Origin of the sequence: Sphingosinicella sp. (genome assembly GCF_013911755.1) — a bacterium.
In the GTDB taxonomy this organism is placed as follows: Bacteria; Pseudomonadota; Alphaproteobacteria; order Sphingomonadales; family Sphingomonadaceae; genus Sphingosinicella.
In genome coordinates this window covers 1-97,640 of record NZ_JACESP010000014.1, presented here as the reverse complement: position 1 = coordinate 97,640, position 97,640 = coordinate 1, and the positions used below count along the sequence as shown (strand labels likewise).

At 64.8% G+C, this 97,640-nt stretch carries 103 protein-coding genes, 7 tRNA genes, 1 other RNA gene and 1 pseudogene; 36 read left to right on the top strand and 76 right to left on the bottom strand.

Features of this window, described 5'->3' with window-relative positions:
- Window positions 1-199: 199 nt before the first annotated feature.
- Window positions 200-276, bottom strand: a tRNA-Met gene (locus H2052_RS11325).
- A gap of 218 nt (window positions 277-494) precedes the next feature.
- On the opposite strand from H2052_RS11325, the gene H2052_RS11320 reads away from it, so the two are divergent.
- The 4 genes from H2052_RS11320 to H2052_RS11305 are packed head-to-tail and all read left to right on the top strand — an operon-like array spanning window position 495 to window position 4,110.
- Complete coding sequence (locus tag H2052_RS11320; RefSeq protein WP_293781671.1) at window positions 495-1,424, top strand: isoaspartyl peptidase/L-asparaginase; 930 nt, start codon at window positions 495-497, stop codon at window positions 1,422-1,424.
- Window positions 1,421-2,653, top strand: coding sequence for an FAD-dependent oxidoreductase (locus tag H2052_RS11315; RefSeq protein ID WP_293781661.1), 1,233 nt, complete (start codon window positions 1,421-1,423; stop codon window positions 2,651-2,653). The genes H2052_RS11320 and H2052_RS11315 overlap by 4 nt, the downstream gene beginning before the upstream one ends.
- A gap of 14 nt (window positions 2,654-2,667) precedes the next feature.
- Window positions 2,668-3,609, top strand: a complete 942-nt coding sequence (locus H2052_RS11310) for a nitronate monooxygenase family protein (RefSeq protein WP_293781659.1) — start codon at window positions 2,668-2,670, stop codon at window positions 3,607-3,609.
- 57 nt (window positions 3,610-3,666) lie between these two features.
- Window positions 3,667-4,110, top strand: a complete 444-nt coding sequence (locus tag H2052_RS11305; RefSeq protein WP_293781657.1) for a DUF3775 domain-containing protein — start codon at window positions 3,667-3,669, stop codon at window positions 4,108-4,110.
- Between the two features lie 272 nt (window positions 4,111-4,382).
- On the opposite strand, the gene H2052_RS11300 is transcribed toward H2052_RS11305, so the two are convergent.
- Together H2052_RS11300 and folK are read right to left on the bottom strand one after the other, a co-directional pair.
- Window positions 4,383-4,458, bottom strand: a tRNA-Lys gene (locus H2052_RS11300).
- A 51-nt stretch (window positions 4,459-4,509) separates the two neighbouring features.
- Window positions 4,510-5,034 carry a 2-amino-4-hydroxy-6-hydroxymethyldihydropteridine diphosphokinase gene (gene folK, locus H2052_RS11295; protein ID WP_293781655.1) on the bottom strand — a complete coding sequence of 175 codons (525 nt, stop codon included), beginning with the start codon at window positions 5,032-5,034 and terminating at the stop codon, window positions 4,510-4,512.
- 23 nt (window positions 5,035-5,057) lie between these two features.
- Between folK and H2052_RS11290 the strand changes: the two genes are divergently transcribed.
- Both H2052_RS11290 and H2052_RS11285 read left to right on the top strand, forming a co-directional pair.
- A complete protein-coding gene (locus H2052_RS11290; RefSeq protein ID WP_293781653.1) occupies window positions 5,058-5,711 on the top strand; it encodes a uracil-DNA glycosylase in 654 nt (217 codons plus the stop codon).
- 4 nt (window positions 5,712-5,715) lie between these two features.
- Entirely contained in the window at window positions 5,716-6,294 is a 579-nt protein-coding gene (locus H2052_RS11285) for a lambda-exonuclease family protein (protein WP_293781651.1), read from the top strand.
- A 7-nt stretch (window positions 6,295-6,301) separates the two neighbouring features.
- Here the strand turns inward: H2052_RS11285 and aguB are convergent, their stop codons facing one another.
- From aguB to H2052_RS11265, 4 genes are read right to left on the bottom strand one after another with little or no spacing between them, the layout of a single operon-like run.
- Entirely contained in the window at window positions 6,302-7,150 is an 849-nt protein-coding gene (gene aguB, locus H2052_RS11280) for an N-carbamoylputrescine amidase (protein ID WP_293781649.1), read from the bottom strand.
- Window positions 7,147-8,121: an agmatine deiminase family protein gene (locus H2052_RS11275; protein WP_293781647.1), complete on the bottom strand. Its 975-nt coding sequence runs from the start codon at window positions 8,119-8,121 to the stop codon at window positions 7,147-7,149. The genes aguB and H2052_RS11275 overlap by 4 nt, the downstream gene beginning before the upstream one ends.
- Window positions 8,118-8,861 (bottom strand): RlmE family RNA methyltransferase, encoded by a 744-nt coding sequence (locus H2052_RS11270; RefSeq protein WP_293781645.1) that lies wholly within the window; start codon window positions 8,859-8,861, stop codon window positions 8,118-8,120. Before H2052_RS11270 ends, H2052_RS11275 begins: the two co-directional genes overlap by 4 nt.
- Window position 8,862: 1 nt before the next feature.
- Entirely contained in the window at window positions 8,863-9,918 is a 1,056-nt protein-coding gene (locus tag H2052_RS11265; protein ID WP_293781643.1) for a Ppx/GppA phosphatase family protein, read from the bottom strand.
- Between the two features lie 204 nt (window positions 9,919-10,122).
- Here H2052_RS11265 and H2052_RS11260 point away from each other — a divergent pair.
- Window positions 10,123-10,196: transfer RNA gene (locus H2052_RS11260), tRNA-Gln, on the top strand.
- A gap of 265 nt (window positions 10,197-10,461) precedes the next feature.
- On the opposite strand, the gene H2052_RS11255 is transcribed toward H2052_RS11260, so the two are convergent.
- The 12 genes from H2052_RS11255 to H2052_RS11200 all read right to left on the bottom strand — a co-directional run bounded on the left by H2052_RS11255 (window position 10,462) and on the right by H2052_RS11200 (window position 19,179).
- Complete coding sequence (locus H2052_RS11255) at window positions 10,462-13,164, bottom strand: phage tail length tape measure family protein (protein WP_293781641.1); 2,703 nt, start codon at window positions 13,162-13,164, stop codon at window positions 10,462-10,464.
- A 234-nt stretch (window positions 13,165-13,398) separates the two neighbouring features.
- Window positions 13,399-14,034 carry a hypothetical protein gene (locus H2052_RS11250; RefSeq protein WP_293781639.1) on the bottom strand — a complete coding sequence of 212 codons (636 nt, stop codon included), beginning with the start codon at window positions 14,032-14,034 and terminating at the stop codon, window positions 13,399-13,401.
- 83 nt (window positions 14,035-14,117) lie between these two features.
- A complete protein-coding gene (locus H2052_RS11245) occupies window positions 14,118-14,402 on the bottom strand; it encodes a hypothetical protein (RefSeq protein WP_293781637.1) in 285 nt (94 codons plus the stop codon).
- A 47-nt stretch (window positions 14,403-14,449) separates the two neighbouring features.
- Window positions 14,450-14,656, bottom strand: coding sequence for a hypothetical protein (locus H2052_RS11240; RefSeq protein WP_293781635.1), 207 nt, complete (start codon window positions 14,654-14,656; stop codon window positions 14,450-14,452).
- Window positions 14,653-15,780 carry an AAA family ATPase gene (locus H2052_RS11235; protein WP_293781633.1) on the bottom strand — a complete coding sequence of 376 codons (1,128 nt, stop codon included), beginning with the start codon at window positions 15,778-15,780 and terminating at the stop codon, window positions 14,653-14,655. Before H2052_RS11235 ends, H2052_RS11240 begins: the two co-directional genes overlap by 4 nt.
- The gene (locus tag H2052_RS11230; RefSeq protein ID WP_293781631.1) at window positions 15,773-16,720 is read right to left on the bottom strand and encodes a toprim domain-containing protein; all 948 of its coding nucleotides are present in this window, start codon (window positions 16,718-16,720) and stop codon (window positions 15,773-15,775) included. The genes H2052_RS11235 and H2052_RS11230 overlap by 8 nt, the downstream gene beginning before the upstream one ends.
- Window positions 16,721-16,836: 116 nt before the next feature.
- A complete protein-coding gene (locus tag H2052_RS11225) occupies window positions 16,837-17,163 on the bottom strand; it encodes a hypothetical protein (RefSeq protein WP_293781629.1) in 327 nt (108 codons plus the stop codon).
- Window positions 17,163-17,333, bottom strand: a complete 171-nt coding sequence (locus tag H2052_RS11220) for a helix-turn-helix domain-containing protein (RefSeq protein ID WP_293781627.1) — start codon at window positions 17,331-17,333, stop codon at window positions 17,163-17,165. Before H2052_RS11220 ends, H2052_RS11225 begins: the two co-directional genes overlap by 1 nt.
- Before the next feature lie 108 nt (window positions 17,334-17,441).
- Complete coding sequence (locus tag H2052_RS11215) at window positions 17,442-18,179, bottom strand: hypothetical protein (protein ID WP_293781625.1); 738 nt, start codon at window positions 18,177-18,179, stop codon at window positions 17,442-17,444.
- A gap of 76 nt (window positions 18,180-18,255) precedes the next feature.
- Entirely contained in the window at window positions 18,256-18,498 is a 243-nt protein-coding gene (locus H2052_RS11210; RefSeq protein ID WP_293781623.1) for a hypothetical protein, read from the bottom strand.
- The gene (locus H2052_RS11205) at window positions 18,491-18,988 is read right to left on the bottom strand and encodes a hypothetical protein (RefSeq protein ID WP_293781621.1); all 498 of its coding nucleotides are present in this window, start codon (window positions 18,986-18,988) and stop codon (window positions 18,491-18,493) included. The genes H2052_RS11210 and H2052_RS11205 overlap by 8 nt, the downstream gene beginning before the upstream one ends.
- A gap of 53 nt (window positions 18,989-19,041) precedes the next feature.
- Window positions 19,042-19,179, bottom strand: a complete 138-nt coding sequence (locus tag H2052_RS11200) for a hypothetical protein (protein ID WP_293781619.1) — start codon at window positions 19,177-19,179, stop codon at window positions 19,042-19,044.
- 387 nt (window positions 19,180-19,566) lie between these two features.
- Here H2052_RS11200 and H2052_RS11195 point away from each other — a divergent pair, with 387 nt between their 5' ends.
- The gene (locus H2052_RS11195; protein WP_293781617.1) at window positions 19,567-19,743 is read left to right on the top strand and encodes a hypothetical protein; all 177 of its coding nucleotides are present in this window, start codon (window positions 19,567-19,569) and stop codon (window positions 19,741-19,743) included.
- Window positions 19,744-20,065: 322 nt separating this feature from the next.
- Window positions 20,066-20,608 carry a hypothetical protein gene (locus tag H2052_RS11190; protein ID WP_293781615.1) on the top strand — a complete coding sequence of 181 codons (543 nt, stop codon included), beginning with the start codon at window positions 20,066-20,068 and terminating at the stop codon, window positions 20,606-20,608.
- Here H2052_RS11190 and H2052_RS11185 read toward each other — a convergent pair.
- The gene (locus H2052_RS11185; RefSeq protein ID WP_293781613.1) at window positions 20,605-21,780 is read right to left on the bottom strand and encodes an integrase arm-type DNA-binding domain-containing protein; all 1,176 of its coding nucleotides are present in this window, start codon (window positions 21,778-21,780) and stop codon (window positions 20,605-20,607) included. The two genes, H2052_RS11190 and H2052_RS11185, sit on opposite strands and share 4 nt — an antisense overlap.
- 349 nt (window positions 21,781-22,129) lie before the next feature.
- On the opposite strand from H2052_RS11185, the gene H2052_RS11180 reads away from it, so the two are divergent.
- On the top strand, window positions 22,130-22,792 hold the full coding sequence (locus H2052_RS11180) for a hypothetical protein (RefSeq protein WP_293781611.1): 663 nt from the start codon (window positions 22,130-22,132) through the stop codon (window positions 22,790-22,792).
- A gap of 5 nt (window positions 22,793-22,797) precedes the next feature.
- Here H2052_RS11180 and H2052_RS11175 read toward each other — a convergent pair whose 3' ends face one another.
- The 4 genes from H2052_RS11175 to H2052_RS11160 form a co-directional block, all read right to left on the bottom strand.
- A complete protein-coding gene (locus H2052_RS11175) occupies window positions 22,798-23,619 on the bottom strand; it encodes a transglutaminase family protein (RefSeq protein WP_293781609.1) in 822 nt (273 codons plus the stop codon).
- 146 nt (window positions 23,620-23,765) lie between these two features.
- Window positions 23,766-25,151 carry a HAMP domain-containing sensor histidine kinase gene (locus tag H2052_RS11170; RefSeq protein ID WP_293781607.1) on the bottom strand — a complete coding sequence of 462 codons (1,386 nt, stop codon included), beginning with the start codon at window positions 25,149-25,151 and terminating at the stop codon, window positions 23,766-23,768.
- Window position 25,152: 1 nt separating this feature from the next.
- Window positions 25,153-25,821, bottom strand: coding sequence for a response regulator transcription factor (locus H2052_RS11165; RefSeq protein ID WP_293781605.1), 669 nt, complete (start codon window positions 25,819-25,821; stop codon window positions 25,153-25,155).
- A gap of 11 nt (window positions 25,822-25,832) precedes the next feature.
- The gene (locus tag H2052_RS11160; RefSeq protein ID WP_293781603.1) at window positions 25,833-26,141 is read right to left on the bottom strand and encodes a hypothetical protein; all 309 of its coding nucleotides are present in this window, start codon (window positions 26,139-26,141) and stop codon (window positions 25,833-25,835) included.
- Window positions 26,142-26,268: 127 nt separating this feature from the next.
- Between H2052_RS11160 and H2052_RS11155 the strand changes: the two genes are divergently transcribed.
- From H2052_RS11155 to H2052_RS11140, 4 genes are all read left to right on the top strand, one after another.
- The gene (locus tag H2052_RS11155; RefSeq protein WP_293781601.1) at window positions 26,269-28,041 is read left to right on the top strand and encodes an ATP-binding cassette domain-containing protein; all 1,773 of its coding nucleotides are present in this window, start codon (window positions 26,269-26,271) and stop codon (window positions 28,039-28,041) included.
- Between the two features lie 86 nt (window positions 28,042-28,127).
- Window positions 28,128-30,488 (top strand): TonB-dependent receptor, encoded by a 2,361-nt coding sequence (locus tag H2052_RS11150; protein ID WP_293781599.1) that lies wholly within the window; start codon window positions 28,128-28,130, stop codon window positions 30,486-30,488.
- Window positions 30,489-30,591: 103 nt separating this feature from the next.
- Window positions 30,592-31,275, top strand: a complete 684-nt coding sequence (locus tag H2052_RS11145; protein WP_293781597.1) for a Fe2+-dependent dioxygenase — start codon at window positions 30,592-30,594, stop codon at window positions 31,273-31,275.
- Between the two features lie 92 nt (window positions 31,276-31,367).
- Window positions 31,368-32,117 carry an energy transducer TonB gene (locus H2052_RS11140; protein ID WP_293781595.1) on the top strand — a complete coding sequence of 250 codons (750 nt, stop codon included), beginning with the start codon at window positions 31,368-31,370 and terminating at the stop codon, window positions 32,115-32,117.
- Here H2052_RS11140 and H2052_RS11135 read toward each other — a convergent pair whose 3' ends face one another.
- From H2052_RS11135 to H2052_RS11105, 7 genes are all read right to left on the bottom strand, one after another.
- A complete protein-coding gene (locus H2052_RS11135) occupies window positions 32,118-33,014 on the bottom strand; it encodes an FAD:protein FMN transferase (protein ID WP_293781593.1) in 897 nt (298 codons plus the stop codon).
- Window positions 33,015-33,112: 98 nt separating this feature from the next.
- Window positions 33,113-33,931: a DUF4198 domain-containing protein gene (locus H2052_RS11130; protein WP_293781591.1), complete on the bottom strand. Its 819-nt coding sequence runs from the start codon at window positions 33,929-33,931 to the stop codon at window positions 33,113-33,115.
- A 13-nt stretch (window positions 33,932-33,944) separates the two neighbouring features.
- On the bottom strand, window positions 33,945-34,463 hold the full coding sequence (locus H2052_RS11125; protein ID WP_293781589.1) for a DUF2271 domain-containing protein: 519 nt from the start codon (window positions 34,461-34,463) through the stop codon (window positions 33,945-33,947).
- 11 nt (window positions 34,464-34,474) lie between these two features.
- Window positions 34,475-35,116, bottom strand: coding sequence for a PepSY-associated TM helix domain-containing protein (locus tag H2052_RS11120; RefSeq protein WP_293781587.1), 642 nt, complete (start codon window positions 35,114-35,116; stop codon window positions 34,475-34,477).
- 89 nt (window positions 35,117-35,205) lie between these two features.
- On the bottom strand, window positions 35,206-36,987 hold the full coding sequence (locus H2052_RS11115) for an ABC transporter transmembrane domain-containing protein (protein ID WP_293781585.1): 1,782 nt from the start codon (window positions 36,985-36,987) through the stop codon (window positions 35,206-35,208).
- Window positions 36,988-37,028: 41 nt separating this feature from the next.
- Window positions 37,029-37,361 carry a hypothetical protein gene (locus H2052_RS11110; protein ID WP_293781583.1) on the bottom strand — a complete coding sequence of 111 codons (333 nt, stop codon included), beginning with the start codon at window positions 37,359-37,361 and terminating at the stop codon, window positions 37,029-37,031.
- Window positions 37,362-37,485: 124 nt separating this feature from the next.
- Window positions 37,486-38,484, bottom strand: a complete 999-nt coding sequence (locus tag H2052_RS11105; RefSeq protein WP_293781581.1) for a TerC family protein — start codon at window positions 38,482-38,484, stop codon at window positions 37,486-37,488.
- Window positions 38,485-38,897: 413 nt separating this feature from the next.
- Between H2052_RS11105 and H2052_RS11100 the strand changes: the two genes are divergently transcribed.
- Together H2052_RS11100 and H2052_RS11095 are read left to right on the top strand one after the other, a co-directional pair.
- Window positions 38,898-39,404, top strand: a complete 507-nt coding sequence (locus tag H2052_RS11100; protein ID WP_293781579.1) for a hypothetical protein — start codon at window positions 38,898-38,900, stop codon at window positions 39,402-39,404.
- Window positions 39,405-39,417: 13 nt separating this feature from the next.
- A complete protein-coding gene (locus tag H2052_RS11095) occupies window positions 39,418-40,068 on the top strand; it encodes a histidine phosphatase family protein (RefSeq protein WP_293781577.1) in 651 nt (216 codons plus the stop codon).
- Between the two features lie 6 nt (window positions 40,069-40,074).
- Here the strand turns inward: H2052_RS11095 and H2052_RS11090 are convergent, their stop codons facing one another.
- Window positions 40,075-40,830 carry an SDR family oxidoreductase gene (locus H2052_RS11090; protein ID WP_293781575.1) on the bottom strand — a complete coding sequence of 252 codons (756 nt, stop codon included), beginning with the start codon at window positions 40,828-40,830 and terminating at the stop codon, window positions 40,075-40,077.
- Window positions 40,827-41,621 (bottom strand): 3-hydroxybutyrate dehydrogenase, encoded by a 795-nt coding sequence (locus tag H2052_RS11085; protein ID WP_293781573.1) that lies wholly within the window; start codon window positions 41,619-41,621, stop codon window positions 40,827-40,829. The genes H2052_RS11090 and H2052_RS11085 overlap by 4 nt, the downstream gene beginning before the upstream one ends.
- Before the next feature lie 166 nt (window positions 41,622-41,787).
- Between H2052_RS11085 and phaZ the strand changes: the two genes are divergently transcribed.
- The gene (phaZ, locus tag H2052_RS11080; protein WP_293781571.1) at window positions 41,788-43,008 is read left to right on the top strand and encodes a polyhydroxyalkanoate depolymerase; all 1,221 of its coding nucleotides are present in this window, start codon (window positions 41,788-41,790) and stop codon (window positions 43,006-43,008) included.
- A gap of 83 nt (window positions 43,009-43,091) precedes the next feature.
- On the opposite strand, the gene H2052_RS11075 is transcribed toward phaZ, so the two are convergent.
- The 4 genes from H2052_RS11075 to H2052_RS11060 form a co-directional block, all read right to left on the bottom strand.
- Window positions 43,092-43,517 (bottom strand): biopolymer transporter ExbD, encoded by a 426-nt coding sequence (locus tag H2052_RS11075; protein WP_293781569.1) that lies wholly within the window; start codon window positions 43,515-43,517, stop codon window positions 43,092-43,094.
- A gap of 13 nt (window positions 43,518-43,530) precedes the next feature.
- The gene (locus H2052_RS11070) at window positions 43,531-43,998 is read right to left on the bottom strand and encodes a biopolymer transporter ExbD (RefSeq protein WP_293781567.1); all 468 of its coding nucleotides are present in this window, start codon (window positions 43,996-43,998) and stop codon (window positions 43,531-43,533) included.
- A gap of 77 nt (window positions 43,999-44,075) precedes the next feature.
- Complete coding sequence (locus tag H2052_RS11065; RefSeq protein WP_293781669.1) at window positions 44,076-44,813, bottom strand: MotA/TolQ/ExbB proton channel family protein; 738 nt, start codon at window positions 44,811-44,813, stop codon at window positions 44,076-44,078.
- 145 nt (window positions 44,814-44,958) lie between these two features.
- On the bottom strand, window positions 44,959-45,606 hold the full coding sequence (locus tag H2052_RS11060; RefSeq protein ID WP_293781565.1) for an energy transducer TonB: 648 nt from the start codon (window positions 45,604-45,606) through the stop codon (window positions 44,959-44,961).
- A 314-nt stretch (window positions 45,607-45,920) separates the two neighbouring features.
- Between H2052_RS11060 and H2052_RS11055 the strand changes: the two genes are divergently transcribed.
- Entirely contained in the window at window positions 45,921-46,739 is an 819-nt protein-coding gene (locus H2052_RS11055) for a hypothetical protein (protein ID WP_293781563.1), read from the top strand.
- On the opposite strand, the gene H2052_RS11050 is transcribed toward H2052_RS11055, so the two are convergent.
- Together H2052_RS11050 and H2052_RS11045 are read right to left on the bottom strand one after the other, a co-directional pair.
- Window positions 46,727-47,140 carry a dihydroneopterin aldolase gene (locus H2052_RS11050; RefSeq protein WP_293781561.1) on the bottom strand — a complete coding sequence of 138 codons (414 nt, stop codon included), beginning with the start codon at window positions 47,138-47,140 and terminating at the stop codon, window positions 46,727-46,729. The genes H2052_RS11055 and H2052_RS11050 overlap by 13 nt on opposite strands.
- Entirely contained in the window at window positions 47,137-47,916 is a 780-nt protein-coding gene (locus H2052_RS11045; protein WP_293781559.1) for an SDR family NAD(P)-dependent oxidoreductase, read from the bottom strand. The genes H2052_RS11050 and H2052_RS11045 overlap by 4 nt, the downstream gene beginning before the upstream one ends.
- Window positions 47,917-48,099: 183 nt before the next feature.
- Here H2052_RS11045 and uvrC point away from each other — a divergent pair, with 183 nt between their 5' ends.
- The 3 genes from uvrC to H2052_RS11030 are packed head-to-tail and all read left to right on the top strand — an operon-like array spanning window position 48,100 to window position 51,184.
- Window positions 48,100-50,019, top strand: coding sequence for an excinuclease ABC subunit UvrC (uvrC, locus tag H2052_RS11040; RefSeq protein WP_293781557.1), 1,920 nt, complete (start codon window positions 48,100-48,102; stop codon window positions 50,017-50,019).
- A gap of 49 nt (window positions 50,020-50,068) precedes the next feature.
- A complete protein-coding gene (locus tag H2052_RS11035; RefSeq protein WP_293781555.1) occupies window positions 50,069-50,761 on the top strand; it encodes a thiol:disulfide oxidoreductase in 693 nt (230 codons plus the stop codon).
- A gap of 27 nt (window positions 50,762-50,788) precedes the next feature.
- The gene (locus H2052_RS11030) at window positions 50,789-51,184 is read left to right on the top strand and encodes an MAPEG family protein (protein WP_293781553.1); all 396 of its coding nucleotides are present in this window, start codon (window positions 50,789-50,791) and stop codon (window positions 51,182-51,184) included.
- Here the strand turns inward: H2052_RS11030 and H2052_RS11025 are convergent.
- A complete protein-coding gene (locus H2052_RS11025) occupies window positions 51,181-51,870 on the bottom strand; it encodes a winged helix-turn-helix transcriptional regulator (protein ID WP_293781551.1) in 690 nt (229 codons plus the stop codon). The two genes, H2052_RS11030 and H2052_RS11025, sit on opposite strands and share 4 nt — an antisense overlap.
- 62 nt (window positions 51,871-51,932) lie before the next feature.
- On the opposite strand from H2052_RS11025, the gene H2052_RS11020 reads away from it, so the two are divergent.
- The 3 genes and pseudogenes from H2052_RS11020 to H2052_RS11010 all read left to right on the top strand — a co-directional run bounded on the left by H2052_RS11020 (window position 51,933) and on the right by H2052_RS11010 (window position 53,323).
- On the top strand, window positions 51,933-52,589 hold the full coding sequence (locus tag H2052_RS11020) for a glutathione S-transferase family protein (RefSeq protein WP_293781549.1): 657 nt from the start codon (window positions 51,933-51,935) through the stop codon (window positions 52,587-52,589).
- Between the two features lie 17 nt (window positions 52,590-52,606).
- Window positions 52,607-52,900, top strand: a pseudogene (locus H2052_RS11015) (DUF1428 domain-containing protein); the annotation flags it as partial.
- Window positions 52,901-52,918: 18 nt separating this feature from the next.
- Window positions 52,919-53,323, top strand: a complete 405-nt coding sequence (locus H2052_RS11010; RefSeq protein WP_293781667.1) for a DUF1428 domain-containing protein — start codon at window positions 52,919-52,921, stop codon at window positions 53,321-53,323.
- 18 nt (window positions 53,324-53,341) lie between these two features.
- On the opposite strand, the gene H2052_RS11005 is transcribed toward H2052_RS11010, so the two are convergent.
- From H2052_RS11005 to H2052_RS10995, 3 genes are read right to left on the bottom strand one after another with little or no spacing between them, the layout of a single operon-like run.
- Window positions 53,342-54,238, bottom strand: coding sequence for an amidohydrolase family protein (locus tag H2052_RS11005; protein ID WP_293781547.1), 897 nt, complete (start codon window positions 54,236-54,238; stop codon window positions 53,342-53,344).
- A gap of 23 nt (window positions 54,239-54,261) precedes the next feature.
- On the bottom strand, window positions 54,262-54,741 hold the full coding sequence (locus H2052_RS11000; protein WP_293781545.1) for a hypothetical protein: 480 nt from the start codon (window positions 54,739-54,741) through the stop codon (window positions 54,262-54,264).
- Window positions 54,738-55,442, bottom strand: a complete 705-nt coding sequence (locus tag H2052_RS10995) for a nitroreductase (RefSeq protein ID WP_366484465.1) — start codon at window positions 55,440-55,442, stop codon at window positions 54,738-54,740. Before H2052_RS10995 ends, H2052_RS11000 begins: the two co-directional genes overlap by 4 nt.
- 24 nt (window positions 55,443-55,466) lie before the next feature.
- Here H2052_RS10995 and pgsA point away from each other — a divergent pair, with 24 nt between their 5' ends.
- Genes pgsA through H2052_RS10980 form a run of 3 tightly spaced genes read left to right on the top strand, consistent with a single transcriptional unit; the run spans window position 55,467 to window position 56,717 of the window.
- Window positions 55,467-56,024 carry a CDP-diacylglycerol--glycerol-3-phosphate 3-phosphatidyltransferase gene (pgsA, locus tag H2052_RS10990; protein ID WP_293781663.1) on the top strand — a complete coding sequence of 186 codons (558 nt, stop codon included), beginning with the start codon at window positions 55,467-55,469 and terminating at the stop codon, window positions 56,022-56,024.
- A 4-nt stretch (window positions 56,025-56,028) separates the two neighbouring features.
- Window positions 56,029-56,280, top strand: a complete 252-nt coding sequence (gene moaD / locus H2052_RS10985) for a molybdopterin converting factor subunit 1 (RefSeq protein ID WP_293781543.1) — start codon at window positions 56,029-56,031, stop codon at window positions 56,278-56,280.
- Window positions 56,277-56,717, top strand: a complete 441-nt coding sequence (locus H2052_RS10980; protein WP_293781541.1) for a molybdenum cofactor biosynthesis protein MoaE — start codon at window positions 56,277-56,279, stop codon at window positions 56,715-56,717. The genes moaD and H2052_RS10980 overlap by 4 nt, the downstream gene beginning before the upstream one ends.
- 9 nt (window positions 56,718-56,726) lie before the next feature.
- Here H2052_RS10980 and H2052_RS10975 read toward each other — a convergent pair whose 3' ends face one another.
- The 6 genes from H2052_RS10975 to H2052_RS10950 all read right to left on the bottom strand — a co-directional run bounded on the left by H2052_RS10975 (window position 56,727) and on the right by H2052_RS10950 (window position 64,011).
- Window positions 56,727-58,850 (bottom strand): PBP1A family penicillin-binding protein, encoded by a 2,124-nt coding sequence (locus tag H2052_RS10975; RefSeq protein ID WP_293781539.1) that lies wholly within the window; start codon window positions 58,848-58,850, stop codon window positions 56,727-56,729.
- Between the two features lie 84 nt (window positions 58,851-58,934).
- A tRNA-Ile gene (locus tag H2052_RS10970) sits at window positions 58,935-59,010 on the bottom strand.
- 39 nt (window positions 59,011-59,049) lie between these two features.
- On the bottom strand, window positions 59,050-60,081 hold the full coding sequence (locus tag H2052_RS10965; protein WP_293781537.1) for a polysaccharide deacetylase family protein: 1,032 nt from the start codon (window positions 60,079-60,081) through the stop codon (window positions 59,050-59,052).
- Window positions 60,082-60,323: 242 nt separating this feature from the next.
- A complete protein-coding gene (locus H2052_RS10960) occupies window positions 60,324-61,244 on the bottom strand; it encodes a LysR family transcriptional regulator (protein ID WP_293781535.1) in 921 nt (306 codons plus the stop codon).
- Between the two features lie 2 nt (window positions 61,245-61,246).
- Window positions 61,247-62,212, bottom strand: coding sequence for a thioredoxin-disulfide reductase (trxB, locus tag H2052_RS10955; protein ID WP_293781533.1), 966 nt, complete (start codon window positions 62,210-62,212; stop codon window positions 61,247-61,249).
- 59 nt (window positions 62,213-62,271) lie between these two features.
- On the bottom strand, window positions 62,272-64,011 hold the full coding sequence (locus tag H2052_RS10950) for a HAMP domain-containing sensor histidine kinase (protein WP_293781531.1): 1,740 nt from the start codon (window positions 64,009-64,011) through the stop codon (window positions 62,272-62,274).
- A gap of 157 nt (window positions 64,012-64,168) precedes the next feature.
- Here H2052_RS10950 and H2052_RS10945 point away from each other — a divergent pair, with 157 nt between their 5' ends.
- Window positions 64,169-64,651, top strand: a complete 483-nt coding sequence (locus H2052_RS10945) for an Lrp/AsnC family transcriptional regulator (RefSeq protein WP_293781529.1) — start codon at window positions 64,169-64,171, stop codon at window positions 64,649-64,651.
- A 3-nt stretch (window positions 64,652-64,654) separates the two neighbouring features.
- Here the strand turns inward: H2052_RS10945 and H2052_RS10940 are convergent, their stop codons facing one another.
- Together H2052_RS10940 and H2052_RS10935 are read right to left on the bottom strand one after the other, a co-directional pair.
- Window positions 64,655-65,431, bottom strand: coding sequence for an SDR family NAD(P)-dependent oxidoreductase (locus H2052_RS10940; RefSeq protein WP_293781527.1), 777 nt, complete (start codon window positions 65,429-65,431; stop codon window positions 64,655-64,657).
- Window positions 65,432-65,499: 68 nt separating this feature from the next.
- On the bottom strand, window positions 65,500-66,717 hold the full coding sequence (locus H2052_RS10935) for a multidrug effflux MFS transporter (RefSeq protein ID WP_293781525.1): 1,218 nt from the start codon (window positions 66,715-66,717) through the stop codon (window positions 65,500-65,502).
- 89 nt (window positions 66,718-66,806) lie between these two features.
- Here H2052_RS10935 and H2052_RS10930 point away from each other — a divergent pair, with 89 nt between their 5' ends.
- Both H2052_RS10930 and H2052_RS10925 read left to right on the top strand, forming a co-directional pair.
- Window positions 66,807-68,873 (top strand): 3-hydroxyacyl-CoA dehydrogenase NAD-binding domain-containing protein, encoded by a 2,067-nt coding sequence (locus H2052_RS10930; protein WP_293781523.1) that lies wholly within the window; start codon window positions 66,807-66,809, stop codon window positions 68,871-68,873.
- 79 nt (window positions 68,874-68,952) lie between these two features.
- Window positions 68,953-69,213 carry a GlsB/YeaQ/YmgE family stress response membrane protein gene (locus tag H2052_RS10925; protein WP_293781521.1) on the top strand — a complete coding sequence of 87 codons (261 nt, stop codon included), beginning with the start codon at window positions 68,953-68,955 and terminating at the stop codon, window positions 69,211-69,213.
- Between the two features lie 54 nt (window positions 69,214-69,267).
- Here the strand turns inward: H2052_RS10925 and H2052_RS10920 are convergent, their stop codons facing one another.
- The gene (locus H2052_RS10920; protein ID WP_293781519.1) at window positions 69,268-69,720 is read right to left on the bottom strand and encodes a peptidylprolyl isomerase; all 453 of its coding nucleotides are present in this window, start codon (window positions 69,718-69,720) and stop codon (window positions 69,268-69,270) included.
- Between the two features lie 72 nt (window positions 69,721-69,792).
- Between H2052_RS10920 and H2052_RS10915 the strand changes: the two genes are divergently transcribed.
- Window positions 69,793-69,868 (top strand) — tRNA-Val (locus tag H2052_RS10915).
- Window positions 69,869-69,933: 65 nt separating this feature from the next.
- Window positions 69,934-70,392: a hemerythrin domain-containing protein gene (locus H2052_RS10910; RefSeq protein WP_293781517.1), complete on the top strand. Its 459-nt coding sequence runs from the start codon at window positions 69,934-69,936 to the stop codon at window positions 70,390-70,392.
- A 6-nt stretch (window positions 70,393-70,398) separates the two neighbouring features.
- On the opposite strand, the gene H2052_RS10905 is transcribed toward H2052_RS10910, so the two are convergent.
- From H2052_RS10905 to H2052_RS10850, 12 genes are all read right to left on the bottom strand, one after another.
- Window positions 70,399-70,473, bottom strand: a tRNA-Val gene (locus tag H2052_RS10905).
- Window positions 70,474-70,611: 138 nt separating this feature from the next.
- Window positions 70,612-70,884, bottom strand: coding sequence for an HU family DNA-binding protein (locus tag H2052_RS10900; RefSeq protein WP_121049309.1), 273 nt, complete (start codon window positions 70,882-70,884; stop codon window positions 70,612-70,614).
- Between the two features lie 138 nt (window positions 70,885-71,022).
- The gene (lon, locus tag H2052_RS10895) at window positions 71,023-73,416 is read right to left on the bottom strand and encodes an endopeptidase La (protein WP_293781514.1); all 2,394 of its coding nucleotides are present in this window, start codon (window positions 73,414-73,416) and stop codon (window positions 71,023-71,025) included.
- Between the two features lie 197 nt (window positions 73,417-73,613).
- Window positions 73,614-76,082, bottom strand: a complete 2,469-nt coding sequence (locus H2052_RS10890; protein WP_293781512.1) for a TonB-dependent receptor — start codon at window positions 76,080-76,082, stop codon at window positions 73,614-73,616.
- Window positions 76,083-76,384: 302 nt separating this feature from the next.
- On the bottom strand, window positions 76,385-77,662 hold the full coding sequence (gene clpX, locus H2052_RS10885) for an ATP-dependent Clp protease ATP-binding subunit ClpX (RefSeq protein WP_293781510.1): 1,278 nt from the start codon (window positions 77,660-77,662) through the stop codon (window positions 76,385-76,387).
- Between the two features lie 148 nt (window positions 77,663-77,810).
- The gene (clpP, locus tag H2052_RS10880; protein ID WP_293781508.1) at window positions 77,811-78,452 is read right to left on the bottom strand and encodes an ATP-dependent Clp endopeptidase proteolytic subunit ClpP; all 642 of its coding nucleotides are present in this window, start codon (window positions 78,450-78,452) and stop codon (window positions 77,811-77,813) included.
- A 138-nt stretch (window positions 78,453-78,590) separates the two neighbouring features.
- The gene (gene tig, locus H2052_RS10875) at window positions 78,591-80,177 is read right to left on the bottom strand and encodes a trigger factor (RefSeq protein ID WP_293781506.1); all 1,587 of its coding nucleotides are present in this window, start codon (window positions 80,175-80,177) and stop codon (window positions 78,591-78,593) included.
- A 47-nt stretch (window positions 80,178-80,224) separates the two neighbouring features.
- Window positions 80,225-80,309, bottom strand: a tRNA-Leu gene (locus H2052_RS10870).
- Window positions 80,310-80,526: 217 nt separating this feature from the next.
- A complete protein-coding gene (locus H2052_RS10865) occupies window positions 80,527-81,267 on the bottom strand; it encodes a TlyA family RNA methyltransferase (RefSeq protein ID WP_293781504.1) in 741 nt (246 codons plus the stop codon).
- Between the two features lie 9 nt (window positions 81,268-81,276).
- Window positions 81,277-83,202: a 1-deoxy-D-xylulose-5-phosphate synthase gene (gene dxs, locus H2052_RS10860; RefSeq protein ID WP_293781502.1), complete on the bottom strand. Its 1,926-nt coding sequence runs from the start codon at window positions 83,200-83,202 to the stop codon at window positions 81,277-81,279.
- A 70-nt stretch (window positions 83,203-83,272) separates the two neighbouring features.
- Complete coding sequence (locus tag H2052_RS10855; protein WP_293781500.1) at window positions 83,273-83,734, bottom strand: transcriptional repressor; 462 nt, start codon at window positions 83,732-83,734, stop codon at window positions 83,273-83,275.
- Between the two features lie 7 nt (window positions 83,735-83,741).
- Window positions 83,742-84,137, bottom strand: coding sequence for a MerC domain-containing protein (locus H2052_RS10850; protein ID WP_293781498.1), 396 nt, complete (start codon window positions 84,135-84,137; stop codon window positions 83,742-83,744).
- Window positions 84,138-84,268: 131 nt separating this feature from the next.
- On the opposite strand from H2052_RS10850, the gene cutA reads away from it, so the two are divergent.
- A complete protein-coding gene (gene cutA / locus H2052_RS10845; protein ID WP_293781496.1) occupies window positions 84,269-84,589 on the top strand; it encodes a divalent-cation tolerance protein CutA in 321 nt (106 codons plus the stop codon).
- On the opposite strand, the gene H2052_RS10840 is transcribed toward cutA, so the two are convergent.
- The gene (locus tag H2052_RS10840; RefSeq protein ID WP_293781494.1) at window positions 84,586-85,443 is read right to left on the bottom strand and encodes a metal-dependent hydrolase; all 858 of its coding nucleotides are present in this window, start codon (window positions 85,441-85,443) and stop codon (window positions 84,586-84,588) included. The two genes, cutA and H2052_RS10840, sit on opposite strands and share 4 nt — an antisense overlap.
- Before the next feature lie 42 nt (window positions 85,444-85,485).
- Here H2052_RS10840 and H2052_RS10835 point away from each other — a divergent pair, with 42 nt between their 5' ends.
- Window positions 85,486-86,070 (top strand): TetR family transcriptional regulator, encoded by a 585-nt coding sequence (locus H2052_RS10835; protein ID WP_293781492.1) that lies wholly within the window; start codon window positions 85,486-85,488, stop codon window positions 86,068-86,070.
- Here the strand turns inward: H2052_RS10835 and H2052_RS10830 are convergent.
- The 4 genes from H2052_RS10830 to H2052_RS10815 all read right to left on the bottom strand — a co-directional run bounded on the left by H2052_RS10830 (window position 86,067) and on the right by H2052_RS10815 (window position 89,233).
- Window positions 86,067-86,390 (bottom strand): YbaB/EbfC family nucleoid-associated protein, encoded by a 324-nt coding sequence (locus H2052_RS10830; RefSeq protein WP_121049349.1) that lies wholly within the window; start codon window positions 86,388-86,390, stop codon window positions 86,067-86,069. The two genes, H2052_RS10835 and H2052_RS10830, sit on opposite strands and share 4 nt — an antisense overlap.
- Window positions 86,387-88,015 (bottom strand): DNA polymerase III subunit gamma/tau, encoded by a 1,629-nt coding sequence (locus H2052_RS10825; RefSeq protein WP_293781488.1) that lies wholly within the window; start codon window positions 88,013-88,015, stop codon window positions 86,387-86,389. Before H2052_RS10825 ends, H2052_RS10830 begins: the two co-directional genes overlap by 4 nt.
- Before the next feature lie 63 nt (window positions 88,016-88,078).
- Window positions 88,079-88,176: signal recognition particle sRNA small type (gene ffs, locus H2052_RS10820), an RNA gene on the bottom strand.
- Between the two features lie 49 nt (window positions 88,177-88,225).
- Entirely contained in the window at window positions 88,226-89,233 is a 1,008-nt protein-coding gene (locus H2052_RS10815) for a hypothetical protein (protein WP_293781486.1), read from the bottom strand.
- Between the two features lie 108 nt (window positions 89,234-89,341).
- Here H2052_RS10815 and nudC point away from each other — a divergent pair, with 108 nt between their 5' ends.
- Window positions 89,342-90,241 carry an NAD(+) diphosphatase gene (nudC, locus tag H2052_RS10810; RefSeq protein ID WP_293781484.1) on the top strand — a complete coding sequence of 300 codons (900 nt, stop codon included), beginning with the start codon at window positions 89,342-89,344 and terminating at the stop codon, window positions 90,239-90,241.
- Window positions 90,242-90,247: 6 nt separating this feature from the next.
- On the opposite strand, the gene H2052_RS10805 is transcribed toward nudC, so the two are convergent.
- The 7 genes from H2052_RS10805 to H2052_RS10775 all read right to left on the bottom strand — a co-directional run bounded on the left by H2052_RS10805 (window position 90,248) and on the right by H2052_RS10775 (window position 96,117).
- Window positions 90,248-90,676 (bottom strand): MerR family transcriptional regulator, encoded by a 429-nt coding sequence (locus tag H2052_RS10805; protein WP_293781482.1) that lies wholly within the window; start codon window positions 90,674-90,676, stop codon window positions 90,248-90,250.
- Window positions 90,676-90,975: an integration host factor subunit alpha gene (locus H2052_RS10800; protein ID WP_293781480.1), complete on the bottom strand. Its 300-nt coding sequence runs from the start codon at window positions 90,973-90,975 to the stop codon at window positions 90,676-90,678. Before H2052_RS10800 ends, H2052_RS10805 begins: the two co-directional genes overlap by 1 nt.
- A gap of 62 nt (window positions 90,976-91,037) precedes the next feature.
- On the bottom strand, window positions 91,038-92,021 hold the full coding sequence (locus H2052_RS10795) for a beta-ketoacyl-ACP synthase III (protein WP_293781478.1): 984 nt from the start codon (window positions 92,019-92,021) through the stop codon (window positions 91,038-91,040).
- The gene (plsX, locus tag H2052_RS10790; protein ID WP_293781476.1) at window positions 92,018-93,070 is read right to left on the bottom strand and encodes a phosphate acyltransferase PlsX; all 1,053 of its coding nucleotides are present in this window, start codon (window positions 93,068-93,070) and stop codon (window positions 92,018-92,020) included. Before plsX ends, H2052_RS10795 begins: the two co-directional genes overlap by 4 nt.
- Window positions 93,071-93,100: 30 nt before the next feature.
- Window positions 93,101-93,280 (bottom strand): 50S ribosomal protein L32, encoded by a 180-nt coding sequence (gene rpmF, locus H2052_RS10785; RefSeq protein WP_184068517.1) that lies wholly within the window; start codon window positions 93,278-93,280, stop codon window positions 93,101-93,103.
- A gap of 158 nt (window positions 93,281-93,438) precedes the next feature.
- Entirely contained in the window at window positions 93,439-94,110 is a 672-nt protein-coding gene (locus H2052_RS10780) for an MBL fold metallo-hydrolase (protein WP_293781470.1), read from the bottom strand.
- 33 nt (window positions 94,111-94,143) lie between these two features.
- Window positions 94,144-96,117 carry a prolyl oligopeptidase family serine peptidase gene (locus H2052_RS10775; protein WP_293781468.1) on the bottom strand — a complete coding sequence of 658 codons (1,974 nt, stop codon included), beginning with the start codon at window positions 96,115-96,117 and terminating at the stop codon, window positions 94,144-94,146.
- Between the two features lie 48 nt (window positions 96,118-96,165).
- Here H2052_RS10775 and pabB point away from each other — a divergent pair.
- On the top strand, window positions 96,166-97,640 hold a 1,475-nt coding region (gene pabB / locus H2052_RS10770), incomplete at its 3' end, for an aminodeoxychorismate synthase component I (RefSeq protein WP_293781466.1).

The following is a 97,640-nucleotide window of genomic DNA, read 5'->3' as shown; positions in this document are numbered from 1 at the left end:
CAAAGCCATCTGGGGGTATCGCCTGTTTTGGGGACAGCCGAAAAATACCCCCAAAATACCCCCAATCCAAATCGCCGTGGGTGGCCGCAGCCGGTCGCACCGGGACGCCGGCGTACGCAACGGGACGCGAAAAATATTTGATTTTCCTCGAAAAATGTCTGCCAGTGGCCTCAGTGGGTCACTGGTGGACAATCCGGGTTGGTAGCGGAGGAGGGACTTGAACCCCCGACACGCGGATTATGATTCCGCTGCTCTAACCAACTGAGCTACTCCGCCCCGAAAGACCTGTTCGGCCCGAAAGCGGGGGTCATATAGGCGTGGGGGGCTGCCCCGGTCAATCGTCCGTGCAGCATGGTTGCGCTTGGGCCCGGCGCTGGCTAAGCCGTGCGCCATCGTAGCGGGGGACCGTGGGGAGAGATCAGCCGATGACATTGCGTTCGTTCGCGCTCGCCGCAGCGCTCTCAGGTGTTTTTCTTTCAAGCGAGGCACATGCAATGCAGGACTGGACGCTCCTCATCCACGGCGGCGCCGGTGGGATGGAACGCGGCAAGATCACGCCAGAGCAGGATGCCGGGCGGCGCGCCGGGCTCTCCGCGGCGCTCGAAGCGGGCAAGGCCGTGCTCGCCGGCGGCGGCAGCGCGCTTGATGCCGTGGAAGCTGCCGTGAAGGTGCTGGAGGACGACCCCGGTTTCAATGCTGGTCGCGGGGCGGTCTTCACCTACGAAGGCGTGAATGAACTCGATGCCGCCATCATGGACGGCCGCAATCGCGCCGCCGGTGCCGTCGCCGGCCTCACACGCACGCGCAATCCGATCAGTGCCGCGCGGGCCGTGATGGAAAAGAGCCCGCACGTCATGCTGCAAGGCCCCGGCGCGGACCGCTTCACGCGCGAGCGTGGCCTCGACCAGGTCGATCCGTCGTACTTCCGTACCGAGGAGCGCTGGCAGCAGCTTCAGAAGATGAAGGAAAATGCGAAAACTGGCGCCGCGTTCGATGCAGAGGTGAAGTACGGCACCGTGGGCGCCGTCGCGAAGGACGCGCACGGCAATCTCGCCGCCGCCACCTCTACCGGCGGCCTCACCGGCAAGCGCTGGGGCCGCGTCGGAGATTCGCCCGTGCTCGGTGCAGGCACCTACGCCGACAACCGTGGCTGCGCCGTCTCGGCGACGGGCTCGGGCGAGTTTTACATCCGCGTGGGCGTCGCACACGAAATCTGCGCGCGGATGCGCTTCGGCAACGACGACGTGCAAACAGCCGCGAACGCCGTGCAGGACGAGGTGAAGACGCTCGGCGGCACGGGGGGCGTCATCGCGGTGGCGCCCGACGGCACTTCGGCCTTTTCCTTCAACACGCCCGGCATGTATCGCGGGCGCGCCACCTCCGGCGGAGAATTCGCCGTTCATATCTATGGGGATGAAGAGTGAGCACGAGCGACGTTCTGATCGTGGGCGCGGGACAGGCCGCCGCCCAGGCCGCTATCAGCCTGCGCATGGCGAACTTCACGGGCACCATCACGATGGTCGGCGCCGAAGCGGTTCCGCCCTACGAGCGCCCCCCGCTCTCCAAGGACTATCTCGCCGGTGAAAAGGAAGCCGCCCGATTGCTGCTTCGCCCCGAGGCGTTCTGGGCCGACAAGAACGTCACCCTGCACCTCGGCACGCGCGTGGTCACGGTGAACCCGGAAGCACGCACCGTTACCACCGATGCGGGTGAGCATCTCGGCTATGGCGACCTCATATGGGCGGCGGGCGGCAGTCCGCGCCCCCTACCCCTTCCCGGTGCCGACAGCCACAACGTCCACATGATCCGCACGATCGCCGATGTCGACGCGCTGCGCGCCGACCTTGAAGGCGGCGGTCCGGTCGTCATCATCGGCGGTGGCTACATCGGGCTTGAAGCGGCCGCGGTCCTCGTCAAACAGGGTCACAAGGTCACGCTGCTCGAAGCGCTGCCGCGCGTGCTGGCGCGCGTGGCGGGTGAGCCAGTGTCGCGCTTCTACGAGGAAGAGCACCGCATCCATGGTGTCGATCTTCGCCTCTCCGTCGCGATTGAGGCGCTGGAAACCGAAGGCGGCCGCGTCACGGCGGTGCGCCTTGCGGGGGGAGAGCGGCTTTCTGCCGCTGCCGTCATTGTGGGTATCGGCCTCATCCCCTCGGTCGAGCCGCTTCTCGACGCGGGCGCGAGCGGTGGCAACGGCGTCGATGTCGATGCCTTCTGCCGCACGACCCTGCCCCACATCTATGCGATCGGCGACTGCGCGAGCCACGAGAACCGCTTCGCGGACGGCGCGCGCATCCGCCTCGAATCGGTGCAGAACGCTGTCGATCAAGCGAAGACGGCGGTCGCCGCAATCCTCGGCACCCCCCAGCCTTATACGGCCACGCCGTGGTTCTGGTCCAACCAGTACGACCTGCGTCTCCAGACCGTGGGCCTCTCGACAGGCCACGACGCGACCGTCTTGCGCGGCGAGCCAAGCGCGCGCAGCTTCAGCCTTATCTATTTGAAGGGTGGCCGGGTCATCGCGCTCGATTGCATCAGTGCGGCGAAGGATTTCATTCAGGGGCGTGCACTCGTCGAAAAAGGAGCGGTCATCGATCCGGCCCGTCTCGCCGATGCCGGCACACCGCTGAAGGAGCTCCCGGCCGCATCATAGGGGGGACTCAGGCCATGACCATGCCAGCGCTGTTTCACGGGCGGCTTTCGATCCCGGTGATCGGGTCGCCGCTGTTCATCATCTCGAACCCCGATCTCGTCATTGCGCAGTGCCGCGCGGGCATCGTGGGCAGCTTCCCGTCGCTGAACGCCCGCCCGCTGGCGCAGTTCGAGGAATGGCTGCAGCGCCTTTCGAGCGAGCTGACCGAGAAGGACGCGCCCTACGCGGTCAACCTCATCGTCCACAAGTCGAACGACCGGCTGATGGACGACCTCGCGCTCTGCGTGAAATACAAGGTGCCGCTCATCATCACCTCGCTCGGTGCGCGCGAGGATGTGAATGCGGCGATCCATAGCTACGGCGGCCTCGTCTTCCACGACGTCATCACTGGCGCGTATGCAAAGAAGGCCATCGAAAAGGGCGCGGACGGCCTCATTCCTGTCGCCGCGGGCGCGGGCGGCCATGCGGGAACGCTTTCCCCCTTCGCGCTCGTTCAGGAAATCCGCGAGTGGTTCGACGGCCCCGTTGCGCTTTCAGGCGCCATCGCGAGCGGCAGCGCCATCCTCGCCGCACAGGCGATGGGCGCGGATTTCGGCTATATCGGTTCGGCCTTCATCGCCACGACGGAGGCGCGCGCCGACGAGCGCTATAAGCAGATGATCGTCGATAGCCGCGCGTCAGACATCGTCTACTCGAACCTCTTCACCGGCGTGCACGGCAACTACCTCGCCCCATCCATCGTGAATGCGGGCCTCGATCCCGCGAACCTGCCGACGAGCGACCCTTCGAAGATGGACTTCGGCAGCGGCGGCAACACCGGCGCAAAGGCCTGGAAGGACATCTGGGGCTGCGGCCAGGGCATCGGCGCGGTGAAGGCCGTGCTGCCCGCCGCAGAGCTCGTCGCGCGCCTGAAACGCGAATACGACACGGCCAAAGCGAAACTCTGCGCCGCCTGAACCGTTCTCTTTGATGCGGCTCAAGAAACCGCCGGGCCGCTGTGGCATGGTTGGTTCGTGAACAAGCCGCGACTCGAAGGCAAGGATCGGAAGCGCACGATGGAACTGACGATTTCTCTCGAAGACGTATGCCGCATCGTGCTGAGGGCACGCGAATACGACGCACAGGTCCCCGCCGTCGATCCCGACGACAGCTCCAACATGGCCGACGACAAGGCCGTGGACGTTCTCGAAGACTCCTCGAATACCTCTGTCGAGGAAGAACTGCGCAGCATGATCGAGGATCTGAACGACGACGAGCACACCGAGCTCTACACGCTGATGCTGGTCGGCGCTGGCGACTACGACGCCGCCGAATGGGATGAAGCCCTCGCCATCGTCACCGACGAGATTTCAGACATCCCCGACGCCCTCATGCGCACCCCGATGCTGGCCTCGCTCCTCGAAACGGGGCTGGCCGCGTTCGGGCTGGACTGCGATGGGATGGGGACGGCGGGTTAAGCTATGCGGGCTTAACCCAAGTGATCGTCAGGTCCAGTTACAGACCGCCCCAAAAACGGCACCCAGGCGCGGTTCCCGGCCGGACGTTGCGACGCCGTTCCAATAGCATGTTGATAGTGCTGCGCATCTGTGCAAGCAGCACGACCGCGCGAGTTTCTTATTCTCGCGTTGTTTACATCCCAGTTTGACTGGCCCGGCCGTCCCAGCGGTCGGGCCATTTTCAAATTGACGGTATGCGGATGCCGGGCAACGCAAATTGGAAGAAACCGCGATGGTGAGCCCTGCTGGATTCGAACCAGCGACCTACTGATTAAAAGTCAGTTGCTCTACCGACTGAGCTAAGGGCCCTTGCGCCGCGTGGCGTGTGCGGGGCTGATCTATGGAGCGCGGGGGCTTCGGTCAACCGTTTCTGAGGCGCGCGTGCATCTGGCGCACAGTGAGGCCGATAACAGGGTGCCTCCATTCGGGCGCGACCGTCAGCATCGGTGCCAGCACGAAGGCCCGAAGGTGCATGGATCGGTGCGGCGCCGCAACACCCCGCGACTGCCGCCAGAGCAGCCGGCCCGGCCACACGCCGCCGCCCCACGCGATGAGGTCCAGGTCGAGCACACGCGCGCCCCAGCGCTGCCCCCGGCGGCGTCCGAAGCTGCGTTCCACCGCTTTCAGCGCGGCGACGATCTGCGGCGGCGTAAGCGCCGAGGATGACGTCATGACGGCATTGGCATAGTCGCGGCCGCCCGGCCCCACCGCGCGCGTGTTCAGGATCGGCGACACGGCACCGGCTTGAAACCCGGCCGCGCCGAGCGCCTTCACCGCGGCGCGCACCACCTCCGCGGGACGTCCGTGGCGCCCATGCGGACGGTTCGAGCCGAGGGCGATCACGATCGCTGTTTCGGCTGACGTTGCGGCGGTTGCTAAGCCCATGCGCGCCGCTTAATCGGAAATCCATGCCGATGGAAAGCCCGCTTCCCGCCACCGAACCTTCGCGCGATTGCCCGCGCTGCCCCCGCCTCGTCGCGTTCCGCCATGAATGCCGCGCCGAATATCCCGATTGGTGGAACGCGCCCGTCCCCGCTTTCGGCGATCCCGATGCGTGGCTCGCGGTCATCGGCCTTGCCCCCGGCAAGCACGGCGCGAACCGCACCGGGCGGCCGTTCACAGGCGATTATGCGGGCGACCTCCTTTATGCGACGCTCGCCAAGTTCGGGCTTTCGAACGGCACCTATGCCGCCGATCCGGGCGACGGCCTCCGCCTCAAGGGCGCAATCATCCTCAACGCGGTCAAGTGCCTGCCGCCGGAAAACAAACCGACACCCGAGGAAATGCACACCTGTCGGCCCTTCCTTGAAACACAGATCGCCGCGCTGCCCCGCGTGCGCGCGTTTATCGCGCTCGGGCTCATCGCGCACCAATCGACGCTGCGCAGCTTCGGGCTCAAACCCACGCATCACAAGTTCGGGCACGGCGCGCGCCATGTGCTGCCCAGCGGGCAGGTGCTGCTGAACAGCTATCACTGCTCGCGTTACAATACGAATACCGGGCGGCTGACCGCGCCGATGTTCGAGGATGTGTTCCGCATGGCGCTCGAAACGGCGGCTTAGCCCGATGCCGTTCTCGGTCATCGAACTCGATCAGGGCAATGCGCGCTGGCTGCGCTGGCGAAGCGGCGGCCTCGGCGCGTCCGATGCGCCCGCCGTGATGGGCGAGAACCCCTGGAAGAGCCGCAAGCGACTGCTCAAGGAAAAGATCGACGCGCTGGCGGGGGTGGTCTCGCAGTGGCGCGGCAATGCCGCAACGTCTCGCGGCAACGCGCTGGAGCCCGAAGCGCGGCGGCTTTATGCCGGCCATACGGGCCGCAACGTCGCACCCGCCTGCCTGCAAAGCAATCGCTACGAATGGCTCCGCGCCAGCGTGGACGGCATCTGCTTCACTTCAGGCGCAGTGGTCGAGATCAAGTGCGGCGACAAGACCTACGCGCACAGCGCCGAAAAGCGGGCAGTGCCGCGCTATTACTACGGCCAGCTTCAGCACATCCTTGCCGTCACCGGCTATGCCCGCATCGATTTCTGGTGCTGGGTTCCGGGCCGTGCGCCTCAGCATATCGAGATTGCGCGCGATGCAGCCTACATCGAGCGGATGCTCGATACCGAAGCCGCGTTCTGGGACGAAGTGCTGGCGGGGTGAGCCCGCTTCAGATGTCCTGCGTCAGCCGCCCGTAAAGCTCAGGCCGCCGATCCCGGAAGAAGCCGAACGCCGCGCGGTGCTTCCTTACGCGGTCGAGGTCGATCTCCGCCGTCAGCACGCCCGTTTCGGCAGCGCCGAACTCGGCAACGAAATCGCCGCGTTCGTCGGTGATGAAGCTGTGCCCGTAGAAGCTCATCGCGTCCTCGCTGCCGATACGGTTCGCGGCGACCACCGGCACGACGTTCGAAACCGCGTGGCCGATCATCGCGCGCCGCCACAGCCGCGAGGTGTCGAGTTCCTCCGCCGCCGGTTCGTCGCCGATCGCGGTGGGGAAGAACAGCACGTCCGCGCCCATCAGCATCATCGCGCGCGCGGTTTCCGGATACCACTGGTCCCAGCAGACGCCGACACCGACCGTGCCGTACTTCGTCGGCCACACCTTGAAGCCGGTGTTGCCGGGGCGGAAATAGAACTTCTCCGTATAGCCGGGGCCGTCCGGGATGTGGCTCTTGCGGTAGGTGCCCATCACCTTGCCGCTGTCGTCGATCATCGCGAGCGTGTTGTAATAGTGCGGCCCGTCCGCCTCGAAGAAGCTCGTCGGGATATAGACCTTCAGCTCAGCCGCGAGCGCCTGCATCGCCAGCACCGATTTGTGTTCGGCTACAGGCTTCGCCGTCGCGAAGAAGCGCTCGTGCTGCACCTGGCAGAAATACGGCCCTTCGAAAAGCTCAGGCGGCAGGATGATCTTCGCGCCCTTCGCCGCCGCCTCGCGCACGAGTTCGCTGACGCGGGCGATATTGGTGTCGATATCGCCCCCGAGCGGAAGCTGGAGCGCGGCGACGTTCATGGTGCTCATAACGCGGGAACCTGCTGCGTGATGCAATGGAAGGAGCCGCCACCCGTCAGGATGTGGTTGGCAGGAAGGCCCACGGCCTTGCGGCCGGGAAACAGTGCCTGCACGGCGGCGACCGCGGCCTCGTCGTTCGGCTGGCCGTAGATCGGCACGATCACCTTCTTGTTGGTGATCAGGAAGTTCATGTAGCTCGCCGGGATCGCCTCGCCGTCCACGTCCAGCAGGCCGGGCGACGGAATTGTCTTCACCTCGAGCCCCGCCGCTTCCAGCGTCCGCCGCGCCTCGGCATAAACCTCGGCGTTCGGATCGTCCGCACCGGCAGCCTCTGGCACCACCACCACACCCTCCGCGATGAACCGCGCGAGGTTGTCGACATGCCCGTCCGTGTGATCGTTCAGAAGCCCGTCGCCGAGCCATATCACCCTGTCGAGCCCGAGATCGGCTGCAAGCCGCGCCTCGATGTCCGCCTGCGACAGGTCCGGATTGCGATTCGGATTGAGCAGGCACTGCCGCGTCGTCACCACGCGGCCCGTGCCGTCCGGCTCGATCGCGCCGCCTTCCAGCACCCAGTCGTGTCGGGTGAGCGCGGCCCCCTGCGTCTCCGCGACGAAGTCGGCGACCGTGTCGTCGCCTTCCAGTTCGTACTTGCCGCCCCAGCCGTTGAAACGGAAGCCCGCCGCGCTGCCGTCTGAGAGGAACAGTGGCCCGGTGTCGCGCAGCCAGATGTCGCCGAACTTGCGCTGATGGATGCGCACGGAAGGGTGGTCGGCAAGCGCGAACCGCGCGCTCGCTTCCGCTTCCCGCCCATCTACGAGAAGCTCGACCGGTTCTCCGCCGTCCGCGATGATCGCGGCCACCATCGCGGCGACCTCGGCCTGCGCAGGCTCAAGGTCTTCCTGCCACAGCGAGGCGTCGGAAGGCCACGCCGTCCAGATCGCGGCGTGCGGTGCCCATTCGGCGGGCTGGCGTTTCATGAATTCTCCTCTTGCACGAAGCCGGTTTCGTCCGCGGCTCTGCCACTCGAACCCTCCCCGGGCAACGCTGTTCCCTTGAAACCCTGCGCCACCACATACCATTCGGACGAATCCTTGCGGCTCGCGGGCGGCTTGGTGTGCTTCACCGTGCGAAAATTGCGTTTCAATTCTGCGACAAGCGCATGGTCGGCGCCGCCTGCCAGCACCTTGGCGACGAACGTGCCGCCGGGCGCAAGGATCTCGCACGCGAAATGAAGCCCCGCCTCCACCAGCGCCATCGTGCGCAGATGGTCGGTCTGCTTGTGGCCGATGGTGTTTGCCGCCATGTCCGACAGCACAAGATCCGCAGCGCCGCCGAGCGCGGCTTTCAGCGCGTCCGGCGCTTCATCGGCAAGGAAATCCATCTGCAGGAAGGTCACGCCCGCCAGCGGTTCCATTTCCAGCAGGTCGATGCCAACGACCGCCGCCTTGGGGTGCTTCTCGCGCAGCACCTGGCACCAGCCGCCGGGCGCCGCGCCAAGATCGACCACCCGGCGCACCCCGCGCAGAAAATGGTATTTCTCGTCGAGCTCAAGCAGCTTGAACGCAGCGCGCGAGCGATAGCCCTGCGACTTCGCCGCCTTCACATAGGGATCGTTGAGCTGCCGCTCGATCCAGCGCGTCGAGGCCGCGGAACGTCGCCGCGCCGTCTTCACCCGCACCTTGCCGCCCACGGAGCGGCCGCCGACACCGTTTGCCATGCTAAAGCCTGTGCCCGTCGCGCCGCATCATCGTGCGGAGAATGCCTTCGCGGATGCCGCGGTCGGCAACGCACACCTCGCGCGCCGGGAACATAGCGAGGATGGCGTCAAGAATGGCGCATCCCGCGATGATAAGGTCGGCGCGCTCATTGCCGATGCAGGCGAGCGCGGCGCGCTCGGCGTGCGCCATGCGCGACAGCGAAACACCCACCTCGCGAAGCGCCGCGGCGGGCACGTTGCAGCCGTCCACGCGGCGTCGGTCGTAGTGCGCGAGGCCGAGGTGCAGGCTCGCGAGCGTGGTAATGGTGCCCGATGTGCCCAGAAGCTGCAGCGCCTCTGGGCTGCATGGCGGGTGCAGATGTTCCCGCGCGCCGGCGAGATGCTCGGTCACGCGCGCGATCATCCGCGCATAGGCGGCCTCGCGTTCCTCTGTGGTCTCGAAGTGCGTCGGCTCCGTTTCAGTGAGCGAAACGACGCCCCACGGCACGCTCGCCCAGCTCACGATGCGCTCGCGCCCGCCCGCGCCAATCTCGACAAGGATGATCTCGGTGCTGCCGCCGCCGATGTCGAAAACGAGCGCGTGTCCGCCGCTGCGGTCGAGCAGCGTCTGGCAGCCGAGCACGGCGAGCCGCGCCTCCTCTTCGGGCGAGATCACGTCGAGCGCGATGCCGGTCTCGGCGAACACGCGGTCCACGAAGGCGTCGCGGTTGCTTGCGCGGCGGCAGGCTTCGGTCGCGACGTTACGGCTCACCCACACGCCCCGGCGGCGGATCTTCTCGGCGCAGGCCTTGAGCGCGGCGACAGCACGGTCCTGCGCGGCGTCCGAAAGCCGCCCGGTCTCCATCAGCCCCTCGCCCAGCCGCACGATCCGCGAGAAGGCGTCCACCACATAAAACCCGCCGCGCGCGGGGCGGGCGATCAGGAGGCGGCAATTGTTGGTGCCAAGGTCAAGCGCGGCATAGGCACGCCGCTGCGTCTGTCCGATGTCGCCCCTGGCGGGCGGCGACGGTGAGTCAGGTACGCCCGTGTCGGGCGCGGTATTCACGTCGAAAGGCATGATGGTCGCCCTGCAATCAAGACGGTGGAGAGCCGAAAGAGCATCCACCGTTCACTTGAAAGCGAGGCTAGCACCCTTTTGGGAAAATCCGCAACCTCCGCGCACGCGACGCACGCACAACGCGCACGCATCAGACCGTTTGACATTGCGCGGCGGCCCCCATATTACGCCCACCGCTATCGGGCGGCTCCCGCCGCCCATTGGTGCCCTGTCGTCTAATGGTAAGACTACGGACTCTGACTCCGTCAATCGAGGTTCGAATCCTCGCGGGGCATCCACTTATTTTCGCTAAGTTGCGGGATTTTCAGGGAAATATCGGGATATAGTGGGATCGTTCCCACGTTTGCTCCCTCAAGTGTTTTGAACGTCCGTCTTCGTGCGGAGCGGCGCGCCGGGGAATTGCTGAAGGAGTTGGCGCGGGCTGATCTTGCCGAGACCGGGAAGGCGGCACGAGAGAGGCAGTTGGGGTTGTCCAACGATGCGACAACCCCATCTCCATACGCCGCCGCCCTCGCAGACACCGGCATGTCCCGCCAGACGGCGCTACGCCGCCTTCCAAACCCCGTTCACGTACCGCCCCGAGATGGTGCCGCCAGATGCCAGCGCCTGCGCGATCTGGGGCAAGTAGGCGAGATACTGATTCCCGATGACCTGCTGCTGATACTGCTGCGCGGTAATCGTGTTCTGCGCTTCCTGCGCGGCAAGCAGGCGTTCAGGCGCCCCGCCATTGAATGCAGCGGCGGCCGTCTCCAGCGCCCCGGCTGTGTCGGCCAAAAGCTGCTGCCTGATCGACTGAAACTCACCTGTGGCGGTCCCGAACACGTCGCGAGCAAGCGCGAACAGTTCCTGCCCTGCGGCCGTGAAGGCGCCCTGATCGACCGTCCCGGCGGCGAATCCCGCCTTGGCCTGCTCATACTCCAGCTTCGACGTGTTGAAGCGGTTGAGTGCGGTAACTCCGGAGCCCTCGCCAGAGAGCGACTTCTGATAGTCCTTGAGCGGCTGCAGGACCGCCGTCAGCGCCTTCTCGCGTTCCTTCGCATAGTATGTTTCGATATTCGCAAGCTCGGCCGCCGTCGCGCCGGCCTTTTTCATTTCGTTCGCGAGCATGGTGAAGTCTTTCGCGAAGGATTCCGCCGCGGCCCTGATCGGATTGTCGCTCGCTGCAAGCGCTTCCAGCAGGGTTTCGTACTTCGCGGCAATGTCGAGGGCCTTGTCGAGGTCCATGTTGCCGCGAAGTACGCGCTGCGAAAACTCAGAGATGCCTAGCAAGGCGCCATCGCGGATCGCATCACGAATGGCGTACTTGATCGCGCCCTCGGCATCGTCGTCGAACTCGACGGCGCCCTTCTTTTTCTTGAGCGATCCGCCCGCGTTCGTATTGACGCGCCAGTCACCGTGACGCTGCCCGAGGGTAACGCCGAAGCTGCCGAGGTCAGCACCGAGCGCGTCAGCGATCGACTGCAGCCCGCCCTGGAACGACGTGGCTGCAGCGCTCGCCGCGTCCTTCGCCTTACCGCTGTTGCCGCGCATCCCGAACTCGTCGACGCTCGTAATGTCGGCCGCACCCCATTTCGTCTTTTTCAGCATCCCGCCAATGACGCCGCCAACGATCGAACCGGCGATATCCATACCGGGAATACCGGTCGCGCCACCGATCGCGCCGCCGATCTGTGCCCCGGTCTTGCTCGTCTTGATGCCCAGCGCTTTCATCACGCCGGACGTGGCCTCACCGATCGCCCCACCTTTGATCGCGCCGCCAAGCGCCTTCGTGAAGGTGCCGTCGCCCTCCATGCCACCAAATATCTTGTCGAGCTTTTTGGTGATCGGCTTGGCGAACTTGTCCGCGTCGTCGAGGAACTGGCGACCGGGACCGCTCTTGCTGCTCGCCAGCGTTGCCAGCGCGCCGAGCGGGCTGTTCATGGCCGTGAAGTCGCCGGACTTCGCACCCTCAAGGATGCCCACCACATTCTGGATCGCCCTACCGGCCTTGCCGCCGATGATCTGACCTATCGCTTCGGCCGCGAGCAACCCTTCGTCACGGAACGCGCGGCCTGCCCTCTTGCCGATTTCGTCGCCGGCTTCACCCATGGGGCGCCTCGATTCGTTGAGGATTGCGCCTAGCCCTTTGCCGTAAATCCCGCCCTCAATGCCGTACCGCTTGGCGTACGCGTCCTCGCGGGCTTTGGCCATCGCTGCGGCGTCTGCAATGCCAAAATCAGCCATGGCGTTGCTGGCACGCTGCGCGGCCCCGACCAAGGCGTCCATTGCCTTTTGCTGTTCGCGCAGCGCCGTCGTCGCAGTGTCGCTGGCATCCTTCGTTTCCCGGAAGTTGCGGTTGACCCCGCCCAGCACGTCCTCAAGCTCCAATCCGCTGGACGATACCTTTCCGAACGCCTTGTCGACGTCCGAGCTGGCGTCAAACAGACCTTTCCGCATCTCGGCGACACGTTTTTCCGCCTTCTCGATGCCCGCCACCGTTCGGCCCAAGCCCAGCGCAGCCAGCTCATTGCCCTGCCCCGGACCAGAGGCGCGCACCTTCTGGGCCTCATGGAACGCCTTTGCGTATTCGAGGTGCGCCTGCGCTGCCGCGAGCGTGTCGACCGCCTCCTGTCGCTTCTGGAGCGCCAGATTGTACGTCTGCTTGGCCATCTCGCGGGCGGTAAGGATCGATTCGCCGCGCAGTTCCTTCAGCAGCTTCTCGGCGCCCGTGAGCTTACCGGTCTTCTCGGCGGCTTCGTCCGCTGCCTCGGCGTTATCCCAAAGCTTTGTGGCCAGCGTGCCCGCGATCATTACAGCGCCCATCACAGCGGCGCCCCATGGGCCTGACAGCGCACTTGCAACGGCACCGATACGGCCACCCATGCCCGCAAGTGCTGCAGCGGTCTGCCCGCCCTGCTGCGCAAAGATGATCAGGGGATTGGTGCCAAGCGCGATCTGCTGTGTCACGTCGCTGATCTGGTAGCCAAGGTTCATCGACGCAGCGCGCATGGAGCCTGCTGAGCGCGTGGCCGTCATCTGAGCCCGCGACAATTCCAGCGTCGCCTGCTCAAGTTGGCGAGTGCTCCGCTCGGCTTCCTTCATCATCGCGCCGGTGCCGTTCAGACCGGATCCGAGCATTTTCATTGTGCGGTCGGCGCGGGCAGCTTCGGTGCCAAGTCCGCCCAAGGCGCGCCTGGCCCTACCTGCCCCTTCCTCGGCGGGGCGGCTGTCGACAACAATGCGGATGGTGCGAACCGTATCAGACATGCGGGTTTCCCTGCCTAAAAATTAGGCAAAACGCCTAATTGCACGGTGGACTGAGGGAATATTCGGGGGAACCCGTCCATTGCGCGGTTGCATTCTATCGCAAAAGCAATGCGATGGCTAGAAATTATGGCTGCTTGCTCAGGATTATAACCACGGCTCACAGGCGTGTAGGCGCCGAGACGGAACGACCGCCCCGGCGCCATTTGAGCCGTCCCTGCGTCAGCCGTTGGCCCATTACGCCGCCTCGTACCAGCGGGCGAACTCGTCCGGCCGCTCGAAGGCAACCGCGCGCTGCAGGTCTGCCTTGGCGATGGCGATGGCCGACGCGGCGAACTCCGATGCCTCAAGGCCGCCGGACAGATTGCCAGCCTCGCCCGGGTGAACGAGTTCGATGTACCGCGCACGCACCGTGTCGACGGTTTCGGGCGTGAGGCCAGCGAGCGCCGGGGGCCCGGACAGCGCAGCATCGAGGATGGCAGGATCTGCATCCTCCCCCGTCAACGTTACGATACGCTCGCCGGCAGGCATGGCGCGAAGCCACTGGCGGATTTCCGCGCGTAGAACGGCGCGGGCGAGGTCCGCCTTGTCTGCGGGCATTTGGGTGAGCTTCGCATGATCGGCGCGAAGGTCCACAAGCTCGGCAGCGGCGCGGGCCTCGGCGTCGCGGAGCCGGGCGGCCGCCTCCTTGGCAGCTTTCCGCACGGCATCGGTGCGACCGACGGGGGTGAGTTTCTCGTCTTTCGCGATTTCCGTGGCGGTCGCCGTAACGGTCTCGGCGACGTTGATCGCGATTTTCGCTGAGGTGGAAAGACGCGTGAACTTGTCCCAGCCGGGATTTATGCGCGCGCGCATCGTGTCATAGATATTCATTTTTCGTCCTCCGCTTCGAACGCGGGGCTGCAACATCATCGCCAGCCCCGCGCTCCAAAATGTCAAGTTCTGTAAAGTTTTCGTCAGATCGTGTGCCCGAGCCCGAGAAGGTGCTTTACGCCCAGCGGGATCGCCGTGCGTGGGCCGCGAAAGCCGGTTTCAGCCTCTACGGGAATTCCCGTGGAGTCGGTTTCAGCCTCAACAGCGAGACGGTGCTGCAACTCGTCGACGAGCTGGCCGGTCGTGGCATCGTCGAGGCTCACGGTCTCACCTTCCACCCGCCATCCTCCGTCCGCGTAGTTTGCGACTTCATCGGGGTGGACGCTTGCGGTCTTTCCGGTCGACTTTTGGGTCATGTTAACTGCCATTTTTCATTCCTTTTCTTCGGGTTCACTTCTCAGTTTTCGGGGGAATCTCAGTAGGCGAGGCAGCCTGTGCAGCCCCGATCGCCACAGAGCGGATTCGTGCAGAGTTGCCCGCTCCAGATGTGTTGACGGATCACCTCGACCATACGCAGCGCCTCGGCGCGATTGCCGCCGGTGCCGACGACGAACTGCCGGGCGATGTCGCGGAGAAGTTGCTCATTCTGGCGGGTGAGTTGCTCAAGGGTGGGCACGTTCATTCGGAGTCCTCCTCATCTGGGAAGGAAGGCTCGCTCATCTCGCGCGCGTATGTACCCCCATCACTATCGTCACTATGTTCACTATGGGCGGGGGGTTGAGTGACGTTAGTGACGTTAGTGAATAGGGGAACGGAGTAGCCGGACCTCCCGTGGTATTCGACTTTGCCATGCAGCCGCAGGCGGCGGAGCATGTGCTGGACGGCGGTACGGTCCTTTTTCAGCACCTCGCCGATCTGGGTTGCCGTCATCGGCGTCCCCGCTTTCGCAAGAACATGCACGACGGCCTGCTGCTCGGGAGTGTCTGGAACGGTCGCGGAGTCGCCGAGAATGGTCCACGTCCCCATGTGCGGATCGCGCTTGATGACCTTCTCGAATTCCTCGATGTCGCGGCCCTTGCCCGACAGAAGGCAGCGGTCATCGGAGCGGCCAGCGATCAGGATGGTATCGGCAACGCCCGTGAGGCCCAGCGAGCCGCTTACGGTATCAAACACGTCGTCGGCTTCAGCCTTGCGCGTGTGGTGCACGAGGATGACCGCCACGCCCCGTTCACTGGCAAGCCGCTGGAGCGGGCGCACGCCGTCCGCATCCTCATCGTACACGCCCCTCTGGCCATTGCTGCGCGGCTTGATGACGCTCCACGTGTCGAGAACAATCATTCGGGCGTCGGGATGGTCGTCCAGCCAGCGTTCCAGCGCCTCGATGCAGCCGTCTCCGATCTTCGGCCAGGATGTCGTGAGATGCAGGCGCTTCGGTTTGGGGCCACGCCCAAGGATCTGCCGCAAACGACGCTGCAAACGGCGTTCGTTGTCCTCACCCGCGACGTAAAGCACGTCCCCGGCGTCACACTCCAGATCGTTGAGCGCAAGGGTGCCGCTGGCAACGCCTATGAGGAGCTGGAGCACGAGGAACGACTTACCGAACTTCGGCTTGCCAGCGAGGATGGTCAGACCCTCGACGATCAGGCCATGCACGATGAACTTGATCTCAGGGAAGTCGAATTCGTCGAGGTCGGCCGCCGAGATGATGCGGGCGCCATCGCTCGGCATGACAGGTGCGTCGCCACCCCGCGGCGGAAAGCGCTCGACCTTGGCGCCCAGAACGCCCGCTGCTGCCCCATTACGCATACATAGACCCCTGCAGGCGGTCGTTGAAATCACCCTCGGGCGGGGTCTGAATGAAAGCCTCGCGTCCCGCGTCGGCGTATCGCTCGGCGATGGCGCGAGCGGCATTCTGGCCCGGCTCGTCGGCGTCGGCGAAAACGGTCAGCGCCTCGATTCCGGGAAGCACCGGAAAGCTGGCAATGCCGCCCGCCGAACCGATCGCCCACACAGGCGCCCAACCTGCGGCGAGCACCGACAGCGCCGTCTCGATGCCCTCGGCGATGCCGAGCCCGTGGGTCACGTCATCGGAGCGGCTGAGCATGATTGCGCCGGCTCGGCCCAGCATCTTGCGATCGATCTTGCGGGCTTCGGGCGTGAGCGCGGTGCGATGAATCCCCACAGGCTCGCCGGTCAATGGATCGCGCATCAGCGCCACCATGCAGGGAAGCCGTTGACCGTTGCCGAACGGACACGCGGCCATGTAGCGGACGACGCGCGACGGCTCGGCAGGCAGTGCCACGCCGCGGCTGGCGAGATATCGCTCGGCGATCGTCGCCTCGGCGCTTACAGCCTCATTCCAGAGCGCCAGCGCACGGCGGGTGCGGTCGGCATCGTCGGGGCGCGAGGTAGGCCAATTGGCCGACCTGGCTGGAGTTGCCGTCTGTCGGCGCGAGGCTGGAGCACCATCAGCCGATGACACGAAGCCCATTTCGCGAAGCCAGTTGACCGCATCGCCACGCGTGCAGCGCCGCTCGCGAGCAATCAGGTCGAGGAGCCCCCCGCCCTCGCCGGTTTCGTGATAACGAAAGGTCGCCTTGTTCAAATCGACCGACAGGCTGCCATGCGTACCATAGCGCATTTCGCCCGCGCGACTTGCCTTCGGGTTCGGCTCGCCGAGCAGGAAGCGCGCGACTTCCGGGGTCGCAGCGATAAGTTCGGCAGTATCGAGAGGCGGAAGCGTCATGCGTGCCTCCCGACTGTCCAGACCGCGGCCATGCGCCGCAACACCTCTGCGGGCATGGATGGCGGCACGAAGAGAGAGGTGTGGGGTTTCGTGGAGAGAGATTGCATAGCCACTGCCTATGCCCTCCCCGACGTCGACGTTACGGCGCTCTCGACGATCAGCGGCACGCCACGTTCACGCTCTTCGAGGACCGCCCTGTCGACGGCCTCGCGGCGCGTGGGATAGCTGGCAATCCGGCAGACGCGACCGATTGCGGCACCATGCAGCGCCACTTCAAATCCGTCCGAAATCTCGTTGATTCGAATGCTCAAACCCTTGGCATTCGCTGCGTTCGGTGCTATGATTTTTGGACCATTGGTTTTCGAAATCTCTAGGAAGCGGTCGCCACGTCCCGGCGGCCGTTTTCGTTTGTCGGGCGGGCCCGTCCCTTCCGCAGCGCGCATCAGGCGGCCTCGGTGACAAGGTTGTGCGCAGACTGTGCAGTGATCAGCCGCCGACGCCCCACACGGAACGTTTCAAGCCGGCCTTCCTTGATGAGTTTGTAGACGGTCGTCGTGCCAAGGCCGAAACGCTGTTCGACCTCTTTCACGCTGTACGCGATGCGATCAGACATTGCTGGTTTCCTCCACAACAGCCGGGAAATGCCCGGCGGCTGTGTGGAATATTCAGCGAAAAATGCCGCTCATCCGAACGATCTGGATAATATCAGGCCAATAATTATTTATTGGTCTGTATTATCAAACGTTATCAATGCCTTGCGAACATGGTTCGCAATAGAGTTTGCACTTGGTGTACGATGCCAAGTTGTCTCGCACCAGAACTCCATGTCGCGCTCTAAATCCGCCTTTATCCACGTCTCATTCAGACCGCCGCGCTCTTTCAGTAGTCGCGTCGCCTCGTTGAAAAACGCTGGCCAATCATATCGCGTGGGCCGCCCGCGCCTCGCTCCGTCCTTTTGCGGCGCACAGAGGGCTGTAACCTCGGCGCGCCTAAAGTCGACATCCTCCAGCGTTGTAAATTGCGAGTTTCCGAGAGCATCGCGACTCCGAAAACGGAAGCTCCAGCGCTCAAAGTCGCAAAGTGTAACAAGGCGAAGGACGGACGGCGTGCAGGCGTCTTCCCCGTCAGCTGCAATTTCCTCCTCCAGCTCGACGATAAGATGGCGGATAGCGGCCCAATCTTCCGGATGCACGACAGCCGGGCATTGCTCATGACGCGGGCGAAGCAATTTTACGCGGATGGTCGGTGACCGAGAAGTTGAAGTGAACTCATCGGCCCGACGGTGGCAGCGCGCGGGCAGCCTGCCGCTTTCAGCCTCGGCCATCAACAGGCGCGCAGCCTCGGAGGGCTCAACGTTTAGCGCCTGAACCACTAACGCCTGAGCCCGAAATCCTGGCATGTATGCGTCGTAATCCGTCGGGCTCGTGCAACGCACGACAGGTCGCTTCGTCAACTTCACTGGTTATGCTCCGTCCCAAAAGCAGCGCCGCCCCACGCGGGAGCGGCGCAGTATAGCCCAAACCGCGCGGGCGGCATCAGGTGTCCCGGCAACTGTCCGACAGCGATCCGAGCGCGATCAGCATCTCAATGCCAGAAAGCGCGGCACGCAGCGGCTGCTCGGCAATCCCAGCCTCGATGGCATCGCTTACCGCCGCCACGAGACTGCGCGCGCCCTCCATCGTTTCCGCCGTGAAATCCGGCGTGCCGAAGTGGCCGAAAGGGGTGACGTCGGCCATCCGGAAGCCCTGCATGGCCTTTTTCAGATCAGCTTCACGCATCGACCGTCTCCCCATTTGCGAATTTCTCTGCGCGTTTTGCCATCGCAATCGCGCAGGCGAGCGTTCCCGCGCCCCTGTCGAAGTCTTCGCGATTGGTATTGTGGAAAAGCGCCTCGGCGGCTTCCAGCGCATACCCGATGCTCATCAGCATGGCGCCGACATGGGCAAGGCTGGCCACCGTGTCTTCGTCGGGGCTCATCGGCGTTGTGGACTTCTCCGCCGTCTCCCTCATTTCATCCGTGACAAGGTGGATGCGGTTCCCCACCTGCGCTGCGTTGGACTTGATCGCCTGAGCCACACGAATAAAGGCGTCCCGCTGATTGCCGCTGATGTCCATCGCCATCATCTCGATTGCGGTCGCGAGGTCGTTCACAACGCCAATGTCGTCGTGGGCATCGCACAGGGTAAGCAGCGCCTGCTTGTTGTCGGCCTTCGCAGGCACCGCCTTCCGCCACTCGAGCAGATGGTCGAGCAACTCGGGCCGCGTCATCCGTCCAGCCTCGTATGCGTCGATAAGCGTTGCGGGCGTGTGTATCGCGGGGCTCACTTGCTCGCCTCCCGCATGACGCGACGCACGACGCGCTCAATTTCACTGTCGCGCCACGCCGCGAGCTGGCGGGCCTGTTCCTGATACTGGCGCTCGATTTCGGCGGCGTCGGGGTGTAGGGCTATGGTAAGCATAACGGTCTCCAGTCGATCGTTGTGTTAGGGCGGCTCGGGAGGGGCTAATCTCTCTTGCCGCCCGCTCTTTATGACGCTATAAAACTACCATGTCAACAGATAATAGCGCCAATAAGTCGAAAAGAATGGGACGGCCTCCAGTAGACTCGGAGGCGGTCAATGTTCGGCTTGAGCGGCCCGCGCTAAACGCAATCGACAACTGGCGCCGCGAGCAGCCGGACCTGCCGACACGGCCGGAGGCTATTCGGCGGCTGGTGGAGCGGGGGTTAGGGTGTGACTGACGGCCCACCGCCCGGATGGAAGCCAGTTCGAAAAGGCCAAGCGTGGGGAGAAACGCCGCCACATTGGCCCAAGCACGTGAAGCACGTTTCGGTCGAAGAGGACTTGATGGGCGTCGGCGATGACGGCGATCTCTACTGGGATGGGAAGCCCGTACAGGTTGGAAAGCGTATCGACCTGACAGTCTGGCAGATCATTTATGGTGTGGCGGCCCTAGTAATCGCTGCCATCGCAGCAGGCTCGGCCGCCATTTCGGCGCTGGTTGACCTGCGTGGGCTTTCCTAGCCCACCAACCACGCTGCCACGATGGCCTCATCCTCACTCTGGTAGCGGTGCGCCGTCTGGCGGGACATGCCGGTGTCTGCGAGGGCGGTGGCGTATGGGGACTTTGTCGCATCGCCGGACAAAGTTTCATCGCGCAGATCGGTGCGCTCACCTTGAGCCCGCGCCAACTCCTTCAACAACTCACCCGCCCGGCGCTCGGCACGCAGGCGGACGTTCGCCGCTTCACGCTCAGCTTCGAGATTGCGGGCTTGCCGGTAATACGCTTCCTTACGCCGGGCGCGAACTTCTTGAGGCGCGGCCCTCCCCGCCCTATAATCACCGGATGGGGAAACCAAAGCGCAAGCCGGCGCAGCGTCGGCAGCCCGAACGCATCGAAATCACAACGCTCGGGCCGACGGAAGAGCAGGCCGCACGCTTTCAATACGAAGACGCCGCACTCGTCGAGGACGGCACTGTGCAGCGCGAGCGCGTCTATCGCCGCGTGCCGCACGTCGTCACCATGGCCCGCGCAGGCACGATCAGCGACAGCCAGGCTACAGCGCTCGGCTGGTATCGTGATCGATGGGACCGCGCGCAATACTCCGCGACGGTGGATTCCCTCGGGCGCCTCGGTCCCCGCTCAGGCGGCGGCGACTATGAAAGGTGGCGCACTCGGATCCTCGACGCCGAAGCCGACGTGCGCCGCGCCGAAACGGCGGTAGGGAGCTTGGTTGCAACCCTGCGCGCCATCGCGCTTGAGGACTATTCCGCCGCGCAGGTCGCACGCCAGCGGTGGACAGGCGGCGTGAACTCTCGACGCATTAAAAGCGTGGTCGACGAGCTTCGCCGGGCGGCGGACTTGCTGCAGGACGTCGCGAAAGCTTAAGCCCTGATCGCCACCACGTTCCCACCCTGCTCCCCGTCCACAAAGGCGCCCCACGCGTTCAGCAGCCCGCGGCGCATATCGAGGAATTTCGTCCGCTTGTAGGCCCGCACGACGGCATCAGGGACGACATGGGCAAGCGCGGCCTCGGCGACCGCTTCCGGCGTGCCGGGCATCTGCTCGGCGCACCAGTCGCGGAAACTCGACCGGAACCCGTGAACGGTGCATGTCTGCCCGGCATCCCGCAGCGCCTTGGTCAGGGTCATATCAGACAGCGGCTTGCCGCTCTTCCCCGGGAAGATCAGTGCGTCGCCCTTCGTGGTGCGGAGCATCGCGGCGCGCTCAAGGATCGCAAACGCCGCGGGATTCAGTGTCACGTCGTGCGCCTCGCGGGACTTCATCAGCGCCGCCGGACGCCTCCATAGCGCCGCCTCGAAATCGATATGACTCCAGCGCGCCGAGCGCACCTCGCCCGAGCGCGCGGCCGTCAGGATCGTGAACAATAGCGCCATGCGTCCGACCGTCTCAGACGCCTCCCGCACGGCCTGCACGAACGCGGGAACCTCTGCGTAGGGCATGGCGGCGAAGTTGCCGCCCTTCGGCTGCCGGGACAGGCCGACCGTTACCGATCGCGTCGGGGCCTCGCTCGCGCGCCAGCCCTTCGACTTCGCGAAGTTCAGCACCGCCCCGATACGCTGACGGACTTTGCGCGCCATGACCGGCTTATCGATCCAGATCGGCGCGAGTGCGTCGCGGACGTTGGAAGCCTCGATCATATCGACACGGGTGTTGCCGAGCGCAGAATAGGCGTGTTCCTCAAGCGACGACAGCCACGACGCTGCGTGCTTCGGCTCCCATCCCCGCTTCATTTCCTCATGGCACGCCTTGGCGGCAATCCGGAACGTCGGTACGGGCCGGCGCTCGCGGTCCCGCTCGGCGATCGGGTCGCCGCCGTTGCGTGCCACCTTGCGAAGCTGGGCGGCCTTCTCACGCGCTTCCTGTAGTGTGAGGTCCGACACGGCGCCGAGCCCGATATCCCGCCGCTGCCCCGCGACCTGATAACGCAGCAGCCACGACCGCGCCCCGCTCGGCTTCACAAGCAGGTAGAGCCCGCCGCCGTCAGCGTGGCGGCCCGGCTTGGCGTTGCGAACTCCGACGACGGTAAGCTTGGGCATCTTCGTTCCCCCATCCGTTCCCTCGTTTCGGCGCGATAGTACGCGAATGTGAGCGAAGGCAGGCGAAACAATATCGCTATAATCGACGCAGTTTCAAGGCTTTCTGTGAAGGTCCGCGAATGTCGGCGAAGGCATCTTATAATCCTCGCGGGGCATCCACTTATTTCCGGCAACGACCTTATCGCCGCCCCATGAATCCCATGCCTTCAATCGACTGAAGCGCCCACGGCAAGTGGATAGCCGTTCTTAGAAAGAAATGAGCGGCGCTTTACTTACTGCCTTGTCAGTCAAACGAAGTTAGTTCATCGTCATGCCTAGGTGTATTTGGCGCCGAAATTGGGGGGACTTCATGAAAAAGATTATATTTGCCGCCATCGGCGCGGCCGTATGCGCGTATCCTGCGATCGCGCAGAATGTCGATACCAATGCCGAACCGATCGCTCTCGGCGCGCCGCAAACCTCGGTTCTTCGGGCCGGCACGTCCGTTCCGCTGAAGACCCTCGTCGGTCTCACGACCGAGGGCAAGAAACTCAAGGTCGGGCACCGTTTCGAACTTGAGGTGGCGGAAGCCGTTTCGGTTGACGGTCAGGTGGTGATTCCCGTGGGCAGCCCGGCAGTGGGCGAAGTCACGAGCGTTCGCAACAAGGGCATGTGGGGCAAATCGGGCCACATCGAAACCCGTATGCTCTACGTAAGGGCCAACGGGCGTCAGATACGCCTTTCGGGCTCCATCGACGACAAGGGCGTCACCGGCACGGCGGGCGTGGTCGCTGCGGTCGTGCTCGTACCGGTGGTCGGTTTCTTTGTCACCGGAACCAGCGCGCAGATTCCGGCCGGGTCGAACATCACGGGTTTCGTGCAGGAAGACGTGCCCATCGCATTTTCCGCACCGACGCCCGTGGCGATCACCGTTCCCGCCCCTGCCGCGCCGATGGTTGCACCGGTTGCCACAGTGACGACGGTGGCCGCCGCTCCGGTGGCTGAGCCCGTCGTCGCCCAGCCGCAGCAATAAAACGATCAGCGGGTGGCGAATGCCTCACGGGCCGTCGCCACCCCCTGCCAACCGACTTTCCGCACATCCACGCGCTGCGCGATTAGCTGCGCCTCGCCGAATATCGTCAGGAAGCTGATGTCCGTCGCGTCGCGCCCCACGCCGATGCGCACGATGCCTTCGCAGGGCGCAAGGTTCGTCGCGTCGACCAGATGCCAGCGGCCTTCGAGCCACACCTCCACCACGGCGTGGAAGTCCTGCGGCTCCAGCCGCCACGCATAGGCCGCAACCATCCGCGCGGGTATGCCCGCGGCGCGCGTCATGGCGATCATGAGGTGGGCGAAGTCCCGGCACACGCCCCGCCGGGCGATGAACGTATCGGCTGCGGTGGTCGTGGCGTTGCTGGCGCCGGGCACGTAATCGAGATGTTGCCCGATCCACGCCGCGATCGCGCGTACCTGATCCCCGCCGGAAAGATCGCCGAACTCGCGCTCCACCAGCGAGACGAAACGGTCGGCCTCGCAGTATCGGCTCGGGAAAAGATAAGGCACCACGAGCGCTGGCAAATGCCGATTCTCGTCGATCTTCAGCCCGCCGAGCGACGGCGCGGGGCGATCGACATCCACTTCTGCCCGGTAATGCACCGTCACCCGGCCTTCGGCGTGCGTCCATGTGCGACGCCCCAGCGCTTCCTCCGCCGCCACCGGCGTCAGCGCCTCGACGCCCTGCACGGTCAGCTGGTCGCTGACGAGAATCTGGTCGGGCATCTGCGCGACCTCGACCGCCAGTAGCAGATCGGCAGGCGCGGTCAGCTGGTAATCCAGCATCGTTTCGATGGAGAGGCGCATGGAATTCCGTTCAGGGGGCAAGCGTGCAGTAAGCACTCAACCCATAGCCCATCCTCCTCGTTCCGGCAGGCACCGAAGAGGCAAAGCTGCGCGCCAATCCGCTCGACGCCGGAAAGAAGCTCCTGGACAGTCTCAGGAGGTAAGCATCACCCCGCCGCCGGCAGGCGGAGCGTCGCGGCGAGGCCGCCCAGATCCTCGCTGCTGCCAAGGGTGATACTGCCGCCGTAGATCTCGGCGACGTCCTTCACGATGGAGAGGCCAAGGCCGGTGCCGGGTTTTTCGGTGTCGAGCCGCGCGCCGCGGCCGAAGATACGGCCGCGCTCGGTTTGTGCGATGCCGGGGCCGTCATCCTCCACGAGGATTTCGACGAACCGCTCCGGCCCGCCCGACAGGGATACCGAAACGAACACACGCCCGGCCCCGTATTTCGCGGCGTTCTCGATCAGGTTCCCGGCCATTTCCTCCAGATCCTGACGCTCGCCATGAAATATCGCGGTGCGGTCGCCGTCGAGGTCGATCGTCACGTCGGGATAGATGCGGCTGATCGCGCGCCGCAGGCCTTCAAGCGCGGGCCAGACGTCGGCGCGCGCATTCACCGCCGAACGCCGGCCGAGCGCGCGGGCGCGCGCGAGGTGGTGATCGATGTGACGCCGCATGATGGCCAGTTGTCCACGCACGGTATCGGCGAGCGGAGTTTTCTGCCCCTCCGCCTCGTTCATCACGATCGCGAGCGGGGTTTTCAGCGCGTGCGCGAGGTTTCCGGCGTGCATACGTGCGGCCTCCGCCTGCGCCTCGGTATGGTCCAGAAGCTCGTTCAGCTCGGCGACCATCGGCGAGACCTCCGCCGGGAAATCGGAAGAGACGCGCTTTACGCTGCCGCTGCGCACCGCCGCGATCTGGGCGCTGATGCGGCGCAGCGGCCAGAGGCCGTAGCCCGTCTGCAGCGCAGCCATGCCGATAAGCCCGATTCCGAGCACGCCGAGCGACCACAGCACGGTCGAGCGCACGCGCGCGAGCTGGCGATCAAGCTCCGCCCGGCTCTGCGCGGCCTGCACGTGGAGCATGATCGGGCTATCGGGCAGCACGATGTCGCGCTCCACGATGCGCAGCCCCTCCCCCGCGAAGGCATTGCTGTCATAGGCGACCGCTTCCTTGCTCGCGTCGAACGTGCTTGGCGTCAACGCGCGGTCCCAGAGCGAGCGCGAGCGCAGCGGCTCCTGCCCCGCCATGCTGATCTGCCAGTAGAGCCCCGAATAGGGCTCCTGAAACCGCTGGTCGCCGAGCGATCTGTTCAGCCGGATTTCTCCCTCGGGGCCCAGCTCCACCGTGGCGATCAGTGCGGTGAGCACACTCTGCAGGCGCTCGTCGAAGCCGTCGACGATGATGCGGCCGACCGTGCGTTCGAGCGCGTATCCGCCCATCAGCAACAGCGTGATGATCCACAGCGCCGATACCGCCAGCATACGGCGGCTGAGCGAGCCGCGCCGGAACAGCTGGCCGAAACGGGATTCGCGTGGCGCGCGCGCGGCCACCTCAGGCAGCTTGCGGATCGTCCAGGCTGTAGCCGAGACCGCGAATGGTCTGGATAAGGTCCGCGCCCAGCTTCTTGCGGATGCGCGTGATGAAGACCTCGATGGTGTTCGAATCGCGGTCGAAGTCCTGATCGTAGATGTGTTCGATCAGTTCGGTGCGGGAAACGACCTTGCCCTTGTGGTGCATCAGGTACGCGAGCAATTTGTATTCCTGCGCGGTCAGCCGCACCGGCGTGCCGTTCAGCGTCACGCGGCCTGAGCGCATGTCGAGCCGCACGTCGCCCGCTTCCAGTTCCGAGGAGGCGTTGCCCGTCGAGCGGCGGATGAGCGCGCGCAGCCGGGCGATCAGCTCCTCCATCTGGAAGGGCTTGGCGAGATAGTCGTCGGCGCCCGCATCGAGCCCCGCCACCTTGTCGGACCAGCTGTCGCGCGCCGTCAGCACGAGCACGGGAATGGCGATGTCGGCCTTGCGCCACTTGTCGAGCACGGTGAGCCCGTCCATCTCGGGAAGCCCGAGATCGAGCACGATCGCGTCATAGCTCTCGGAGGAGCCGAGGAAGTGTCCCTCCTCGCCGTCGTTCGCGACATCGACCGCATAGCCGGCGCCTTCCAGCGTCTCGCGAAGCTGGCGTGCAAGCGTGGGTTCGTCCTCGACGATCAGCAGGCGCATGGGAGAACCCTTCAGTTTCCGTCTATATCGATGATATGGCCGGTCTTGGCGTCAACGTCCACCTCGACCACCGAGCCTTCGCGCAGGTAGCGCAGCCGGTAGCGCTTCCGATCCATGTCGAGCTTGCTGCCGACGAGTTCGCCGCCCACGCGGTTCCCGACGCGGCTCTTGATCTCGCCGAGTGAGCGAATCTCGCCGCTCTTCGTCGCCGCCCGGGCCGCATCGTGATCCTTCATTTTCGGATCGAGCGCCTGCGCGGGCGCCGCAGTGGCTGCGGAGACGCACAGGGCGAGCCAGACAAAGGCGATACGAAACTTCACACGCGGACTCATTCCTTGGAAACGCCCGTCCCGATTACCGCCCGGGCGGTGAATAGCCCATGAATATTGCGCAGACGCCGCAATCACCCTAACTCCCCCTCGTTCCTCTCGCCTGGAAGTCTAACGCGTGTCCGCCCCCATTGTCTCGCTTGAATCCATTGGCCTCGTACAAGGCACGAGCTGGCTGCTGCGCGGTCTTGACCTTTTCATCGGCGAGCGCGACCGGCTGGCGCTCATCGGGCGCAACGGCGCGGGCAAGACGACGCTGTTCCGCCTCATCGCCGGACTCGTCGATTTCGACGAAGGCCAGCGCAAGGCCCGCCCCGGCACGCACATCGTGCTGCTGGAGCAAGACCCCAAGGTCAACGGCTACGCCACCTTGCGCGATTTCGCCATGCGCGGCCCCGGCGCGCCGGAGGCGCATGAGGTGGACGCCATCGCCGATCAGATCGGCCTCGATCTCGACCGCGCCGCCGAAACCGCGAGCGGCGGCGAGCGGCGCCGCGCCGCGCTTGCCCGCGCGCTCGCCGAAAACCCGGACCTGATCCTGCTCGACGAGCCCACCAACCACCTCGATCTCGCCGCCATCGAATGGCTTGAAGGCTGGCTTGGCCGCTACACGGGCGCATTCGTTGCGATCAGCCACGATCGCACCTTCCTCACCCGCCTCACCCGCTCCTCGCTCTGGCTCGATCGCGGTCAGATCCGCCGCGCCGAGATCGGCTTCGGCGGTTTCGAGGCGTGGACCGAGCAGGTCTATGCCGAGGAGGCGCGCGCTGCCGAGAAGCTTGATTCGAAACTGCGCGACGAACTCCACTGGCTCCAGCGCGGCGTCACCGCGCGCCGCCGCCGCAATCAGGGCCGCCTCGCCAAGCTGCAGGAGATGCGCGCCCAGCGCGCGAGCATGATCGGGCCGGCCGGCAAGGCGAAGCTCGGCCTGCAATCGGACGACGCCAAGGCCAAGATCGTCATCGATGCCGAGAGCGTCAGCAAGAGCTACGACGGCCGCACGATCATCAAGGATCTGACGCTCCGCATCCAGCGCGGCGACCGCATCGGCATCGTCGGCCCGAACGGCGCAGGGAAAACAACGCTGCTGAGGCTCCTCACGGGCGAGATCGCGCCCGATACGGGCACGGTCAGGCGGGCGAAAACGCTCGCGGGCATCACCATCGATCAGCAGCGCAAGCTCCTCGGACCCGGCAAGCGCGTGCGCGATATCCTGGCCGACGGCGGCGACTGGATCGATGTGCGCGGCGAGAAGAAGCACGTCATCGGCTATCTCAAGGAGTTCCTGTTCGATCCTGCCTACGCCGATGCGCCCGTCGATGCGCTCTCCGGCGGCGAGCGCTCGCGGCTCCTCCTCTCGCGCGAGTTCGCCCGCGCCTCCAACCTCCTTGTCCTCGACGAGCCGACGAACGACCTCGACCTCGAAACGCTCGACCTCCTGCAGGAGGTGATCGCCGACTACGAGGGCACCGTCCTCATCGTCAGCCACGACCGCGACTTCCTCGATCGCACCGTCACGATGGTCGTCGGCCTCGATGGCAGCGGCCGCGCAGACGTCGTCGCGGGCGGCTTCGCCGACTGGGAAAAGAAGCGCACGCAGCGCACCGCTGCGAAGCCGAGCAGCGCCCCCGTAGCCGAAGCCCCGCGCACCGCGCGCACCAAGCTCAGCTACAAGGATCAGCGCGAGCTCGACATGCTCCCCGCCGAGATCGAGGCGCTGCACGCGGAGATCGCCCGCCACGAGGAAAGCCTTGCCAACCCTGCGCTCTACACGCGCGACCCGGACGGCTTCATGAAAATTTCCGCCGCGCTCGACGCCGCCCGCAGCCGTCTCGCCATCTGCGAAGACCGCTGGCTTGAACTTGCGGAGCAATCCGAGGCGCTCGGTTAATTATTGCGAGTGACTCGTAATAGCGTTGACTCTGCAAATCACTCTCAATAACACGCCCAAACCTTGTAACTGTTGGGGGTGTTCCTATGACTGCAGAACCAGCCGCCCGCGCGTCCGTCGCCGGTCCCGCCTTCCTCGCGCTTTCCTGCGTGGGCTTCGTCGCCAGCGCGCTTCCCGCGCACGCACAGGATCAGCAGCAGAAGCTCGGCGGCGTCACCGTCACCGGCACCGCGATCGAAGAAGAGATCAAGGTCGAGAAGGCCGAGTCTCCCAAATACGTCCGCCCCCTCCTCGATACGCCGCAGACGATCACCGTCATCGGCAACACCACGATCCGCCAGCAGAACCTGCTGACGCTGCGCGAAGCGCTGACCACGATTCCGGGCATCACCTTCGGCGCTGGTGAAGGCGGCGGCGGCTACGGCGACAGCATCAACCTGCGCGGCCAGAGCGCCAACACCGACATCCAGATCGACGGCGTGCGCGACAGCGCGCAATATAGCCGCTCCGACACGTTCAACATCGAACAGATCGAGGTCGTGAACGGCGCCAATTCGGTCTACAGCGGCTCAGGCTCGATCTCGGGCACGATCAACCTCGTCACCAAGCGCCCGAAAGGCGAAGACCTCAGCGTCGTTCAGGCGGGTATCGGCACGGACAATTATTACCGCGCCACGATCGACAGCAACCTTCGCCTGTCAGACCTCGTCGCCGTGCGCCTCAACGCCATGTACCACGAGAACGACGTTCCGGCCCGCGACTTCGACAGCTACGAACGCTGGGGCGTCGCGCCGTCGGTCACCATCGGCATCGACGGACCGACCAGCCTGACGCTGCTTTATGTCCATCAGAAGGACGACAACACGCCGATCTACGGCGTGCCTTATTATTCTTCGGTCGGGGGCTTGCTGCCGGGCGCCGATTATGGCGGCTACTACGGCTACAAGGATGTCGACTACCAGAAGCAGACCGTCGATCAGGCAACCGCGATCTTCGACCACGCCTTCAGCGACCGTGTCTCGCTCCGCAATCTCGCGCGCTGGCAGCGCGTCGAACAGAACCTCGTCGTCAACCCGCCGCAGGGCACCTACTGCCTGGACAGCGGCACGCTCTACACAGGCGCACCGTGCGCGACCGGTCAGGTCCCCGGCACCTATTACCCCTCCGGCCCGCGCGGCGTTTCGCGCTTCACCGAAAACCAGATGTTCTACAACCAGCTCGACCTGAAAGCCGTGTTCGATACGGGCGGCATCGAGCACACGGTCACGATCGGCGCCTCCTACGCGCAGGAAGACTATGACCTGTCGAACGGCAACTCGATGCGCAATCCGGGCGGCGCGACGCCGAACCCGACGCTGCCGCCGATCGACATTTCGAACCCCGATCCGATCTACGGCGGCCCGATCAACTATATCCAGACCGGCTTCTCGCAGGGCGACACGCGCAACATCGCCTTCTATTTGTTCGATGCCATCAAGCTTTCTGATCAGTTCGAGATCAACGGCGGCATCCGCTGGGAGAACAACAAGGCGGACTTCCGCGTCGACTCGATCGTGGGAACGCCGGGGCCGACGTTCGGCACCGTGACGCGCGGCGCCGTTCAGCACTCGGACGACAACCTCTTCAGCTACCGTGTCGGCCTCGTCTACAAGCCGGTGCCGAACGCCAGCCTGTACGCGGCCTACGGCAACAGCCGCACGCCCGCCGCGTCCTCCGTCCGCAGCGGGTGCGGCCTCGCGACCGCGCAGAACCTGAACCTCGATCCCTGCACCGTAGCGCCGCAGGAAGCGGTGAACTACGAGATCGGCGGCAAGATCGACCTTGTCGGCGGCAGGCTCCAGCTCACCGCCGCGCTGTTCCGCAACGAGCGGACCAACTATCCGGTGGCGAGCAACGACCCGACGCTCGGCACGCTTCAGGTGCTCGACGGACAGAGCCGCGTCGATGGCCTCGCGCTTGGCGCCTCGGGCAACATTACCGATGCCTGGGCGATCTTCGCGAACTACACCTACCTCGACAGCAAGGTGAAGCAGAGCGTTTCGAACTACTGCCTCGCCAATCCGGGTGCGACGTTCACGCCCCCGGGCGGCACGGCGATCACCTGCCCGCTCACCGATGCGCAGGCTGGCAATCCGCTTACCAACACGCCGAAGCACTCGGGCAGCCTGTTCACCACCTACACGCTCCCATTCGGCCTGCAGGTCGGCTACGGCTTCACCTATCAGGGCAGCTTCGTGCTTTCGAACACGGTCACGCCGCTCACCAAGTCGAAGGATTGGCTTACGCACCGCGCGTTCGTCTCCTATCCGTTCGGCAACGGGCTGACCGCCCAGCTCAACGTCCAGAACTTCACCGACGAGAAGTACTACACCGGCATCCGCAACAACGGCTGGGCGACGCCCGGCGAAGGGCGCTCGGCGGTACTCAGCCTGTTCTACAGCTTCTGAGCATGGGGCATGGGCAAGAGCGGTTCAGGGGGGATCGCTCTTGCCCACCAGCACCTTGCGATGCTGATATCTCAGTAGGTCCAACGAAGATCGGTTTCCTGCCATGATGATCGCGATTCCCAACGTGCTCGATGCAGAGGCGCTCGCCCGCGTCCGCGCGATCATCGATGCCGCCCCGTGGGTCGACGGCAACGTCACCTCCGGCTATCAGTCCGCGCTCGCCAAGCGCAACATGCAGCTTCCCGAAGACGGCGCCGCTGCGCGCGAGGCGGGCACGATCATCCTCGATGCGCTCGGCAAGGCGCCCTTGTTCATCGCCGCCGCACTGCCGCTCAAAGTTTATCCGCCGCTGTTCAACAGCTACGAGGGCGGCCAGACCTTCGGCGTTCATATCGACAATGCCATCCGCATCCAGCGCGGCACCGAATTCCGCATCCGGAGCGACCTCTCGGCAACGCTGTTCCTCGAAGACCCGGAAGCCTACGACGGCGGCGAACTCACCATCGAGGACCAGTTCGGCGTCCAGCAGGTGAAGCTGCCCGCCGGGCACATGGTGCTCTATCCCGCCTCCAGCCTGCACCGCGTCGAGCCGGTCACGCGCGGCAAGCGCACCGCGAGCTTCTTCTGGATTCAGTCGATGGTCCGCGACGGGGAAGCGCGACGCTCGCTGTTCGAACTCGATACTGCGATCCAGACGATCGCGCAGGACCGCGGCCACGACGATGCCGCGATCATCCAGCTCACCGGCGTCTATCACAATCTCCTCCGCCGCTGGGCGACGACCTGACGCACGCGCTCAATCAATAATGCGATTGATTTGCATTAGTTGAGACCGTATAGACCAGTCGTGGCTTGAAGGCACGGTAACGGGGCGTTCGGATGCATACGGTTCACGCACGCAGCGCAGACGACAGTTTCGACGATATCGTGTTTCACGAGCGCGTATCGGCGACCTCGACGCCCGTACGGATCGGCCTTCCGGAGCGGCTGCCGACGGCAGGCACGGGCGGCTACCAGCCGGGCCGTCTCGATTGGCGCGCCCTGCTCGCCGTCGTCGTTCTTCATGTCGCGCTCGGCGCGGTGCTCATCCGCACACAGGTGATCCCGCCCCGCACCGTGCAGACGGCGATGGATCTGCTCGATCTCTCCGCGCCCCCGCCAGCACCCGAGGCGCCGCCGCCCCCCGAGCTTGCCGAGCCTGAAATCTACGTGCCGCCGCCCGCCGTCGAGTTCGCGCGCGAAACGCCGCCGATCGTCGCAGCCGCCGATCAGCCGCAGGCCGTGCCTCCGGCGCCCGTGGCGATCAAGGCGCCGCCCGCGCCGCGCCCGGCGGCGCCGCCGACGCTGGTCGCCGACGATCTCGGCGCCACCATGATCTCGGCAAAACCGCCCGCCTATCCGCTCGAATCGCGCCGCAAGCGCGAGCAGGGCACCGTCGTGCTGGCACTCACCCTCGGCACGGACGGAAACGTCGCCGAAATCCGCCTGGCAAAGAGCAGCGGCCACGAGCGGCTCGACCGGGCCGCACTCCATGCAGTTCGCCACTGGCGCTGGTCACCCACGATCCGTGACGGCGTCGCGGTCGCCGTTCGGGGCATCGTGGAGATCCCCTTCGTCCTGCAGGGGTGATCAGTCGAGCATCGCCCCAAAAGCGAGGCTCATCGACTCGCTCCCGTCGCCGGAGACGATATGCGCGGCGAGGCCGAGGCGGTTGGCGAACTGCAGCCCGTCTTCGACCCCCAGCACTGTGATCGCCGTCGCATAGGCGTCGGCGTACATGCATTCCGCGTGAAGGACCGTGACGGAAGCGACACCCTTCGCAGGCCTGCCGCTGCGCGGGTCGATCGTGTGTGCGAAGCGCTCACCGTTCACCTCGAACCAGCGCCGATAGTTACCCGATGTCGCCGCAGAGAGGCCGTGCAGCGCAAGCCGCAGTGGCGGCAGCGCCGCGTCCGGCGGCATCTCGATATCCACCCACCACGGTTGCCCGTCCGGTTTCACGCCCTCGCCCACGAGTTCGCCGCCGACCTCGACAAGAAAGTGCCGGAAGCCCTGGTTCTTCAGCCACGCCGCCGCGCGGTCCGCCCCGAACCCCTTGGCGATCCCCGAAAAGTCGAGCGCAAGCGTGTCGGTCCGCCGCGCCCGCTGCAGCAGCACTTCACACGCCACCCGCCGCCAACCCGCCGCAAGACGCAGCGTTTCGGTCGTCTCATGATCCGGCGCCGAAGCGACAGCCCCCGCCGCTCCAAACCCCCAGGCGTCCACGATCGCCCCGATCGTCGGATCAAAAGCCCCCCCGCTCTCCTCCGCGACCCGAAGCGCGGCGGAAAGTACCGTCAGGAAATCCGGCGGCATCGCCTGCCATGCGCCAACGGCCGCGCGGTTAAACCGGCTGATGTCGGACGCCTCTTCCCACGTGCTCATCTGCGCAACGACACCGTCGAGTACGGCCTGCACACCGGCGCTAATGTCCGCGACAAGACCCGGGGCGGGAACGACGAGTCGCACCGACCAGCGCGTCCCCATCGTCTTGCCGGAAAGCGTCGCAATCCGTCCCGAAGGTTCCCTCAGCGCGAAGGCAGCCGCCGAGACGGCTTTGGGAATAAGGATTCGGGCGTCGTCCGTCAGGGCGCCAGCACCTCGAGCGTCGAGACGTAGCCGAGGCGGCGCTGCGCCGCCCCCTTCACGCTGACGTTCGCATCGCTCGCCTCAGCGCTCATCCAGTAGAGGCCTGGGCCGGGCCACGTGATCGTCACCTTGCCCTCGGCGTCGGTCTTCATGTCCATCTGGCCGAGCTCGTCGCGGTAGCGGATGCCGCCCGGGACCACCTCGATCTCGATCCCGGCGGCGGGCTTGCCGTCGATCACGAACTGGAACGTCGCCGCCTCACCGGCAACGAGGTCGTTCGGGTGCGTCACCGGCACCAGCTCAAGCCCCTTGCCGCTCGGCTTCAGAACCGTCTCCGTCGGCGCGCCCAGCGTCACGAAGATCTCGTTGCGGCTGAGGCTCTCGGAGAGCTTCACGTCGGTCGCCCCGGCGGGAATCAGCTTTTCAATGTCAGCCGCCGAAGCACCACGCGGTAACCGCTTCTCGACGCCGCCCTCCTTGTAGCTGCCGAAGATGCCGCCACCGGCGTTCGCGATCTTGTAAGTGCCCTGCTGTTTCAGCTCGACGTCGAAGGTGCTGCGATACCGGCCCGTCGATGCGTTCTGCAGCGCCACCTCGCTGCCGTCGGGCGCCCACGCCTTCACGTTGCCGAGCCGCACCGGCTGGTGCTCGAAGTAGAACAGGTCATTGGAGACGGCGGCGTCCACCGTCACCCAGCTCGACTGGCCCGAGAGCACTGTCGATGACGGCAGCATCCACTGGCGGTGCGCCTCGGCAGCGGTTGCGCTGAAAAGCGCTGTCGAAATGGCAAGTGCGCGCAGGAATCCGGTGTTCATGAACATTGTCCTTTCAGCGTTTGAAGGTGGCGCTGACCGCGCCGAGTTCCGTGCTGCCCGCCGCGCTCGCGGACTGGCCGGGCTTCGGCGGCCAGCTGAACGGCAGTTTCACCAGTTCGCGGCCGCCCACCTCGCGCGCGGCTTCCACGAGCAGCGTGTAGTCGCCGGGCGCCATCGCCCCCCCGAGCACGTCCGCGCCGAGGCTCACCTTGTGGGTGCCCGGCGCCTTCGTCGCGCCGGTAATCCCATCCGCCGGGAAGCTCAGTGCCCGACCCGAGGCGCGCCACCACTGGCGCACGTCGCGCAGCCACTTGGTGCCTTCATTGTCCTTCATGTCGTGGTCGTACCAGACAGCGAGCGTCTTTGCCGGAGCCCCGGTCTTCTCCAGCCAGATCGCCACGTAGGGCCGGTGATACTCCGCAACGCTGAGTCGCGGGATGGTGACGGTGAGGTCGATGCTCTGCGCGGCGGCAGGCGCCGCCAGCGCGGCGAAAGCGGCACCGGTCATCACGATACGCGTGGAAAGCTGCATTCTGACACCCTTCAATGAATGAAAATCAAGGCGATGAGGACCGGGATGAGCAGCCCCACCCCCACGATCGGCCACGTGCTCCGGCGCTTCGCGGCGTGAAGCTGCAGCAGGAACAGGCCGGTAAATGCGAACACGAGGCAGGCGCCCGCGAAAATATCGATGAACCACTTCCACGCCGTGCCCGAATTGCGGCCCTTGTGGAGGTCGTTGAGGTAGGAGATCCAGCCGCGGTCGGTGCTTTCGGCAGTCGCCTCGCCCGTCGCCCGATCGATCGCCACCCAGCCGTCCCCGCCGGGGCGAGGCAGCGCCAGATACACCTCATCGGGCGACCACTCCGCCTCCCCGCCCGCCTTCACCGAAAACGTCTCGGATACCCAGGCGGCGACGGGCGCGGGGAGCGGCGCGCGCTCCGCCTCGCCGTCCTTCGGCGCGATGCGACCAAGAAGGTTCACCGGAAGCTGCGCCGTGCGCTCCTCGATCACGGGCTCGGCCTCGATCTCGGCGGCATGGTTGAGCGTGATGCCGGTGACCGCGAACAGCAGCAGCCCGACAAGGCTGATGGCGGAACTCATCCAGTGCCACGTGTGCAGCTGTTTCAGCCAGAACGCCTTGCGGCTTTTCTTCGCCACCCTGTTAGGCGTCACGCTGTGCATCGGCGCTGAATCAATCCCGTCCCTGACCGGGAACGGCGATAACGCGAACGATTATCAATTACAATATAATTCCGGCGCATGCCGCGCAATCAGGCCGCGTCCTCGAACTGCAGACGCGCAAGCCGCGCATAGAGCCCGCCGCCTGTCATCAACTCTTCATGGCGCCCCTGCCCCACGATCCGCCCTTCGTTCATTACCACGATGCGGTCCGCGCCGCGCACTGTCGCGAGGCGGTGCGCGATCACCAGCGTTGTCCGCCCCTGCATCAGCCGCTCGAGCGCTTCCTGCACGAGCCGCTCGCTTTCGGCATCAAGCGCGGAGGTCGCCTCATCGAGCAGCAGGATCGGCGCATCGCGCAGCACGGCGCGCGCGATCGAAAGCCGCTGGCGCTGACCGCCCGAAAGCCGCGTCCCCGCCTCGCCCATGAATGTGTGGATGCCGTCGGGCAGTGCGCGGAGGAATTCGGAAGCATTCGCCGCGTCCGCCGCCGCCCAAACCTCCGCTTCCGTCGCGTCGGGGCGTCCGTAGAGAATGTTATTGTATGCGCTCTCGGCGAAAACCACGCTCTCCTGCGGCACCATCGCGATGCGCCCGCGCACCGCGGCGGGGTCCGCGTCGCGCAGCGACACGCCATCGACGCGCACGGTGCCGCTCTCGGGATCATAGAAGCGCTGAATGAGCTGGAACAATGTCGACTTGCCGGCTCCAGAAGGTCCAACCACGGCCACAGTCTCGCCGGGCGCGATATCGAGCGAGAAATCGCTGAGCGCCGCCGTGTCCTTTCGCGTCGGATAGCGGAAGCTGACATTGTCGAAGGTCACGCGGCCCACGGGCGGCTGCGGGAGCGCCACAGGGTTTGCGGGCGCCGTGATCTGCGGCACGGCGTTCAGCAGCTCCATCATGCGGCCCGCCGCGCCTGTCGCGCGCATCACGTCACCGTAAACCTCGGTGAGCGCACCGAACGCACCCGCCACGATCGCTGCGGTGAGCACGAACGCGGTGATCTCGCCGCCCGTCATCACCCCGTCGATCACATCGGTCGCGCCTTCCCACAGCACCATCGTGATGCCGCCGAAGATGATCGAGATGACGATGGCGGTCAGCAGCGCGCGCATCCGGATGCGCCTCCGTGCCGCCAGGAAGGTCGATTCCACCGCCCGCGTGAAGCGCGCGACTTCGTTCCGTTCCTGCGTGAACGCCTGCACGATGCGGATCGCGCCGAGCACCTCGCTGATGATGGTGCCGACACTCGCGACACTGTCCTGCGAGCTGCGCGACAGCGCCTGCACGCGGCGGCCCATCAGCGCCATCGGCAACACCGCAAGCGGGATGCCGAGCAGCAACATGCCCGTCAGTTTCGGGCTGATCGTGAACAGGTAGATCACGCCGCCGATACCCAGGATCGTATTGCGCAGTGCCATGGAGAGGCTCGTGCCGACCACCTGCTCGATGATCGCGGTGTCCGCGGTCAGTCGCGAGGCGATTTCGGAGGGGCGGTTCTCCTCGAAGAACGCCGGATCGAGCGTCAGGAGATTCGCATGTACGCTCTGCCGGAGATCGGCGACGACCCGCTCCCCGAGCCACGACACATAGTAGAAGCGCACCGCCGTCGCGATGCCGAGCACGGCGACCACGCCGAGCATACCGTAGAAGTAGGGCGCGATCGTCGCGTCCGTTTCCGCGCCGAAGCCATTGTCGACGATGCGCTGGAAGCTGCGCGGAATCGCGAGCGTCGCGAGCGCCGCGATAAACAGCGAGACGAAGAACGCCGTTACCTGCATGGGGTAACGTCGTGAAAAGCTCCAGAGCAATTGCAGGTTGCTGAGGGAACGCTTTTCCTTGGGCTCTTTGCCGGACTCGCTGGTGCTCATTGCGGCGGATTAGCAGTGCCTGCGCCCGCGCTCAATGGCGCTCAGCCCTTTGGCGGCCAGCGCACCTCGATCTCAAGGCTCGCCGGGCGCCGTGCAGGTGGTGGCGGCAGCTGGCCGACCTTGAAGAACAGATCGTCGGTGGAGCGCGTCAGGATCGGCTCCGCACACGGCTTCAAGATGTCGTAGCGCGTGATGAGCCCGTTGCCGTCCACGGCAACCCGCACCCGCGCCACGCACGTAGCCCGGCGCACCACCGCCGATCGCGGCATCGCCTGCGCCGCCCGCACCGCCCCGGAGGCCGCCTCGGGCCATGTTGTCGCAGCCGCTGCCGGCGCCGCACCGGCCAAGACCAGAAGAACCATGAACACACGCACGCACACTGCTCCCCGCAAGATGGACCATGCGCCCGCATTGCCGTGCAATGGTTTCCGGTTTCGGAAAAACGCCCGTGAATTTTTCGTGACAGCACCTCAACGATCAGCCCCGTGCGTGCGTGTCTCAGTGCCCGTCGGCGGGCCAGTCCGGCTCAGGCTCCCCTCTGGTTTTCCAAAGCGAGTACGCGATCCCGGCTGCGATCAGCGCAAAGGTGACGCCGAGGCTGACCAGAGGCGGAAACTTGTCACCCCCAAGGATGAAGTCTGCCACGAAAATTTTCGCCCCGATGAAGATCAGGACCGCCGCCAGCGCATATTTCAGATAGTGGAAGCGATGCACCATCGCGGCGAGCGCGAAGTAAAGGGCACGCAGGCCGAGGATGGCCATGATGTTCGACGTATAAACGATGAAGGTGTCGGTCGTGATCGCGAAGATCGCCGGCACGCTGTCGACCGCGAACACCAGATCGGCAAGATTGATGACGACGAGCGCCAGAAACAGGGGCGTCGCCGCCGTTACCAGCGTTCCGGTCCGGGCATCGGGCACTTTCACGAAGAAATGTTGCTCGTGCAGCACCGGGGTCACGCGCATGTGCCTGGAGATGAACTTCACCGCCGGATTGTTCGCGACATCCATGGGCTCGTCACCGGCGAAGAACATCTTGATGCCGGTGAAGATCAGGAACGCCGCGAACAGATAGAGCACCCAGTAGGCCTCGTTCACCAGCGCGGCGCCACCCGCGATCATCAGCCCGCGCAGCACGATCACGGCAATGATGCCCCACAGCAGCGCCCGGTACTGATATTTGGGCGGGATCGCGAAATAGGTGAAGATCAGGCTGATCACGAAGACGTTGTCGATCGACAGCGCCTTTTCGATGAAGAAACCCGTGTAATATTGCATCCCCGGCTCAGGCCCGCGCGCGTACCAGACCCAGGCGCCGAACAGTAGCGCGATGCCGATGTAGAAAGCGGAAAGCTTCAGGCTCTCGCCGATCCCCATCTCGCGGTCTTCCTTGTGAAGCACGCCGAGGTCGAACGCCGTCAGCGCGATCACGAGGAACAGGAAAGACAGCCAGAACCAGGCCGGGGTTCCCAGCCAATCAGCAAACAGAAATTCCATCAGCACACCCCTGCGAAATCGGGGGCGGTTCGCCGGAAGCGGAAGCGGATGTGCGGCATTCGTCTATCTCCTCTTGTGGACCGCATGGTCGCCGGAGGATCCGCGCTTTTAAGGGAACAGACGTAAGCCGCCGGGCCGCAAGCATCGGATCTTCCGATGCGGTCCGACATCACGAGAACGATCTCGCCAGAGGGGCCCGGGCCGCGCCCCCGTTAATGGGAATGGCGGGCACGGCTGTCAATGGACCGACGCTCGGGACCACGCAAAGATCGGCATTCCCTTGCCGGCGGTCTTCGGCAAGTTCGATCTGTTGTGGATGGCGCTTACCCGTTTCCGCCGCATATTGCCTGCATGGCAGCTTGGCGAGGCCGCCCGGTTCGGTGACTGTTCACGATATTGCGAAGGGGGGCGCTATGGAACGTAGACTGTGGCTCGGGACATTGGCGGTTGCCGTCGGTGCGAGCGTCGCAACGACCCTGGCGCTGTCCGCGCTCTACGAGCCGAAACCTTCGCCGCCCCCTGAGCCGCCGCGACACGTCAAGACGTACCGGCTGCTCGATGTCATGCACGAGTTTCAGACCTATTCCACGAAGCTCTATTTCGCGGGGACGGCCGGCAATCAGGAGCTTGCATCCTGGTATTCGTGGAAGCTTGAAAGCGCGCTGCGCGATGTCAGGCAAGGCAAGATCGAGCCTTACGCATACAACGGATGGGACGCGATCAAACTCGCCGAAATGCTTGAAGAGCCCATCGCCGACCTCAATGTCTCCATCAAGGAGGGCGACTGGAAGGCGTTCGAAAGCAAGTACGATCGTTTGCTTCAAACCTGCAACGCATGTCACGCGGCCACGGAACATGCCTTCGTCATCGTTTCCGCGCCCAAGGGCGATGAGGCGCCGCGCAACCAGAAATTCGATTGAGGGCGGTAACACCATGCGTTTGACAAGCCTGATCCTTGGACTGTTCCTTCTGGTGTCGCTGCCGGCGGCGGCGCAAGTCGCGCCCTCAGCGCAAGCCGGTTTGCTGGGCGCGGATGCGCTGTTGCCTCGCCTTGAAAAGGGCGGATTGATCATCGTGATGCGCCACCAGCGCGCAGCGATGGCAAGCCATTGGGATGATTTCTCAAAGCTCTGGACCGATTGTTCAGCGCAGCGCAACCTGTCGACTGCCGGCTATGCCGGGGCCACGGAAACCGGCCAGGCATTCCGCACGCTGGAGATTCCCTTCGGAGAGGTGCTTGCCAGCCCGCTCTGCCGCACGATGGAGACCGCCCGGCTGATCTTCGGAAAGGCCAGGGCCGAGGAGACCATCGGGCATATCACCGACGTGCGCGGCCGTAGCGAGGCTATGGCATCGCGCGATCTTTCGGCCCTTGTCGGCGCGCTGAAGCCGGGTGCGCGCAACGACGTGATCGTAACGCACGGCGGCAATATCCTTGCCGCCTATGGCGTTCTGCTGAGCGAGGGGGACATGCTTTTCTTCGCGCAGGGCACAAATGGTCCCGCCTTGATCGGACGCGCGGCGGCGCCCGATTTCGACCTTCTGGCGAATGGGCGCCTCATCTCCCGGCAGGCCGGCAAGTAACCGGCCCTACAGCGAATATCCCCCGTCGCTCTGCAGCAGCGCGCCCGTAATCGTCGCCGCTGCATCCGACAGCAGGAACGCGATCTGCCCCGCGATCTCGTCCGCGCTCGCGAAGCGCCCCAGCGGTGTCGCGGCGGAGGCCATTGCCTGCAGCGCAGCCTCGCGGCTGCCGAGGTCGCGAACCATGTCGTCGAAGAACGCCATGCCGTTCCAGATCGGCGTATCGACGCCGCCCGGCAGGATCGCGTTCACGCGGAGGCCGCGCGCGGCGCCCTCCTTTGCGGCGACCTTTGCGAGGTGGGCGGCAGCGGCCTTGGAAGCGCCATAGGCGCCAACGCCGGGCTCGGCCTTGATCCCGGAGATCGAGGAGACGACCACGATTGCCCCCGCCCCCGTTATCAGCCGCATCGCCGCGCGCAGCGTCAGAAAGGCGCCATCGAGATTGACCGAAAGCACGCGGCGCCATTCGTCAAAGGCGAGGTCCGCGATCGGGCCGGCGCCCGAGACACCGGCGTTGACGACGGCGAGGTCGAGACGACCGAAACGCTGCATGATCGCGCGTTCGGCCTCCTCCCATGTGGATGGGTCGGCCACATTGCCGGTAAGTTGCAGGACGTCGGCATCGGGAAGCGTCGGCGCGGCGCTGCTTAAGTCCATCAGCGCGAAACGCCGGACGCCTTCGGCGTAGAGCCGCTCGGCCGTCGCCTTGCCGATGCCGGAAGAGGCGCCGGTGATGAGGACGGCGCCTGCAGGGAAGCTCACCGCGCCGTCCAGCCGCCGTCGATCGAGAGGATGTCGCCGGTGAACGAGCGCCCGGTCTCGCCTGCGAGGAACACGGCAAAGTCGGCGACTTCCTCGGGCTCGATGAAGCGCTTGTTGGGCTGCGCGGCGAGGATCACGTTCCGCACGACCTCCTCCTCCGACATGTTGTGCACCTTCGCCTGGTCGGCCACCTGCCCGGCGACAAGCGGCGTGCGCACGTAGCCGGGGCAGATCGCGTTCACCGTGATACCGGTTTCGGCAAGTTCCAGCGCCGCCGTCTTGGTGAGGCCGACGATGCCGTGCTTCGCCGACACATACGCCGCCTTGAACGGTGAGGCGACGAGGCCGTGCGCCGACGCGATGTTGATGATGCGGCCCCAGTTCTTCGCCTTCATCGCCGGCAGCGCCGCCTGCGTCGTGTAGAAAGCGGCGGAAAGGTTGATCGCGATGATCGCTTCCCACTTCGCCGGGGGAAACTCGTCCACGGGCGCGACGTACTGGATACCGGCGTTGTTGACGAGGATGTCGACCCCGCCAAGCGCCGCCGCACAGTCCGAAACGAGTTTCGTCGCTTCCGCGCCCTTGGAGAGGTCGGCGGGCAGGAAGGCGCAGCGCACACCGAAGTCAGCCTCGATCGCGGCACGTTCACGCTCGATCGCGTCGGCGTCGCCGAAGCCGTTGATGCCGATGTTCGCACCCGCAGCGGCCATGCCGCGTGCGACCGAAAGCCCGATCCCGCTCGTGGAGCCGGTAACGAGGGCGACGCGGCCCTCAAGCGTTCTGGCGGTCATGGCGTTCTCCTTTGCAGCATTTGCGAACAGCTTGCGGCGCCGTCGTTAACGGCGCGCTCATTGTGCAATGCAATAATCGATGGACTCGCGATTTGCACGGGTTAAGCTGAACGGGAAACGACCGGTATTCGATGTAAATGCCGGCTTTCCGAGCGGGGTATTGTGAATGATTTATCATAGCTACGAGCTGCACCGTTCCATGATGGCCGGGGCCAGCGCCTTTGCCAGCATGGGCGCCAACTGGCTCGCGCATCCATCGAATCCGCTGGCCTATATCGGCATGAGTCCGGTCATCGCCTCGGCGCTTGACGTGTTCGCCCATGCCTCTGCGCCGCGCGGCAAGCCCGAATTCGGTATCCACAGCGTCAGGATCGGGGACGCCGATGTCGCCGTGCGCGAGGAGATCAGCTTCCGTCTGCCGTTCGGGCAGCTCAAGCATTTCGTGAAGCAGAACGGCGTGGCCGCGGGTCCCAAGCTGCTCATCGTCGCGCCGATGTCCGGCCACTATGCGACGCTGCTGCGCGGCACTGTGCAGCGCATGATCCCGGGCCATGATGTCTACATCACCGACTGGCGCGACGCGAAGCTCGTCCCCCTCGATGAAGGCCGCTTCGATCTCGACGACTACGTCGACTACATCGTCGCGTTCCTCAACCACATCGGCCCCGGCACGCACATGATCGCGGTCTGCCAGCCCTCGGTCCCCGCCTATGCGGCAGCGGCACTGATGTCCGCGAAGAAGCACAAGGCGCGCCCGCGCTCGCTCACCATGATGGGCGGACCGATCGACACGCGCGAAGCACCGACCGAGGTCAACACGCTCGCCACCGGCCGCGGCCACAGCTGGTTCGAACACAACGCCATCACCACCGTGCCGCCGATCTACGCGGGCGCCGGGCGCCGCGTCTATCCGGGCTTCCTGCAGCTTGCCGGCTTCATGTCGATGAACCTCGGCAACCACATGATGAGCCACTGGGAGATGTTCCGGCATCTTGTCGAAGGCGACGGCGAAAGCGCCGATTCGACCAAGGCCTTCTACGACGAGTACCGCGCCGTCTGTGACATGACCGCGGAGTTCTACCTGCAAACGGTGGACGCCGTCTTCCAGCGCCATCTGCTGCCGAAGGGCGAGTTTCTGCACCGCGGCACGAAGATCGACCCCGCCGCCATCACCGACGTGGCGCTGCTGGCGGTGGAAGGCGAACGCGACGACATTTCCGGCGTCGGCCAGACGAAGGCGGCGCTGACGCTCGCGACTGCGCTTCCCGCCGCGAAAAAGGAATATCTGCTTGCGAAGGAGGTCGGCCACTACGGCATCTTCAACGGCCGCCGCTGGCGCGAGAAGATCGCACCCGTCGTCGAGGACTTCATCGCGAAGCACGACTGACCCACCGGCCGCTTCCATCGAACAGACAAAAAAGGGGCGGACCCGAAAGTCCGCCCCTCTTCTTTTGGATCGAGGACTTCGCCTTAGTTGGCGTAGGCCTCGTTACCGACGAAACCGATCTTCGTGACACCGGACATCTGCGCCTGCGCCATGACGTTGTTCACAACGTCGTAGCGCGACAGTGCGTCGGGCTTCAAATGGATTTCGGGCTGAGGCTCCATGCGCGCCGCGTCGTTGAAGTACGAGCGCAGCGTGTTCATGTCCACTTCCTGATCGTTCCAGTAGATCGTGTTCAGGAAGTCGATGCTCACGCGGTTGATCACCGGATCGACCTGAGAGTTCTGCGGCTGGTTCTGATTCGACGGAAGGTCGAGCTTCACCGCGTGCGTCTGGATCGGAATCGTGATGATGAACATGATGAGGAGCACCAGCATCACGTCGATCAGCGGCGTGGTGTTGATGTCCACCATTTCGCCGCCTTCGGCTCCGCCTCCTACGTTCATTGCCATAGTTTTGGTTTCCTTAGCGGCTGACAGAACCGGCGGGCGGTTCCGAAATGAAGCCCACCTTCACGAAACCGGCGCGCTGCATCGTGAAGATGACGCCGCCGATATTGCTGAACTCCGTGCCCGCGTCACCGCGGATATGGACTTCAGGCAGCTCGATCGGTGTGCCTGCAGCTTCCTGACGCTCGATTTCCTTCTTCAAGTGCGCAACCGCCTTGTCGAAGAGCTCCTGCTTGCTGTCGAGACGCTGGACACCCCAGAAGATGTCGCCGGCGTTGTCGACCGCGATGAGGACGTTTTCCGGCTTCGTCGTCGTCGGCATACTGCTCACTTTGGGAAGTTCGAGCGGTACGGTCTGAATGACCACGGGAACGGTGATGAGGAAGATGATCAGCATAACCAGCATGACGTCCACGAGGGGCGTCGTGTTGATGTCCGCCATCGGCGCGTCATCGTCGTCCGAGGGTCCTACTTGCATCGCCATGTCTAGCGATCCTTCCTGATATCAAACAAAACGGGAGGGGGCGCACCGGACCAGCCGGAAACGCCCCCTTCGTACGATCAGGCCTTCGGCGCCGCTGCCGGGGTCACGCCCGTGCGTGCAACGCGCGCACCCGACATCATGTAGCCGTGCACGTCAGCCGAGAAGTTGTTCAGACGGTCCTGAACGTCCTTGTTGCGGCGGATCAGCCAGTTGTAGCCGAGCACGGCCGGAACGGCCACGGCGAGACCGAGCGCGGTCATGATGAGCGCCTCACCGACCGGACCCGCGACCTTGTCGATCGAGGCCTGACCGGCAACGCCGATGTTGATGAGCGCGCGATAGATACCGACGACGGTACCGAACAGACCGACGAACGGCGAGGTCGAGCCCACCGACGCCAGCCAGGCAAGGCCGCTCTGCAGGCGGGCATTGATCGCGTGCGTCGAGCGCGCCATCGACATCGTCACCCACTCGTTCTTGTCGATGCTGTCGGTGAGACGGCCTTCATGATGATCGGCAGCGCGCAGGCCGTCGTCGACGATCTGGCGGAAAGCCGAGTTCTTGTCGAGCTTGGCTGCGCCGTCCTTCAGGCTCGGCGCCGACCAGAACTTCTTGTCCAGCTCCTTGGCTTCGATGAGCAGCTTCCGCTGGTCCCACCATTTCGTGAAGATGACGTACCAGGAGGTAAGCGACATCAGCACGAGAATGGCGAACGTGCCCTGGGCGATCGGACCGCCCTGCTCGAGCGCGGCGCGGAGGCCGTACGGGTTTTCGGTCGCGATCTCTTCCGCCGCGAACGCCGGAGCCGAAACCATCAGCGTGCCGAGCGCAACACTCGCCGCAAGGCCGGCGCGCGAAACAAAATTCTTCATGTGTAGTCCCCTAGACTGAATAAAAATGTTGGTTTGGAAACGGATAAGGCCGCGGACCGGTCTTGCCCGGCCCACGGCGACATCCTGCTTATTTCGGAATCTGCCAACGGAACGCCTGGCTGCGCGTCTCCTGAACCGGCTGGCCGTTCTGCTGCGCCGGATTGAACCGGAAGCGCCGCTCGATCAGGCTGCAGGTCTGGGTATCGAGACGACTGAAACCGCTCGACGTCTGAATCGAGCAGCTGCCCTTCACGACCTTTCCATCCGTATCGATGGTGTAGCGCGCGACCACCGAACCCTCTTCCTCTGCACGGATCGAGGCTTGCGGATAGTCGTCAGCCGTGATGGTGGCGCCGAGACGCCCCCTCGGCTGCGCACGCGTGGTCGGACCGGCAGGCGGCGCGGGCGGCGCCGGCGGTGCAACGCGAACCGGTTCAGGTCGCGGAGCCTCCGTCTGGATGGTGATCGCGGGAGGCGGCGGTGCAGCCGTCTCAACGATCACTTCCGGTGGTGGAACATACGGCGGAATCTCTTCGAGTTCCGGCGGCGGAGGCGGCGGCTCTTCATCGACCGTAGGCTCCTCGACCTCGAACGTCTCCATCGGACCCGTCACGACCTTAACCACACGCAGCGCAAGGCCGCTTATGAATGCGTAGCCGAGAAAGGCATGGAGTAGCGCAACGAGCGCCAAGGAGACCATGCGCTTCGAGCTTACGCCTTGATCTGCATATGCCATGGACGCGGGTTACTCCCTCTTAGCTGACCCTTAACCATCGATCCCATAGGAATCGATCAGAAACCAGTTGCGGCTTAGACCGCAATCTTATCCCTTTTTGCAACGCTCATGAAGCGGTTGAAAACCGGCTCAAACCGTCCCTGAGCGACCTACTAGCTTGGGCGCCCTGCACCCGCAACTGCTTTGTGGCAGGGTTGTGGCGGGATTGGTCGCTCGCCCAATTCATGCCACGGTCATGTCAAACATGGCTCAAATGCGTTAAGCTGCCAGCAAATATGGATTTTGTTCGATTTCATAACAAAAGGGACGGCCTGATGCGCCTGTGGGCTTTTTTTGCGCTTTTACTCTGCGGGGGACTGATTCCGCTTACCGGCGTGTCAGCGAACCCGGGACGGGCGGACCTTGTAGCACTGACCACCGAAGCGCCGATCATCGTCCGCGCGACGGTCACAAAGGCCTCAAGACTCAGCGAAAAACTGTCTCCCGGCCTCGCGCCCGGCTTCCGTCGTTTCCTGATCACCGCCGAAATTAGCAATGTGCTGATCGCACCGGGATTCATTCCGAAAAATATCGAGTATCTCGTCGATATCGGTGCCGATCCGCGCGGAAAGTCCCCGAAACTCAAAGGGCTTCCCGTTCTGCTGTTCTTGGCGCCGGGGGGCCGCGAAGGGCAGTTCCAGCTCGTCCGCCCGTGGGCCCAAGTCGACTGGAACGCCGAGCGCGACGCCTATGTGCGCGCCATCGCGGCCGAGGCCGTGACGTCACCTGATATTCGCGACATGGAGATTTCCGGGCTCGGGCAGGCCTTTCACGTGCCCGGCAGCCTTCCGGGCGAATCCGAAAGCCAGATTTTCATCCAGACGAAGGCGGGCGAGCCGATGTCGCTCGTGGTACTATCACGCCCCGGCCAGCCGAAAATGTTCAGCGTGGCCACAGGCGACATCATCGACGATGCCGCCGCCGGTGTGAAGGACGGCAGCCTGCTCTGGTATCAGCTCGCCTGCGGCCTGCCCCGTAGCCTGCCCAATGCGAGCACCACTACGCTCGATTCGCAAACTGCCGCCGCCGCGAAGGCGGACTATCGTTTCGTGCTCGATTCGCTCGGTCCCTGCGACCGCGCCTATTCGGAATAGGCCATCGGCAGCGACGAAAGCTCGACGCCCACGAATTCGCAGTCGGGGTAGATATCGGGCTTCGCGGTTGCGACGCGCAGCGCCAGCACGCCTTTGCGCGCTGCGATGATGTCGTAGACCGCGCGGCAGAAGGTTTCCTGCAGGTTGAAACGTCGCGACGCCGCCAGCGTCTTCACGGTTTCGCGCAGGAAATCATAATTCCACGCGCTTTTCACCTGATCGTCGATGGGGAACGAGGCCTCATCCACCCAGAGGTCGACATCGACGCGGAGCCGCTGCGGCGCGCCGACCTCGAAGCTGTGAAAACCGATATCGACGAGCAGTTCGTAACCATGCAGCCGAATCCGCCGCGCCTTGGGTGCCAGCGCTTCGGGGACGACACCGCGCGGTGTGAGGCTCATGCGCCCTCTCCCACCATGAACGCGACATCGCGCGGCATACCGAGCATACGCTGCCCGGCATCGAGCACGATCACCTGCCCGGTGATCGTGGGAAGCGCGATCAAATATTGCATCGTCATGACAACATGCTCCACCAACACACCGCGCCGCAGCGGGTTATACACATGCGCGCGGTCGAAGTTCTCCCGCGTCTGCGGGCCGCTGACCAGCGTCACCGAGGGTGCGATGCCGTTCACGCGGATATTGGGCGCTAGCGCCCTCGCCTGCAGCTCCGTGAGACCGGCAAGCCCGAGCTTGCTCACCGTGTAGCTGTAGAAATCCGGATTTGGAGCGGCGACCTTTGCATCGAGCAGGTTGAGGACGAGTCCGTTCCGCCCCGCGCAACTCGCCGCGAACTGCTGCGTCAGCAGTGCCGGTGCGCGCAGATTCACGTCGAGCTGCTCGTCCCACTGCGCGGCGCCGAAGTCTGCCTGCGTGTCGTAGCGAAACAGCGAAGCGTTGTTGATCAGCAAGGAAACCGGCGGTTTTCCAGGCTCTAGACGATCGAACAGCGTGCGGCACGCCTCCGCGTCGGCAAGGTCCGCCCGGACGAGCGAGGCACTGCCACCTGCCGACCCGATCTCGGCTGCAAGCGCCTCCGCCTCGGCGACCGATTCGTTGCAGTGGATGTGGACATGCCAGCCGTCTGCCGCGAGTGCACGCGACAGCGCGCCGCCGATGCGCTTTGCACCGCCGGTGACGAGTGCGCTTGCGGGATTGCCGAATTCCGGTGTCATCGGCGAGCGCTTACCCCTCGGCGTACCAACGAGCAAGCCGCTGCCCGTTTTTTCGGCAGTCCAAGCAGCGCAGTGCCAGCGCCGGTAAGCGGGACATCTCCAGAGACTTATCCACAGGTGCCGGGGACAAGTCATTTCCGTGACAGTTGAGAGCGCCGCCTCCCTCGCCTACATCTGAAGGCGATGGCTGAACCCCCGCAGATTGATCGCTTTTCCGAAGAGCAGGCGACCTTCGCAGTGCGCGGACGCGACACGCCCGATCTCGACGCGGGCGTGGCGGCGATCCGCAACGTGCTGAAGACGCTTCCGGTGCGGCCGGGCGTCTATCGGATGCTCGATGCGGGCGGCGACGTGCTTTATGTCGGCAAGGCGCGCAGCCTGAAGAACCGCGTCACAAACTACACGCAGGTCGCGCGGCTGCCGAAGCGGTTGCAGCGCATGGTGTCGCTGACGCGCGCGATGACGATCGTCACCACCGCGAGCGAGGCCGAGGCGCTGCTGCTCGAAGCGCAGCTCATCAAGCGCTTCCGTCCCGCGTTCAACGTGCTGCTCCGCGACGACAAGAGCTTCCCATTCATCTTCCTGAACGAAGACCACGCCTACCCGCGCATTTCCAAGCACCGCGGCGCGCGCAAGGGCAAAGGCATCTACTTCGGCCCGTTCGCGAGCGCGGGCGCGGTGAACCGCACGCTGAACGCGCTCCAGAAGGTGTTCCTGCTGCGAAGCTGCTCGGACAGCTTCATGGCGAATCGCACGCGTCCCTGCCTGCTTCATCAAATTCGCCGCTGCTCGGCGCCGTGCGTCGACCGCATCGACGCGGCAGGCTACGCGGAGCTTGTCGCCGACGCGAAAGACTTCCTCGCCGGCAAGAGTCAGTCGGTGCAGCGCAAGCTCGGCGAATCGATGCAGGCCGCGGCCGAAAAGCAGGACTACGAACTCGCAGCCGTGTACCGAGACCGTCTGCGCGCGCTCACCTACATCCAGGGCCAGACCGGCACGGCCGAGGGCGTGAAGGACGTCGACGTCATCGCCCTCGCCGAAAAGGCCGGGCAGTTCTCGATCCAGGCCTTCTTCATTCGCGGCGGCCAGAACTGGGGCCACTGCGCGTTCTTCCCGAAGAACACCGCGGGAAGCACCCCGAAGGACGTGATGGGGAGCTTCATCGTGCAGTTCTACGAGGACATGCCGCTGCCGCCGGAGATCCTCGTCGACCGCCTGCCCACCGAATGCGACCTGATCGCCGAGGCGCTCTCCAGCCGCTCGACGCGCAAGGTCGTGATCCGCCAGCCGCAACGCGGCGCGCTCAAACGCCTCGTCGATCAGGCGGCACGCAACGCCGTCGAAGCCCTCGACCGCAACCTCGCCGAGGGCGCGACACAAACCAGGCTGCTCGCCGAGCTTGCAGACATCTTCGAGCTGCCGGAACCGCCGCGTCGTATCGAGGTCTACGACAACAGCCATATTCAGGGCAGCGATGCGGGGGGCGCGATGATCGTCGCGGGGCCGGAAGGCTTCCTCAAGAACAGCTACCGCAAGTTCAACATCAAGGACGCGTCGATCACGCCGGGCGACGATTTCGGCATGATGCGCCACGTGCTCGGCCGCCGTTTCGCGCGGCTGGGCAAGGAAGGCCCCGATCGCAAGGGCAGCGACTGGCCCGACCTCGTACTCATCGACGGCGGCAAGGGGCAACTGTCTGCCGCCATGGACATTCTCGCCGAACAAGGCATCGACGACGTGACGCTCGTCGGCGTCGCCAAGGGGCCGGACAGGAACGCCGGGCGAGAGGTCTTTCACCTGATGGACGGCCGCGAACTCACCCTGCCCCTCAATTCGCCCGTGCTCTTCTACCTCCAGCGCCTGCGCGACGAAGCTCACCGTTTCGCCATCGGCGCGCATCGCGCCAAGCGCAGCAAGGCGATCTCCGCCAATCCGCTCGACGACGTGCCCGGTATCGGCCCGACCCGTAAGCGCGCGCTTCTGATGCACTTCGGCACCGCGAAGGCCGTTCGGTCGGCCGCGCTCGAATCGCTGATGGCGGCGCCCGGCATCTCGAAGGCGATGGCCGAGGTGATCTACGACCACTTCCATCCGCGCGGATAAAGGCTAACGTCGAGCGCGACTCGAATCGGGCCTTTGGGGGGCGCTCTGCATGATGAAGCTCTACACCGCCGCGACGCCCAACGGCTACAAGGCCTCGGTCGCGCTCGAGGAAATGGGCTTCGACTACGACGTCGAGAAGATCGACCTTACCGGCGGGGCGCAGAAGCAGGAGTGGTTCCTCGAGATCAACCCCAACGGCCGCATCCCCGCGCTCGTCCACGACGATTTTCCGATCTTCGAATCGGGTGCGATCATGCTCTATCTCGCCCGGCTTTCCGGCAAATTTTACGGCGCGGACCCGAAGTCGCAGAGCCGCGTCGAGCAGTGGCTGATGTTCCAGATGGGCGGCATCGGCCCGATGATGGGTCAGGCGAACGTCTTCTACCGCTATTTCCCGGAAAAGATTCAGCCCGCGATCGACCGCTACCAGAATGAAGGCCGCCGCCTGTTCGAAGTGCTGGAGCGCCAGCTTTCGCGCACCGAATATCTCGCTGGGGACTATTCGATCGCCGACATGGCAAACTGGTGCTGGGTGCGCACGCACAAATGGTCGGGCATCTCGATCGACGGCTTGCCCAACCTGCAGCGCTGGCTCGAAGCGATCATGGCACGCCCCGCCGTACAGAAAGGCATCACCGTGCCTGAGGACATGCGCGCGCGGATTCGCGACGACGACGAGGATTCGGCTAAGAAATTCGCCGAGCAGGCACGCAAGATCGTGGTGACGGGCAAGCCCGCCTGATCGCTGCACAAGGGGGGAGAATCAGGTATGCAGATGTATCCGCTGACGCTGCTCGGCACGCTCGCCGCGCTGGCCGTTTACGTATGGGCGTCGATCCCGGTCGGGCAGGCACGCGGCAAGCACGGCATCAAGGCACCCGCCGTGACCGGCCATCCCGAGTTCGAGCGCGCCTTCCGCGCGCACCAGAATACGATGGAGCAGATCGTCCTGTTCCTGCCGCTCGTCTGGATCGTGGCGACGCTGTTCGGTGACCTCTGGGGCGGCATCTATTCGGCGGCCTGGGTGGTCGGCCGAATCGCTTACGTGATCGGCTACATCAAGGATGCGGAAAAGCGCGGCGCGGGTTTCCTCATCTCCAGCCTCGCCAGCCTCGCCGCGCTGGTCGGCGCGATCGTGGCGGTGGTGATCGACCTCGTGCGCTAACGGGTATCGCCCTCCACCTTGGGCGGCAGCGCGAAGAGACCGATGAACCGGCCCGCGATTTCCGGATCGCCCGCAACCGTCAGCTCCTCTTCCGCAATGGGCCGCTTGCCATAGAAGACGCGGACAAGCGCCGTCGTTCCCCCTGAAAAGGTGACGTCGGCGTCCGCGGTCTCGCCGCGTCGGATGGAGAGTTCACCGTCCGACAGGTCGGCAACGAACGCATCGTCCGGAAACCGGAACGCGATTCGCGCGCAGAGCGTGGCTGCACGCTTCATGTCGAGCATCGTGCGCAGTGAAAGCATCGTCGAGGCCGGCGAGAGCGGCAGCGATGGGTCGTGCGCGGGCGAGCGTGCCGCCCAGCGGCCCATCGTCTGCAGAATCGGCTCAGCCTCATAACCCCACGGCGTCAGTTCATAGACTGGCACCGACGCTGGTGGTGCGAGCGTTGTTCGCCGCAACACGCCGTGCGCTTCCAGTCCTTCCAGCCGCTGCGTCAGAACATTTGCGCTCACTCCCGGCAGATGCGCCCGAATCTGCCCGAAGCGGCGTGGACCGAACATCAGTTCACGCATCACGAGCAGCGCCCAGCGCTCTCCCACCAGTTCCAGTGCCAGTGCAGCGCCGCACGCATCGTCGTACCAACGTAAACCGGCCGTCGCATTTTTAGTTACTTTTTGTAATTTCATAGTTGCTTTTTATAACCGATATGTCAGCCTCTGCATACACGCATAAAGGGAGAGGTCATGTGATGCAGCAGCCTGTCATCACCACATTCGGGTGGGTTCCGGAATTTGCACGTGGGTTCGTCCGCGATTTGCGTCCGCGATGGGCCTTCGAAGAGGTCGGCCAGCCCTACACAGTCGATTACATCGACATCGAATTCTCGAAGACCCAGGCCCACCGCGCCTTTCAACCGTTCGGCCAGGTGCCGACGTACCGGGACGACGAGGTCGAGATATTCGAATCGGGCGCAATGGTGCTGCGTATCGCCGAGCGCGCTGGCAAACTCATCCCCGCGGAAACGCCGGGCCGTATGAAAGCGACGCAGTGGTTGATCGCGGCGCTCAACACGGTCGAACCGCGCGTCATGGCGCTCGCGATCAACGACCTGTTCGAAGCCGATCAGTCGTGGTCGAAGGATCGCCGCCCTGTCGTTGTCGCGACGCTCGATAGCGGCCTTGCCGATCTCGCCGAAGCGCTGGGGGACAAAATCTGGCTTGACGGAGACATGTTCACCGTGGGCGATCTGATGATGGTGTCCGTGCTTGGTGGCCTTCGTGGCACTGGCGTCCTCGATCGCCATCCCCGCATTGCCGCCTATGTCGAACGCGGCGAAGCACGCCCCGCGCACAGGAAGGCGATGGCCGATCATCTCGCCGCGTTCGCCGACGCCGCTGCCGCTTGAGGACCAGGAGAAAAAACATGCGTTACGTCGAAGGATTCGTCATCGCCGTTCCCACTGCGAACAAGGAGGTTTTCCGCGCCCATGCCGCGGCCGCCGCGCCGCTGTTCAAGGAATTTGGCGCCTCGCGCGTCGTGGAATGCTGGGGCAACGACGTGCCTCCGGGAAAGGTCAACGATTTTGCGGGTGCCGTGCAGGCAAAGGCCGATGAAACCGTCGTATTCTCGTGGTTGGAATATCCCGACAAGGCCGCCCGCGATGCTGCAAAAAAACGCATGATGACGGACGAGCGCATGGAGGCGATGGGCGAGATGCCGTTCGACGGTATGCGCATGATCTTCGCCGGCTTCCTCCCGCAGGTAGAAGTCGGGGCAGGCGGCGACTGCGGCTATGTTGACGGGTTCATTCTCTCCGTACCCGACGGCAACAAGGAAGCCTATTTCGTCATGGCGCGCGACGCCTCGGCGGTGTTCCTGGACCACGGCGCGACGCGTTTCGTCGAATGCTGGGGCGACGACGTGCCCGACGGCAAGGTCACCGATTATCGCCGTGCCGCGCACGCGAAGGACGGCGAAACCGTCGTCTTTTCGTGGATCGAATGGCCATCCAAGGCTGCGCGCGACACAGGCGTGAAGGCGACGATGGAAGACCCGCGCATGAAGGTGGCGCCCGAAACCATGCCGTTCGACGGCGCCCGCATGATCTTCGGCGGCTTCGAACCGATCGTCGATGCCTGAACAGCGGCGGCGCGGATGCTAATCCTGCTCTGCGCCGAACAGAATGCTGGCGTTCACCGAGCGGATCTTCGTCCGCTCCTCTTCGCCTATATCGAGCTTCGCCAGCGCATCCAGTGACTGATCGAGCGAAATCTGGGGATAGTCCGAACCGAGCGTGATCCGATCGATTCCGATGTTGCGTAATGTCCAGATAAACTCGCCTTCAAGCGGGGAATCGGCGACCAGCGTGACCGTTGCGGAAACATCGAAGTAGATGTTGTCGTAGAAGTAGCCTTTCGCCGTCCGCAACAGCGCGATCAGGTTCCAGTACCGAAAGTTCATCCCCCCGATGTGCGTGAACAGGAAGCGCGTCTTGGAATTTCGCACCGCGAGGTTCAGCAGCTTCTCGTTGTCGCCGGGGATAATGCCGGCGTTGTCGATCATGACGACAATCCCGGCTTCTCCCGCGCGTTCGCAGAGTGCCGAAACGCGTGGATCGGTCACGTCGAACCCCTGCGTCAGCGGGTGAATCTTGATGGCGCGAATGCCGAGCGCGGCGAGCCTGTCGATCTCGGCAAGCGCGGCGTCGCCGTCATGTGGATGCACTGACGCGATAGGCAGCATCCGGGGATATTTCGACACCAGGCGGATGAGATCGTCGTTGCGCTGCCGGGTGCGGGCAGGCTCCCCGGCCTTCGCCATCAGCATGCCTCCGAGGCGCGCCAGATCTCGTTTCGAAGCTTGCGCCTGCGCGAGATAGGCGCGGATAGAGGCTTCGCCATCCTCGACATGGACGTGGACATCGAACGTGTCTTCGCGCGCGGCGGCGGTCAGGGGGAAAAGCAGCGGCAACAGCGCCAGAGCCAGTCGTTTCATCGTTTCAGTAGAACCGGTCCGCGGATGCACCGCCAGCGACTTCCGCCGAACCGGGCGCATCGAACGATCGTCTGCCGGCCGTGCTACCCGCCGCACCGCTTCAGGAAATCCTCGATCAACGCCATGTCGGGGCGGGCGAGCAGCGTCATCGCCGTCCCCTGCCCCGCCAGCGTCACGCGCTTCCCCGCCCAGTCGCGCACGAACGTCGGCGGCAGGCCGGCGCGGGCGACGACCATCATTTCTCCGGAAGGATGATACTGGACGGAGGCCATGAGCGGCGTGACCTTGTCCGGCGGACCAACCAGGAGCTGGGTGCGCGTCCCTTCGGCGACGGACGTGCGTGAATCGGCCGTAAAAAACGCGAGTTCGAAAACCTTCGCGTCCCGGTCGCAAACCGCGAACAGGTCGATGTCGTCGCTGTTCGGCACGCCGTAAACGAGCTTCGCCGCATTGCCTTCGGATGCGTCGGCGTCGAAGATCGCCCAGCTGCGATTGTAGGTCGGCTGTCGTGTCGCGCAGGCCGCGACGAGCAGGAGCAGCGTTATGATGCCGAGGCGCTTCATATGCCGCGAAACTCCGCGAATTCGGCAAGCGGGACGCGCTTTGCATGGAGCTTGTTGGCAGGATCGTCGGGGTCTTTCCAGCCGATCGCCATGCCGGTGAACAGCATCCATGCGTCGGGCGCGCCGAGGAACGTGCCGATCGTTTTGGGATACATAGCCCAGCACTCCTGCGGGCAGGAATCGAGCCCCGCTTCGCGCAGCAGCAGCATCACGTTTTCAAGGTACATTCCCAGATCTGACCACTGCGGCGGTCCCATCGTGCGGCTCACGTAGCAGAACAGCGCAACGGGCGCGCCGAAGAACATGAAATTGCGGGCGAACCAGCGCCGCCGCGCTTCGCGGTCCTCGCGTGGAATCCCGATATGGCCATACATGTCCTCGCCGACCTGAAAGCGGCGCGAGGCGTAGGGTTCGCCGAGCGCCTTCGGGTAGATGTCGTACTCCATCTCCTCGCCGCGCGGCGCTTCGACGATGCGCGCCGCCATGATCTCCTTCAGCCGTGTCAGTTCGTCGCCGCCGACGGCGTATATATGCCACGGCTGCAGGTTGCCGCCCGACGGTGCACGTGCTGCCTTTTCGATGATCTCGCGCAGCCATGCGGGATCGACAGGCCGGTCGAGGAAGCCGCGCACCGAGCGGCGGGTTGCAATCGCTTCACTGACGTTCACTTCGATTCCCAAAGCCATGTTGAGCAGGCGCATACGATAGCCTAACGTCTGCCCATGCTGTCCAGCCTCCCCAATCTGCTCACGCTCTCGCGCATCCTTGCGGTGCCCCTCCTTGTCGTGCTGATGTGGAATGCGAACTGGTTCGGCTATCTTATCGCATTCATTGTCTTCTGTATCGCGGGGGCGACCGATTATCTGGATGGATATCTCGCCCGCGCGCAGGGCACGGTTTCAAAGCTCGGCGTGTTTCTCGATCCGATCGCGGACAAGATCATGGTGGCGGGCGCGATCATCATGCTTGTGGAGAACGATATCGTTCGCGGCTGGACGGTGATTGCCGCGATCATCATCCTCATTCGCGAGATCACGGTTTCCGGTCTTCGCGAATATCTCGCAGGAATTCAGGTCTCCGTGCCCGTCAGCCAGCTCGCCAAGTGGAAGACGGCATTTCAGATGATATCGCTCGGCGCGCTCATCCTCGCGGGCGCGGCCGAAATCCGGTTCACGTGGCTCCCGGCCTACGAGGTGGGTGTAGCCTCGCTGTGGGCCGCCGCGATCCTTACGCTCGTCACCGGCTACGACTATCTGAGGGTCGGCCTCAAGCACATGGCGTGAACCGGTGAAGATCAGTCTCCTCTATTTCGCCTGGGTGCGTGAACGCATCGGCCTCGACGGTGAAACGCGTGACCTCGCCGCGGCAACGGTGGGCGAAGCACTCGCCGCGCTTTCCGCGCTGGGGGACGGCTATGCCGCCGCTTTCGCCGAACCGCACCGCCTGCGCTTCGCTCTCGACCAGGATTTTGTCGACGCAGACGCGGTGCTTCGCGAAGGCGCGGAGCTGGCCATCTTTCCGCCCGTGACCGGCGGATGATCACCGTCCGCGTCCAGACCGAAGCATTCGATCTGGCGGCGGAAACGCGCGCGCTTTCGGACGGCCGCACCGATATCGGCGCAATCGCGAGCTTCGTCGGCCTCGTGCGCGGCGGCGAGATCGAGGCGATGACGCTGGAGCACTATCCGGCGATGACGACGAAGGCGCTCGAAGCGATTGCTGGCGAAGCCCGCCGCCGATGGCCGCTGCTAGGCGGAACAGTCATTCATCGGCACGGCAGGCTGCTTCCGGGCGACCCCATCGTGCTCGTCGCCATCGCCGCCGCGCACCGCGGCGACGCCTTCGACGCCTGCGCGTTCATCATGGACTATCTGAAGACGGGCGCGCCGTTCTGGAAGAAGGAAGAAACCGGTGGCGAAAGCCGCTGGGTCGAGGCCAGGGCCGAAGACGACACCGCGCGCGATCGCTGGAACTAGGCGCCGAAACTAGGGCGCTGGCGGCGGTTCTTCGGGCGCGTCTTCCGTAATCGCCTTGTTGATCCGATCCGAAAGCGCGCGCGCGGCGGCACGAATACCCTCCGCGTCCTCGGGTGTGTTGGCGATCACATTGCCGAGCTGGCCGAGCAGCGCCGCCGCCCGCGCGACGTCGATCCGTTCGCCGCGCATCACGGCCTCCGCGTCCGGCCCGAGCAGGACCGAGAGATCGACCTGCGCGGCGGCGTCCGCCTCTTCGCGCGCGCGCCGTTCCTCGGCCTGCCGCTCGGATATCTGGCGGACTTCCGGCAGCGCCTCCATCATGAACTCGTGCCACATCGCGGCGGGCATCGTGGAGCCGAGCACGCCGTTCATCGGCGAATTGTTGTCGTTGCCGACCCAGACGCCGACGACGAGATCGCCCGCGAAGCCCACGAAGATCGCGTCACGCGAATCCTGCGTCGTGCCGGTCTTGCCGAAGGCCGCGACCGGCAGCTTCGCGCGTGTGCCCGTGCCGTAGTCGATCGTCGCGCGCATCATCTCGCGCAGCGCCGCGCGCTCGGGGAAGCTGTCCCCGCCAAGCGCGCGGAGGCGTGTCATCACGCCCTCGTCACGCGGCGGCGGCGAGACCGCATAGGGCACAACCGGCGGCGTACCGCCCGCAACCGCCGCGTAAGCCGACGTGAGATCGAGCAGCGACATCGTGGAGGTGCCAAGCGCGATCGTGAGGTCGTCGCCGATTTCGTCCTTGATGCCGAGGTCGCGCGCCGCCCTGCGGATCGCCCCTGCCCCGACCTCGTTCGCCAGCCGCGCCGCCGCGACGTTGGAGGAGAGCGCGAAGGCACGCTTCAGTGTGATGGGGCCGCGATACTTGCCGTCGTTGTTCTTGGGGCTCCAGTCGCCGATGGTGACGGGCTCGTCCTCGATCTCGGTATCGACGTCCATGCCGCTGCGCAGCGCGGCGAGGTAGACAAACAGTTTGAACGCGGAGCCCGGCTGCCGCTTCGCCTGCACCGCGCGGTTGAATTCGCTCTTCTGATAGTCTCTGCCGCCGACCATGGCGACAACGCGCCCATCCGGGTGCATGGCGACGATCGCCGCCTCGCCGACATCGTGCCAGCCCGCACGGTCCAGGTTGCGCTTTACCACGCGCTCGGCGAGCTTCTGGAGGCGGCTGTCGAGCGTCGTCGCGACCTTCACCTCGCCGAATGTGTCGGGCGTGCTGTTGGCGGCCTCCGCCCACGCCCAGTCTGCGAAGTAGCTCCCGGTCGGCAGGCCCTTCCGGCCCGGACGCAGCGCCGCGCGCCGCGCGCCGCGCCACTCCGCGTCGGTGATGAGACCCTGTTCCTTCATCGCGGCGATGACGAGCTTTCCACGTTCGCGCGCCGCGTCGTAGTCGTTGGTCGGCGCAAGCCGCGACGGCGCCTTCACGAGACCCGCGAGCATCGCCGCCTCGCCGAGCGTGAGCTGCTCGGGTTCCTTGCTGAAATACTGCTCCGACGCTGCGCGCAGGCCGTAAGCCCCGTCGCCGAAATAGACGCTGGAGAGATAGCGCGAGAGGATCTCCTCCTTCGTCAGCCAGGCTTCCAGCCAGAAGGCGATAATCACCTCCTGCGCCTTGCGCGTCAGACTGCGATCAAGGCTGAGGAAGCTCGTCTTGGCGAGCTGCTGCGTGATCGTGGAGCCGCCCTGCACGACGCGGCCGGCCGCCGCGTTCGCCTGCGCGGCGCGCAGGATTCCGCGGATATCGATGCCGATGTGATCGTAGAAGCGCCGGTCCTCGATCGCGACGAAGGCCTCCCCAACGTGATCGGGCAGTTTCGTCACATCCACCGGCTCCGCCTTGAAGCTACCCCGGCGCGCGATCGGCGTGCCGTCGGCGGCGGTCAGCACCAGCGCGGGCGTTTCCAGCGGTTCGAGTGCCTTGCCGAGCGGCGCCGTGATCGCCAGCCACGCAACGATGCCGAAGAACACGAGCAGCAGGCCCGCCGCGATCTTGGGGAGCCAACGCAGCCAGCGGGAACGCGGCTTCGGTTCTTCAGGCGGCTGTAGCGTCTCCTGCCCGCCGAACTCTGCGTTCCATGCGCGGTAATCATCCGGATCGAGCGACTCGACGCGCGGGCGGCGGAAAATCATTGCGGAGTCGCCATTCTCATACTGTCATACTTACGCAAAACAGTGGCCCGTTCAATCGTCGTGGGCGGCCGATGGGACAATGCGTGGTGGGCCCGGAGGGACTCGAACCCCCAACCTAGCCGTTATGAGCGGCCAGCTCTAACCATTGAGCTACAGGCCCGTCGCCCCGCTTTTCCCCCGCGCCGGACGACCGCAGCGCTTAGACGCTCGCGGGCTGCTCCGCAAGAGCGGCGGGCTTTCCGTCGCGTTGGGCATGGGCCGCCGCGACGACCTCCTCGACGCTGGCGGGCTTCACCCCCGCGCGCGTCAGCGTCGTCAGCACGCCGTCCCACCAGGCATAGAAATCGGCGAGGTCGCGGGCGTCGCGCACATAGGGCGTGTGGCCCGGCTCCACCGAAGGCGAATGGAAGGAGATGGAGAAGATCTGCGTTCCCGCCTCGACGAGCAGCTCGATCGCTTGGATTGCCTCATCGAGCGGTATGCCTTCTGGCGTCAGCGCCACGCGGCCGAGTAGCGAGGTGCGCGAGAGGAGACCGTTCAGGCGCGGCACGCGCGTTGCCAGTTCAAAAGCTCGCTCACCGAACACGCGCAAACCGCCGGTGAAGGTGGACGTCAGCGGAAGTTCGAGGAGCCTGCGTTCCGGCCCGGTCCAGTAAAGCTGCGGGCGGATGTTGCGGAAACTGGGGCCGCCTTCGTCACTGTAGTCGAAATAGGGCCGAACCGACACGTCCATCCGGTAGCCGAGTTCGTCGAGCAACGCCTCCGTGTTCGGCCCCACGCCATAGCGCCCTGCCCTGTAGACGATCGGCGCCGCGCCGAAATTTTCGTCGATGGCCTCGGTCAGCGCCTTGATCTTGGCGCGCTCCACCTCGCGCGGCAGGTTGCCGGGGAAGCTGTTCGGGCCGCCGACGCGTTCGAGGAACGGCGGGTTCACCCACGGATGCAGCTGCGTGCCGATTGTGGCGCCGTCATTTTCCGAGAGCGCGCGCAACACCTCGACGCTCTCGGGGGTCGTCGCCACAGGATAGTCGACCATGTACGCAGGCTTGATGTCGAAGCCGCGCATCAGGCTGTGCACCTTGGGCAGCGACTTCACCGATTTCACCGATGTCGAATCGCGACTCTTCGGCTGCGTCCAGTCGAACTCCTCTTCGGTATCAACGAAAACGAGCACGCGCTGGCCGAATTCGGGGCCGAACGAGATGTATTGTTTTTCGAGGGGGGCCAGCATGTCGCGACAATAAGCGTTCGGACGTTTCCGGCAAGTAAAGCTGCAGAAAAGGGAGGCCCTGAAACGGGTTAGGTCCCCGGCTTCTTGGGAGGGAGGGAGGTGAAGCCGGGGACCCGTCTACCGAGGCCCGCGGGGAGGGAGGGGAGCGGGCCTTCGATTTCCGTTGCAGCGGTGTGTTGCTGCGTTGGGAGTGATGTACGGGAACCCCGGCCTATTGTGCACTGCCGCAAATCACAATGCAGCTATGCGTCCAGCGCATAACTCTCGTCGATGTCGAGCGTCGCGGGGGTCATTTTCTCGATGAGAAAATCACGCAAGATTTTGATTCGTATCGCATTTCTAAGTTCAGGCACGTAGACGAAATAGGTGCGGAACACAGGGCCCTGTACGTCCGGCAGGATCACCTTCACGCGCCCGGACGCGCGGATCAAATAGCTCGGCAATGCTGCAATGCCCACACCCGCTTCGACCGCCTGCAAAATGCCAAACACACTGTTGACGACGAGCACGGGACGGCGCGGCGGCCCCTGATGGCCGACATCCTGAATCCAGTTGACCCCGCGAATCGTCGAAGGCGCCGTTTCGCCGAAGGCGATAATGCGATGATGGTCGAGATCGGCGATCGTCTGCGGCACGCCATGGCGCGCGAAATACTCGGGAGAACCGCACAGACGGTAGCGGATCGCTGCAAGCTGTCGCTGGACGAGATCGTTCTGCGTCGAAGGATGAAAGCGGATGGCGACGTCCGCCTCGCGCTTCTGAAGGTCGAGATCGTCGTCCGTGAGCACCATGTTGATCTGGATGTCCGGGTAACGCTCCAGAAACTCGGGAAGCATGGTCGGCAGCCAGGTCGATCCGAACGACATCGTCGTCGTGAGCCTGATTTCGCCGGTCGGCCGGTCTTTCGAAAGGTCGATCGCCTGCCGCGTCCGCTCGACCCGCTCGAACATCTCGGTTGTCGTCGCGGCAAGTTGCTCGCCCTCGTGCGTCATCGCCAGGCCGCGCGCATGGCGGTGGAACAGCTTGGCGCCGAGCGTCTCTTCGAGCGACGCGATCTGACGCGAGAGCGCCGGCTGGCTCATGCCCAGCCGGCGCGAGGCCTCGGTAAAGCTGCCCGCTTCCGATACCGTGTGAAAAAGCCTGAGCTTTTCCCAGTCGAGCACGGCTACTCGGCCGCTTCCGCGAGCCCGGCTTCGTGGTGCGCGAGGAAGCGCTCGGCCTCAAGCGCCGCCATGCAGCCCATGCCCGCTGCCGTCACGGCCTGGCGGAACACCTTGTCCTTCACGTCGCCTGCCGCGAACACGCCGGGCACGGACGTCGCCGTGCTGTCGGGCGCGGTAAGGATATAGCCCTCCCCGTCCATGTTCAGCTTGCCTTTGAACAGCGCCGTCGCCGGATCGTGGCCGATCGCGATGAACAGGCCGTCGACATCGAGCGCACGGTCGGCCGCACCGTTCGTACCGCGCAGCTTGATGCCGGTAACGCCCAGCGGATCACTGGCGCCGATCACCTCGGCAACCTCTGCGTTCCACACCGCCTCGACCTTCGGATTGGCGAGCAGGCGGGCCTGGTTCGTCTTGTCCGCGCGCAGTTCGTCGCGGCGGTGGATGAGATAAACCTTTTGCGCGAAGTTGGTGAGGAACAGCGCTTCCTCCACGGCGGTGTTGCCGCCGCCGACCACCGCGACGGTCTTGCCGCGATAGAAGAACCCGTCGCAGGTCGCGCAAGCCGAAACGCCGAAGCCGCGAAAGCGGCCCTCGCTTTCAAGTCCAAGCCAGCGCGCCTGTGCGCCGGTCGCGATCACGACCGTCTCGGCAAGGTAGGTGGTCCCCGAATCGAGCGTCAGGCGGAACGGCCGGCGCGAAAAGTCCACGTCGGTAACGATGTCATCGACGATCTCGGCGCCCACGTGCTTCGCCTGCGCCGCCATTTTCTCCATGAGGTCGGGGCCCATGATCACCGATTCGCCCGGCCAGTTCTCGACATCGGTGGTGATGGTAAGCTGTCCGCCCGGCTGCAGGCCCCGGATGATGACGGGATTGAGCGCCGCGCGCGCCGCATAAACGCCGGCTGTATATCCGGCCGGACCCGAACCGATCACCGCAACGCGAACCTGCTTCGTCTCGCCCATCACACCTCATCCCTGCTGCCGAAAAGTCGGACAGGAGATGTAGTCTCTGGATGCGCGAATTACGAGGCCTCGCTTGCGTCTTCATCCTGGCGCTGCGGCGGCTGCCCGAGCGGGATGGAAAGCTCGAAAACGTGCGGCGCGAGCCGGAACGTACCACCCACGGTCGCGGCAAGGCTGCCGACCAGCTTGAGCCCGAAGCCGACACCCAGAATGGGCGCCGCATCCTCACCGCGAGGGATGCCCGCAGGATCGAACAGTTCATCCTCGCTCTTGCCAAGCGTGGCACGCGGCCGGGTCACCGCGACGCGAAGGGCGCTACCCTCGGCCTGCACGATCACCAACACCGCTTCGTCCGTTGCCGCAGAGGCAACCGCCGCGGTGAGCAGCCGCGCCAGCGCGCGCTCAAAGACCGAGGAATCCGAAGCCACGGCGGGGATATTGTCGGCAATGAACGGCACCAGCGCCACGCGGCGGTCGGCGGCGAGCCCTTCGTAACGCGTAACCACTTCACGGGCCTTCGCGCCCGCGTCGAACGTGCCGAGTCCGGGCCGGTAACGCCCCTGCTCGATGCGCGCGGCATCCGAGAGGTCGTCGAACGCGCTCAGCAGCTTTTCGGCCTGCTTCAGGATATTGCCCGCCTGCGATCGGTATTCGACTCCCGCTTCGCCCAGGATTTCCCCTTCGATCAGCTGCGCGAAGCCGATGATGGCGTTGAGCGGCGTGCGCACCTCGTGCGCCATCGTCGCGAACGCTTCGCTCGAGGCGCCGGTGCCGAAGAGGCCCGCCGCCTGCGACGCCGCCGCGGCAATGCGCTCGGGCGGATCGAGCGCGATCGCGCTTCCCCAATAGCCCGTAAAACGCCCGGTCTTGCGGTCGAACTGCGGCAGGCCGGACATGCGCCAGCGCCCCGGAAGCCCAAGCTCCGGCTGGCAGGTCACGATCACGTCACGGAACGGCACGCGCCGCTCCGCCGCGCGGCGCACCTGCCCGCTGCCGTCCGGCGTGTCGAACTCGACAAGCCAGTGGCCGACAAGCTGCGGCGGGGTCGCCGGGCTTTCGATTAGAATGCCCTGCTCGTCGCAGCGCCATGTCCAGCGGCGTTCCAGTTCCTCGACCGGGCTTTCGCGCGGTTCCGGGGCAGTGTCTTCCGCGGTCTTGCCCGCTTCAGGCCCATGCCCGCGCGAACGGAAAGCCGAGATACGGTCCAGCAGCTCCTTTATCTGGCTGCGCCCCGATTCGAGCGCCGGGGCGGCCGGTTCATCGAGCACTGCGGGCGGCATCGCGGGCGCGAAGCGGGCCTTGTCGACCACGGCGGCGGGCGTCGCGGCAATCGCGGCATCGGGGACGAACAGCCGTGCAGCCCCGCCCCCGGCGGCAGCGCCCGCGCGCCCCGAGAGCAGTTCTCGCACTGGCCCCGGCAGATCGCGGCGCGAGAGCATCCCCGCATGGAGATGTTTGGGAGCGCGCCTTGCCAGGCGCCACCATTCGGGCTCGTCGAGGCGCGCGACCTGCAGCATCCTGTCGTAGTGGTGCGAAACATGGCCCCGGAACAGACGCAGATGCAGGCTCCGCGCACCCGCGCGCGCCGCCTTGTCGATCATCGCATTCCTCAGCGATTCGGGCACATCCCGGCTCAGCCGCGACAGTGCCCGCAGCGCACGCCGCCGCAGCCGCGCGTCCGCGCAATCCCGGCGCTGGAGCGACAGGTCGATGAGCTGACGAAAGGCAGCCGCGCGGGCGTCGGGGGAATCCCGCTCCGCCAGCGCAACGGCCGTTCTTATTGTATCGTCGTGGCGCATCGCGGAGTCGCGGAGTCCTTTCGGGAACGTAATGTGTCCCGTTCCGCGGGAATTTTGAAGTCTTCCGGTTAAATCCGCCTTTACGGCGTGTTCGAATTGCGCTTCTTCGCAACTATATTATAACCATTTGCAACAAATCATTGAAAGGTTGCGGCGAATGCCGTCGAATCGACATATTATCGACGAAACTGACCGGATCGTTTTGAAAAGCCTTCAGGATGAGGGGCGGCTCACCAACGTCGATCTCGCCGCGCGCGCTGGGCTTACCGCGCCGCCGACGCTCCGCCGCGTCCGCGCGCTCGAAACCGCCGGCATCATCCGCGGCTATCATGCCGACCTCAATCCCGAGGCCCTCGGCTACAGCATCATGGTCTTCGCGATGGTCAGCCTGAAGAGTCAGGCAGAAAACGACCTACGCGCCTTCGAGGAGCACGTCGCCCAGCTCCCGCCGGTTCGCGAATGCCACATGCTGAATGGCGAGATCGATTTTATCCTGAAAATCGTCGCGCACGACCTTCAGGAGTTTCAGCGCTTCCTCACCGCGCATCTCACCTCGGCGCCGAATGTCGAGCACGTGAAAACGTCGCTCACAATCCGCACCTCGAAGAACCAGCCAGGCATTCCCGTCGACGACGCCTGAGCGCTACCAGATCTTGCCGGGCACAACCGGATGCGAGGCGGATAACCCGCCGTCGACCGCAACCGCCTGCCCGTTCACGTAGGACGCATCGTCCGAGACGAGGAACGCCGCCAGCCGCGCGACCTCGATCGGCTGCGCGGCGCGCTTCAGCGGGTTGAGCTGGCCGATCTTGCCTTCGGTGCCGCGCTCGCGCGCCATGTCGAACATCGGCTGCGTCATTCCGGTTTCGATGACGCCGGGGCAGATCGCGTTGATGCGGATGCCCGTGCCCGAAAGCTGGTAGGCGCTCGTCTGCACGAAGTTGATGACGCCGGCCTTCGAGGCGCTGTAGGGCGAGCCGCCCGCGCCCGAGCGGATACCCGCGACCGACGCCGTGCAGAGGATCGCCCCCTTCCCCGCCTTCACCATCTCCCGCGCGGCGGCCTGCACCAGCAGGAACACACCGATCAGATTAACGCGGAGCACCTCTTCCCACTCACGCACTTCAAGATCGAGCAGGCGGTGCATACCCCCCGAAATGCCTGCGTTCGCAAACGCGATATCGAGCGGACCGTCCGCCGTCGCCGCCGCCACGAGGTCATCGACGAAGCTCTTGTCGCCAACATCACCCGTGAAAGCCGCGGCCGCATTCCCGATCTCGGCGGCAACGTCGCGAACCGCCTCGCTGCGGTCGGCGATGAAGACGCGCGCACCTTCCTCCGCGAAAAGCCGCGCGCTGGCGCGGCCGATGCCGCTCGCCGCGCCCGTGATGATCGCCGTCTTGCCTGCGAGCTTGCCCATGTGCGCCTCCTCTGGTCCAGGAGACCACTTGTGCCGTCACATCATCACGGCGTCAGCTATGAAAACGGTCATCCATGCGCGCTGGCATCGCCGCGCGTCAGCCCGAAAAAGGCCAACGCGGCGATGACCAGCGACAGGCACATGACCGCAGCCATGGGAACCGCCGTCCCGTCCGCGAACAGGCTGGCGATCGTCATCGCGAGGCCGCCCACTGTGAAACCGGTGGCTCCCATCAGCGCACTGACCGAGCCCGACCGGGCCGGATCGACACTGAGCGCACCTGCGCTTGCATTGCCCATGATGAACCCGAAGCTGGACAGGATGCCCAGCAGCATCACCATGATCCCCGTAAGGCCCCCGACATTGAGTAGCGCGAGCGCCAGGAGTGCGAACCCGAACAGCGCAGCAACGATACTCGCAACCGCAAGGATGCTGTCGGCACGGAAGCGTGCAAGCGCGGCGCGGTTCACCTGGCTCGCAACGATCAGGCCAAGCGCATTGACCCCGAAAAGCCAGCCGAAGCCGGTGGGCGAAATGCCATAGGTGCCCATGATGAGCGCCGGTGACGCCGAAATATAGGTGAACAGGCACGCGCTGTTGCAGGCGCTCGCGAGCAGGTAACCGAGCAGCTTGCGGTTGGTCGCCAGCAACGCCAGCGCGGCGATCGGATGCTCGCCCCGCGCTGTTGCTTCGGTCGCATCGGAGCGCGTCTCGCCGAGGCGAAACACGATGGCGTAGAGCATCACGAGCCCGAACAGCGTCATGAAGATGAAAATCGCCCGCCAATTCGTCACCACCATAAGGTAGCTGCCGAGCAGCGGCGCCAGCACCGGCGCCAGCCCGAACACGAGCATGATCATCGAGAACACCCGCGCCGATTCCTGATGATCGAAAACGTCGCGAACGATGGCGCGCGAGATCACCATCCCGGCGCAGGCCCCCAGCCCCTGACCGAAGCGAAGTGCGGCAAGCATGTTGGGCGACGTCGCAAACGCGCACAGTGTGGATGCAAGCACATAGATGGCGATGCCCGCGATCAGCGGCGGACGCCGCCCGATACGATCCGAAAGCGGTCCGTAGAACAGCTGCCCGAGCGCAAGTCCCGCAAGGAAGGTCGCCAGCGAGCGTTCGATGACACCGTCGGACGCCCCGAAATCGGCCGCGATCACGGGAAGCGCGGGCAGGTACATATCGATCGAAAGCGCACCGAACGCCGTCAAGCCGCCCAGAAGAACGACCATGCCCAGCGGCGATTTCGACGCATTTGCTCGCGAAGTTCCCTGCACGCTTCCTGTTCCTCTAGGCGGGTGACTCTCCGCACAGGTGTCACTATGCGTGATCGCCGATTCGGGCCATCGGATGGAGAAATGCCGCTATGACTGCCATCAACGACGTTGTCGACCTCTCCCGCGACGGGGAAATCGCCGTAATCACGGTGAATTCGCCACCCGTAAACGCGCTCTCGGCGCCCGTGCGCGACGGCATCGCTGAAGGCGTGACGTCGGCGGTTGCCGATCCTGACGTGAAGGCGATCGTGCTCATCTGCGCGGGCCGCACGTTCATCGCGGGCGCCGACATCACCGAGTTCGGCAAGCCCCCGCGCGGCACCAGCCTGCATCAGATGATCGACGTCATCGAGAGCGCGACGAAGCCCGTGATCGCCGCGATCCACGGTACCGCGCTCGGCGGCGGTCTCGAAACCGCGCTCGGCGCACACTACCGCGTTGCCGTGCCGTCCGCGAAGCTTGGCCTTCCTGAAGTGAAGCTCGGTCTGCTCCCCGGCGCGGGTGGCACGCAGCGCCTGCCGCGCGTCGTCGGCGCCGAGGCCGCGCTCAAGATGGTCACGTCGGGGAATCCGATCGGTGCGAAGGCCGCGCTCGATTCGGGTCTTGTCGACGAACTCGTCGATGAAGCCGACCTTCGCGGCGGCGCCATCGCCTTTGCGCAGAAGGTGGTCGCCGAAAATCGCCCGCTCAAGAAGATCCGTGACCGCAGCGTCACTGCCGATCCTGCGCTGTTCGCCGAATTCCGCGCCGCGAACGCCCGCAAGTTCCGTGGTTTCGACGCGCCCGAGGCCAACATCAAGTGCATCGAAGCCGCCGTCACCCTGCCCTTCGAAGAGGGCATGAAGCGCGAACGCGAGCTGTTCATGGGGCTGATGACGGGCACCCAGTCCGCCGCGCAGCGTCACATCTTCTTTGCCGAGCGGCAGGCCGCGCGCATCAAGGACTTGCCCGAAGGCACAGCGCCGCGCCCGATAAAGTCGGTCGGCGTCATCGGCGCGGGCACGATGGGCGGCGGCATTTCCATGAATTTCCTGTCGGCGGGCATCCCCGTGACGATCGTGGAAACCAGCCCGGAAGCGCTCGATCGCGGCGTGGGCATCATGCGCAAGAACTACGCCGCAAGCGCCGCCAAAGGCGCACTGAAGCCCGAAGCGGTCGAGGCCAACATGGGACGTCTTACCCCCGTGCTCGACCTCGAAGCGCTGAAAGACTGCGACCTCATCATCGAGGCGGTGTTCGAGGACATGGCCATCAAGAAGGAGATCTTCGCGAAACTCGACCGCATCGCGAAGCCGGGCGCGATCCTTGCCAGCAACACCTCCTACCTCGACGTCAACGAGATCGCTTCGGCCACGTCGCGGCCGCAGGATGTCGTCGGCCTCCACTTCTTCTCGCCCGCGAACGTCATGAAGCTGCTGGAGGTTGTGCGCGGCGCGAAGACGGCGCCTGACGTGCTCGCCACCGCGATGAGCCTCGCCAAGACGATCGGCAAGGTGGCGGTCGTCGCCGGTGTCTGCTTCGGCTTCATCGGCAATCGTATGCTCCGCGCCCGTCAGGATCAGGCGCAGGCGCTCATCCTCGAAGGCGCGATGCCGTGGGATGTCGACCGCGTGCTTTACGACTTCGGTTTCCCGATGGGGCCGTTCCAGATGGCCGACCTCGCCGGGCTCGATATTGGCTGGAACGCTGCGACCTCCAAGGGTGAAACCGTGCGCGACCGGCTCTGCGAGGCGGGCAAGCGTGGGCAGAAGACCGGCAGCGGCTTCTACGACTACGACGAGAAGCGCAACCGCACGCCCTCCAAGGTCGCCGAGGAGATCATTCTCGCCAAGTCCGCAGAGCTCGGCATTGCGCGCCGGCAGATTTCGGATGCGGAAATCCTCGAACGCTGCCTTTATCCGATGATCAACGAAGGCGCGAAGATCCTGGAGGAAGGCATTGCGCAGCGCCCATCCGACATCGATGTCGCGTGGATCTACGGCTACGGCTTCCCGGTCTACCGCGGCGGCCCGATGTTTTACGGCGACACCGTCGGCCTCAAAGCCGTGCTCGAAGGCCTCGAAAAGTACGAGAAAGTCCACGGCGCGGCCTTCAAGCCCGCCGCGCTCCTCGGCAAACTTGCGGCCGAAGGGAAGTCCTTCCGCGACCTAAACTAAGACATACGCGGAACAATCCGGCGACTGCTTCGCTCTATTGGCTCAGGTTCAGCGCCTGAGCCAATAGAGGGAGTTCGCCATGAATCTCATTCTTGTGCTTATCGTGGGCGGAGTGATCGGCTGGCTAGCCAGCATGATCATGCGTACCGATGCTCAGCAAGGTCTTTTCCTCAACATCGTCGTGGGTGTCGTCGGCGCACTGATCGCCGGCTTCCTGCTCGGCGGCGGTGCCTCGATCCTGAACGCGCCGCTTAACCTCATGACCATCTTGTGGTCGCTGCTCGGCGCAGTCGTGCTGCTGGCGATCGTCAACCTGGTCCGCCGCGGCGCCGTCCGTTAGCGTCACGCCGCCGCAATCGAAAAGGGCGTCCCCGTTTGGACGCCCTTTTTTTGTTTACGCTTCGGAGCGGAACTTCAGGATCTTGCCCGGCTCGCGCGGCGGTTCGCCCTTCGGCAGCGCATCGATATGCTCCATGCCCTCGATCACCTCGCCCCACACCGTATACTGACGGTCGAGGAAGCGGGCATCATCGAAGCAGATGAAGAACTGGCTGTTTCCCGAGTTGGGATTGGCGCTGCGCGCCATCGAGCAGACGCCGCGCACGTGCGGCACGTCGTTGAACTCGGCCTTGAGATCGGGCTTGTCTGAGCCGCCCATACCGGTGCCGGTTGGATCACCGCCCTGCGCCATGAATCCGGGGATCACGCGGTGGAACACGACACCGTCGTAAAAGCCTTCGTCCGCAAGCGTCTGGATGCGCTCGACATGGCCCGGCGCCACATCGGGGCGAAGGCGGATTTTCACGTCGCCCGTTTCGAGCGTCATCACAAGTGTATCGGTGGTCACGGCATATCCTTTTGCTGATATAGGGCTTGCCGCGTCCCTAGCCGTTGGGCAAAAGCACGCGCAAGCGAATAAGGGCGGTTAGCTCAGTTGGTAGAGCATCTCGTTTACACCGAGAGGGTCGGCGGTTCGAGCCCGTCACCGCCCACCACCTTCCCTGCGGAACCCCGAAACGTCCTCGCCCGTTGACGGGAAAACCGCAACGGAAGGATCCGCATGACCGACGTTTTCAAGCTTTTGAAGGCCGACCACGACAGGCACCGCAAGCTTCTTGCCGCGCTTGACGATATGAGAGGCGACAGCCCGGAGCGGCGCGAGCTCTTCGAGGCCTTTCGTATCGAGGTGAGCGCTCACGCGAATGCCGAAGAGCAATCGCTCTATGCCGTCATGCTTGGCAAACCCGATCTTCAGAAGGAAGGTCGCCATTCCGTCGCGGAGCACAAGGAGATCGACGATTTTCTTGAAGAGCTTCAGGAGGCCGACATGGCGACCCCCGAATGGGACGCAACCTTCCGCAAGATGAAGCACCGCTATGAACACCATATCGACGAGGAGGAAGAAGACATCTTCCCCGCCGCCGAGGACGCGCTTTCGCGCGCGTGCGAGCATGAAATGGGCGAAGTGTTCGCGAAGCGGAAGGTCGCCGAAAAGGCGGAAATCGGCGCGGAGTCTTGATGGAAATGGTGGGCGCGACAGGGATTGAACCTGTGACCCCTCCCGTGTGAAGGGAGTGCTCTACCGCTGAGCTACGCGCCCGCCGGATGTACCGGACCGGCGGAGCAGATACGGTCCTCCCCTGCCCCTGTCCAGTCCGTTTCTACCCAACCATGTCCCAAAATGCGAAGGGCGCCGCAGATGCGACGCCCTTCGTTTAAAACCCTTGCGGGCGCGGACTTAGTTGACCGCGTCCTTCAGGCCCTTGCCGGCCTTGAACTTGGGCTGCACGCTGGCGGCGATCTTCATCGTTTCGCCTGTGCGCGGGTTGCGGCCCGTCGAAGCCTTGCGCTTCGCCGTCGCGAAGGTGCCGAAGCCGACGAGACGAACCTCGTCGCCCTTCTTCAGGGCCTTCGTGATGCTCTCGAACACGGCCTCAACGGCCTTGCCCGCGTCAACGCGCGAGAGACCTGCTGCGTCCGCAACCGAGCCGATAAGTTCCTGCTTGTTCATTCCCTGTACCCCCAAGACGGAAGAGTGGTTGGATCGGCGAATAAAAGCCGGGCGCCATGTAAGTGCCCGGCTTTAGGAGAGTCAAAGGGAAAACCGCAGAATTTGGGGCTTTCCCGAACTTTTTATCGCTTTTTCGTCTCAATGGCGGACGGAAAGGTCTCCAGCCTCCGAAGCCGGCGCCACGGCGGGCGCCGGAAGCACCGGTTCGACCCACTCGATCGGCTCGACGGGGCGTGCCAACGCGACGGAAAGCACCTGATCGACGTGACTCACGGGACGAATCGTCAGCCCTTCCTTCACGTTCGCCGGAATGTCCGCGAGGTCCTTCTCGTTCTCCGCCGGGATAAGCACGGTGGTGATGCCGCCGCGCAGCGCAGCGAGCAGCTTCTCCTTGAGACCGCCGATCGGCAGTACGCGGCCGCGCAGCGTCACCTCGCCGGTCATCGCCACCTCCTTGCGGACCGGAATCCCGGTCAGCGTCGAGATGATCGAAGTGACCATCGCGACACCGGCTGACGGACCATCCTTCGGCGTCGCGCCTTCGGGCACGTGCACGTGGATGTCCTTCGCCTGGAACACCGTTGGCTTGATACCATACTGCGGCGCGCGCGACTTGATGAACGAGTTCGCCGCCTCGATCGATTCCTTCATCACGTCGCCGAGCTTGCCGGTCGTGCGGATCGCGCCCTTGCCGGGCACCGTCACCGCCTCGATCGTCAGAAGCTCGCCCCCGACCTCGGTCCACGCGAGGCCCGTGGTCGCACCCACCTGGTCCTCTTCCTCGCCGATGCCGAAGCGGAACTTGCGGACACCCGCATAGTCACCAAGGTTATCGGGCGTAACCGTGACCTTCTCGGCCTTGCCTTCCAGAATCTGGCGCAATGCCTTTCGCGCCAACCGCGCGAGCTCGCGCTCCAGCGTGCGAACACCCGCTTCCCGCGTGTAATAGCGGATAAGATCGCGCAGCGCGGCATCTTCGATGGCGAACTCGCCCTCCTTCAGGCCATGCGACTCGATCTGCTTCGGCAGCAGGTGCGCCTTGGCGATCTCCAGCTTCTCATCCTCGGTGTAGCCCGACAGACGGATGATCTCCATGCGGTCGAGCAACGGCTGCGGCATGTTGAGGCTGTTCGCCGTCGTCACGAACATCACGTCCGAAAGGTCGTAGTCGACCTCGAGGTAGTGGTCGTTGAACTTGGCGTTCTGTTCCGGATCAAGCACCTCTAGCAGCGCCGACGACGGATCGCCCCGGAAATCCTGGCCCAGCTTGTCGATCTCGTCGAGCAGGAACAGCGGGTTCGACGTTCCGGCCTTCTTCAGATTCTGGATGATCTTGCCGGGCATCGAACCGATGTACGTGCGCCGGTGGCCGCGAATCTCGGCCTCGTCGCGCACGCCGCCCAGCGACTGACGAATGAACTCGCGCCCCGTCGCCTTGGCGATCGAACGGCCGAGCGAGGTCTTGCCGACGCCGGGAGGACCGACGAGGCAGAGGATGGGCCCCTTCAGCTTGTTGGCACGGCTCTGCACCGCGAGATATTCGAGGATACGCTCCTTGACCTTGTCGAGGCCGTAGTGATCCTCATCCAGGATCTTCTCCGCGGCCTTGATGTCCTTGCGAACCTTGGTCTTCTTGCCCCACGGCAGCGCCAGCAGTGTGTCGAGGTAGTTACGCACGACGGTGGCCTCGGCCGACATCGGCGACATCGCCTTCAGCTTCTTCAGCTCGCCTTCCGCCTTGTCGCGGGCTTCCTTGGAAAGCTTCGCTTTCTTGATCTTCTCGACGAGTTCGTCGACTTCGCTGCGGCCCTCGTCGTCACCGTCGCCGAGTTCGCGCTGGATCGCCTTCAGCTGCTCATTGAGGTAGTATTCGCGCTGCGTCTTCTCCATCTGGCGCTTGACGCGGTTGCGGATCTTTTTCTCGACCTGCAGCACGCCCATCTCGCCTTCCATGAAGCCGAAGACCATCTCCAGCCGCTTGCTGGGCGAACGTTCGGCAAGCAGCGCCTGCTTGTCGGCGATCTTCAGGCTTAGGTTCGACGCGATTGTGTCGGCGAGCCGCGACGGGTCCTCGATCTGGCCGACCTGCACGACGACTTCCGGCGCCACCTTCTTGTTGAGGCGCACATACTGTTCGAAATGCTTGGTCGCCGAGCGCACGAGCGCTTCGAGGTCGGCCTCGTCGGCGTCCTCTTCTTCGACCGCGGTGACATCCGCCTCAAGATAGGCGTCCTCGACGCGCACGGCCGTCACTTCGGCACGGTGCTGCCCCTCGACGAGCACCTTCACAGTGCCGTCTGGCAGCTTCAGCAGCTGCAGCACCGTTGCGACGGTGCCCACATCATAGAGATCCTTGCCTTCCGGGTCTTCCTCGGCAGGATCGCGCTGCGAGAGCAGCAGGACGTTCTTGTTCGCCGTCATCACCGCTTCAAGCGCCGCAACGGACTTTTCGCGCCCGACGAACAGCGGCACGATCATCTGCGGGAAGACCACGATGTCGCGTAGCGGGAGGACGGGATAGGTCTCGGTCATTCTCTCAACAACTCCAAAGCCGGGCGCGGCACCAACGACGGACCACACCACTTCGTGTCCCAATATGGGCACGGTCTTCACGCCGCACAATGGCGACCCTACATGCTTTCACTGAAGAGGGAGTGAATTCCTCGTTTCGCAAACGAAAAGAGCGGACCCGCCGGGCCCGCCCTTTCCTGTCGATTACACGGCTGAAATCAGAAGGCGACCGTGACCGTGCCGCTGATCGTGCGCGGGGCGCCGATCTGCACGAACGGTGCGCTGCTGCTCTGCTGCAGACCGCCGCCGAAACCGCCGACATAGAACTCGTCGAACAGGTTGTAGACGTTCAACTGGAAAAAGGTCTTGTCGTTAAGACCCAGGAATTCCAGGTTGAGGCGGGCATCGAGGTTGACCAGCGTGTATGCGGGTGCCTTCGCCGGGAACACTTCTACACCACCCAGCACGAGGGGCAGGTTGGTGTCGAACAGGTAGCGCGGCCCTGTGCGCTTGGCTGTCACGCCGACATCGACCGGACCCAGCGTACCGCGAACCGTACCGCCGTAGCTGTAGGACGCCGAACCGGATTCGCGGTTGCCCTTGGTTGCGACGAAGGTGGCGGGCCCGGTCTGCAGGTCGCTCTTGATCTCCGAGTCGTTCAGCGATCCGAACACATAGAGCTGCAGTTCAGGCATTGCCTGCCACGCGACGCTGGCATCGATACCCCGCTTGTCGACCTTGCCCAGATTCCGGAATACCGAACGGTCGAGCTCTGGATCGTAGGCCTCTGCCACGCGATCTTTATATTTGGTCAGCCAGCCGGCGATCTGCGCCTGGATTGTGCCCGACCTGTAGCGCAAGCCAAGGTCGAAGCTGTCGGTCGTTTCCGGCACCGGCTTGATGCCCTCCACGTCCGCGCCAAAGAACAGCGAATTATAGAGCTGGTCGGTACTCGGCACCGACAAGCCTTTCGCATAGCTGGCGAAGGCGCTGATGTTCGGCGTGAAGTCGTAGATTGCGCCGAGGTTCGGCAGCAGCTTGTCGTACTTGTAAGTGCGCGACTGCGGCGGCGACACGGTCGGATTGGCGGCCGCGTAGGCGTCGTTGACCGGTGAGTCCTTGCCGAAGCAGTCAACGAAGCCATTGGCCGACGTCGTGAAGCAATACTGGTTCAACTCGCGCTTGAAGAACGGCGCGCGGAGCCCGAGGTTCACGGTCAGCGCGTCGAAGAATTCGCCGCGATATTCGGCCGAGAACTGGTTCAGGATCGCATACGACTTGCGGTCGCGCTTCTGGAGGGCCGTGCCGTTCACATCGACGATCGGGTCGTTGATCGGGAAGACGTCGACGGGCTCGCCGTTCGCCTGAAGATAACCGACCTGACCGGTCTGCCGGTGGCGGGCACGGTCATAGGTGTAGGCAAAGCGTACGGTGTGGAACTCGTTGATGTCATAACGCAGCGACGAGATGACCCCGATACGGTTCGTGCGCGTCTGGCTCGGCGTCAGAACGGTGACTTCATCGAGGAGGTCGCCGTCGCCATTCATGTCCATGCCGAAGTACGGGCGACCGCCCATGTAACCGGCGAGGCCATTGTTCAGACGCTCACGCCCGTTGCTCGTGCCGCCGCCATTGGCCTTCACATACTGGAAGCTCGGATCGACCGTCAGCACCAGCCCTTCCGAAAGCGTGAAGCGCGAAGAACCGCGGATGTTGCCCGTGTTCGAGGGATTGTAGCGGCGGTCGAACTCGGTGCCGCAGCCATTCGTCAGATCGGCGACGCCGGGCCTTGCGACCGTGCTGACCTGACACGGATAGTTGATGTCGTATTCGCGTTCGTCATTGTTCCTCGGGAACCGATTTCCCGAACCGCTGCCGACGGTGCGGCCTTCGTCCCAGCGCAACGGCAGCGAGCCGAAGAAGTTGTTGCGGTTCTCGTTGTAGTGGCCGGCGATCGAGACGAAATCGCCCTCACTCCCCAGCGGCTGGTAGATGCGGCCGTTGATCTGCTTCTTGTCGACCTTGCCGTAGTTGTTGAAAGGATTGTCGTTGGTGGCGCGGCTCGCGGCGATGAAGGCGCGCGTTCCAAACGACGTGAACGCGCCCGTGTCGACGGCGGCGAATACGCGGAAGAACTCGAACTCGCCCGCCGAACCGGAAACGTGGATGCCGAAATCCTCATTCGGTGCGCGCGTGCGCACGTTCACCGTGCCGCCCGTGGCCGACGCCGTCGGACTGTCCATGTCGGTGGTGCCGAGGTTGACGTTGACCTGCTCGATCAACTCAGGGTCGATCATCTGGTTCGAATAGATGTCGTAGCCACCCGAATCGTTTAGCGGAACGCCGTCCAGCGTCAGGCTGACGCGCTGGCTGTTGAAGCCCCGGATGTTGAGTGTACCGCCCGAGGAACCATAGGCGTCGTTGTTCTGGAAGTTGACACCCGGCAGCGTGTTGATCGTGTCGAGAATCGTCTGGCCCGGGTTCTGCCGCTCGATCAGGTCCTGCGTAAGCACGCCCTTGGCCTTCGGTGTATCGGGTATGATGACGCCCCCCACGTCGCGCGACACCGATCCGGTCACGATGATCACATCGTCCTCGAAGTCGATCGAGCCGGTGGACTGGGCGAACGCGGTTGCAGGCAGCAAGAACGCCGCCACCCCAACACTGCGGAGAAGCATGGACCTCATCTGGAATATCCCCTTGAATGAAATACTGGCACTGGATGGCCGCACCGACAGCGGAGGTTGCCGGTTGCGCGGGCGCTTGATGACCATCTAGCTTTACAGACCGGTGACAGGATTGTGCATTGCAGCAACCCGCCGAGGCTTTGAAGGGGATATTACGGGCAGTTCGTGGGGTTGGGACCGCGATCCGGGCGATATCACATAAAAATCAATAGGTTAGTTGATGTGACGTAAAAGCCACAACGTCTAGGAAAATAGAGCTGTAACGGAACCGGAAAGCCAATGTTTACGGCTGTCGAAATGGTTCAGGCGGCGTCGCCCGAGACCTTCTCCTTGGCCTTCTTCGCGAAGACCTTAACAGGCTCCTTGTTCCCGCCGACCACGTCCTTGTCGATGCGGACCTCGTCGACATCGTCGAAGCTCGGCAGGTCGAACATGGTATCGAGCAGGATGCCTTCCATGATTGAGCGGAGGCCGCGCGCGCCGGTCTTGCGCTCAATGGCGCGTTTCGCGATCGCCATCAGCGCGTCGTCGGTGAACGAGAGCTTCACGTTCTCCATCTCGAACAGCTTCTGGTACTGCTTGACGAGCGCGTTCTTCGGCTCGGTCAGGATCTGGATCAGCGCCTTTTCGTCGAGATCTTCCAGCGTCGCGATCACCGGCAGGCGGCCGACGAACTCGGGGATCAGACCGAATTTCAGCAGGTCTTCCGGCTCGCAGTTCTTCAGAACCTCACCCGTGCGGCGCTCGTCCGGCGCGGCGACATAGGCGCCGAAGCCGATCGATTTGCCCTGCAGGCGGTCCGCGATGATCCGCTCGAGGCCCGCGAAGGCGCCGCCGCAGATGAACAGAATGTTCGTCGTGTCGACCTGCAGGAACTCCTGCTGCGGGTGCTTGCGGCCGCCCTGCGGCGGAACGCTCGCGGTTGTGCCTTCCATTATCTTCAGCAGCGCCTGCTGCACGCCCTCGCCCGAAACGTCGCGCGTGATCGAGGGGTTGTCGGCTTTGCGGCTGATCTTGTCGATTTCGTCGATGTAGACGATGCCCCGCTGCGCGCGTTCGACGTTGTAGTCGCTCGCCTGCAGCAGCTTCAGAATGATGTTCTCCACGTCCTCGCCGACGTAGCCCGCCTCGGTGAGCGTCGTCGCGTCGGCCATCGTGAACGGCACGTCGAAGGTCTTGGCGAGCGTCTGCGCGAGCAGCGTCTTGCCGCAGCCCGTGGGTCCGACGAGGAGGATGTTCGACTTCGCCAGCTCGATCTCGGAGCCCTTGGCGCCGTTGTTGAGCCGCTTGTAGTGGTTGTGCACGGCGACCGAGAGCACGCGCTTGGCCTGCGACTGCCCGATCACGTAATCGTTGAGGACATCGCAGATCTCGCGCGGCGTCGGGACGCTGCCGTCGCTCTTCTTGGCGAGCGCGCCCTTGGTTTCCTCACGGATGATGTCGTTGCAGAGTTCGACGCATTCATCGCAGATGAACACCGTCGGCCCCGCGATCAGCTTCCTGACCTCGTGCTGGCTCTTCCCGCAAAATGAGCAGTAGAGCGTATTCTTGGAGTCGCCGCCGCCGCTGAGCTTGGTCATAAAACGCCTCTTCCGGCCTCCGCGCCGGTTTCTTTGCCGCTTGCCATCCTAGCGCGCACACACGCCGCTTCAATGGGCAATACGGTCACATTCCCGAAATATATAGCGCCGCCATGTTCAACGGAACGTGAACGGGCGGGCAGCTTGTTCACGCCGCCCTGGCTTCCTCGTCGGCAGGCGACGGGCGTGTTTCGAAGACCTCGTCGATGAGGCCGAAAGTCTTGGCTTCGTCCGCCGACATGAATTTGTCGCGTTCCACGGCAGACTCGATCGTTTCGACCGGCTGCTTGGTGTATTTCGCCATCAACTCGTTCATGCGCGAGCGGATGCGCAGGATTTCGCGCGCCTGGATCTCGATATCGGTCGCCTGCCCCTGCGCGCCGCCCGAAGGCTGGTGGACCATAATGCGCGCGTTCGTCAGCGCGATGCGCATGCCCGGCTCGCCGGCGGCAAGCAGGAAGGCCCCCATCGAGGCAGCCTGACCGATGCACACCGTGCCGACGCGCGGACGGATGTATTTCATCGTGTCGTGGATCGCCATGCCCGCCGTGACGACCCCGCCCGGCGAGTTGATGTACATGAAGATGTCCTTCTTCGGGTTTTCCGATTCGAGGAACAGGAGCTGCGCCGTGATGAGCGAGGCCATGTGGTCCTCGACCTGGCCGGTCACGAAGATGATGCGCTCCCGAAGCAGCCGCGAATAGATATCGAAGCTCCGCTCGCCCCGGTTCGACTGCTCGATGACGATGGGGACGAGAGCGTTCGTGAGGCTGCTGACGGGATCGATCATGGGTGTCCTTCGCGGGCGTTGTCAGTTCCGATAGCGGGATAGGTCGGCACAGGCGTGCCCGCTGTCAAGTGGGCGAAGTTGAGGCGAAGGAAGCCCGGGGGGTCGGCGCGGCCGCCCCCCGGCATCAGTTCGCTCGGTTCAGGCCTTCGCGGCTTTCTTGGCCGGGGCCTTTTTCGCTGGCTTTTTTTCAGGTTCCGCAGAGGCTTCGGTGGCTTCCGCCTTTGCGGCCGTTTTCTTGGCGGCGGGCTTCTTTTCGGCCTTCACCGCATCTTCCTTCGGCTCGGCGTCAGCCGCCTTCGCCGTCTTCTTGGCAGCCTTTTTAGGCTTGCCCTCCCCATGCTCGTGGTCGTGATGGTCGTGGCCGCAGCCCGGACCGTGAACGTGGCCGGTCGGCGTCTCGTCGTCGTCCTCGATCGCCTGTTGCAGGTCCTCGCGGCTCACGCTGCGCTCGGTGAGTTCGGCCTTGCCGAGGAGCACGTCGACGACCTTGTCCTCATAGAGCGGCGCGCGGAGCTGCGCGGCGGCCATGGCGTTTTCCTGGAAGTATTTCACCACCTGCTGCTGCTGGCCCGGATAGCGCGCAGCTTCCTGGCCGATCAGACGGTTCATCTCGGCCTGCGTGACGTTCACGCCTTCCTTCTGACCGATTTCGGAGAGGAGCAGGCCAAGACGCACGCGGCGCTCGGCGATGCGGCGATATTCGTCCCTGTCCTTTTCAAGCTCGGCGACGGCAGCGGCCGGGTCTTCCTCGTGGCTCGCCTCGTGCTCCAGCTGCGCCCAGATCTGGCTGAACTCGGCCTCGACCATCGTCGGCGGCACCTCGAAATCATGGTTCGCGGCGAGGTGATCGAGCAGCTTGCGCTTCAGATGCGTGCGGGTCATGCCCTGCAGCTCGGCGGAAATTTGGTCCTTCAGGATTTCCTTGAGCTTATCGAGGCTCTCAAGGCCGAGGTTGGTCGCGAGCGTGTCGTCGATCGCGGCTTCCTGCGGCTGGCGCACTTCGGTGACGAGCACGTCGAACACCGCGGGCTTACCCTTGAGGTAGGCGACGTTGTAATCTTCCGGGAAGCTCACTTCGACCTTGACCTTGTCGTTCGCCTTGACCCCGATCAGCTGGTCCTCGAAGCCGGGGATGAGGCGGCCGGAGCCGATCTCGATCTGCATCCCCTCGCCCTTGCCGCCTTCGAACTCCTCGCCCTCGACCGAGCCGACGAAGTCCATGACGACGACGTCGCCCTTGGCCGCCTTGTAGGTCTTCGGCGCGGCTTCAAAACGCTTCTGCTGGTCCGCGAAGCGCTTCAGCGCGTCCTCGACCTCGGCATCGCTCGGCTCGACGACAAGCTTTTCGAGCGCAATGCCTTCGATGTTCACCGACGTGATTTCCGGGAGCACTTCAAGCTCGACCGTGAACACCACGTCCTTGCCCTGCGCGTAGTCGTCGGCAAGCGCGACGGACGGCTGCATCGCCGGGCGCAGCTTCTTGTCGGCGACGAGCTTCTGCACGCCTTCCTGCACCGCGTTGTTCAGCGCGTCGCCGTGCATCGCCTCGCCGTGCATCTTCTTGATGAGGTTCTTCGGAACCTTGCCGGGACGGAAGCCGGGCATACGGATCTGGCCGGAGACCTGCGTGATCTGGGCGTCGATGCGCGATTCGAGATCCTTGGCGGGAATCGTCACTTCGTACTGGCGCTTCAGGCCTTCGTTCGTCTTCTCGGCAATCTGCATTTCGTCAGTCGGCTTTCGTTCAAGAACCCAAGTATTTGGCCAAAGTCTGGTGCGGGCGAAGGGACTCGAACCCCCACGTCTTTCGACACCAGAACCTAAATCTGGCGCGTCTACCAGTTTCGCCACGCCCGCAGGTCCACCAAGGGACGACCCCGGCGGCTTTGGCGGCGGTCTATACGCACGCCCGCACGAGGTGGCAAGGCTTGGGCGGCAGTTATGCCGCCGGCTGTGCCGGGAGAACGACACCGGCGCTGTACGTCCCTCGATTTCGCTCGGGATGAAGGGCCTTTGGACCTTGCAAAAACGTGCATCATCCCGAGCGAAGTCGAGGGACGCACCCCCGTTCCCGTCACCCCTCCCGCACCGCGCCGATCAGGAACTCGATGTTGCCTTCCGGCCCCTTGATCGGGCTTTCGGTAATCCCGAGCACACGCCAGCCGGGCAGCGCACCGAGCCACGCCTCCACCTCTGCGCAAACGCGGGCATGGATGGCGGGATCGCGCACGACGCCGCCCTTCCCCACCTCCGCCGGCCCCGCCTCGAACTGTGGCTTGATGAGCGCCACGAGCCGCGCGTGCCGTGCCGCGAATTTAAGCGGTGTTTCCAGGACCTTGGCGAGCCCGATGAAACTGGCATCGCAAACGATGATGTCGATGCTCTCGGGAATCTGCTCCGCCGTCAGGTGCCGCGCGTTGGTCTTTTCGAGCACCACGACGCGCGGATCCTGCCGCAGTTTCCATGCAAGCTGGTTCGTGCCGACGTCGACCGCATAGACCTTCGCCGCGCCGCGCGTGAGCAAGACGTCGGTAAAGCCCCCGGTCGAGGAGCCCACATCCATCGCGACCAGCCCTGCGGGACCGATGCCGAAATGGTCGAGCCCCTTTTCGAGCTTGAGCCCGCCCCGCGACACCCACGGATGATCCTTGCCGCGCACGTCAAGCGCCGCGTCCTCGGCCACCGCCTCCCCCGCCTTGGCGACCTTGCGCTCGCCCACAAACACCAGCCCCGCCATGATGAGCGCCTGCGCCTTCGCCCGGCTCTCCACGAGCCCGCGCGAAACGAGAAGCTGGTCAATGCGGGTTTTGGGCATTGGCCGTTATCAGGCCCGTGCGCCCTCAGTCACGTTCGCGCTGTTGTGTCGAAGCGCGCTGAGGACCGTCTTCACGATGCCTGCCGCGTCGAGGCCCGCCTCGGCGTATTGTTTCTCGGGGCTGTCCTGCTCCTGAAACACGTCCGGCAGGCGCATGGTGCGGATCTTGAGGCCGGTGTCGAGCAGGCCCGTGTCCGATGCCATCGTGAGGACATGGGCGCCAAGGCCGCCGATCGCGCCCTCCTCCACGGTCACCACCACGTCGTGCGTGGCAGCCAGCTTACGGATCAGCGCATCGTCGAGCGGCTTTGCGAAGCGGAGGTCGGCGACCGTCGTCGACAGTCCCTTGGCATCAAGTTCGTCCGCCGCTTTCAGCGCCTCTCCGAGGCGCGTGCCGAGCGAGAGGATCGCGACCTTGCGGCCTTCGCGCACCACGCGGCCCTTGCCGATCTCCAGCCGCTCCGGCGTTTCGGGAAGCGCGAGGCCGATGCCGCTGCCGCGCGGATAGCGGAACGCGATCGGGCCGTCGTCGTAGAGCGCCGCGGTGTGCACCATGTGGACAAGCTCAACCTCATCCGCTGCCGCCATCACCACCATGTTGGGCAGTGTCGCAAGGTAGGTGACGTCAAACGAGCCCGCGTGCGTGCTGCCGTCCGCACCCACGAGGCCCGCGCGGTCGATCGCGAAGCGCACCGGCAGGTTCTGGATCGCGACGTCGTGCACCACCTGATCGTAGGCGCGCTGCAGGAAGGTCGAGTAGATCGCGCAGAACGGCCGGTAGCCCTGCGCCGCAAGGCCCGCCGCGAAGGTGACGGCGTGCTGCTCCGCAATGCCTACGTCGAAGCTGCGGCTCGGGAACTTCTGCTGGAACTTGTCGAGACCGGTGCCAGACGGCATCGCCGCGGTGATCGCGACGATCTTGTCGTCCCGCTCGGCCTCGGCGATCAGCGCTTTCGCAAACACGCCCGTATAGCTCGGCGGCCCGGCTTTCGCGGGCGCCATCGCGCCGGTGATGACATCGAACTTGGTGACGCCGTGGTACTTGTCCGCCGAGGCTTCCGCAGGCGCGTAGCCGTGGCCTTTCTTGGTGACGACATGAATGAGGCACGGCCCCTCTGCGGCATCGCGCACATTTTCGAGCACCGGCAGCAGATGATCGAGATTGTGCCCGTCGACCGGGCCCACGTAATAGAAGCCGAGCTCCTCGAACAAGGTGCCGCCCGTCGCCATGCCGCGCGCGAACTCGTCCGCTTTGCGCAGGCTCGAGTGCAGCGGACGCGGCATCTTCCGCGCGAGCCGCTTCGCGAGGTCGCGCAGGCCGAGGAACTCGCGGCTGGAGATGAGCCGCGCGAGGTAGGCGGAAAGCCCGCCCACAGGCGGCGCGATTGACATGTCGTTGTCGTTGAGGATGACGATGAGCCGGTTGCCCGCTGCCTCGGCATTGTTCATCGCCTCATAGGCCATGCCTGCGGACATCGCGCCGTCGCCGATCACCGCGATCGCCTTGCCCGGCGCGCCGGACAGCTTGTTCGCGACGGCAAAGCCGAGCGCTGCCGAGATCGACGTGGAGCTGTGCGCCGCACCGAACGGATCGTATTCGCTCTCGCTGCGCTTGGTGAAGCCGGAAAGCCCCCCGCCCTGCCGGATCGTACGCATGCGGTCGCGGCGCCCGGTCAGAATCTTGTGCGGATAGGCCTGGTGCCCCACGTCCCAGATCAGCCGGTCGCGCGGCGTGTTGAAAACATAATGGAGCGCAACGCTCAGCTCGACGACGCCAAGCCCGGCGCCGAGGTGACCGCCCGTCTGGCTCACCGCGTCAATCATCTCGGCGCGCACTTCACCGGCGAGTTGGCGGAGCTGCGACGGCGCCAGTTTTCGGAGGTCGGCCGGGTCTTTGACCGTGTCGAGCAGCGGCGTGTTCGGCGGGTTGGTCAAGGAATCCCCCAAGTGGAATGTCTTTGTTTCTTAACGCCGCAGGGCTGTGTTGTCGATTGCAGTGCGGCGGTCAGGCACAGCCTGCGCAGGTTCCGCGAACTTCGAGCACGGGCTGAACCGGCTTGAAACCGGCCTGACGCGCGCGTTCGCGCACGCTTTCGCTCAGCGAATCGTCGTCGAGATGCGTCGTGCCCCCGCAACTGTCGCAGACGAGGAAGATGCAGTCGTGCACGCATTCCGGGTGCGCGTTCACGATATAGGCGTTCTTTGATTCGACTCGCTTGGCGAGGTTGGTCGTCACGAACAGGTCGAGGATTCGGTAGACGCTGTTGGCCGCGACGCGCTTGCCGCGCGCGTTCGAAACCGCCTCAGCGACGTCGTAGGCCGAAACCGGCCGGTCGAACTGGGCAAGCGCCTGGAAAACGCTCGCGCGCATCTCCGTCCACTGCTCGCCTGCCGCGGTCAGCGCACCGGAGGCAGCCGACGTCAGGCTCTCGCCGTGCGGTTCATGATGCTTGTGCTTCGTCGCCATGCCCCGATTATGGGCATCCGCAGCCTTCGCGGCAAGTTCCGCCGTGGAGGCAGCGGATATTCAGCCAGTGCGCCCAGGCAACGAATGCAGCACCAAGCACGGTGAAACCGAGTTCGGCGTTCCCATGCTGCATCGTGAGCGCAAAGGCCATGGAGCCGATACCGACGAGGCCAAGCGCGATCACCACCCAGCGCCGGTGCCGGAAAACACCGCGCCCGAGTCCGATGACCGCAAGCGGAATCGCAAGCGCGAGGCCGATCTTGTGGATATCGTGCTGAAAGAAGCCGGTCGAGCCGACCGAGAGCAGCGCGATGACGAGCGTCGTCGCAAAACAATGCAGGAGACACAGCCCCGAAAGGCCGATCGCCGACTTGTCGATCCAGAGGTTGAAGCGGTCCTGCATGGTGCGCGGATATAATGTAACATTATCACATGCGCAAGCATTTAAAGCGTTGACCATTCCTTGCAACGGAACGTCAACGAGCCGCCGATTATTTACAGTGCACAGCATTCGAATCTTCGGGTGGAACCGGCATGAGCAGCGGCATCGTCAGCGTTTACGTCACCTTCGCTTCGGCAGAAAACGCGGCGCGCATCGGCCGCCAGATGGTGGAGGAACGCCTTGCCGCGTGCGTCAACGTGCTCGGCCCCACGCTTTCCATCTATCGCTGGCAGGGCAAGGTGGAGGAGGCAAACGAGGTCGCCGCGCTGTTCAAGACCACCGCCGGCTGCGCCGAAATCCTGGCGAAACGGCTGGGCGAGGTGCATGGCTACGAGAACCCGGCCATCGCCGTCTGGCCAATCGAGCACGCCCCCGCACCTTATGTGCAGTGGGTGCGCGCGCAGGTGCGTTAGGCTGGGACGGCCCCCGGCATCACCGCATCCGTGTAATCGCTGTCCGCAAGCGCAATGAGCTTGCGGTCGTCGTGGTTCCACGGGTGGAAACCGGGCAGGAAGAACGCCGCCCATGCGGGCACAAGCTTGCGCACAACGCCGGGCCGGCCGAACCAGAACCACAGGACACGCGCCCATGCGCCCGGCCCTTCGATGCCATCCTGCTTCAAAAGGTAGAGCATCCCCTGGAAGCGCTTCTTCCAGAATTCCCTGCTGACGAGAAGCATCATGATCGCCTTCACCTTCCAACGCTTCCAGCGCGACCAGTCCCGCGTGGCGTGGAGCCAGGTGTCGTAGGCGACGCCCTTGTGCTCGATCTCCTCGATCGCGTGCCATTTCCACATCGCGACGAGTTCGGGGTCGGCTCCCTTCCAGTAATCGATGTCGCCGAGCATCCGCTGCGCCATGATCGCCGTGTAGTGTTCGAGCGCCATGGTGACGGCGAGATTCAGGATCTGCGGACGGTCCTTCGTCATTTCGAGCGATTCGATGACGACGTCCTCAAGGTGCCCGATTTCGTAGCCCGCTTCGGCGACGCGCTTGTTGAACGACACATGCTCCCGGCTGTGCATCACCTCCTGCTTGATGAAGGCATTGATCTCGCGCTCCAGTTTCGGCGGCACGCCGTCGCGAAACGCGCGCACGCTCTCCACGAAGAACGCCTCACCCCGCGGAAATGTCACCGACATCGCATTGTAGAAAGCCGTTGCAATCGGATCGCCGCGCATCCACCACCGATCCTGCCTCATACCACGCCCAAAGCGTCGGTCTCGGGGGGTGATGGTCAGATCCGCAGGCGTTTTTTCACGGGTCATTGCAGTGCTCCTCGGTGCACAGAATGGGCTTTACTTACACAAATGTCAATACAACGGAAAAGACTGAGCCCGGAAGATAGCCGCGCCGCCGCGATCGGCGCCGCGCGCGAGATTCTGATCGAAGCGGGGCCGCAGGCGGTGACGCTGAAGGCCGTGGCGGGCCGCATCGGGCGTACGCACGCGAACCTGCTGCATCACTTCGGATCAGCCGCAGGGCTGCAGAAGGCGCTCATAGAATCGCTGGCGGAGTCGGTGACCGCTGAGATCGGCGAGGCGGTGCTCCGCGCCCGTGCCGAGGACAGCGACCCGCGCGAGGTCGTCGATCTCACGTTCGACGCGTTCGATCGCGGCGGCGGCGCACTGGCGAGCTGGATGCTGCTGTCGGGCAACGAGGACGCGCTGAACCCCATCCTCGAAGCGATCCATCGCCTCGTCGACAAGCTTGCGGAGGGCGAGACCGGCGACGTGCCGATCCCGGAACAGACGCTGTCGCTGGTACTCACCGCGCTCGGCGACGCGCTTCTCGGCGGCCCGATGGCGGCTGCGCTCGGCCTGCCGCGCGAAACAGCGCGCGAAATCGCGGCGGCGCAGCTCCGCGCGTCAATGGCGATGCGGCGGAAGCCCTAGAACGGCAGCTTGAAGCCCGGGGGCAGCGGCAGCGCCGACTGCATCTTCTGCATTTCCTCATTGGAGGCCGCATCCGCCTTGGCGCGCGCGTCGTTGAACGCGGCGGCGAGCAGGTCTTCCAGCATCTCCTTGTCGTCCGGCACGAGCAGCGACGGATCGATGTCGATCTTGATGATGCGGCCCTTGGCGCTCGCGCGCACGTTCACGAGCCCGCCGCCGGCCGTGCCCATCACCTCGATGGTATCGAGCTTGGCCTGCGCCTTCTGCAGCTCTTCCTGCACGTTCTGCGCGGCCTTCATGATGTCCTGAAGGTTTTTCACTGCGCGCTCCTTGATGATTCGGTTTCGGTTGGATCGCCGATCTCATAGTCGACGAGTTCGGCATCCGGGAAGACCTCGAACACCGCGCGCACCGCCGGATCAGCCATCACGCGCGCGCGCTTCGCCGCCGCCTCGGCCTCGGCCTGCGCCTTCAGGCTCGGCATCCCCGGCGAGGTGGTGAGCGTCACCGTCCAGCGCTCCCCGGTCCATTCCTTCAGGCACGCGCTGAGCCGCGAAGCGAAGTCGGCGGGTGCGTCCCCGGCGTTCAGTTCGATCGTCGGCGGCGCGTAGCGCAGCAGTTGGCAGCGATCGTGGAGGATGGTTTCGAGCACCGATTCATGCCCGTCCTCGAACATCTTCACGAACGCCTTGAAGTCGCGCGGCGCCGCCTTGAACGCCGAAGGCGCGGATGGTGGCGGCGGGCGTAGTTCGGTGGGCGCGGACGGCGCGCTCCCCTCCCCGCGCGGCTCGGCGAGCAGGCGGCGCACGAGGTCGCCCGGATCGGGCAGCGTCGAGGCGTGGATGATCCGAAGCAGCGCCATTTCCGCCGCCTGCATCGGCATCGGCGCGCTGCGGATTTCGGAAAGCCCCTTGAGGAGAAGCTGCCACAGCCGGTGCAGCACCGGCGCGCCGAGGCTTGCCGCCCAGTCCGAAACGGCGGTGCGCTCCTCTTCGGACATCGCCGCGTCGGGCGCGCCCGTCACCTGCGTACGCGTGATGCCGTGGACGAGTTCGAGCAGCGCCTCGAACAGCGCGTCGGGGCTGGTGCCGAGCGCATATTGCGCGGCGAGATTGTCGAGCGCCGCCTTGCCGTCCCCGCCGATCAGCGCGGCGAGCAGCTCGCGCGTGCGACCGCGATCGGAAAGGCCGAGCATGTCGCGCACGTCCGCCGCGACAACCTTGCCGTGGCCATGCGCGAGCGCCTGATCGAGAATCGAAAGCCCGTCGCGCACCGAACCTTCGGCGGCGCGCGCGATTAGCTGCAGCGCCTCATCCTCGATCTCGGCGCCTTCCTTCGCGGTGATGCCGCCGAAGTGCGACGCGAGAAGCTCAGTGGGGATGCGTTTCAGGTCGAAGCGCTGGCAGCGCGACAGCACCGTCACCGGCACCTTCTGGATTTCCGTCGTCGCGAAGATGAACTTCACGTGGCTCGGCGGTTCCTCCAGCGTCTTCAGAAGCGCGTTGAAGGCGTTGCGCGACAGCATGTGCACTTCGTCGATGATGTAAATCTTGTAGCGCGCCGAAACCGCCGCATAGCGCGCCGCCTCGATGATCTCGCGCACGTCGTCCACGCCGGTGCGCGAGGCGGCGTCCATCTCGATCACGTCGATGTGCCGCGATTCGGAGATGGCGACGCACGGCTCGCAGACGTTGCACGGGCTGATCGTCGCCCCGCCCTCGCCGTCCGGCCCGATGCAGTTCAGGGACTTCGCGAGCAGCCGCGCGGTCGAGGTCTTGCCCACCCCGCGCACGCCGGTGAGGAGGAAGGCGTGGGCAAGCCGGTCGCTGGCGATGGCATTCGCCAGCGTTTTCACCATCGCATCCTGCCCGATGAGCGTATCGAAGCCCTGCGGACGGTATTTGCGCGCAAGGACGCGGTAGGGTTCGGGAATCAGTTCAGACATCGCGCGCAAAGTGGCCGCTGGGCGGCAGGGGCGCAAGGCCGCTTAGGGCCGCTGATGTCGATTGAGGGTGGGAGCCGGAACGACCCGTGCGAAAATCGTTACGGCTGCTTCCTTCCGGACCTGACCGGGTTGGCGACACGTCCGTCCGCCCGACTCCCGGCGCGCATATGGCGCGGGGGGATGCGGAAAGCAAGGGCGGGTGGGTTCGTGCTAGGGCACTCTCCAGCCGCTACCATTCCAGATACCGGTCAGTCGGGGAGGTTCGTGATCGTACCAAGCCCGGCAGATGAGGCGCGCTGTTCCGCGTTCAATAATGTGAACAGTATGCTTTTCCTGATCTTCCACCTGGGGAGCATCCGGGGCCTGTGAACGACTTTCCAGGTAGATTTTGCCTTCAAAACGAAACCAGCGCGGATCATCATCTATGCAGTTGGGAGCGCCAAATCTGCCCTGTGCTTCACGGAGAAGTCGGGCAGACGGCGAATCCGCACGATCGACCGCCTCAAAAACTCTCTGGCTACAACCGGCGCCCGCACTGCTATCCATCATGGCGATGCGGGTTTTTCTGGAGCGTCCCTCGTTCGCGAAATCGACCAGCCATGCGCGCGATGAATCCTCGTCGCGCTCACTTTCAGGAGCGATAAATTCAACCTTTTCGTCTTCGATGGCATCACAGACGCCCTGCTCGGCGGGGCTTTCCGCGACGAGCCGCTTTTCTACTTTGGGCTGAAAACGGCAGATAGGATGTTCGTAGCCATCAACACGGGGCAGACCGAGATAAAGCGGATATCCGAGACCATTTCCGGCAAACCTGACGCTATAGGCCCGGCCGTTGTGGATCAGCCAACGTACGCCGCGTGACCAGCGCACATCCTCGCCGACATCATCCTGATCGGGCCCGCCTGCCGCCTGCGGTTTTTCGCCATGCCGGATTACAATAGCCTGCTCGAAATGGGCTGTGCCCTGATCCTGCACACCCAGGCGATCGGCTATGCCGTCGCCGTCAATGTCAAAGACTGCCCCCGCAACAACGAGATTCGCGACCGGTGACACTCCGCGATCCGCTGTGGCGGGTTCGAAAGCAGCCAGAAAGCGGCAGGCGGCGATATCGTCGGCATCTGGAACGCGGGCATTTGAACCGCCATCGTACGGCCCTGCACCGACGGAGAGAAGCAATGTCGCGCGCGCCATCATACGAAGCAGAATATCTCTACGCATGTTCATTTCTCACGGTCTAAGTCTTCCGCATTTCCAAGCTGTGAAGATACGTTGCTGGGGACACTCGCCAGTTGCACCACGCCACCCGCCGTGCTTTGTCCTCCGGCGATGACCGACCTTTTCGCACCCCGCTTCCCCCTCGCCCACACCGGCCTCATCGGCTCCCCCATCGAGCGGGACGACCGCATCCAGCGCAGCCCGGAGACGCTTTGGGCGGCGCGGATGCATCCCGGCGCGCGGTGGATGGTGCTCGATGGGCTCAATCCGCTGATCGACGAGGACGGACCGGATATTGCGTGGCTGCGCCGTTCCGAAGTGCCGGAGGCTGCGGTCGAGGTCTATCTCGGCCTTGAGGACGGCAGCCCGCGCTTTGCGGTGGGGGCGAGCGCGGCGGGGCTGCCGGGGGCGCCGGTCGACGCGCGCCGCGCCGCGATGCTGATGGATGATGGCCGCGCGGCGATCATCGCGCAGGCGCGCTCCCTGATCGACTGGCACCAGCGCCACGGCTTCTGCGCCAATTGCGGTGCGCCGACGGAGATGGTGAAGGCGGGCTATGGCCGCAACTGCTCCGGCTGCGGCGCGGAGCATTTCCCACGCACCGACCCTGTCGTCATCATGCTCGCCATCGACGGCGACCGCGTTTTGCTCGGTCGCCAGCCGCGCTTTCCAAAGGGTTCGCTCTCCGCGCTCGCCGGGTTCGTCGAGGCGGGCGAATGCTTTGAAGACGCCGTGCGCCGTGAAATCCGTGAGGAAGCGGGCATTGTCGCCGGTCGCGTGGCCTATGTGGCGAGTCAGCCGTGGCCCTTCCCTTCAAGCCTGATGATCGGCTGCTTCGCCGAGGCGCTCTCCACCGAAATCAGCATCGACGAGGTAGAAATGGAGGAGGTGCGCTGGGTGACGCGGGAGGACTGCGTGGCGGCGCTCGCCGGAATCGGCAGTTTCGCCGTGCCGCCGCCGATAGCGATTGCAAGGACGCTGCTGGAGACGTGGGTGGCGGCAACCGCCTGAACCCGCTCAAGCCTGCGCGAGTGCCCCGGCCAGACGGTCGCGGATCGCACGGAGTGAGGTGACGAACGCCGCATCCACCGCGGTTGGCGGCACGGAACGTGCGAAAAGTTCGCCAGGCGGCGGGCTTTCGGGCGGGCTCGTCACCGCCGGAGACACGGGAAGCGGCGCGGGTTCCGCGAGCAGGCCCTTCGCGCCCTTGTCTTTCAGGAGCTTCTGAACGCCCTTGATCGTGTAGCCGTCTGTATAAAGTAGGCGATTGATCGCACGCAGAAGCTCAACGTCTTCAGGGCGATAATAGCGCCGGTTGCCACCACGCTTCAACGGCTTCACCGCCGGAAAGCGCGTTTCCCAGAAGCGGAGGACATGCTGGGGGACGCCGATCGTTTCGGCGACCTCGCTGATGGTGCGAAAGGCGTCGGCGCTCTTGTCCGCCATCACGCGCCTTCGTTGATGCGTTCGCGCAGGATCTGGCTGGGGCGAAAGGTGAGCACGCGGCGCGGCTCGATCGGCACTTCCTCGCCCGTCTTGGGGTTGCGGCCGATGCGGCGGTTCTTGTCGCGCAGGATGAAGCTGCCGAACGAGGAGATCTTCACATTCTCCCCCGCGATCAGCGCGTCGGACACCTTGTCGAGCACGGTTTCGACGAGCTGCGAGGACTCGGCACGCGACAGGCCGATGGCGCTGTGCACCGCTTCGCCGAGTTCGGCGCGCGTCAATGTCGAAGACTTGTCCATGATCCGCTCCCGCGCAGAAAACCTCAATGACGCCCGTATAATAGCGCAGTCTGTTGAAGAGTCTACCAGCGCAGCGCGGCAGCACCCCACGTGAACCCGCCGCCCATCGCTTCAAGGATGAGAAGGTCGCCCGTCTTGATGCGTCCGTCGCGTACCGCGGTGTCGAGCGCGAGCGGCACGGAGGCCGCCGACGTATTGGCGTGGCGGTCGACGGTGATCACCACCTGGTCGATATCGAGCCCCAGCTTCTTCGCCGTGCCTTCAAGGATGCGGAGATTGGCCTGGTGCGGGATCACCCACGCCACGTCTTCGGATTTGCAGCCCGCCGCCTCCAGCGTCTCGGTCATCACCGAGGCGAGGTTGGTGACGGCATGGCGGAACACTTCCTTGCCCTTCATGCGGACCTTGCCAACCGTACCGGTCGAACCCGGGCCACCGTCCACAAAAAGCAGCTGGTTATGGCGGCCGTCGGCATGGAGTCGCGCGGCGAGGATACCGCGATCGTCGGCGTCGCCGTTGCCTTCGGCGCGTTCGAGCACCACCGCGCCCGCGCCGTCGCCGAAGAGCACGCAGGTGGTGCGGTCTTCCCAATCAAGGAGCCGGCTGAACGTCTCCGCGCCGATGACGAGCGCGTGGCGCATCGGCCCGGCGCGCAGCATCGCGTCCGCCACGGTGAGCGCATAAAGGAAGCCGGAGCAGACGGCAGCAACGTCGAACGCCACGCAGTCGGTGATGCCGAGCTTTTCCTGAACCGTGGTGGCGGTCGCCGGGAACGTCTGGTCAGGCGTTGCCGTGGCGACGATGATGAGGTCGATTTCCGAAGGCTCGCGCCATGCCGCCTTCAGCGCCGCGCGCGCCGCGGCAACCGCGAGGTCGGAGGTGAATTCGCCCTCCGCCGCGATGTGGCGCTGGCGGATGCCCGAGCGTTCGACGATCCACTCGTCGCTGGTGTCGACGGTTTCGGCGAGCTCGGCGTTGGAAACCACGCGCGCGGGCAGGTAGCTGCCTGTGCCGGTGACGATGGTGCGCGCAACAGTTCCGGTCATTGCGCGGCCTGTATCGTTTTGGGCGCGCTGCGATGCGCCTGGAAGTTGTCGAGATCTTCGCGGATGCGGTGGGCGATGTCGTCCACCACGAGATCGTGCGCGACGCGGATGGCATTGGCGAAGCCCTGCGCGGTGGCGCCCCCGTGGCTCTTCACGACAAGGCCGTTGAGCCCGAGGAAAACCGCGCCGTTGTGCGCGTTCGGATCGAGGTGGCTGCGCAGCGAGCGGAGCGCGCCGCGCGACATGAAGAACCCTGCCATCGAGAAAATGCTGCTCTTGAACGCGCGGGTGAGAAGCTCGACGACGAGGCGCGCGGTGCCTTCGGCCGTCTTGAGGGCGATATTGCCCGAAAAGCCATCGCTGACGATAACGTCGACGTCGCCCCGGCCGATCTTGTCGCCCTCGACGAAGCCGGCGAACTGCATGGGAAGATCGGCGGAGCGCAGCAGCGCGGCGGCATGCTTCAGCTCGTCGGTGCCCTTCAGGTCTTCCTCGCCGATGTTGAGCAGCGCGACGCGCGGCGTGGCGAGCCCAAGCACGGTGCGCGCGAAGGCGGCGCCCATCACGGCGAACTGCACGAGGTTCTCGGAGTCGCACTCGGCATTGGCGCCGAGGTCGAGCATCACGGAATCGGTCTTGGCGGTCGGCAGCAGCGCGGCGAGCGCGGGCCGGTCGATGCCGGGCATGGTACGCAGGCCGAGCTTGGCGATCGCCATCAGCGCGCCGGTGTTCCCGGCAGAGACGGCGGCGTGCGCCTCCCCCGCCTTCACGGCATCGACGGCAAGGCCCATCGAGGAGTGGCGCGCGCGGCGGAGCACCTGGCTCGGCTTGTCGGTGCCGAGGATTTCGCCGTCGGTATGGATGACGACTGCGTCACGCGCGACAAGCGGCGCTTTGGCCAGCTCGGCACGGATCGCGTCCTCGCGGCCGTAAAGCCGGAAACGGATATCGGGGTGGCGCGTGCGTGCGATTTCGGCAGCGGCGATGGTCACTGCCGGACCGCCGTCGCCACCCATGACGTCAAGCGCGATGACAGGCGCGGCCGTCATCGGACACCCCCCAAAGCGTTGTCCACCGGTTTAGGCGCCGGCTTCGACAACCTCTCGGCCGTTGTAGAAGCCGCAGGCTCCACACACGTTGTGCGGAAGCTTGAGCTCGCCGCAGTTGGAGCATTCCTGGAACGTCGTGGCGCTGAGCGCGTGATGGCTACGACGCATATTCCGCCGCGACGGCGAGGTTTTTCTCTTAGGGACAGCCATGCGGCACCTGTTACCTTCAACGTGAATTTTCGTGTACCAGCCAGCCTTTCAGGACAATGCAAATTGCCCCGGAAACCCGCCGGATTCGGTTGAGCGCGCGAACATAGCGATTCATCGCCGCGATGCAAGTGGGCTTTCTGTTGCACGGTTCGTCTATATCAGGCGCGCGCCAGAACCGCATCCGCGACGAACGGATTCGATTGCCGCTCCTGCCCGAACGTGGACATCGGGCCGTGCCCCGGCACGAACGCGGTGTCGTCGCCAAGCGGCCAGAGCTGCGTGCGGATGGAATCGATCAGCGCCTGGTGGTTGCCCTTCGGAAAGTCCGTGCGGCCGATCGATCCCTGGAACAGCACGTCGCCGACGATGGCGAGGCGGCTTTCGGGATGATGGAAGATCACATGGCCGGGCGTGTGGCCGGGGCAGTGGTAGACGTCGAGCGTCAGCTCGCCCACCGTCACCGTGTCGCCGCCGGAAAGCCAGCGGTCGGGCGTGAACGGCGCGGCACCGGCGATGCCGTATTGCTGGCCGACGCTGCTCGCCATGTCGATCCAGAACTTGTCTTCGGGGTGCGGCCCCTCGATCGGCACGCCGAGTTCCGCGGCAAGCACGCCGGTGAGCCCGCAGTGATCGATATGGCCGTGCGTCACGAGCAGCTTTTCGATGGTGACACGGTACTGCGCCGCCGCCGCCTTCAGCTTGTCGAGGTCGCCGCCCGGATCGACGAACGCGCCGCGCATGGTGCGCGTGCACCAGAGCAACGTGCAGTTCTGCTCCAGCGGCGTGACCGGAACGATCGCTGCGGCGAGGGGGCGAGACTCTGACGTCATGCGCGCAGCAATGCGACCCGCAAGGGTGGAATGTCAACGGCTTGCAAGGGCACCCTGCGCCGTCCCCAGCAGGTAGCGTTGCCAGAACAGCACAGTCGCAAGGAACTGGTAGTCGGCATTCGGCTTCTTCTCGAAGCCGTGGCCTTCGTCCGCCGCGACGACGTGCCACGCGGTCCCGCCGCGTGCACGGAGCGCGGCAACGATCTGGTCCGCTTCGGAGGGCGGCACGCGCGGATCGTTCGCGCCTGTCACGACCATCAGCGGTACGCGGATCCGGTCCGCGCGCGTCAGCGGCGAGATCGCCTTCAGCTTGCGCCGCTCGGCAGGATCGCGCTCGTCCCCATATTCGATGCGGCGCAGGTCGCGGCGGTATTCGCCGGTCCCTTCGAGAAAGGTCACGAAATCGGAAATCCCGACGATGCTGACGCCTGCGCGGAAGTCCTTCGGATAGCGGATCAGCGAGGCGAGCGTCATGTAGCCGCCATAAGATGCCCCGCTCACCGCCATGCGCGTCTTGTCGATGCTCGGATCACGGCGCAGCCGCTTCAGGAACGCGCCCACGTCGCGCACCGCGTGCTCCCGGCGAAACGGCCCATCGTCGAGCGCGACGAAGGCCTTGCCGTAGCCTGTCGAGCCCCGGACGTTCGGGAAGAACAGCGCGACGCCGAGTTCGTTCACCATATGGTTGCTGCGCCCGAGAAAGCCGGGGCGGGACTGGCCTTCCGGCCCCCCGTGGAACACCATCACCAGCGGGCGCGGCCCCGGAAAGCGCGACGGATCGGGCCGGTAGAGCAGCCCGGAGACGGCAAGCCCGTCGAAGCTCTTCACGGTGACGATCTCGGGCTCGACGCCCGGCGGCATGGTCGCCCCGCTCTCCGTCCAGCGCGTGAGTTCGAGCCGATCGGGGTCGAACGACCACACGTCGCCCGGCGAGGACGCACTCGTCAGCGAAAAGCCGACCTCGCCCCACGGCGCGATCGAGAGGCCCGTGAGGATGCCCCCGGGAAGTGTTGGCGCGGCGCGCGGTCGCCCGGTCGCGAGATCGAGAAGGCGGAGCCGCGAAAGCCCGTTCTCGTTTACGACATAGGCCAGAAAGCGACCTTCGGGATCGACACGGAAGTCTTCCACCGACCAGCCTGTTTCGGGATTGAGTCGACGCGGCAGGCCCGTCACCCGGTCGATCTCGGCCAGATAGCGATGCTCCGCGCCAAAATCGGTAATCGCGAAAATGCGCGCCCCCGGCGCATAACGCGCCGATCCGAACGCGAATGGTTCGGCGGTCGGCGGCACCAGCGCCCGAAGCTGGCGCGTTTCGAGGTCGATTTCGAACAGTCGGCTGATCGCGACGGAGATGTAATTATAGAGAAGCGCGCGTTTTCCGTCCGCGGAGAAGTCGGCAAAGCTCCAGCCGCCGCCCCGCCCTTCCATCACCAGCCGGTCGGTTGCGGGGTCGCGCGGGTCCATGATGTGGAGGTCGGTGTCGAGGCCGGTGCGCCGCGTCGTCGAATAGCCGATGCGCTTGCCGTCCGCGGTCCAGCGGACGCCGAGGTTGCGCCCGTCTTCGCCGGTCAGGCTCACCATCCGGCCATCGTCGACGCGGAAGATCTGGTACTGCTCGTCACCCTGCCGGTCGGCGAGCGCCAGCGTGACATCGCCCGAAACCGGCGCGAACTCTCCTGCGATCACCGGCTCCTCGCCGAAGGTAAGCTGTCGCGGCGCGGCGCCGGGCACGGCGACCTCGTACAGCTGGCGGCTGTCGTCGAGCCGCGCGCCGATCAGCATCGATCGCCGCACGGGGTGCCAGCCGAGCAGCCGCGCCGCGCGGTATTCGAGATAGGGCTTGGCCTGTTCCATCAGCGCCGCCGGTAAGGCGGGAACGCCGCTCACCGTGAGCGCCGGCGGCGCTTCGACTGCGGCGGCGTAGGCATCATGCGGGAGAAGGCTTGCGGCAAGCGCGGCAAGACCTGCTAAGAACCACCCCCGGACCATGACGCTTCGTTTTTTCACTTCCGCCACTCTACCGATTCCGCCGGGTTCCCGGCAACGGGTGTCGTCATGCTGAGCGCGCCCTTCGTGGCGCTCGACGATGCGCGCGGCGACGGCGCGCGGCCGCTGACGCTCTACAGCGGCGCGCACGCGATCATCACGGCGGCCCGGCGCGACGAGGTCCGCCCCGCGCTTGACGCGCTGCGGCGGCATGTCGATGCGGGTCGCCACGTCGCGGGTTTCCTTGCCTACGAGGCCGGACACGCGCTGGAACCACGCCTTTTCAGCATTCCTGAGCGCAGCGCGGAAACCCCGCTCGTCTGGTTCGGCGTTTTCGATGCGCCGCAGATGGTGCCGCCCGAAACGCTGCTCGGCGCCGCGTTCGGGCGCGATGCGCGCGTGTCCGCGCCAGAGCCCGCGTTGGACGCCGCACGCTATGCCGTCGCGCTCGGCACGGTGAAGGCGCTGATCGAAGCGGGGGACATCTACCAGGCCAACCTCACCTTCCCCACCCGCCTTGCCGTCGAAGGCCATCCGCTCTCGCTCTACGCCCGGCTGCGTCGCGCGCAGCGCATGGGCCACGGCGCCCTCGTGTTCACCGGAGACGCGTGGATTCTCTCCTTCTCGCCCGAGCTGTTCTTCACGCTCGCAGGCGGCGTGCTCGAAACGCGCCCGATGAAAGGCACCGCGCCGCGCCGTCCGCTCGCGGCGGAGGATGCCGCCATGGCCGCCGCGCTCGCCGCCGATCCCAAGAACCGCGCCGAGAACCTCATGATCACCGATCTCATCCGCAACGACCTCGCGCGCGTTGCCGAGGCGGGCTCGGTGACGGTGCGGGATGCGTTCGCGGTAGAGCGTTATCCCACGGTCCACCAGATGACGACGACGGTGGATGCGCGGCTTCGCCAAGGTCTCGACGCCTTCGATGTGCTGGAGGCCCTGTTCCCCTGCGGCTCCATTACCGGCGCGCCCAAAATCCGCGCGATGGAGGTGATCGACGCGGTCGAGGCGCGCCCGCGCGGGGTCTATACGGGCGCGATCGGCGCGATCAGCCCGGGCGCCGCACATTTCAATGTCGCGATCCGCACGATTGAAATTCGGAACCAAAACGCGACTATGGGCATTGGATCGGGCATTGTCGCCGATAGCGACGCTGCGTCCGAATGGCGCGAGTGCGGAGAAAAAATGGCGTTCGTCAGCGCGTCGGGGCGGCCGTTCCACCTCATCGAAACGATGGGCTTCACGCCCGACGATGGCATTGCCCATCTCTCGCTGCATCTCGAACGGCTGGAGCAATCCGCCGCGTGGCATGATTTCCGCTTTGATCGGCACGAGGTCCGCAATCTGCTGCAGGCCGCCGTCGGCGCGTTGCGGACGCCCGCACGCGTCAAGCTGGTGGTTGCGGCGGGCGGCGGCGCTGCGGTGAGCTGCACGCCCCCGCCCGCCCCGCCCGCTTCGGCGCGCGTCGTCATCGTGCCGCTGCCGGTGACGCCCGGCGATCCCCGCCTCGCGCACAAGACGAGCGACCGCGCCTTCTACGACAC

Excerpts from the sequence above, each read along its gene's own strand:
- H2052_RS10945 (WP_293781529.1), top strand. The coding sequence starts at position 64,169 with ATGCCGTCGAATCGACATATTATCGACGAAACTGACCGGATCGTTTTG.
- H2052_RS11030 (WP_293781553.1), top strand. The coding sequence starts at position 50,789 with ATGCAGATGTATCCGCTGACGCTGCTCGGCACGCTCGCCGCGCTGGCC.
- H2052_RS10850 (WP_293781498.1), bottom strand. The coding sequence starts at position 84,137 with ATGCAGGACCGCTTCAACCTCTGGATCGACAAGTCGGCGATCGGCCTT.
- H2052_RS11075 (WP_293781569.1), bottom strand. The coding sequence starts at position 43,517 with ATGGCAATGAACGTAGGAGGCGGAGCCGAAGGCGGCGAAATGGTGGAC.
- H2052_RS10925 (WP_293781521.1), top strand. The coding sequence starts at position 68,953 with ATGAATCTCATTCTTGTGCTTATCGTGGGCGGAGTGATCGGCTGGCTA.
- H2052_RS10950 (WP_293781531.1), bottom strand. The coding sequence starts at position 64,011 with ATGCGCCACGACGATACAATAAGAACGGCCGTTGCGCTGGCGGAGCGG.
- H2052_RS11010 (WP_293781667.1), top strand. The coding sequence starts at position 52,919 with ATGATCTTCGCCGGCTTCCTCCCGCAGGTAGAAGTCGGGGCAGGCGGC.
- H2052_RS10780 (WP_293781470.1), bottom strand. The coding sequence starts at position 94,110 with ATGACGTCAGAGTCTCGCCCCCTCGCCGCAGCGATCGTTCCGGTCACG.
- H2052_RS11290 (WP_293781653.1), top strand. The coding sequence starts at position 5,058 with ATGCCGATGGAAAGCCCGCTTCCCGCCACCGAACCTTCGCGCGATTGC.
- H2052_RS10975 (WP_293781539.1), bottom strand. The coding sequence starts at position 58,850 with ATGATTTTCCGCCGCCCGCGCGTCGAGTCGCTCGATCCGGATGATTAC.
- H2052_RS11175 (WP_293781609.1), bottom strand. The coding sequence starts at position 23,619 with ATGCGCCTCTCCATCGAAACGATGCTGGATTACCAGCTGACCGCGCCT.
- H2052_RS11225 (WP_293781629.1), bottom strand. The coding sequence starts at position 17,163 with ATGCGCGCTGCGGAAGGGACGGGCCCGCCCGACAAACGAAAACGGCCG.
- H2052_RS11195 (WP_293781617.1), top strand. The coding sequence starts at position 19,567 with ATGGGCGTCGGCGATGACGGCGATCTCTACTGGGATGGGAAGCCCGTA.
- H2052_RS11060 (WP_293781565.1), bottom strand. The coding sequence starts at position 45,606 with ATGGCATATGCAGATCAAGGCGTAAGCTCGAAGCGCATGGTCTCCTTG.
- H2052_RS10980 (WP_293781541.1), top strand. The coding sequence starts at position 56,277 with ATGATCACCGTCCGCGTCCAGACCGAAGCATTCGATCTGGCGGCGGAA.
- H2052_RS11125 (WP_293781589.1), bottom strand. The coding sequence starts at position 34,463 with ATGCAGCTTTCCACGCGTATCGTGATGACCGGTGCCGCTTTCGCCGCG.
- H2052_RS11250 (WP_293781639.1), bottom strand. The coding sequence starts at position 14,034 with ATGAATATCTATGACACGATGCGCGCGCGCATAAATCCCGGCTGGGAC.
- H2052_RS11265 (WP_293781643.1), bottom strand. The coding sequence starts at position 9,918 with ATGCCTTTCGACGTGAATACCGCGCCCGACACGGGCGTACCTGACTCA.
- H2052_RS11270 (WP_293781645.1), bottom strand. The coding sequence starts at position 8,861 with ATGGCAAACGGTGTCGGCGGCCGCTCCGTGGGCGGCAAGGTGCGGGTG.
- H2052_RS10910 (WP_293781517.1), top strand. The coding sequence starts at position 69,934 with ATGACCGACGTTTTCAAGCTTTTGAAGGCCGACCACGACAGGCACCGC.
- H2052_RS10855 (WP_293781500.1), bottom strand. The coding sequence starts at position 83,734 with ATGGCGACGAAGCACAAGCATCATGAACCGCACGGCGAGAGCCTGACG.
- H2052_RS11190 (WP_293781615.1), top strand. The coding sequence starts at position 20,066 with ATGGGGAAACCAAAGCGCAAGCCGGCGCAGCGTCGGCAGCCCGAACGC.
- H2052_RS11180 (WP_293781611.1), top strand. The coding sequence starts at position 22,130 with ATGAAAAAGATTATATTTGCCGCCATCGGCGCGGCCGTATGCGCGTAT.
- H2052_RS11245 (WP_293781637.1), bottom strand. The coding sequence starts at position 14,402 with ATGGCAGTTAACATGACCCAAAAGTCGACCGGAAAGACCGCAAGCGTC.
- H2052_RS10930 (WP_293781523.1), top strand. The coding sequence starts at position 66,807 with ATGACTGCCATCAACGACGTTGTCGACCTCTCCCGCGACGGGGAAATC.
- H2052_RS11150 (WP_293781599.1), top strand. The coding sequence starts at position 28,128 with ATGACTGCAGAACCAGCCGCCCGCGCGTCCGTCGCCGGTCCCGCCTTC.
- H2052_RS10800 (WP_293781480.1), bottom strand. The coding sequence starts at position 90,975 with ATGGACAAGTCTTCGACATTGACGCGCGCCGAACTCGGCGAAGCGGTG.
- tig (WP_293781506.1), bottom strand. The coding sequence starts at position 80,177 with ATGCAGATTGCCGAGAAGACGAACGAAGGCCTGAAGCGCCAGTACGAA.
- H2052_RS10995 (WP_366484465.1), bottom strand. The coding sequence starts at position 55,442 with ATGCGCCTGCTCAACATGGCTTTGGGAATCGAAGTGAACGTCAGTGAA.
- H2052_RS11140 (WP_293781595.1), top strand. The coding sequence starts at position 31,368 with ATGCATACGGTTCACGCACGCAGCGCAGACGACAGTTTCGACGATATC.
- H2052_RS11285 (WP_293781651.1), top strand. The coding sequence starts at position 5,716 with ATGCCGTTCTCGGTCATCGAACTCGATCAGGGCAATGCGCGCTGGCTG.
- uvrC (WP_293781557.1), top strand. The coding sequence starts at position 48,100 with ATGGCTGAACCCCCGCAGATTGATCGCTTTTCCGAAGAGCAGGCGACC.
- H2052_RS11095 (WP_293781577.1), top strand. The coding sequence starts at position 39,418 with ATGCGTTTGACAAGCCTGATCCTTGGACTGTTCCTTCTGGTGTCGCTG.
- H2052_RS10840 (WP_293781494.1), bottom strand. The coding sequence starts at position 85,443 with ATGACCCGTGAAAAAACGCCTGCGGATCTGACCATCACCCCCCGAGAC.
- folK (WP_293781655.1), bottom strand. The coding sequence starts at position 5,034 with ATGGGCTTAGCAACCGCCGCAACGTCAGCCGAAACAGCGATCGTGATC.
- H2052_RS10965 (WP_293781537.1), bottom strand. The coding sequence starts at position 60,081 with ATGCTGGCCCCCCTCGAAAAACAATACATCTCGTTCGGCCCCGAATTC.
- H2052_RS11200 (WP_293781619.1), bottom strand. The coding sequence starts at position 19,179 with ATGCTTACCATAGCCCTACACCCCGACGCCGCCGAAATCGAGCGCCAG.
- H2052_RS11275 (WP_293781647.1), bottom strand. The coding sequence starts at position 8,121 with ATGAAACGCCAGCCCGCCGAATGGGCACCGCACGCCGCGATCTGGACG.
- H2052_RS11185 (WP_293781613.1), bottom strand. The coding sequence starts at position 21,780 with ATGCCCAAGCTTACCGTCGTCGGAGTTCGCAACGCCAAGCCGGGCCGC.
- phaZ (WP_293781571.1), top strand. The coding sequence starts at position 41,788 with ATGATTTATCATAGCTACGAGCTGCACCGTTCCATGATGGCCGGGGCC.
- H2052_RS11100 (WP_293781579.1), top strand. The coding sequence starts at position 38,898 with ATGGAACGTAGACTGTGGCTCGGGACATTGGCGGTTGCCGTCGGTGCG.
- H2052_RS11020 (WP_293781549.1), top strand. The coding sequence starts at position 51,933 with ATGCAGCAGCCTGTCATCACCACATTCGGGTGGGTTCCGGAATTTGCA.
- H2052_RS11235 (WP_293781633.1), bottom strand. The coding sequence starts at position 15,780 with ATGCGTAATGGGGCAGCAGCGGGCGTTCTGGGCGCCAAGGTCGAGCGC.
- H2052_RS10940 (WP_293781527.1), bottom strand. The coding sequence starts at position 65,431 with ATGGGCAAGCTCGCAGGCAAGACGGCGATCATCACGGGCGCGGCGAGC.
- H2052_RS11085 (WP_293781573.1), bottom strand. The coding sequence starts at position 41,621 with ATGACCGCCAGAACGCTTGAGGGCCGCGTCGCCCTCGTTACCGGCTCC.
- H2052_RS11255 (WP_293781641.1), bottom strand. The coding sequence starts at position 13,164 with ATGTCTGATACGGTTCGCACCATCCGCATTGTTGTCGACAGCCGCCCC.
- H2052_RS11165 (WP_293781605.1), bottom strand. The coding sequence starts at position 25,821 with ATGCGCCTGCTGATCGTCGAGGACGAACCCACGCTTGCACGCCAGCTT.
- H2052_RS11035 (WP_293781555.1), top strand. The coding sequence starts at position 50,069 with ATGATGAAGCTCTACACCGCCGCGACGCCCAACGGCTACAAGGCCTCG.
- H2052_RS11105 (WP_293781581.1), bottom strand. The coding sequence starts at position 38,484 with ATGGAATTTCTGTTTGCTGATTGGCTGGGAACCCCGGCCTGGTTCTGG.
- H2052_RS10835 (WP_293781492.1), top strand. The coding sequence starts at position 85,486 with ATGTCAATACAACGGAAAAGACTGAGCCCGGAAGATAGCCGCGCCGCC.
- trxB (WP_293781533.1), bottom strand. The coding sequence starts at position 62,212 with ATGGGCGAGACGAAGCAGGTTCGCGTTGCGGTGATCGGTTCGGGTCCG.
- rpmF (WP_184068517.1), bottom strand. The coding sequence starts at position 93,280 with ATGGCTGTCCCTAAGAGAAAAACCTCGCCGTCGCGGCGGAATATGCGT.
- H2052_RS11310 (WP_293781659.1), top strand. The coding sequence starts at position 2,668 with ATGACCATGCCAGCGCTGTTTCACGGGCGGCTTTCGATCCCGGTGATC.
- H2052_RS10815 (WP_293781486.1), bottom strand. The coding sequence starts at position 89,233 with ATGCGTAGAGATATTCTGCTTCGTATGATGGCGCGCGCGACATTGCTT.
- H2052_RS11205 (WP_293781621.1), bottom strand. The coding sequence starts at position 18,988 with ATGACGCGGCCCGAGTTGCTCGACCATCTGCTCGAGTGGCGGAAGGCG.
- H2052_RS11120 (WP_293781587.1), bottom strand. The coding sequence starts at position 35,116 with ATGCACAGCGTGACGCCTAACAGGGTGGCGAAGAAAAGCCGCAAGGCG.
- clpX (WP_293781510.1), bottom strand. The coding sequence starts at position 77,662 with ATGACCAAGCTCAGCGGCGGCGGCGACTCCAAGAATACGCTCTACTGC.
- H2052_RS11050 (WP_293781561.1), bottom strand. The coding sequence starts at position 47,140 with ATGAGCCTCACACCGCGCGGTGTCGTCCCCGAAGCGCTGGCACCCAAG.
- H2052_RS11045 (WP_293781559.1), bottom strand. The coding sequence starts at position 47,916 with ATGACACCGGAATTCGGCAATCCCGCAAGCGCACTCGTCACCGGCGGT.
- cutA (WP_293781496.1), top strand. The coding sequence starts at position 84,269 with ATGAGCAGCGGCATCGTCAGCGTTTACGTCACCTTCGCTTCGGCAGAA.
- H2052_RS11000 (WP_293781545.1), bottom strand. The coding sequence starts at position 54,741 with ATGAAGCGCCTCGGCATCATAACGCTGCTCCTGCTCGTCGCGGCCTGC.
- H2052_RS11320 (WP_293781671.1), top strand. The coding sequence starts at position 495 with ATGCAGGACTGGACGCTCCTCATCCACGGCGGCGCCGGTGGGATGGAA.
- H2052_RS11130 (WP_293781591.1), bottom strand. The coding sequence starts at position 33,931 with ATGAACACCGGATTCCTGCGCGCACTTGCCATTTCGACAGCGCTTTTC.
- H2052_RS10825 (WP_293781488.1), bottom strand. The coding sequence starts at position 88,015 with ATGTCTGAACTGATTCCCGAACCCTACCGCGTCCTTGCGCGCAAATAC.
- H2052_RS11240 (WP_293781635.1), bottom strand. The coding sequence starts at position 14,656 with ATGAACGTGCCCACCCTTGAGCAACTCACCCGCCAGAATGAGCAACTT.
- H2052_RS11025 (WP_293781551.1), bottom strand. The coding sequence starts at position 51,870 with ATGAAATTACAAAAAGTAACTAAAAATGCGACGGCCGGTTTACGTTGG.
- aguB (WP_293781649.1), bottom strand. The coding sequence starts at position 7,150 with ATGAGCACCATGAACGTCGCCGCGCTCCAGCTTCCGCTCGGGGGCGAT.
- H2052_RS11115 (WP_293781585.1), bottom strand. The coding sequence starts at position 36,987 with ATGAGCACCAGCGAGTCCGGCAAAGAGCCCAAGGAAAAGCGTTCCCTC.
- H2052_RS11230 (WP_293781631.1), bottom strand. The coding sequence starts at position 16,720 with ATGACGCTTCCGCCTCTCGATACTGCCGAACTTATCGCTGCGACCCCG.
- H2052_RS11065 (WP_293781669.1), bottom strand. The coding sequence starts at position 44,813 with ATGGTTTCGGCTCCGGCGTTCGCGGCGGAAGAGATCGCGACCGAAAAC.
- H2052_RS11055 (WP_293781563.1), top strand. The coding sequence starts at position 45,921 with ATGCGCCTGTGGGCTTTTTTTGCGCTTTTACTCTGCGGGGGACTGATT.
- H2052_RS10890 (WP_293781512.1), bottom strand. The coding sequence starts at position 76,082 with ATGAGGTCCATGCTTCTCCGCAGTGTTGGGGTGGCGGCGTTCTTGCTG.
- clpP (WP_293781508.1), bottom strand. The coding sequence starts at position 78,452 with ATGATCGATCCCGTCAGCAGCCTCACGAACGCTCTCGTCCCCATCGTC.
- nudC (WP_293781484.1), top strand. The coding sequence starts at position 89,342 with ATGACCGACCTTTTCGCACCCCGCTTCCCCCTCGCCCACACCGGCCTC.
- lon (WP_293781514.1), bottom strand. The coding sequence starts at position 73,416 with ATGACCGAGACCTATCCCGTCCTCCCGCTACGCGACATCGTGGTCTTC.
- H2052_RS10795 (WP_293781478.1), bottom strand. The coding sequence starts at position 92,021 with ATGACCGGAACTGTTGCGCGCACCATCGTCACCGGCACAGGCAGCTAC.
- plsX (WP_293781476.1), bottom strand. The coding sequence starts at position 93,070 with ATGACGGCCGCGCCTGTCATCGCGCTTGACGTCATGGGTGGCGACGGC.
- H2052_RS10865 (WP_293781504.1), bottom strand. The coding sequence starts at position 81,267 with ATGCCCAAAACCCGCATTGACCAGCTTCTCGTTTCGCGCGGGCTCGTG.
- H2052_RS10900 (WP_121049309.1), bottom strand. The coding sequence starts at position 70,884 with ATGAACAAGCAGGAACTTATCGGCTCGGTTGCGGACGCAGCAGGTCTC.
- H2052_RS11210 (WP_293781623.1), bottom strand. The coding sequence starts at position 18,498 with ATGCGTGAAGCTGATCTGAAAAAGGCCATGCAGGGCTTCCGGATGGCC.
- H2052_RS11220 (WP_293781627.1), bottom strand. The coding sequence starts at position 17,333 with ATGTCTGATCGCATCGCGTACAGCGTGAAAGAGGTCGAACAGCGTTTC.
- H2052_RS10805 (WP_293781482.1), bottom strand. The coding sequence starts at position 90,676 with ATGGCGGACAAGAGCGCCGACGCCTTTCGCACCATCAGCGAGGTCGCC.
- H2052_RS11145 (WP_293781597.1), top strand. The coding sequence starts at position 30,592 with ATGATGATCGCGATTCCCAACGTGCTCGATGCAGAGGCGCTCGCCCGC.
- H2052_RS11005 (WP_293781547.1), bottom strand. The coding sequence starts at position 54,238 with ATGCGCCCGGTTCGGCGGAAGTCGCTGGCGGTGCATCCGCGGACCGGT.
- H2052_RS11070 (WP_293781567.1), bottom strand. The coding sequence starts at position 43,998 with ATGGCGATGCAAGTAGGACCCTCGGACGACGATGACGCGCCGATGGCG.
- H2052_RS11135 (WP_293781593.1), bottom strand. The coding sequence starts at position 33,014 with ATGGGGACGCGCTGGTCGGTGCGACTCGTCGTTCCCGCCCCGGGTCTT.